This is a genomic window from Solidesulfovibrio magneticus RS-1 (assembly GCF_000010665.1).
GTDB lineage: Bacteria > Desulfobacterota > Desulfovibrionia > Desulfovibrionales > Desulfovibrionaceae > Solidesulfovibrio > Solidesulfovibrio magneticus.
This window is the reverse complement of record NC_012796.1, coordinates 1-115,343: the sequence shown is the minus strand read 5'-3', so window position 1 is coordinate 115,343 and position 115,343 is coordinate 1. Positions and strand designations below refer to the sequence as shown.

102 protein-coding genes, 2 tRNA genes and 1 pseudogene (1 of these 105 running past the window's edge) are annotated in these 115,343 nt (G+C 59.4%); 35 read left to right on the top strand and 70 right to left on the bottom strand.

Going from position 1 to position 115,343, the window contains the following annotated elements; genetic code table 11:
• The 13 genes from DMR_RS00465 to DMR_RS00420 form a co-directional block, all read right to left on the bottom strand.
• A protein-coding gene (locus tag DMR_RS00465; RefSeq protein WP_043599764.1) for a tyrosine-type recombinase/integrase crosses the window boundary here: on the bottom strand, positions 1-337 show its 5' portion. Its footprint begins 857 nt before the window's first position; the window shows 337 of its 1,194 coding nt (coding positions 1-337); the start codon lies at positions 335-337; its stop codon lies beyond the left edge, outside the window.
• A gap of 91 nt (positions 338-428) precedes the next feature.
• On the bottom strand, positions 429-986 hold the full coding sequence (locus DMR_RS00460; RefSeq protein WP_012749699.1) for a tyrosine-type recombinase/integrase: 558 nt from the start codon (positions 984-986) through the stop codon (positions 429-431).
• A gap of 331 nt (positions 987-1,317) precedes the next feature.
• Positions 1,318-1,680, bottom strand: coding sequence for a hypothetical protein (locus DMR_RS00455; protein WP_012749697.1), 363 nt, complete (start codon positions 1,678-1,680; stop codon positions 1,318-1,320).
• A 1,592-nt stretch (positions 1,681-3,272) separates the two neighbouring features.
• Entirely contained in the window at positions 3,273-3,680 is a 408-nt protein-coding gene (locus tag DMR_RS24150; protein ID WP_012749694.1) for a hypothetical protein, read from the bottom strand.
• 329 nt (positions 3,681-4,009) lie between these two features.
• Positions 4,010-5,923 carry a DUF927 domain-containing protein gene (locus tag DMR_RS22835; RefSeq protein WP_158304231.1) on the bottom strand — a complete coding sequence of 638 codons (1,914 nt, stop codon included), beginning with the start codon at positions 5,921-5,923 and terminating at the stop codon, positions 4,010-4,012.
• Between the two features lie 71 nt (positions 5,924-5,994).
• A complete protein-coding gene (locus DMR_RS24145; protein ID WP_070098044.1) occupies positions 5,995-6,933 on the bottom strand; it encodes an SPL family radical SAM protein in 939 nt (312 codons plus the stop codon).
• 534 nt (positions 6,934-7,467) lie between these two features.
• The gene (locus tag DMR_RS00450) at positions 7,468-7,857 is read right to left on the bottom strand and encodes a DUF6573 family protein (protein ID WP_012749691.1); all 390 of its coding nucleotides are present in this window, start codon (positions 7,855-7,857) and stop codon (positions 7,468-7,470) included.
• Positions 7,847-8,071, bottom strand: a complete 225-nt coding sequence (locus tag DMR_RS00445) for a hypothetical protein (RefSeq protein WP_012749690.1) — start codon at positions 8,069-8,071, stop codon at positions 7,847-7,849. Before DMR_RS00445 ends, DMR_RS00450 begins: the two co-directional genes overlap by 11 nt.
• Positions 8,072-8,475: 404 nt before the next feature.
• On the bottom strand, positions 8,476-8,883 hold the full coding sequence (locus DMR_RS00440; protein ID WP_012749688.1) for a MucR family transcriptional regulator: 408 nt from the start codon (positions 8,881-8,883) through the stop codon (positions 8,476-8,478).
• A gap of 403 nt (positions 8,884-9,286) precedes the next feature.
• Positions 9,287-10,225 carry an SPL family radical SAM protein gene (locus DMR_RS00435; protein WP_012749686.1) on the bottom strand — a complete coding sequence of 313 codons (939 nt, stop codon included), beginning with the start codon at positions 10,223-10,225 and terminating at the stop codon, positions 9,287-9,289.
• Positions 10,226-10,282: 57 nt separating this feature from the next.
• Positions 10,283-11,599: a hypothetical protein gene (locus DMR_RS00430; RefSeq protein WP_148208327.1), complete on the bottom strand. Its 1,317-nt coding sequence runs from the start codon at positions 11,597-11,599 to the stop codon at positions 10,283-10,285.
• Positions 11,600-11,657: 58 nt separating this feature from the next.
• Positions 11,658-12,422: a hypothetical protein gene (locus tag DMR_RS00425; RefSeq protein ID WP_012749684.1), complete on the bottom strand. Its 765-nt coding sequence runs from the start codon at positions 12,420-12,422 to the stop codon at positions 11,658-11,660.
• 61 nt (positions 12,423-12,483) lie between these two features.
• Complete coding sequence (locus tag DMR_RS00420; RefSeq protein ID WP_148208326.1) at positions 12,484-14,049, bottom strand: DNA primase family protein; 1,566 nt, start codon at positions 14,047-14,049, stop codon at positions 12,484-12,486.
• 935 nt (positions 14,050-14,984) lie between these two features.
• Between DMR_RS00420 and DMR_RS00415 the strand changes: the two genes are divergently transcribed.
• On the top strand, positions 14,985-15,344 hold the full coding sequence (locus DMR_RS00415) for a DUF488 family protein, N3 subclade (RefSeq protein WP_012749681.1): 360 nt from the start codon (positions 14,985-14,987) through the stop codon (positions 15,342-15,344).
• Positions 15,345-16,447: 1,103 nt separating this feature from the next.
• On the opposite strand, the gene DMR_RS22830 is transcribed toward DMR_RS00415, so the two are convergent.
• From DMR_RS22830 to DMR_RS22205, 8 genes are all read right to left on the bottom strand, one after another.
• Positions 16,448-16,669 carry a (2Fe-2S)-binding protein gene (locus tag DMR_RS22830; protein WP_012749678.1) on the bottom strand — a complete coding sequence of 74 codons (222 nt, stop codon included), beginning with the start codon at positions 16,667-16,669 and terminating at the stop codon, positions 16,448-16,450.
• Between the two features lie 1,479 nt (positions 16,670-18,148).
• Positions 18,149-19,273 (bottom strand): tyrosine-type recombinase/integrase, encoded by a 1,125-nt coding sequence (locus DMR_RS22825; RefSeq protein WP_012749675.1) that lies wholly within the window; start codon positions 19,271-19,273, stop codon positions 18,149-18,151.
• A gap of 114 nt (positions 19,274-19,387) precedes the next feature.
• Positions 19,388-19,945: a tyrosine-type recombinase/integrase gene (locus tag DMR_RS22820; RefSeq protein ID WP_012749674.1), complete on the bottom strand. Its 558-nt coding sequence runs from the start codon at positions 19,943-19,945 to the stop codon at positions 19,388-19,390.
• A gap of 366 nt (positions 19,946-20,311) precedes the next feature.
• The gene (locus DMR_RS00410; protein ID WP_012749673.1) at positions 20,312-20,692 is read right to left on the bottom strand and encodes a hypothetical protein; all 381 of its coding nucleotides are present in this window, start codon (positions 20,690-20,692) and stop codon (positions 20,312-20,314) included.
• Positions 20,693-22,060: 1,368 nt separating this feature from the next.
• On the bottom strand, positions 22,061-23,167 hold the full coding sequence (locus tag DMR_RS00405) for a replication initiation protein (protein WP_012749671.1): 1,107 nt from the start codon (positions 23,165-23,167) through the stop codon (positions 22,061-22,063).
• A gap of 27 nt (positions 23,168-23,194) precedes the next feature.
• A complete protein-coding gene (locus DMR_RS24140; RefSeq protein WP_012749670.1) occupies positions 23,195-24,070 on the bottom strand; it encodes a hypothetical protein in 876 nt (291 codons plus the stop codon).
• 8 nt (positions 24,071-24,078) lie between these two features.
• Positions 24,079-24,894 (bottom strand): hypothetical protein, encoded by an 816-nt coding sequence (locus DMR_RS24135; RefSeq protein ID WP_148208325.1) that lies wholly within the window; start codon positions 24,892-24,894, stop codon positions 24,079-24,081.
• A gap of 907 nt (positions 24,895-25,801) precedes the next feature.
• Complete coding sequence (locus DMR_RS22205) at positions 25,802-26,014, bottom strand: hypothetical protein (RefSeq protein WP_052278925.1); 213 nt, start codon at positions 26,012-26,014, stop codon at positions 25,802-25,804.
• Positions 26,015-26,353: 339 nt separating this feature from the next.
• Here DMR_RS22205 and DMR_RS22815 point away from each other — a divergent pair, with 339 nt between their 5' ends.
• Positions 26,354-26,926, top strand: coding sequence for a MucR family transcriptional regulator (locus DMR_RS22815; RefSeq protein WP_012749666.1), 573 nt, complete (start codon positions 26,354-26,356; stop codon positions 26,924-26,926).
• A 309-nt stretch (positions 26,927-27,235) separates the two neighbouring features.
• Here the strand turns inward: DMR_RS22815 and DMR_RS24130 are convergent, their stop codons facing one another.
• The 4 genes from DMR_RS24130 to DMR_RS00395 all read right to left on the bottom strand — a co-directional run bounded on the left by DMR_RS24130 (position 27,236) and on the right by DMR_RS00395 (position 31,232).
• Complete coding sequence (locus DMR_RS24130) at positions 27,236-28,084, bottom strand: hypothetical protein (protein ID WP_012749665.1); 849 nt, start codon at positions 28,082-28,084, stop codon at positions 27,236-27,238.
• A gap of 55 nt (positions 28,085-28,139) precedes the next feature.
• Positions 28,140-28,874 carry a hypothetical protein gene (locus DMR_RS24125; RefSeq protein WP_012749664.1) on the bottom strand — a complete coding sequence of 245 codons (735 nt, stop codon included), beginning with the start codon at positions 28,872-28,874 and terminating at the stop codon, positions 28,140-28,142.
• Between the two features lie 158 nt (positions 28,875-29,032).
• On the bottom strand, positions 29,033-30,730 hold the full coding sequence (locus tag DMR_RS22810) for an AIPR family protein (RefSeq protein ID WP_012749663.1): 1,698 nt from the start codon (positions 30,728-30,730) through the stop codon (positions 29,033-29,035).
• A 426-nt stretch (positions 30,731-31,156) separates the two neighbouring features.
• Positions 31,157-31,232, bottom strand: a tRNA-Ala gene (locus DMR_RS00395).
• A 157-nt stretch (positions 31,233-31,389) separates the two neighbouring features.
• Here DMR_RS00395 and DMR_RS00390 point away from each other — a divergent pair.
• The 16 genes from DMR_RS00390 (at position 31,390) to DMR_RS00315 (ending at position 47,736) form a co-directional block, all read left to right on the top strand.
• Positions 31,390-32,388: an ABC transporter permease gene (locus DMR_RS00390; RefSeq protein WP_012749662.1), complete on the top strand. Its 999-nt coding sequence runs from the start codon at positions 31,390-31,392 to the stop codon at positions 32,386-32,388.
• Positions 32,381-33,223: an ABC transporter permease gene (locus DMR_RS00385; RefSeq protein ID WP_012749661.1), complete on the top strand. Its 843-nt coding sequence runs from the start codon at positions 32,381-32,383 to the stop codon at positions 33,221-33,223. The genes DMR_RS00390 and DMR_RS00385 overlap by 8 nt, the downstream gene beginning before the upstream one ends.
• Before the next feature lie 11 nt (positions 33,224-33,234).
• Positions 33,235-34,863, top strand: coding sequence for a DNA repair protein RecN (locus DMR_RS00380; RefSeq protein ID WP_012749660.1), 1,629 nt, complete (start codon positions 33,235-33,237; stop codon positions 34,861-34,863).
• The gene (locus tag DMR_RS00375; RefSeq protein ID WP_012749659.1) at positions 34,860-35,555 is read left to right on the top strand and encodes a cell division ATP-binding protein FtsE; all 696 of its coding nucleotides are present in this window, start codon (positions 34,860-34,862) and stop codon (positions 35,553-35,555) included. Before DMR_RS00380 ends, DMR_RS00375 begins: the two co-directional genes overlap by 4 nt.
• Positions 35,552-36,424 (top strand): cell division protein FtsX, encoded by an 873-nt coding sequence (locus tag DMR_RS00370; protein ID WP_012749658.1) that lies wholly within the window; start codon positions 35,552-35,554, stop codon positions 36,422-36,424. Before DMR_RS00375 ends, DMR_RS00370 begins: the two co-directional genes overlap by 4 nt.
• On the top strand, positions 36,421-37,227 hold the full coding sequence (locus DMR_RS00365) for a sirohydrochlorin cobaltochelatase (RefSeq protein ID WP_043599758.1): 807 nt from the start codon (positions 36,421-36,423) through the stop codon (positions 37,225-37,227). Before DMR_RS00370 ends, DMR_RS00365 begins: the two co-directional genes overlap by 4 nt.
• Positions 37,228-37,331: 104 nt before the next feature.
• Positions 37,332-38,273: an aspartate carbamoyltransferase catalytic subunit gene (locus tag DMR_RS00360; RefSeq protein WP_012749656.1), complete on the top strand. Its 942-nt coding sequence runs from the start codon at positions 37,332-37,334 to the stop codon at positions 38,271-38,273.
• Positions 38,270-39,565, top strand: a complete 1,296-nt coding sequence (pyrC, locus tag DMR_RS00355) for a dihydroorotase (protein WP_012749655.1) — start codon at positions 38,270-38,272, stop codon at positions 39,563-39,565. Before DMR_RS00360 ends, pyrC begins: the two co-directional genes overlap by 4 nt.
• A gap of 35 nt (positions 39,566-39,600) precedes the next feature.
• Positions 39,601-40,923, top strand: coding sequence for an HD domain-containing protein (locus DMR_RS00350; RefSeq protein WP_012749654.1), 1,323 nt, complete (start codon positions 39,601-39,603; stop codon positions 40,921-40,923).
• A 240-nt stretch (positions 40,924-41,163) separates the two neighbouring features.
• A complete protein-coding gene (locus DMR_RS00345; protein ID WP_012749653.1) occupies positions 41,164-42,519 on the top strand; it encodes a transposase in 1,356 nt (451 codons plus the stop codon).
• Positions 42,520-42,917: 398 nt separating this feature from the next.
• Positions 42,918-43,973: a 23S rRNA (adenine(2503)-C(2))-methyltransferase RlmN gene (gene rlmN / locus DMR_RS00340; protein ID WP_012749652.1), complete on the top strand. Its 1,056-nt coding sequence runs from the start codon at positions 42,918-42,920 to the stop codon at positions 43,971-43,973.
• Between the two features lie 192 nt (positions 43,974-44,165).
• A complete protein-coding gene (locus tag DMR_RS00335) occupies positions 44,166-44,429 on the top strand; it encodes an AbrB/MazE/SpoVT family DNA-binding domain-containing protein (protein ID WP_012749651.1) in 264 nt (87 codons plus the stop codon).
• Positions 44,426-44,857, top strand: a complete 432-nt coding sequence (locus DMR_RS00330; protein WP_012749650.1) for a type II toxin-antitoxin system VapC family toxin — start codon at positions 44,426-44,428, stop codon at positions 44,855-44,857. Before DMR_RS00335 ends, DMR_RS00330 begins: the two co-directional genes overlap by 4 nt.
• A gap of 81 nt (positions 44,858-44,938) precedes the next feature.
• The gene (gene hisI / locus DMR_RS00325) at positions 44,939-45,313 is read left to right on the top strand and encodes a phosphoribosyl-AMP cyclohydrolase (RefSeq protein ID WP_012749649.1); all 375 of its coding nucleotides are present in this window, start codon (positions 44,939-44,941) and stop codon (positions 45,311-45,313) included.
• Positions 45,313-46,194 (top strand): ATP phosphoribosyltransferase, encoded by an 882-nt coding sequence (gene hisG, locus DMR_RS00320; protein WP_012749648.1) that lies wholly within the window; start codon positions 45,313-45,315, stop codon positions 46,192-46,194. The genes hisI and hisG overlap by 1 nt, the downstream gene beginning before the upstream one ends.
• A gap of 138 nt (positions 46,195-46,332) precedes the next feature.
• Complete coding sequence (locus tag DMR_RS00315; RefSeq protein ID WP_012749647.1) at positions 46,333-47,736, top strand: DUF1566 domain-containing protein; 1,404 nt, start codon at positions 46,333-46,335, stop codon at positions 47,734-47,736.
• Positions 47,737-47,793: 57 nt separating this feature from the next.
• Here the strand turns inward: DMR_RS00315 and DMR_RS00310 are convergent, their stop codons facing one another.
• The 6 genes from DMR_RS00310 to DMR_RS00285 form a co-directional block, all read right to left on the bottom strand.
• On the bottom strand, positions 47,794-48,327 hold the full coding sequence (locus tag DMR_RS00310) for a hypothetical protein (protein WP_043599755.1): 534 nt from the start codon (positions 48,325-48,327) through the stop codon (positions 47,794-47,796).
• A gap of 30 nt (positions 48,328-48,357) precedes the next feature.
• A complete protein-coding gene (locus tag DMR_RS00305; protein WP_193763666.1) occupies positions 48,358-49,275 on the bottom strand; it encodes a hypothetical protein in 918 nt (305 codons plus the stop codon).
• 136 nt (positions 49,276-49,411) lie between these two features.
• Positions 49,412-50,068: a carbonic anhydrase gene (locus tag DMR_RS00300; RefSeq protein WP_012749644.1), complete on the bottom strand. Its 657-nt coding sequence runs from the start codon at positions 50,066-50,068 to the stop codon at positions 49,412-49,414.
• A gap of 53 nt (positions 50,069-50,121) precedes the next feature.
• Positions 50,122-50,211, bottom strand: a tRNA-Ser gene (locus DMR_RS00295).
• Between the two features lie 13 nt (positions 50,212-50,224).
• On the bottom strand, positions 50,225-50,926 hold the full coding sequence (locus tag DMR_RS00290; protein ID WP_043599750.1) for a PilZ domain-containing protein: 702 nt from the start codon (positions 50,924-50,926) through the stop codon (positions 50,225-50,227).
• An 80-nt stretch (positions 50,927-51,006) separates the two neighbouring features.
• Positions 51,007-51,969, bottom strand: coding sequence for a chemotaxis protein (locus DMR_RS00285; RefSeq protein WP_012749642.1), 963 nt, complete (start codon positions 51,967-51,969; stop codon positions 51,007-51,009).
• A gap of 224 nt (positions 51,970-52,193) precedes the next feature.
• Between DMR_RS00285 and DMR_RS00280 the strand changes: the two genes are divergently transcribed.
• From DMR_RS00280 to DMR_RS00265, 4 genes are all read left to right on the top strand, one after another.
• Positions 52,194-53,429: a glycosyltransferase family 4 protein gene (locus tag DMR_RS00280; protein ID WP_012749641.1), complete on the top strand. Its 1,236-nt coding sequence runs from the start codon at positions 52,194-52,196 to the stop codon at positions 53,427-53,429.
• Positions 53,430-55,340 (top strand): asparagine synthase (glutamine-hydrolyzing), encoded by a 1,911-nt coding sequence (gene asnB, locus DMR_RS00275; protein ID WP_012749640.1) that lies wholly within the window; start codon positions 53,430-53,432, stop codon positions 55,338-55,340.
• Entirely contained in the window at positions 55,337-56,533 is a 1,197-nt protein-coding gene (locus tag DMR_RS00270; RefSeq protein ID WP_012749639.1) for an MFS transporter, read from the top strand. The genes asnB and DMR_RS00270 overlap by 4 nt, the downstream gene beginning before the upstream one ends.
• A 315-nt stretch (positions 56,534-56,848) precedes the next feature.
• Positions 56,849-57,886 (top strand): agmatine deiminase family protein, encoded by a 1,038-nt coding sequence (locus DMR_RS00265; protein ID WP_012749638.1) that lies wholly within the window; start codon positions 56,849-56,851, stop codon positions 57,884-57,886.
• 172 nt (positions 57,887-58,058) lie between these two features.
• Here the strand turns inward: DMR_RS00265 and DMR_RS00260 are convergent, their stop codons facing one another.
• Positions 58,059-58,553, bottom strand: coding sequence for a hypothetical protein (locus DMR_RS00260; protein ID WP_012749637.1), 495 nt, complete (start codon positions 58,551-58,553; stop codon positions 58,059-58,061).
• A gap of 157 nt (positions 58,554-58,710) precedes the next feature.
• Positions 58,711-59,496: a 3'(2'),5'-bisphosphate nucleotidase CysQ family protein gene (locus tag DMR_RS00255; RefSeq protein WP_012749636.1), complete on the bottom strand. Its 786-nt coding sequence runs from the start codon at positions 59,494-59,496 to the stop codon at positions 58,711-58,713.
• A 217-nt stretch (positions 59,497-59,713) separates the two neighbouring features.
• Here DMR_RS00255 and DMR_RS00250 point away from each other — a divergent pair, with 217 nt between their 5' ends.
• Together DMR_RS00250 and DMR_RS00245 are read left to right on the top strand one after the other, a co-directional pair.
• A complete protein-coding gene (locus tag DMR_RS00250; RefSeq protein WP_043601371.1) occupies positions 59,714-60,103 on the top strand; it encodes a response regulator in 390 nt (129 codons plus the stop codon).
• A gap of 63 nt (positions 60,104-60,166) precedes the next feature.
• Complete coding sequence (locus DMR_RS00245) at positions 60,167-60,811, top strand: response regulator (protein WP_012749634.1); 645 nt, start codon at positions 60,167-60,169, stop codon at positions 60,809-60,811.
• A gap of 163 nt (positions 60,812-60,974) precedes the next feature.
• Here DMR_RS00245 and DMR_RS00240 read toward each other — a convergent pair whose 3' ends face one another.
• A complete protein-coding gene (locus DMR_RS00240) occupies positions 60,975-61,856 on the bottom strand; it encodes a hypothetical protein (protein WP_012749633.1) in 882 nt (293 codons plus the stop codon).
• Between the two features lie 280 nt (positions 61,857-62,136).
• Between DMR_RS00240 and DMR_RS00235 the strand changes: the two are divergent.
• Positions 62,137-63,081, top strand: a pseudogene (locus DMR_RS00235) (IS110 family transposase).
• A gap of 257 nt (positions 63,082-63,338) precedes the next feature.
• Here the strand turns inward: DMR_RS00235 and DMR_RS00230 are convergent.
• Positions 63,339-63,536, bottom strand: coding sequence for a ferredoxin (locus DMR_RS00230; protein ID WP_043599747.1), 198 nt, complete (start codon positions 63,534-63,536; stop codon positions 63,339-63,341).
• Between the two features lie 89 nt (positions 63,537-63,625).
• Between DMR_RS00230 and DMR_RS00225 the strand changes: the two genes are divergently transcribed.
• Together DMR_RS00225 and DMR_RS00220 are read left to right on the top strand one after the other, a co-directional pair.
• On the top strand, positions 63,626-64,096 hold the full coding sequence (locus DMR_RS00225) for a zinc ribbon domain-containing protein (RefSeq protein WP_012749629.1): 471 nt from the start codon (positions 63,626-63,628) through the stop codon (positions 64,094-64,096).
• A gap of 310 nt (positions 64,097-64,406) precedes the next feature.
• Positions 64,407-65,423, top strand: coding sequence for a sensor domain-containing diguanylate cyclase (locus DMR_RS00220; RefSeq protein WP_012749628.1), 1,017 nt, complete (start codon positions 64,407-64,409; stop codon positions 65,421-65,423).
• Positions 65,424-65,574: 151 nt separating this feature from the next.
• Here the strand turns inward: DMR_RS00220 and DMR_RS00215 are convergent, their stop codons facing one another.
• Positions 65,575-68,028: a glycogen/starch/alpha-glucan phosphorylase gene (locus DMR_RS00215; RefSeq protein WP_012749627.1), complete on the bottom strand. Its 2,454-nt coding sequence runs from the start codon at positions 68,026-68,028 to the stop codon at positions 65,575-65,577.
• A gap of 198 nt (positions 68,029-68,226) precedes the next feature.
• The gene (locus DMR_RS00210) at positions 68,227-68,589 is read right to left on the bottom strand and encodes an iron-sulfur cluster assembly scaffold protein (RefSeq protein WP_012749626.1); all 363 of its coding nucleotides are present in this window, start codon (positions 68,587-68,589) and stop codon (positions 68,227-68,229) included.
• Positions 68,590-68,915: 326 nt separating this feature from the next.
• Between DMR_RS00210 and DMR_RS00205 the strand changes: the two genes are divergently transcribed.
• Together DMR_RS00205 and aspA are read left to right on the top strand one after the other, a co-directional pair.
• Positions 68,916-70,370: a sigma-54 interaction domain-containing protein gene (locus tag DMR_RS00205; protein WP_052278923.1), complete on the top strand. Its 1,455-nt coding sequence runs from the start codon at positions 68,916-68,918 to the stop codon at positions 70,368-70,370.
• Between the two features lie 152 nt (positions 70,371-70,522).
• Entirely contained in the window at positions 70,523-71,926 is a 1,404-nt protein-coding gene (gene aspA, locus DMR_RS00200; RefSeq protein ID WP_012749624.1) for an aspartate ammonia-lyase, read from the top strand.
• A gap of 199 nt (positions 71,927-72,125) precedes the next feature.
• On the opposite strand, the gene DMR_RS00195 is transcribed toward aspA, so the two are convergent.
• Genes DMR_RS00195 through DMR_RS00185 form a run of 3 tightly spaced genes read right to left on the bottom strand, consistent with a single transcriptional unit; the run spans position 72,126 to position 75,352 of the window.
• Positions 72,126-73,112, bottom strand: a complete 987-nt coding sequence (locus tag DMR_RS00195; RefSeq protein ID WP_012749623.1) for an EipA family protein — start codon at positions 73,110-73,112, stop codon at positions 72,126-72,128.
• Positions 73,109-74,194: an SGNH/GDSL hydrolase family protein gene (locus DMR_RS00190; protein ID WP_012749622.1), complete on the bottom strand. Its 1,086-nt coding sequence runs from the start codon at positions 74,192-74,194 to the stop codon at positions 73,109-73,111. Before DMR_RS00190 ends, DMR_RS00195 begins: the two co-directional genes overlap by 4 nt.
• Positions 74,195-74,224: 30 nt before the next feature.
• Positions 74,225-75,352 (bottom strand): AMIN domain-containing protein, encoded by a 1,128-nt coding sequence (locus DMR_RS00185; protein ID WP_043599743.1) that lies wholly within the window; start codon positions 75,350-75,352, stop codon positions 74,225-74,227.
• A gap of 152 nt (positions 75,353-75,504) precedes the next feature.
• On the opposite strand from DMR_RS00185, the gene DMR_RS00180 reads away from it, so the two are divergent.
• The 3 genes from DMR_RS00180 to DMR_RS00170 all read left to right on the top strand — a co-directional run bounded on the left by DMR_RS00180 (position 75,505) and on the right by DMR_RS00170 (position 78,562).
• Complete coding sequence (locus DMR_RS00180; RefSeq protein WP_012749620.1) at positions 75,505-75,747, top strand: hypothetical protein; 243 nt, start codon at positions 75,505-75,507, stop codon at positions 75,745-75,747.
• Positions 75,748-75,841: 94 nt separating this feature from the next.
• Positions 75,842-76,171, top strand: coding sequence for a DMT family transporter (locus DMR_RS00175; protein ID WP_012749619.1), 330 nt, complete (start codon positions 75,842-75,844; stop codon positions 76,169-76,171).
• Positions 76,172-76,498: 327 nt separating this feature from the next.
• Entirely contained in the window at positions 76,499-78,562 is a 2,064-nt protein-coding gene (locus tag DMR_RS00170) for a methyl-accepting chemotaxis protein (RefSeq protein WP_012749618.1), read from the top strand.
• A gap of 123 nt (positions 78,563-78,685) precedes the next feature.
• On the opposite strand, the gene DMR_RS00165 is transcribed toward DMR_RS00170, so the two are convergent.
• The 9 genes from DMR_RS00165 to ilvD all read right to left on the bottom strand — a co-directional run bounded on the left by DMR_RS00165 (position 78,686) and on the right by ilvD (position 89,647).
• Entirely contained in the window at positions 78,686-79,771 is a 1,086-nt protein-coding gene (locus DMR_RS00165; protein WP_012749617.1) for an NADH:flavin oxidoreductase/NADH oxidase, read from the bottom strand.
• A 203-nt stretch (positions 79,772-79,974) separates the two neighbouring features.
• Positions 79,975-81,408 carry a transcription antitermination factor NusB gene (locus DMR_RS00160; RefSeq protein WP_012749616.1) on the bottom strand — a complete coding sequence of 478 codons (1,434 nt, stop codon included), beginning with the start codon at positions 81,406-81,408 and terminating at the stop codon, positions 79,975-79,977.
• Complete coding sequence (locus DMR_RS00155; RefSeq protein ID WP_043599740.1) at positions 81,405-82,238, bottom strand: DUF116 domain-containing protein; 834 nt, start codon at positions 82,236-82,238, stop codon at positions 81,405-81,407. Before DMR_RS00155 ends, DMR_RS00160 begins: the two co-directional genes overlap by 4 nt.
• 117 nt (positions 82,239-82,355) lie before the next feature.
• Positions 82,356-83,318: a methionyl-tRNA formyltransferase gene (gene fmt, locus DMR_RS00150; RefSeq protein WP_043599738.1), complete on the bottom strand. Its 963-nt coding sequence runs from the start codon at positions 83,316-83,318 to the stop codon at positions 82,356-82,358.
• Between the two features lie 8 nt (positions 83,319-83,326).
• Positions 83,327-83,851 (bottom strand): peptide deformylase, encoded by a 525-nt coding sequence (gene def / locus DMR_RS00145; RefSeq protein ID WP_012749613.1) that lies wholly within the window; start codon positions 83,849-83,851, stop codon positions 83,327-83,329.
• A gap of 3 nt (positions 83,852-83,854) precedes the next feature.
• Positions 83,855-85,660 carry an aspartate--tRNA ligase gene (gene aspS / locus DMR_RS00140; RefSeq protein ID WP_043599735.1) on the bottom strand — a complete coding sequence of 602 codons (1,806 nt, stop codon included), beginning with the start codon at positions 85,658-85,660 and terminating at the stop codon, positions 83,855-83,857.
• Positions 85,661-85,832: 172 nt separating this feature from the next.
• Positions 85,833-87,098, bottom strand: coding sequence for a histidine--tRNA ligase (gene hisS, locus DMR_RS00135; RefSeq protein WP_012749611.1), 1,266 nt, complete (start codon positions 87,096-87,098; stop codon positions 85,833-85,835).
• Positions 87,099-87,172: 74 nt separating this feature from the next.
• On the bottom strand, positions 87,173-87,919 hold the full coding sequence (locus DMR_RS00130; RefSeq protein ID WP_012749610.1) for a class I SAM-dependent methyltransferase: 747 nt from the start codon (positions 87,917-87,919) through the stop codon (positions 87,173-87,175).
• Positions 87,920-87,970: 51 nt separating this feature from the next.
• Positions 87,971-89,647, bottom strand: coding sequence for a dihydroxy-acid dehydratase (gene ilvD / locus DMR_RS00125; RefSeq protein ID WP_012749609.1), 1,677 nt, complete (start codon positions 89,645-89,647; stop codon positions 87,971-87,973).
• Between the two features lie 105 nt (positions 89,648-89,752).
• On the opposite strand from ilvD, the gene DMR_RS00120 reads away from it, so the two are divergent.
• Positions 89,753-90,769 (top strand): glycosyltransferase, encoded by a 1,017-nt coding sequence (locus DMR_RS00120; protein ID WP_012749608.1) that lies wholly within the window; start codon positions 89,753-89,755, stop codon positions 90,767-90,769.
• 91 nt (positions 90,770-90,860) lie between these two features.
• Here the strand turns inward: DMR_RS00120 and DMR_RS00115 are convergent, their stop codons facing one another.
• Positions 90,861-92,138, bottom strand: a complete 1,278-nt coding sequence (locus tag DMR_RS00115) for an NAD(P)H-dependent oxidoreductase (protein ID WP_043599731.1) — start codon at positions 92,136-92,138, stop codon at positions 90,861-90,863.
• 87 nt (positions 92,139-92,225) lie between these two features.
• Between DMR_RS00115 and DMR_RS00110 the strand changes: the two genes are divergently transcribed.
• Positions 92,226-92,849: a TetR/AcrR family transcriptional regulator gene (locus DMR_RS00110; RefSeq protein WP_012749606.1), complete on the top strand. Its 624-nt coding sequence runs from the start codon at positions 92,226-92,228 to the stop codon at positions 92,847-92,849.
• Between the two features lie 43 nt (positions 92,850-92,892).
• Here DMR_RS00110 and DMR_RS00105 read toward each other — a convergent pair whose 3' ends face one another.
• The 7 genes from DMR_RS00105 to DMR_RS00075 are packed head-to-tail and all read right to left on the bottom strand — an operon-like array spanning position 92,893 to position 98,417.
• Entirely contained in the window at positions 92,893-93,528 is a 636-nt protein-coding gene (locus DMR_RS00105) for an ABC-type transport auxiliary lipoprotein family protein (protein WP_012749605.1), read from the bottom strand.
• On the bottom strand, positions 93,525-94,436 hold the full coding sequence (locus tag DMR_RS00100; RefSeq protein ID WP_012749604.1) for an MlaD family protein: 912 nt from the start codon (positions 94,434-94,436) through the stop codon (positions 93,525-93,527). Before DMR_RS00100 ends, DMR_RS00105 begins: the two co-directional genes overlap by 4 nt.
• Before the next feature lies 1 nt (position 94,437).
• Complete coding sequence (locus tag DMR_RS00095) at positions 94,438-95,265, bottom strand: ABC transporter ATP-binding protein (protein ID WP_012749603.1); 828 nt, start codon at positions 95,263-95,265, stop codon at positions 94,438-94,440.
• 17 nt (positions 95,266-95,282) lie between these two features.
• The gene (locus DMR_RS00090) at positions 95,283-96,053 is read right to left on the bottom strand and encodes an ABC transporter permease (RefSeq protein WP_012749602.1); all 771 of its coding nucleotides are present in this window, start codon (positions 96,051-96,053) and stop codon (positions 95,283-95,285) included.
• A 21-nt stretch (positions 96,054-96,074) separates the two neighbouring features.
• Positions 96,075-96,404, bottom strand: a complete 330-nt coding sequence (locus DMR_RS00085) for an STAS domain-containing protein (RefSeq protein WP_012749601.1) — start codon at positions 96,402-96,404, stop codon at positions 96,075-96,077.
• 43 nt (positions 96,405-96,447) lie between these two features.
• On the bottom strand, positions 96,448-97,494 hold the full coding sequence (locus tag DMR_RS00080) for a bifunctional heptose 7-phosphate kinase/heptose 1-phosphate adenyltransferase (protein WP_012749600.1): 1,047 nt from the start codon (positions 97,492-97,494) through the stop codon (positions 96,448-96,450).
• Entirely contained in the window at positions 97,491-98,417 is a 927-nt protein-coding gene (locus DMR_RS00075) for a ParB/RepB/Spo0J family partition protein (RefSeq protein ID WP_012749599.1), read from the bottom strand. The genes DMR_RS00080 and DMR_RS00075 overlap by 4 nt, the downstream gene beginning before the upstream one ends.
• Before the next feature lie 130 nt (positions 98,418-98,547).
• Here DMR_RS00075 and DMR_RS00070 point away from each other — a divergent pair, with 130 nt between their 5' ends.
• Positions 98,548-98,979, top strand: coding sequence for a hypothetical protein (locus DMR_RS00070; protein WP_012749598.1), 432 nt, complete (start codon positions 98,548-98,550; stop codon positions 98,977-98,979).
• A 75-nt stretch (positions 98,980-99,054) separates the two neighbouring features.
• Here the strand turns inward: DMR_RS00070 and DMR_RS00065 are convergent, their stop codons facing one another.
• From DMR_RS00065 to DMR_RS00005, 13 genes are all read right to left on the bottom strand, one after another.
• Positions 99,055-99,825 carry a ParA family protein gene (locus DMR_RS00065; protein ID WP_012749597.1) on the bottom strand — a complete coding sequence of 257 codons (771 nt, stop codon included), beginning with the start codon at positions 99,823-99,825 and terminating at the stop codon, positions 99,055-99,057.
• 81 nt (positions 99,826-99,906) lie between these two features.
• A complete protein-coding gene (locus DMR_RS00060; RefSeq protein WP_006919851.1) occupies positions 99,907-100,197 on the bottom strand; it encodes a GAK system XXXCH domain-containing protein in 291 nt (96 codons plus the stop codon).
• Between the two features lie 77 nt (positions 100,198-100,274).
• On the bottom strand, positions 100,275-101,282 hold the full coding sequence (locus DMR_RS00055) for an NAD-dependent epimerase (RefSeq protein WP_012749596.1): 1,008 nt from the start codon (positions 101,280-101,282) through the stop codon (positions 100,275-100,277).
• Positions 101,283-101,345: 63 nt separating this feature from the next.
• Complete coding sequence (locus DMR_RS00050) at positions 101,346-102,206, bottom strand: slipin family protein (RefSeq protein WP_012749595.1); 861 nt, start codon at positions 102,204-102,206, stop codon at positions 101,346-101,348.
• A 123-nt stretch (positions 102,207-102,329) separates the two neighbouring features.
• Positions 102,330-103,658, bottom strand: a complete 1,329-nt coding sequence (locus DMR_RS00045; RefSeq protein WP_012749594.1) for an NfeD family protein — start codon at positions 103,656-103,658, stop codon at positions 102,330-102,332.
• Positions 103,630-104,457 (bottom strand): hypothetical protein, encoded by an 828-nt coding sequence (locus tag DMR_RS00040; protein ID WP_043599729.1) that lies wholly within the window; start codon positions 104,455-104,457, stop codon positions 103,630-103,632. Before DMR_RS00040 ends, DMR_RS00045 begins: the two co-directional genes overlap by 29 nt.
• Complete coding sequence (gene coaBC, locus DMR_RS00035) at positions 104,433-105,653, bottom strand: bifunctional phosphopantothenoylcysteine decarboxylase/phosphopantothenate--cysteine ligase CoaBC (RefSeq protein WP_012749592.1); 1,221 nt, start codon at positions 105,651-105,653, stop codon at positions 104,433-104,435. Before coaBC ends, DMR_RS00040 begins: the two co-directional genes overlap by 25 nt.
• A gap of 27 nt (positions 105,654-105,680) precedes the next feature.
• The gene (locus DMR_RS00030; protein WP_012749591.1) at positions 105,681-106,556 is read right to left on the bottom strand and encodes a PilZ domain-containing protein; all 876 of its coding nucleotides are present in this window, start codon (positions 106,554-106,556) and stop codon (positions 105,681-105,683) included.
• A 102-nt stretch (positions 106,557-106,658) separates the two neighbouring features.
• Positions 106,659-107,465, bottom strand: a complete 807-nt coding sequence (locus DMR_RS00025) for a tetratricopeptide repeat protein (RefSeq protein ID WP_012749590.1) — start codon at positions 107,463-107,465, stop codon at positions 106,659-106,661.
• Positions 107,444-109,885 (bottom strand): DNA gyrase subunit A, encoded by a 2,442-nt coding sequence (gyrA, locus tag DMR_RS00020; protein WP_012749589.1) that lies wholly within the window; start codon positions 109,883-109,885, stop codon positions 107,444-107,446. The genes DMR_RS00025 and gyrA overlap by 22 nt, the downstream gene beginning before the upstream one ends.
• Positions 109,886-109,905: 20 nt before the next feature.
• Positions 109,906-112,320, bottom strand: a complete 2,415-nt coding sequence (gene gyrB / locus DMR_RS00015) for a DNA topoisomerase (ATP-hydrolyzing) subunit B (protein WP_012749588.1) — start codon at positions 112,318-112,320, stop codon at positions 109,906-109,908.
• Positions 112,317-113,510, bottom strand: coding sequence for a DNA polymerase III subunit beta (dnaN, locus tag DMR_RS00010; RefSeq protein WP_012749587.1), 1,194 nt, complete (start codon positions 113,508-113,510; stop codon positions 112,317-112,319). Before dnaN ends, gyrB begins: the two co-directional genes overlap by 4 nt.
• A 367-nt stretch (positions 113,511-113,877) precedes the next feature.
• Entirely contained in the window at positions 113,878-115,218 is a 1,341-nt protein-coding gene (locus tag DMR_RS00005; RefSeq protein ID WP_012749586.1) for a DnaA/Hda family protein, read from the bottom strand.
• Positions 115,219-115,343: the final 125 nt, after the last annotated feature.

The window sequence follows — 115,343 nt, the reverse complement described above, 5'->3', positions numbered from 1 at the left end:
GCTGTCCAAATGTAAGTCCCTTGGATGGAGCGGCGGCCGGAGACACCGAAACAACCGGCGCGGCCAACGGAGCCACTGGCGCAACGTTCGCCTCAACTGCTCCCACTGGAGCCACCGCCGCCGTCTCGGCCTGGCTCTGGACAACTCCCGGGACGCCAACCGTTACGATCTCAACCTCAAGAGCTGGCCTCCCCTTTTCTTTGGCCTGCATGATCGCCAAGTCAAAGGCTTCAGCCCGAAGGCGAGCATCGTCGCCCCGGCCGAAGGATTTATCGTGCCGTTTGCCGTTTTCATTCCAATAAACCATAAACCGTCCATCACGTTGATAAACGCCCATAAGAACTCCTTTTAGAAAATTGAAAACTCGTAACGTCAACATTTTGTCGACATACAAATAAAAGGGGTAGAACACCCCTTTTGGAAGAGAGTTAAATTGTATTAAGCAATATTTCTTCAACTTCCTCCTCTTGCACTCCAAGGTACCTTCGCGTTATCGAAGGGCTACTGTGGTTCAATCGCTTGGCTAAGACTTCCCAGCTTACTCCAAATGTTTTACGCTGGTGATAGCACCAGGTTTTTCGAAGGGTATGCGCCCCATAGTTTCCTGAAAGATTTACCGCATCACACCACCGCTGCACCATTTGCGTAACTGCATATGTCGTTAATGGATAATTTTTCCCTTTCCTGCTTTTGTACAGGAAGTGATTATCGACTAGTTCGATTGACGTAAAATGATCTTGAAGAGCAGCAAATATTTCTTTGTTCATAATGAACACGTTTTCTTTGCCAGTTTTCTTTTCTTTGACAGCAATTCGGTCGCCGATTTTACAGGATTTAACGTCGCTGATCTTCAACGACAGAATGTCCTGTACCCTGAGTCCAGAGTTGATCCCCATGATGAAAAGTAATCGATCACGAGGATTGTTACTCAAAAGTTTCTTGATGCTTTTGATGTTTTTCAAATCAATGATCGGTTCGACTTTCATGGCGAACTTCCTCCAATGTTCGATTTCATTTGCAAGGCTAGTAAAACCATACATTCAAAACAGGGGCATGGCACGACGGCCTAAGGCCAACGGCTTGATCTTGTTGGAATCCAAAGACTTTCTCTGGCCTCCAGCCCCAATGTACGTTTCTACGACAAATCGTACATTGGCTTATGATAGTATATCTGTATTTTCTTGCTCAAAATTGCTTAAGAAGCATCAAAACCTAGCTGAATGATTGACTCCTGAAAGTCGCCATCAACATTCGCATAAAAGATGAAACAAAGAATAATGCCACGCAATTGCTTGCATGGCACTATCCAACAAGGCGTCAATGCTCGATCTTGGTCAGAACGATAGAACCGTTCTCCACCATAACCGTGAACTCGTCACCTTCAACCAGTTGAAGTTCTTCTAGTCCAAGGTTTTTAAGATAGAGTTTGATTTCGTTGTTCTTGTTAACCTTGGGTCTGGTAGAGCTTTTAACGTACATTCCCTTTACTTCGTAAAAGTTGCGATCATCGCTCATCAACTTCAAGACGTACTGCTTAAGCGTTTGCTTGTGGGTAATCCCTAGCTTTTCCATGATTTCGCTGGCAGAGTTATTGTTCTTGATGCACTCTCGAAGCAACGTTGGATTGTATTTCGACTCAAGCTTCATTCCCTTGGCAGGTTGATCTTCCTTCTTCGACATAACAAATCTCCTTGTTGGTTTTGTATAAGTAAATATCTGTCGGTCGCTCTTGAAACGACAATAAGGAAATAAAGTGAATTAACAGAAAAATTTCTTGTTTACTCAAAAGTTCTCATAAAACACACCAAGTAAGCGATTTACCGTGTATTTTAATTCATAAATGTTGGTCCTGATCATGTCGGAAACGTGGATTGGCCGTAGGACGCGAATCCTGGCGTTTTTGGGGTCGACGGGAACCTGAGCATGGGTTCGGCCCCGAAAACCCCAGGAAGGGGCAATTTGGAGGGGGGCTTTTTTGAGGGTGTCCAGAAAAGTGGAGGACAACAGTAGGTAAACAAGCAAACGACACCGCGCCGTTCGATACTCCGTAATCCCAAGATAATTGAACAAAAAGAAGCTTATCCTCGTTAAAGGACAAGCTTCGCTAGCATTTTCGGCCGACCCAAGGCATCAACTTCTCATTGACACCCAGAATCAGCCCCAAGATCGAAAGAATTATCGCTAATTCAAGCTTCTTGATCTTTCTGTACGTTCGGTTTTCCCGAATACAGCTAGATGAGATGATGCAGCGCTAGGCAAATTGTTGTTTTTATATGGTAATTGTAAAATTTTTACACTTTTTATTGAATCTTACGATATGTCTTGACTTTATACTATCTTTTTGAACAGATTTTCAATTGTTTACTGCATCATCTCATGGTTCCTTACGAACCGCAGCCACCCATTGGCACAAAGATTCCTTGTCTTTTATGTACTTATGGGCTTCCCGTGGTCAAATCGGTGTCCGTCTTTTCAACATCCCGAGCATAATCGCTTCAATGTGCTAAAATGAATTATTCATTAGATTTCGAACGGCCATGGTTCTCATCCTGCACATTGGCCACCACTGCTTCATCCCTAAGGATTTCGGGCTACTGAATCGTCTCAACCACTCATTTGTTTTGATTGCTCAATAGCAAACTGGTTCATCTCATGGATTTTGATTCAAAAGGAAGTGATCATCTTCTTTTTCATGAGACTCTTTGTTTTTTGACTTTTTGGTAGCCAGGACATTTAGACCTGACTTCCTGGACGCCGATGCTTCACGGCTCCCATGACCAAATTTAATTTTTCTGATCGAAAGATTGTAATCAATACATATCTTGTAGATACAAAGTGTATAATTTTTAATATCTATCAAGATATAAGGATAAAAACAGCTAAAACTCTTCCTATTTTTCAGATGGCGAACACTCGATTCGTTGCTGAGCAATCGGGAGATGGAGCGGTGTGCAATGAAGATCATTGCTGCTTGGTATAATCTATATTTTCTTGATCTTTTAGCTAAACAAGTATGTTTTCGTTTGGTTCGGCAGATCAGAACAAAACTTTACAGATATAACATGGGATAGAATGCAGCACTGCATTACGATAATTTTGTCATGACGGAGCGGTAGTCATGAATACCAATCTGTCGCCTTCATGGGGTCCATGAAGTATGCCCCTCCGGTGGAGGGGCTTTTTTAAGCATCATTCTGGCCGAGAAAAGAAAAGGGGGAAGCAATAGAAGCCTCCCCCAAGGTGTTTACCGCAAAAATATAAAGACAGATCAATTAGCCAGTATAATCATCAATTTCAGGTTCATTTTGTAGCTCCGTCTTTGGCTCAAAGTTGTCACATTGCGTGTCAGTGGAAGTTAATTTTTTATTAGTAAAACCACATACTAAATCGTCGCTAGGAGTATAATTTCCATTGTTTTCAAGGTAATTGCATTTGAAACAATCAACTGAGTTAATTGACGAAGTCATTTCGATGTCGTGTCCAGGATTAATATTTTCAATAGAATCAACTTCTATTTTTTCACTGACGGTTATATTTTTAGTAGATGATTTTAAATCATTTTGAGGAATAGATGTTAAATGAGATGTTTTTCCAGAAGTATCCAGATCAATTTGTTTTGAAATCAAATTGAAGTTACTCTCTGGCAAATTGTAAAGTCGAAGGATCTTTTCATAGTACATGACTGTGCCTACCTTGCCCCAGGGGAATACTAAAAACCATTTTTAGTATTTTCACCAGGGGTTTTAGTTTTTTATAATAAAATCAATTAGATAGATTTAATACAAATTACTAACTTTTTTGACACCCCTCCCCCTTTTTTTTATATATATGAAGGAGAAGGATATTATATTATATATTAAAATTAAATTTAGTATTTTAGTATTTATTGTGTAAATATATAAAATAAATAAAGAATTTAATACTAAAATGGTTAGTACTGGAGTTAGTATTTTAGTACTCCGACACCACTATGATTAAATTTTAACTAGGATTAATAATCACCACTTCATCATGCAAAGTCAATCTCATTAGGACTGAAAGCCGACTTCTTGATACAGTACAAGTTCTTTTTGAAAGTTCCAGTTGCACCGCCACTAATAACAACTTGTTTCTGGCTTCCTTTCGAACTATTATTAACATCTATCAACTTTTTAGCTAGTAGTGTTCTTAAGACTTCTGACTTATTAAGCTGATTTTCTTTGACAAGTGTCTTGAATAGTTCTGAGCTGATCCCGATGAAATTCCAGTCAGAGCCATCATGGTCTGAATAGATCTCAATATCTCTTGATGCTACCTGTTGGTTTCTTTCTACTTTAAACTTTGTCAATAATTTGCTAGTATCGTCTGCTATGTAGTCAGACAAGATCTGGATAAATCTCGAACCATTATCTTCCAATACCGCTTCTTGATGTGCAAGTTCATTTATGGTGCCAATCAGCGATTTCAAATCGATATCTCTGCGTAGCTCTGGCAAAGCTGCATGAATCAAAGGAATTGCTGTTGCAATAGCTGCAACACTTTCACTGACGCGACATTGTACGGCGTTTACATTTTCTTTGCTTGCTAGTTCAAAGCAAACTTCTTTATAAGCTTCTGCCCAACATGGCCAATCAGATTTATGATTCATAATAAAACTTACAAGTCGTCTAGCAACATGGCCGTAATTGTTTCGAAAAATAGTTTTCAAATTTGAAATATAGCTACGAATTTCTGGAGATTGCTTTTTGAAAGGGTAACCCCAGAGGGAAATGATTCTTCCTCTTGAGCCACCATCGCTTGTCAAGTCTATCGATGGAGACTCACCAGAAGACATCACAATTGTACTATAAGAGGCGTTTGCGTCTGTACCTGACAAAGTTCCCCTGGATTTACCTATGCCAGTAGAAATCATGTAAATCGTCTGTACAACAAGGGGTGTGCACGATTTTCCACACTTGTCATATCCTGGAGCGTTTTTTGTGTCATCTAAAATAATGGGGATGCCATTGACAGACTGTAATATCCTTTCAATGGCTGTGCTTGTACTTTTCCACGTTCTAAAAAAGCCACCTGAACTTTCATGGGGATCTCCCCAGTTTGACGCAGCGATTTCAAGAGCAGCTGTCTTTCCAGTAGAAGTAGGGGCTGATATTTCATACATAAAATTTTTACAGTCAAATATTTTCAAGAACGGAGCCGTTATGGATGCGTAGAATGTAAAAAGAACTATTGGAAACGCAAAAATCGTATTTATACCCTCAACACATTTTTCATATGTTCCTTTCGTGTGAAAGCTGTGGGCAAGTTGTCGTTCTCCAGCGTCTACAGCCCGGAACCTGTACGGCCTTGAGACTTGAGGCTCATAGTGATCAAATATCTCATTGAGATCAATCTCTGAGGTAGGAACGATGCAATCATTCCCGAGCAAAAAACAATGCTCTTCTTTATTCCAACCCATCTGGGAAGTGTTGATTGTCACAGGAATATGTTGAGCATTTATTTTTTCATACCACCGGAGATATGAAGTTATTTCTTTTGCAGAATCAGAAGTTATTGGAAATCCATAGTCTGCTAAATCAACAATCTTTGTGTGCTTGCAAATATAGCTACGGTCAACTTCGATGAATTTCCATTGATCATCGCGCACCCAGGCCAACTCAACTGTCTCTTTTTGGGACACGAGATCGATGCCTCTTTTGGATATGAACAGAGGGCATGGAGAAATGAAGTCAGCTTTGTCTGTTTTGATGTCAATTCTCCTGATTAGAGATTTTCCTGAAGAAAAGACGACTGTGATGGGTAAGGTGCAGTGAATTGATACAGGTGCATCTGGAAGAACGGACCTAATGTTTACTGACGTTATTTTTTTCTTTTGGCTGTCACTCTCTAACTGACCATCGATGTCCGATGAAAACTTAGTAGCTTCATTTGATTGCATGATCATTGTTGTCTCCATAGAAATAGAAAGAGCCACCTGGGGGCAACCAAGTGGCTCTTTCGACTAAATGTTAAATACTATTTTAACCAAATCACAGCCTGGTCGTCGACACGATAGCCGTCGCCGTTCGAATAAACCAATATTTTCAATTTATCGATGCAGTTCATCTCTTTTGCAATGTTAGTAGCCATGTTAATAAGATTTTCAACATAGTCCATATGTAAAGTAGAATTTCTAATTATATCAAAATGAGCAGCAATATTTGAATGATTGTTTTTGTCCAAGATTTCCATGCATCTAGTAATTCCAGGTCCACGAGGATTCAGCGGTTCAGTCCAAATGGCTTCAGGATCACATTCTAAAACAGCAGAAAGCATTTGTTTGTAGCTTTCAGGATCATTCCCAATCCCAGGAAGAACAGGACAAATCATTCCAAAGGTTTTAATCCCCAGGGAGTGGGCTTTTTTCATAGCGTCAATACGTTCAGACATTAAGGATGCATTGGGTTCAATCAACTTTATAATATTCTCTTTAGATATTGGACTTGTGATGCTCAATCCGATACGAATGCGATCTCCAAATTGCTTTATAATGTCGAAATCATTTTGAACGGCGGCATTCTTTGTGAGTACTCTAACTTTGCACTTTGAATTAATGAGGACTTGTTCTAGTATTTTTCTTCCAAGATTATGCTTCTGTGCTTCTGGCGACCAGCAGTCAGTTATCGTACTGATCATTACCATATCATTTTCGGTAAGACTCCCGATCTGTCTACCGACACGAATAGCTGTCCATGGGTCAACTACAGAGCCACCTTCTGCAAAGTATTGAAAAGAAGAAATTCCCATGTCTCGAAATAGTGCATGGGTTCGAAGTAAAGAAGGCGTGGAGCAATATGCACAACCATGTCCACAGATTAACCCTCCATTGATAGCGTGTGTTGCTAGCTGTTTTTTGTTGAATTCTTCTGATTTTGTGACGCCGACACTTCGTTGAAACTCTTGCACTTTACCCATAATCACCCTGCTTTGTTATTTTTGTTTGTTTAAGAACGTTGCCATACGACAGGGAATTAACACGAAATATTTTGATTCACATTTTGTAATATCTATAATGTTGTGTTCCTCTAGTGATGGTCAATACTGAGGACGAATAACGATGTCTGCTCCGCGTCAAATCCGGGAACGACAGACCTATCCCAGGACGATTCGACTTCGACGGATACAAAGAACGCAAACTTTTTGGGCGGGTTTTATTCGATAAGACCAAGTGGCGGTGATACTGGAGTTAAGATCAACATAACGGCGTTTAAATATAACAACCGAAACTTGTCTTCATTGTCTTCAATAAGTTTTTATTAATCTTTATATCTGATCACATGAGACTTTCTCTCAGACGTTTATCAAATCAATGTCTGACAGGATGACATACATTCGAATAACCAATCAAAAGCTATTGTATTTACTCAAATCGAAATGCAGCAATTTCATCTTAAATACGTATGAAATAAGTGCATGACATTTCGAATAGAACAGATCGATTCAAACAAATTAATCGTCACCAGGCATCATGATCGTCAAAACCGGGGCCGGCGTGTCACCAGGGCCAATGTGGGCGATGATGTCGACCGTCTCTGTCTTTCCTGGGGCCATAAGAAAGTCGACCTTGAAATAGACCCGGTCGGTTCCCTTGCTCGCCCTGGCGGCGAACAGCGCCAGCGTTAGGACGTCATGGAGTCTGCCGGCGGCGCTCTGACCAAAGCTCCCGTCCAGGCCGGCAGGCGGGACGACATAGCCGTGGTAGAGGGTGGCGGTGACGACGGTATGCACCTTGAACCCGACTCCCCTGGCCGCATCGGTGACGTCCACAAGGACGCCGTCAGCAATCGCCTGTGCCCTTGAATATTCGAACACGACGTTCCAGTCCTTATCAGGCGTCATTACTAGCCCCCTGTGATATTGAAGATAGTATCTCTTCCAGCTTGCTTCGAAAGTTTTCGCAAAGCACAAGACCGACCTCGCCATACGGACGAGTCACGTCTCCAGAAACTTCTGGTGATGACTTATCCATTATTTTGAAAATCTGCTCTATTGGACGAAATGCGTTGATGATCTCATCCTTAAGAGTAAGGCTGTCGAACTGTTGTTGCTTCATTTGATATCCTCCCATGTATACACCAGTGATTGATTTGGGGAAGGATACCCTGGGGCAAGGGGTCGGTCACGGGGGAAGAAAAGGGGACGGAGGGGGGCGGTGATGCCGATGCGAAAAAAACCGCAATGCTTCAGGTGGATACGGTGACTGTGTGAGATTTTAAGAGCTGTGAGCGAGCGAGATTTGGATCAGGAGACGCGGCCGATCCACCTCAGTGTTTCAGATCACGAGAAAGAGGGTGTCGGTAACCGGCGGGAAGGCAAGAAAAGGGCGCGGTCCAGCGACGACAACTACGGCGAAGGACATCAGCATGCCTCTTACGAAAAAGCCCCAGTACGGGGAGGCGCACCGGGGCTGAGGGGGAGCCGCATCAGGCGGGGCGGCATCGAATGGAAATAATAGGCCTATTCGGTCTTGGCTTTAGTTCTGCGTTCCCACAGCTTCATGTCTTTCATCTTGTTGCGGCGGTCCCGGGCCAGGGATTTGCAAGCAAGGGGCTGGGTTTTCTTGTAGCCATATTTTGCTTTGTACTCTTCAGTGGTGAGACCGTGGGTGGCAAGATGCTTCTTGGTGATGACCTTGAAGGACTTCCCGCACTCAAGGCATGTAATCGAAGCTTCTTTGATGGCCTTCTTCGGGTCCATGGCCGGAGCGGCGCTTTCGGCTTCGCTGGCGACCAGTTGGCCCGAGCTCACGGCGGCGATGCCGTTTGCCACGGACCTGACCATGCTGATGATCTCGTCTTCTGTCATGGGTCGCGCACTGGCCTGGGCTTTCACGATCTCAAGGGCGCTTTGAAGATAGTCGTCCATATTGTCCCTCTTGGCAGGTTGGTGGTAGATTCTGAGATATGCGATCTGTCGCCAAACAAGATCGCAACAAAATGGTTCCTGTCAAGATAAATTTATTGAATGAGCTGGATCGTCGCGTTTGACAACTACATTGACTTGCGACGATCGCCTAAAAAGAAAATGAGACGCGCAGAACCGGAAGCTACTTCCTTTTTCAAAGGATGCACCGCAAATTTTTCTGGGATGCACTTCAAATGTCCAAATGTCCAAACACTCCCAGAAGCGCCTGAATCCATAATAAATAGGCTCACTTCTGAAGCTAGACACACCGGCTTTTAGAAATAATTAGGAAAGAGGGGGAGCCTTGCGGCTACCCCTCCTGCCTTCTGCCCTGGTGGAATGGCGATGCTTGTTGCCGACCCGATCAGCCCTTCAGCCAGATAACGGAGCTTCCATCCCCGCGAAAGCCCTCCCCGTCTTGGTAGACGAGGATTTTCAAAAGGGATTTGAGTCCGACACCAGCCGCCGCCACGTTCAGATTTCCGATCAATCTGGCGGTATAATCAAGGTGCTCCCGCTGCCCCCGGATAAACCGGACTTCATTGGCGATGGCGATGAAGTCGGCGTCGGCAAGGGCCTCCTGACACAGGCGAAGTCCGGGACCGCGTGCATTAACCGGCTCGGCCCAGATCGCTTCCGGGGCGAAGGGCTTTATCATGTCCAGCATCTCGTCCAAGTCGTCAGGCCGATCCGCCACGCCCGGCATGCAAGGACAAAGCATTCCGAAGATGGGCACCTTAGCTTCATGGGCGGCCTGGAGAGCGCCCAACCGTTCCTGGATACTGGATGCCCTTGGCTCCAACACCTCTGCCACCTTCGCCTTGGAAAGCGGTGCCGTGATGCTTAATCCCAGGATGACACGCTCCCGAAACTCAGCCAGCAGGTCCAACTCGTTTACCACGGCGGCGTTTTTCGTCAGGATACGCACCCGGGCCTTCGACTCACGCAAAAGCTTCTCCAGACACCTCCGGCCCAGGTCGAACTCCTGAGCCTCCGGGCTCCAAGCATCGGTCAGCGTGCTCAGCATTACGGTGTCCGTGGGTTTCAAAGCGGCCAGTTCTGGACCAAGCCGATCCGGCGTCGTGGGATCGACGGCAGCCGCGCCGGCAGCGAATGCTTTGAACGCCGAACCGTCGTATTCCGGGAACAGCTTCGACTGCGTCCGCAGAATGGCCGGGGTGGAGCAGTAAAGGCAGCCATGGCCACACAGGACGCCGACATTAAGGGCATGGGTTGCCAACGTCTTTTTCTCGAACTCCTGCGACCGCGTGATCGTGCATTTTCTTGCGACTATTTTGACCATAGGTTCTTCCTAGGGTTAACGTTTATCAGGGTCACCGGGTTGCCCCGGCAGCCTGGACTAAGCCAAGCGACCGGGGAAGCCGATTTTACGGATATTGGACAGGATCAACGACTCCAGTCCGGCACGCGAGCGATCATCGACGTACCAGCGGTGGAACTCGTAAGTGATGGCCACGTTCCGCATAATTGCGCCGCAGGTGTGCTTCGTGAACAGCGCCGGGTAGGACTTCGCGAGCGTCCCAAGGACGCCGGCATAATGCCCGTTGATTTTGGTCAGGCTCCATTCCTGGAAGAAGACCTCGGCGAGGCCGTGTGCGGCGACGACATACTCGAAGAAGTGGTTAACCTGCTGGTGGCTGTAGATGTTGAGCGGCCCGAGCGAGCTAGCCTGCTGAAGGCGTGCCCCAGACTGGCGACGTGCGATTTCTTCCTGGACGTGCCCGATGAGCTCTGGCTCGCCATAGACGTGATCCAGGATGCCGGCCGGCGCATCGGTGAGGTTGTTGTAGACGGTCAGGCCGGAGCCGGTGAATTCGAACAGGGGGATGTCCGTTTTCGCCCGGGTCACCTGAAGAGGGTTGATGGAGTCGTACGTGGTCACGGCCTGGGCCTCCCCTCCCAGGTAGCGGGCGAAGAGTCCGTCCAGAATCGTCATTTCAAACCGGTCATATGGCAGGTACAGACCCAGGAAGTGGAGGGTGAAATCCAGGTCGAACCGGCCGGCGTCCAGGTAGTCCAGCAGGCAGCGATAGGCCATGCCGATGAACGGGCTGAACTTGATCCCGGTGATCCCACGCAGAGCCACCATGCCACCGATGGCGCGGTGCCTGATGATCTGGTTGAGGCCGTGCTTCGCAAACAGGTGGTCCCAGATCGCGTACTGGGCCGGCATCTTAAAATGCCACACGAAACTGAAGCGCTCCAAGGCCTCGGCGTTGGCAAGCAGGATGTCACGTGCCGTGGACAGGGCGTAATCGTTAAGCTCCATGATTTTCTGCTTCGTATTCATCTCCGTGAACACTTTGCTCCACGGGATATCGAGCGAGAAGACTTTGTCGAACGCACCTGCTTTCATATCCAACATAGCATTGTAGCATTGAACGAATCTCGGAACTGCTTTCGGGTGGACCGCCCCCTGGATGATTGAGTACCCGCCAGAGTCGATGAATATTTCACCATCGATTGGCCGAACATAGCGCTCTGTGTATTCTTGTATCGACATCAGTTCGTCGTGAAGAGTATGCGTATTGAAGTCGTACTGCTGCATACCGCCGATAATGGAGTACAGGCAGAGCTTATTCTTGGGCATGATGGCCCTATCATAGTCAAAGCCTTTTCCTTGCGGCTTACTCGCTACGTGTACATATTTCGACATGATCATATCCTTACCAGGGCCACGACATCCGTCGCAGCCCCGGTTTATTTTCGATGCGCTAGCTGGCGGACACGACGTCCAAGACCTCGGTGACAACCAAGTCAACACCCATGTCGATAGGGGTGGTGGCGCGAAGAACGTATTGATCGTTCAACGTCCCGATTTGAAGTGTCTGCTTGTGGCCGATGAACCGGAATGCAACCTGTGATTTGAGCACCAAGCTCGGAATACGGCTGGCGAGGCGCTCGGCCATTCCTGCCGTGAAGGTATAAGGTCCACTCGCCCCATTGACCCAGACTTGCTCAAGTTGGTCACCGTATACGGCGAGATGCACCGCTTCTTTTCCCTTGCCGATCTTACCAATGTACTTGCCAAAGTCCTTCGAATCGTACTCCGACAGTTTGGCGCCGAACCACGAGATGGGTGGCATGGCGAAGTAAGCGCCATCTGGTACTGGTATCGCAGGAAAACTAGCATCGGTATGATCGCCATGGATGTGGCAATGCTCTGCCTTAAAGCTAATGCGAACATTACCCTCGCCACGGATTGCCTTCGCCTCCTTGATGACGGCCTTGTCTGGCACGAACGCCATGGTAACGAGCGGCTTGACCAAAGGATCCTTTTCCGACGAATGATAATCCGCTTGAATGAATGCCATACGGTCTTCGGTGAACGCCATGAGGTTGGAATTTTGCAAGACCAACGACGGAGGATTGAACTTCATAGCGATTTTGAATCCACGCACAAGGGCATGGTACTCGGCCTGCGTGAGACTATATTCTTTTGCCAACCCCAGGCTGGCTTGATTCAGGGGCGTCGTCATAGCAAATCTCCGTAAGGGAATGGCGGGGGCCGTAGCCCCCGCAGATGGTTGCTCGGGAGGATTACTGCGGCATGCCGGCGAACGAGGAAGCACTGGCAACCGCAGACGGCGGCGGGGTGGTCATCCCGAAAGGACTGGGCTTGACGACCGTGGGCGCGGCTTTGAGGGCGACACCTTTCCAACGCCATGTCCCGGACTTGACCTTCTTGAAGCCCTTCTGACCCATCAGGGTTCCGAACAAGTGCAGGTTGGCAGGGTCGACGACCGCGCCCTTGGCCCAGTTCTTGTAAGCCTCATACAAGACGCCAAGCGGCGTCGAGACGTTCGGATCAAGGATGCAGCACTCGTCCAGGAAGGACTGTACCGTGTCCATCTCGGCCCGATACGCCTTGCAGGCTTCGACCACGCAGTCGGGCTTCACGAGATGGCCGCGCGCCTGCCAACGGAGGAAACCCTGAACGGCCCAGGCCAGGATTCCATCGATCTCGGCCTTCAACTTTTCCGGGAGGTCGCGGTCCATCGTGGCCTGAAAATCGCCGTCGAAGGGAATGACGACCAAGCGGCGGTAAATTCCATTGTCCGCCCCCGTAATCTTGGGCAGCGTGTTGACGGACAGGAAGAATTTCGCGACAGGATGGAAATCGAAATATTCCTTCCCGATAAAGCGAGCAGTCATGACATCACCGGCTACGCTACGTTTCAGCAGCGACTCGTCGAAGGACATGCCATCGTTGGCCTCGGCGATTGTCCCCAAGCGAATACCGGGCCACCGAGCGATGTCGTTGCGAATAGCACGGGAATTGGACTTTAAAAACGCGTGCCCGGGCATCCCAATACCGTACTCGCCGAGCAGATAGAGGAAGATTTCCACGAGCGTCGACTTCCCATTCGCACCTGTTCCCACCAGGATAAAGAAGGCGTGCTCCTTGATGAGTCCAGACAGGGCATAGCCGAAAACTTCCTGGAGAAAGTCCACGAGATCCTGGCGGCCCAGGCAAATCTGGCGCATGAAGCCCTGGAAGATCGGTGCTTCGGCATCCGGGCGGTAAGCGGCACTGGCGTAGCGCGTGATGCGCAGTTCAGGGCGGTTCTCGATCAGCGTCCCGGTCCGCAAATCAAGGACGCCGTTGGCTACGCCGAGCAGGTAGGGGTCGCTATCAAGTTCGGCCTTGGCTACCCGCACTTTGGGCAGGTCGCGGACCATTTCCAGCACAGCCTTCTTACGGCTGTTCTGCGATGTAGCCTTGGCCCAAGCGAGGGCCTCTTCCGGCGTCACCTCCTCCCCATTACGAGTGCGCAAAGGGCGGAGGGACTTGGCCTGACGGTACAGTTCGTCAACCAGCTTCATCACGAAGCGCATCATCAGTTGACGGGCTAATCTCCCGGTAAGCCAGCGCTTCTTGTCGTTGTCCCACCCGACCCATTGTGCACTCTCATGATCATACATGAAGAATTTATTGTAAACGCGGTAGAACTTCTGGGCGTTCCCCAAATCCGTAAGTGGATAGGCGAAGATCGGCCGCAGCCCTTGACTGGGCGCAGTGAGTCCAACGTTGAAGTTGCCAAAGACATTCACAACATTTGCCGCATTGGGGAGAGCGACGCCCTCGGGCTGTGAGATGGGCATGACCTCAGTGAACGCGGCCTCCGCCCCGACAGGACATGTGCGGGCCGGGTCCGCCTGGGGATCGAGGCATTGTGCTGGCCACGGCGGCGAGGTTTGTTGCTTAACCTTTCCGGAGCGCTGGTGCCCGCTTACGATGCTCTGGGGGGGGCATGTTTTCGGACACGATCCGAAAGATTGCGCATCATCAACTTTAACCGCAGACGAACAGAGACCCTGGCCATTGCCCAGGAGAGAAGACTTAAACGAAGAAACCATAGCTGGCTCCTAAGCTTATAGATGAAAGCAGAAAAAACCATTTGGCCGCGCGTGCCGAAACTATGGCGAGGAAAGGGGAAAGCCCCTAACACCATAGCGAAAGGCACTCGACAAATTATCTCAACGGTTTTTTTGAATTGGCGGAGCTAGGAGGATATGCCGGCTAAAGCGGCATTATTGACTATTTGGCCAGATTATTATGAAACCCACCGCCTAGTATTTGGGGCGCTTTTTAATGGGTGAGAGTCAAATGCCACGGGCCCAACTAAAAAGTCAAGAGTCAATTTGCTCTACAGAATCAGCTTTCGACGCCGACAGCGAGAAACTGCTAGTGGATTATCGGGGTCTCACGGGACAGTATCTTTCACCTGAAATTTTCCAGTGGCCGACACGGGCCAAGTCCGAGAAGACCACCCGGCCTTGGTAAAACCCCAGTCCCTTGCGCTACAACCGACTAATCCCTGCACCCATCACTGCATCAGCCTCGGTCAAAACCGCCGGCGGCGAGCGTCACGGGGCCAAAAATCTCATGGGATGCACTCGAAAAGTCCAAATGTCCAAAACTCACTCGCCAAGGGTGCAGGGAGCGTCTCCTCAGCGGGCTGAAATCAAGGTGACTTCAGGCGGCTTCTGTGGCAACGAAATAAACGAGAACGCACTTCAAAACCACAGGACTGGCCATGATAACCACATCATATTATGCACAAGAGAAAAAAATCAAAAATCCCGTAGCCATTTCACAACAAAAATACCGATGGGGTACAAAATCAAGAGAATACAAAAAACTTGCCCCGCCCATGTATCTCGTTGATTATTGGAAGAAAGGGTCGATCACAGTCGAACAATATACCGAAGAATATTATCGCGTCGTCTTGTCAAAGCTTAACCCCCAAGAAGTTCTAGATGAAATTATAAGAATCTTCGGTGATGACGCTACTTTATTATGCTTCGAAAAAGCCGGCGAATTCTGCCATCGCCGTCTCGTAGCAGAGTGGATCGAGAAGGGTACTGGGGTTGAAGTGCCGGAGCTTCAATTCTGAGTGGCAGAGCTGGCCCGGGCTAAGCGGCGCGGAGGCTATGTTCGCTGACGAAGATTTTTTCTGGGATGCACTTCAAAAGTCCAAATGTCCAAAATGGCCGTGGCCGCAGCCAGGGGACAGGACCAGGAAGACCAAACGGCCCCGGCAAATCCCCGTCGCCGTAGTTCTAGCTCCGGCTATCACTGCGGCACAATCCTCGCCACCGCTCAGTCTGGAGGTCCAGGGCAAGCGGCCAAAGGAGCATTTGCCTCTCGCCCTTCAATTTTTTCCAGGGATGCACTGCAAATGTCCAAATGTCCAAAATCGTATTTATCATATTGAAATAATGGACATTAACCAAATCCGAGGCGTCCTTGGCGTGCCTATTGGGGCAAATCTCTGCTTCACCAGCCCTCCTACTGCAAAAAAGAAAGGCCCCGACGGTACAGGTCGGGGCCAGTAATGTTACGTTGCTTGGAAAGACTTATGGGTTGACGATTGCTCCTCGACTATGAACGTAGAGCTAGTGTTTGCCACACCTGCAGCTTGCCAGATTTCATTTTTTACTGGCCTTCAAGTGCTCTACCGCGAGGGAAACTCTCCGACAATTGATTCACCCATTGGCATCGCCTCCGTTAAGATTGCTCACAACCTTCACTAGGGACACGACTAAGATATAGGCTCGCGGCCCAACGCTGTCTAGTGCTTTTTTCGAGGTGAATTCAGGCAGGCGGGGAAAAGGTCAGTAAGTTCGCTGGAAAATTTATGCGCATTTCCTGCCGATGTCCCAAGCCCTAGAGAAACCGTACGTTCACCCTAGGAGGGCCACCCTGGAGCGGGACCAGGCCAGGGGGACAAAGGCCCCAGGACAAGGGGAACGGCCCAGGAAGGGGGCCTACCGCGCGAATCCAGGGGGTGTCCGGGCTGGCGGCGAGGTGGGGCGGACGGGGCAGGTCCAGGAAAGCAATGGGGCCGAATAAACTACCGTCGACATGGTGCTCACTTGGGCTGTTCTTGCGTAAAAACCCGCATCTGTGCTCATTCAAGCAGACCTGACGTGAGTAACCAAGTACTGATTTTCATGGACCCACCTAACCTAGGAGGGCTTTAATTTCAGGGGAACATCACCGTCTACGTGGCGAAAGTTCCTTGCAGCTAGCAGAAGTACAAGCCCCTGTAGACTCTTTGATTTCAGCAAGTGTTTTTGCCCCGTCGCTGATGGCATCAAGCACCTGCCCTTTTGTTACGTTGCCGCAGTAACAGACGATAGCATCAATAGGGGCAGTCAGGATATCTTTTGGATCGAAATGATCCTGCTTGCCTAGGATGGTTAATGGCTGAAGCATCGTTTCCCTCTTGGCTTGTTAGCCCTGAGAAATAATGACTGAAGAGCTCCCGCAACAACAGCGTTTAGGTGGAGTTCTGAGGACTTCATGCTAATCACAAAAAGTGATCACAATGGTAGTTTCATTTGCTTCGTCAGACGTATGCATTTCCATCTTATAGCCAAGCGCTTCAGCGATCAATTTTGCCGAATACGTTCCGAGCCCTGTTCCATGCTGCTTGCCAGATTTCATTTTTTACTGGCCTTCAAGTGCTCTACTGCGAGGAAAACTCTCCGACAATTGATTCACCCAATGGCATCGCCTCCGCTAGGGTTGCTCACAACCTTCACTAGGGACACGACTAATATATAGGCTCGCGGCCCAACGCTGTCTAGTGCTTTTTTCGAGGGCATTTTGAAATAACCGGAGAGAAATCAGGCAGGCGGGAAAAAGCTCAGCAAGTTCACTGAGATTTATTTGTGCGCATTGCCTGCCGATGGGCCAAGCCCAAGGTAAATCGGACTTTCACCCTAGGAGGGCCACCCTGGAGCGGGACCAGGCCCGGGGGGACAAAGGCCCCTGTCCCAGTGGAACGGCCCAGGAAGCCCCCCTGCCGCGCGAATCCAGGGGGTGTCCGGGCCGGCGGCCGGGTGGGGCGGATGGGACAGGACCAGGAAAACCAACCGCCCCCGGTAAAATCCCTGCACCCGTGACTCCATAGGCCAGTTCCTGCGGCACTTTCTCGGGCAGGGTCAGCCAAAAGCACCGCCGGCGAAAAATGTGGCCAGAAAATTTTCATGGGCTGCACCCTAAAAGTCCAAAAGTCCAAAATGGGGGGGGGCGACCTCTTGAAAACCGCCCAAGCGACCGTGGTTTCTTTTCTTATGCAACCACGCATAAAGTAAGGGAATTATTTTTGACAGGAGCGAAAGAGGCGGAGGGTGGGGCGACCTCTTGAAAAAAATTCAAGCGACCGTGGAATGGTTTCTTGGTCTAACAGGTGGGCTGGGAAATGGTTCTGGCTTGGTACATACCCGCCAAACCCTAGTGTTGGCGGCGTTGGCGCTTAGGCAAAGAAAAAGGGGTCACCGATTTCTCGGTAACCCCTTGGCATTCTTCTTGGTGGAGCTGGAGGGAATCGAACCCACGACCTCTTGAATGCCATTCCACATATATAGCTGAAATCATTGGACTTTCTAGTTAAATAGTTGGCTGCCAAAGCTTCTTTTTGGCTGTAACCAACTGATATGTGGTCGTTTTTTGGCGGCAGTGCCAACAGTCCAGCCACAGGCGTAAGTAAGTAAATACGTATATAGCTTTTTAATGAAAGTTAAAAATAACTACAATCGTTTATACGGTCATTCAAATCATTTAACAATTATAATGTTTTTAGTTTATGCTAGCCATGCTAACATTTGACAATCAGCAATTACGAATGTTAAGTATTTCTATGTTAAAAAATAAAGTATAAGGAGAGCCTCTCGACTCTCCTCATACCCATTAAACAATGTCTGGCAACATGCTAACAGCGCGTTCTTTTTCTCCTTCAAGATAATGATAGTATGTGTCAGCTGTCATCTTAACGGTAGCGTGCCCCATTAACTTTGACACTGCTGCCAAGTCCGCATTGTTACTTAATAAAGTTGTAGCGAACAAGTGCCTTAAATCATACATTCGAACAGGGTAGTTTATCCCTGCAAGTTCACAAGCAGTTCTGAATGAACCTTTTAAAGATTTAATCTGGTGACCGTTGTATTCAACAATGTATTCCGATGTTGAATACTCACGCATAGCTTTAAGCTTTTCGAGAAATGAGACCTTAATCGGTACTGTTCTAAAGGTTTTGGTTTTTGTAGCATAAATATGGACGGTTGCTTTAGTGAAATCAACATTACTCCACTTAAGCGAAAGAAGTTCAGATTCTCCTGGTCGAGTACCAAGGTTAAAACATACTTCCATTGCCCATTTTAAATGAGGTTCAGCTTTATCCATAATTTTCTTCATGTCCTCAATGTTAAGCTGAACATCACGCGGTCTTTCCTTCGAACGTTTCCGCTTTGACATAGGATTGGTCTTTGACAACTCATTTTCAATGCCAAAGTTAAAGATTGCATCGACATAATCGCAATAGCGATTGACTGTTATTTGTGATCTTGGTTTGCCAGTAATATTACTCACTCCTTGAAAGTGTTTAATAAACGGCAGAATGTCATTAACATACGTCATGTTATCCACACACTTATTTTTGTCGAGAAGATTGAAAAAGCAGGTTTTTAAAAGGTTTGCAATAGTTAAAATGTGCTTCTCGGTCTTACCTGAAGCACTTAAGTGTTCCAAATACTTCTGTGCAAGCTTTCCGAACGTTATTGAACCAGTTTCAACAACAGCCACTGGAATAACAGGCTCATAACTAATTTGACTTACGTTGATTACCGGGGCTTGGTAAGTTTGCACCAAGCTTGGATCAGGTACAGTTTGATTGTTAGCTTTAGCATTTTTCACAGCAGCATCAAACACTTCGGCTTGATATTTACCATTATCTCCACTTCCGAATGATTTGTCACGACGTTTGCCGTTTTCATTCCAATAAACCAACCATCGACCATCACGTTGATAAACGCCCATAATAACCTCCAAATTCGTAAGTAATTCAACAAATATCGAGTTAATTAACCAAATTTAAAATTCAGTCATTAAAACTTTCTAAATAAAGGAGCTTTTGGCTCCTTTGGTTGAAGTTTAAATAGTATTGAGTAGAATGTCCTCTACTTCTTCCTCCTGAATTCCAAGATATCTTCTTGTAATTGACGGAGAACTATGTTGCATCCTAGATGCTAGCAAAGCCCAACTAACCTTAAAATATGTTCGTTGTTGATAACACCATGTTTTACGGAGTGTATGAGCACCAGCATTGATCTTCAAACCAATCTCATCACACCACCGCTGAACCATCTTAGTGACGGCATATGTTGTTAATGGACTGTTCTGCCCCTTCCTACTTTTGAATAGGTAGTCATCGTCATGGACTTCAACTGCTCCAAAATAATCATCAAGAGCTGACTTAATCTCCTTGTTCACAATGAATACATTTTCCTTGCCAGTTTTCTTTTCCTTGAGACAAACTCTGTCACCAGTATTACTGGTCTTAACACTTGACACTTTTAATGCCAAAATGTCTTGCACACGCAGGCCAGTATTGATTGCCATTATGAATAGCAATCTGTCTCTTTTGTTAGTGATCAAGAGCTTTTTTATGCACTTGATATGCTTCATGTCTATTATCGGTTCAACCTTCATAACCGCCTCCAATCCTTGTTTCTGGTTTAAAACATGGTAAAATCAAGCATTGGAAACTGCTTGTCCTGGGGCAAGCTCCAACAGGTCCAGATTATCTCCTTGTTTTTCTTTGATTTATCCACCATTAAAATCCCAATGTCCGTTTCTATGTAGAATCGTACTTTGGATATATTAATTATATTTATATTTTATTGTTCAAAATGAAATGGACAGAGTTATAATTACATATAGCTCTGAATTATAAAAATATGATGCAAAAGCATGCAAATATTGCAGAGTAACTAATTGTATTAGAATAAATTACTTTACTTGCTCACAATAAGAAATGTCATGCAGACGTATCTACATGACATTTCAGTTAGAGTGTTATGGGTGAATTTTGGTCAGGATGATCTGATTGCCATTGACTTCGACTGAATACTCATCACCTTCGTTAACTTCAATGTCACCGAGGTCGTGAGCGTTCAGGTTAATTCGTAAAAATCCAGCTTGATTTACTCTCGGACGTTTCGAGTCCTTGATATACAAGTCCTTAACTTCATACAGCACTCTGTCAGTGCTGATCAATTTAAGGATGTATTGCTTCAAGGTCTGCTTGTGTCTGATAGACATCTTTTGCATAATTTGTGTTGCATCAAGACCTTCCTTGACAAATTGCCTTAAAAGCTTTGGGTCGTATTTTGACTCAAGTTTCTTCTTCGACTGTTGATCTTGGTTTTCACCATTGGTTTCATTCTTGACACCCATAACAACTCCTTTGCATAGAAATGTTGTTGTTAATAGGTATATCTGTCTAAATAGGTTTAAATCGTTGGTTTAACGGCAAAATATGCATGTTTTACGCAAATTAACCTTAAAATTTTGCAAAAACACCCAGCCGGAACAAGCGAGATGCCCATATATGGCCCCAGGAGCCCCGTACGCGGCTTTTTGCCATCGACTGACACCCGGGCATGGGAAAAGCCCCAAAAACCCAGGAGAAGGGATTTTACGGGGAGGTGTCACAGGTACAGTCAATGTACCGGACTGGGGGAAGATCGACAGCAGGTAGAAAAGACGGATCAATTTTGCCGTTAAAGCAAATAAAAGAAAAAGGTCCTCATAGGATGAAGACCTTTATGCAAAATATTCTTTGCAGTTCACAGAAACATGCTCCTATCTAAATTAATCAGATAGGAACATGAATCCTAAGAGTAGAAAGGATCAATTACTTGTCCTAGCCCTCTGTTGCAGCTAATTCGTACAAGCGGTTTTCCCGCATACGGCTACGTCAATTGGTATTCGATGTATCACAACTGTCTAATTTTTTTAAGTAGCTTTTAATTACGCTGTACTACTAATGGACAGCAGGGTTATATTTTTATAGGGTCAACTTTTATTATGCTTAAATTTAAAGACATTCCATGCTACACCGAATACCAATCGATAGTTTCTTACAAACTTCAGACACCCTTATGAAAATCAAACTCTTCATCTCCATAAAAATCTTTTCACAAGGGCTTCCTTTGGTCTATTTTATTCCAATGAATCCATCCCGAGTCTAATCGCATTCATATACTCAAACATTATTGCACTTGAACTATAATATTTTCAGATGATTACTTAAAATCAACGGATTTCAGTTTGCCATGAACCTCATCCAATATATGAGCCACCTTAACTTCTGTAATATACATACGGGCTAGATTTCGTCTCAACTTCTTTACTGTCATAATTACTTAATAACAGCTAAGTCATTCTTAAGTAGATATAGTTCGAGGAGAGAGCGACTATTCTAGTTAATCTTAAGTAATGTTTATTTTTTGACTTGATGCCTTTTCAAGATAAAGCATCTCCTAGCTTAGCTAGGACAGGAATTGTAATATACAAAGCACCCATGGCCTTTGTAAACTGCAAATTGGTTGTATATATCTTTCAAAACTACTTGAAAATATTATATGACTTTTGAACACTGACAAAATTAGAAAAATATAATTAATGAGAATTATAATTGAGACATATAATAGAACATTTTCCCAAATGGGTTATTAGATAATGGCATAAATGTTTTATTGGCTGGAATTTAAAATAGCTATATTATGTTATATTATATTATAAAATATTATTATTATATAATTATATTTTGATATCTAAACTATCTATTAAATCTTTATATCCATATACTCTTGATAAACTTAATCCAGTCATTCTAACAATCTCTTTGTAGTCTACTTGTATGCCATTGCTGGTTAAATAATTTACTGCTTCAGTAATTTTTGAAATAGTTTTAGCTCTTCGTACCCTATGAGTATAATATGCTCCTTTTTGCTCACATTCTCGAATCTCTTGTAAATGCTCTGGAGAACCTTTCTCCTGGAATGTTCTAGTTAACCCCATAACACCGCGATTCTTACTTAGATTAGGAAAACTAGGATCATTTTTATGACGCCAAGTCCATTCAGATATAGACCTTGCAACCGATGCTACTTCTTTTAAAGTGTATGGGTGATCTTTGACAATATCTTTTAAATACATTTCATAAAATTGATTACAAATAATTTCTACGGCTTGGTGAAATATTTTTTCGTCCTTATATTGTTTAACAATTTTATAAGCATGCTTCCTACATGAATCAAATAAAGTTTGGTTTCTGCTGGTTGGATCGATCTCTGGTCGAACCGCAATGTTCTTTATATCAAGTCCATATTCATTAAGCTCATTGAGATCATATGTATAATTAGCCCAATGAACTTTCCACTTACTCGTGAACGGCACATTTGTAATCTCTGCTTGTTTCTTCTCGATATACTGGTAGAAAGGATTTTTAATATTTGATCCATTAAAACCCATGTCGCCGTTCATTCTCAAACACAAGCCAAGCACAACACTGTCATAATATCTTTTTGCCTTCGAACTATACGTAGCTTTGCGACCGCGTATTGGCAAAAGCAACGGCACAGTCAATTCATAATGTAAATGGGCATGGGAATTTTCATTATTGATTACGATCAAAGTAGGTTCTGGCAATCCTTCATCCATCCAGACACTAGCAGCGCATTCATAATCTAAATCAAAACTTAAATACTGCTTTCTATGATTCGGCATTTGTATGTATGCAGCAATATTTATTATCTCTTCCTTTTTCCCAATATTACGTATTACTTTGCTATTTCCCCATCTTGGCCTTGGTGATAAATAGTTATAAAATCTTAACTCTGGCGATGTTTCACAAGGAATAACCATAATTGCACCTTAACTTTCATTATCTTTTTATTCGCAGTCATATATATAACCTTTAGCCATTTGTTCTTTAGTCAGTTTTTGTTCGAGTTCATAAAAGTAATAGCTATTGACAGCAAGCTTCATGTCGCCGTGATGAATAACATCTTCCAAGCTTAAACCTAGTCTCCCATGCAACCATTCCTCATAATCTTCACATAACGGGTGTAATCTGACATAATCTTTATTTGGCTCACCATTTTTGCTGTATTCTCTTGTTGCAAAAGAAACCTCTTTGCCGTTAACTTCATCAAAATAAATTAACCTACCATTTTTTATCCACTGTGCAAATGAAGAACAGTCAGACGACCAAACTGGAGCTTTCGTTAATTTAGCAAAACTACCAATACCAAACCAATGGACTTTTATATTAGCAGAATGTAAAATATTTGTTGCTTTTACTAAATCATCAATATTCTTTTTTCGTGTAGACCCGATGGCAACAAATGGATACTTACTCGCTTGTGAAGTATAGTAGTCTACTTCCAATTGTAAATTTTGTATAACAGGTATTGGCGTGAATCCCTTGGCTTCTAATATTCGTTGATTTTCAATACTCGACTCTGTCCCTTCGTCTCCATGTTCAGGATCAAAACCAAAATAGAAATTATAAAAGCTTGAACAGTCTTCTAAAAAATCAGCATAATTTAAAACATCAATATGATGCTTGTGAGTATTTTCAGTAATACTAAACGTTCCAGAATCGAGTGCTAATGACTTTATATTTCCTGGATTCGTACTTAATATTTCGAAGGTTCCAGGCCCATCAACTAAATATGACCTTAGGACGTGTATTTTAATATCTGGCTTTAGCTTTTTTAAAAGTCTAAGAGATGCTGCCGTTATTGATGATTGGTAAATTCTCATAGCTCTCTCTACTCTTCCGCCGGCAATGACAATTTATACAAAATAGAATTATAATGTGCTAAGTCTTCATACATGAAGCCGGGTATGTGTTTCGGGACTGTATTAGTTTTCAATGCCTTGCCCATTAATGTAATCAGCTTTTCCATTACTTCTTCTATTTCAGATGAAACAGCTAGAGGTGATTTAACTTGGCTTGTCTTTGGATTTACAACATCAAAATGTATCAAGCTTTTCAATACTAGATCGGGCCGTGCTTTTCCAGACAGTTCCTTTAAAAGTTTATCCTCGAAAATCACACCTTTCCTAAGTGATTTCAAAATAAGATCCATTGAAATATTAATATTATTTTTCTTCAATAAACTATGAACAACCTTGGCATCGATAGCCATGGAAAATTCACTATAATCAAAATTTTTAATATCTGCTTGGTTGAATCCTAAATCTTTCAGAAATACCTCAACATCATTTCCTTTAATTAGTTCTGATATTTTTACCAATTTACCCCAACCAAGAAAAAGATATTTATCAATATTATTGAGGGAAGCAACCTTCATTCTTTCAGCACGAGTAGTTTTTTTAATGACTGGTGTACCGTCAGGTTTCTTTGGAATTATTTTAGAAACTTCAATTTCCCATTTTAATCCTTGTTTTTTAATAATACTTTTGGCTTGGTTTAAATACTTTCCACTTTCTAACCTCAAGCGGGCTTGGATAACATCTTCCGTGTCTGTTTGTTTATTGATCTTAGACTCAAGTGCTCCAAGGGCGGCAATTATAGAATCCATATCAGCAGGCATTATTAGCCCGTCATCTTTAATATCCATCATCTTATCCTTTAAGGTAATTATAAGAGTTAAAAAGTATTTTAAAATTATTTAACTTACCGAAATTATTAATAAATTAAAATTTTCCAATAAATTTAGTGGGTTGAGTAAAATATTCGCCAGCGCGAACTTTTTTATTAAGTCTTTAATATAATGGGATTTTTTAAATTCATTCCTAGGCCTAGGTTCAGGCTTCCTCCTCCTCTTTGCCGGCATTATATGCATAATTCGGGACTGAAAAAATCCCGGTGGGCATTTCTACCTGGCCCAATCCCAGATATCCCGCGCACCCAGCTCGGCGAGAAACCAAGAGGACAGGGGGTATCCCGGCTTTTAGCTACCTAACTCAGCGGGCTGTGGTCAATCGGTGCATGGGGTAATTCCAGATAGGCCGACGGTGTCTCATGGGATGAGTTGCTTTTACACCTAGCAATCATTGAGAATCCGACCTTCACCGCCACCGGTACGAGTTAAGCCGGGCAGGTGATCCAGCAAGTAAATGATCCTGGCCTATGCAAACCCGACCCAAGGGGTAAATGTCCCAAGAGGTCCGTTTAGCTAATTAAAAAGCTTCATCATCATGGGTATTTTTGTCAGTCAGGGCGGAAGTTAGTGCAAATCAGAGCTCGGTTTTTACTACATTCTATGCTTATCAAGCAATAATTCTGAGATTATAAATATTTTTTTGGCGTTTACATCCTTTCTTCAAAGATAAACATCACTTACTAGTTAATGACAATATTACCTCGAAACGACAAGCAGCTATTTCATCTGAAATTAGTATAGAAAAAGTGCGATCATTATTGAACTATATTAAACAAACATTTGCATTTTACTCATTACAAGACAATTACGATGAACTAATTACAGCAAATTATGATCTTGATTTGAATTGCTTGTTGTCACTTCAGCGGTCTATAAAATAATTTCCAAAGATATCACCAAGCTTATTACGGAAATTATGACATAGAGCCATACCGACTTCAGAATATAAGCTAGTTAAATTTCCATATACTTCTGGCGAAGACGTGTCCATTATTTTGAATATATTTTCAATGAGTCTAAAAGAATTATAAACATCATCCTTAGCTTCTAACAGATCAATATTCTTGCTATTCATATCACCTCCTATTGTTTCCAACAGAAGATATCCTGGAGCACCGGGGCTGTCACGGGGCGGCATTTCAAACCGGACGAACCCCTAGGGTAAACGGTCGTTGGGGATATACGGGGTTTTCCGGGCTTTTTGGTCGGCGGGGAGCCCAAGGGGACGGTACAGTTGGGAAAGCCCAAGGAAGCCCCCCTAGGGCGCGAATTCAGGGGGTGTTCTATACGGCCAGACCAAGAGCCGTTCCCCCAATAGCCGCCGGAAAAATTTCTTGTCCAATTCTCTGGTGAACGTTGACAGTTTATTTGCGGGAGAGCTATATGCAAACCATCATTCTAAAAGGAGATGGTTATGTTTAACAAAAAATTATGGTCTGAAGCAGTTGATATAGCTAAAGATCAGGCTCGCCATGGGAAAGTTCATTACTCTGATTTGCAAAAAGCAACTGAAACAATTTACAACGACCTGTTATTATTAGAACAAGGTCCCGTCTTTGAAACTAACCCTATTCCTGAACCATCTACTCAAGCAGCTCTCCCAGCACCTTCTGCTGGTATATTTAAGCATGAACGTGTTGGTGATTTTGTGACATGCGCTGAATGCGGCGAGCAAATGAAATCTATCAGCATTGCCCATCTTAAAAAACATGGTATCAATTCTCGTGAAGAGTACATGCAAAAACATGGCGTTTTAAAAAAAGACATGATTGGAAATATCAAAAGAGAAGTTCTAAAAGGTGAAGAAAATCCTTTGACGGTCTTGGGCCATATCATGAGAGAGTACAAAGTAGCAAGGGATGATGTTAATGAATTTATTGCTGAACACGGATTTACAGACCTTAAGGATCTTATGAAGAAGGCAAAAGTTGCAGGTGTTCTGCCGTTTGAATTTTTTCAAGACAAGCAAGCCAGGAATTTGCTTTAGTGAAAAGCAAGATAAGGCTGTTGAAGTGTAGCATTTGACTTAGTTTGGCAAAGGCCCACGTCTTCCTTTAAATAATGGTTGGCGTGGGCTTTGACATTACCGACTAATTGTCAATGCTTTAGATGGTATTTAGAGGCAGTTACTATTTGTATTTTAATAATCTATAGAAATAAATAATTTAGTCATTTCACATATCGCCATCTATGACGACTATCTAGCACCCAAGAAAAACACGCACTAAAATCATAGTATTGTCTTCTGTGTTAATTGCAGTAAATTTCAAATTAATTTATCAAAACAAAACTACGGTTACTTATCGTGATACTTTGTCCAGTAAGAAAGTAAAACGTGCTGAGCCCTAAGATAGTGTTCAAAATAAAAAGCATATAGTGTTCTATTGTAATACTCTTTGTTTGATTTTATTTTAAGTGTACTCCAAAAATCTCCTCCAACATCATATTTTTTTAAAGCTTCATGTACAATTTCAGAGTGTTTAACAATTTCACTTTCAAGTTCTTTGATGTACTCAAGGGTATTCTCTTTAGGGTCAGTTATTATTGAAAATGCAGTGCATTTTACTGCATGCTGAAAATTCTTGTACAAAGGGTCTTGTTCACACTCTTCATGAAGTTGTTGTATTAATTTTTGGTTGCAGGCCATCATGGGCTCAGATGTTAATAGCAGTATAGCATACGATTCGTTGAGCTGGGTTGAAATTTTTTTTAAATAGTTCTTTCTAAAGAACTTTTTGTCAATAAATTTAACTAATCGAGACCGTTCAATTCTGTCCTTGTACTGTATTGCAAGAAATGATAGTATGATTCCTGAAAAAAGACCATAAATAACGTTTTTTATAGAACTGACTGGCATAGTGCCAGCATAAATGAGCGACAACGTACCACGCAGCCAAAAAGCTTCTATTGCAATTATTGAAGCACAAATTATCGCCGCGTGGAACTTATTTTTGTGAACTAGCCATAATCCTGTAAAGACAAAAGAAAATGTTTTTACAAAAAAAGAAATTAATATATAAATATCTTTATTTAAATTTGTAGGTAGCATTGCAATGTCAAATACAAATGAAAAAATACCCATTGAAACAATTGATTTTAGTAGTGCGATGCCTAAGTCAATTTCTGTTTTTTTTGAACTGTTCATTGTTTTGCCTCCAAAATGTTATCGCATTGCCTTACTTTGTCAAAATAGCATTTAATTACAATCGTGTTTCTGTGTATTTTTTTCTGTTTAAAGATCTTTTGAGCAAGTTTAATGTTTCTGAATAGTGTCTCGCTTTATTTGTATCCATGTATTTCTCAATCTCAGAAAGTTTATCTTCAATATCTTTGTGAAATAGATTTTGAAGTGAATTAACATTATCTAATTCCCAAAAGTACAGATACTCATACGCTCCTCCTTCTGGGACTGGAATTATTCTTCGTCTAAAATCATTTTTAGGGATATAATTGTCTCCAGTTAAGTTGTTGACATACCCAGATATAGTCTTCCAATCCCTTGCTTCATCTAAAAGTTCCTCTGCCAATTTATTTTCAATAATTAGCCGAGCGCCTTTGTATTGACCTTCTAGAGATATTGCTCTTACTAATTCTGTGCCAATCGGCAACATTTTTTTAAAGCTACTTCTTTCGATTCTAGGATCAAAATTTAATTTTCCAGACACAATAGCGCCTCTTAACATTATTGTACTTTTTGAAAGCAACCTCAAATATAATTTTTGAATGGTAGGGAGATCATTTACTATATTATTGCCAGTCAACAAAATGCTATCACTAAACATATAGGTCTGCATATCGCAGTTGTTTATTTTTTGGTCAGGTATTATATTAAAACATGTGTTATAAAATTCATTGAGAGTTTGGTACGCTTTCATTGGATCATTGCTGTAAATAGATTTCATGCCTATTAAATCCCCGTAAAATGTAAACTCCATTGCTTCTCCTTATTGTTGGCAAGAAAATCCATAAACAATACGAAATGGATATTTTTTATTTGTACCATCACATACTCAATCAACATTCAACGATCTATGTATCAGCTACCACCGGCATAGCCGGTGGTATGATTATGTGAATTAAAACTAAATTACAGCTAGGTCTTACTTAACATTTCCTGTATAATGAGTTGCCCTTTCAACCTGTCATTAGTAATCGAGCCAAAACTTTCAATAACATCTACGGCCTTCTTAAATATTTCCGTTGCAGTTTCATTGTGAAGAGAAAATATACTAATCATTTTTTGCGACACGTCTTCTACCTTACTAGAGTTCAATCTAATAGGTTCTTTCGAAGATAATAAAATACGAACAATCAGAAGAATATGCCACTTAAATCGCTTCATGCTTTGTGGAATAGTTCTGTTTGAAACCAAGAGATGAAGTCTATACAAAGTTAAGCATGCTGCATAATATAAAATCTCTTTATTATTATCCATAAATATAGTGTCTGAAAGCTCAAGGTACATTTTTTTAGGATATTTGAATGACAAATCTGGTCTTTGACAAAACATCGCGGCTACACATCGGGTAACAGTATGCACAGAAAATATTCTTATTGCTGGGATTTCTGAACCTACATATTGTCTTTCACGCCTTTCTAAGTACAATCTTGATTCTGTTGTTTCGTATGTGTTAAAATATTGTTCAATTTTCTTAACAATAGGTTTTAACGAAACAAATTGGGTCTCCTCAATGGTTGTTTGACTATTAGTTGCGCGTACTAGCTCTGAAAAAATATCTTCATTTGTTGTTTCAACGACCTTTAAATTTACCATAACTTCATTAGTTAGGTAGTCTCTGTTTTCAAAAAGTACGTTAGACGTCTGACAGCCATTGACTATTTGGTAATTCTTAAGGTGTAAAGTTGTCCCTTGCACTTGAACATCAGGGCTTACTATTGTTATTCCATTATTAAGGACGGGGAATCGACTTGCTGATCTTGGATTCTGTAACGTCTCCGCAATTGACCTATTCACAGCATTTTCATTTCCAAGAAAAGAACGCACATTTTCTTCAAATACTTGCAATCGTAAATCACCATTTTCATTTACCAAGAGTTCATTTACAAAGTCAGCCGCTTTGACAACAGCAAGGTAAGCCTCATTAATCCCATCGATAGTCCGCAAAGGAGCATTGCTAAGCATTTCAAGTTTTGCTTTTGCCCCTGAATAAGTACCTACCCACAGTGAGGTTAACTCATCTCTACCAAGTATTTGTATATCTGTTTCTTTAAAAAAACCTACATCATCAAGCTGGCGAACAAAATCAGATTTAGCAGTTTCTAATGAGCTAGGGCATTGATACATCCCAGTCCCGACATAGCGTATATAAGCTGAAGGCTTTCCATTTCGTAACTTAGGTACATTTTCTATAATAACATCAAACATTTTCCTAGCTTCTTGTTGCACATCATCCGTTGCCGCATAAGGCTCTGATGTAAGAAATCTTAATATGGATTCTTTAAACTTCAAAAAATCTCCTAAATCGTAAGACTCACTTCTTTTTGCCTGTATAAACACTATCTCGACATCATGATTCCTTCTTTCTGTTATAAAAAAAGATCTGACATCTTCTTCTGATACGACAACTTCTTCATTAATAATTACCGCAATACCATCGCAACCATCGTCTGACGTGCTAGTCGTTATGTCGTCAATGTCATATTGAGTTCCAATCTTTGTTGTAACGATAGAGTAATTAACAAATTTCTCAAATTGACTGGCTTCATCGTCTGACTCTAAAGAGAATTTCTTTACGAAACTATCAAGGTGAGCTTTTACTATTCGATGCATCAAAATTCTCCTTCAATGACGACAACCAACGAAGACAGTGTGATTAAAATTAAATACAGAAAACAAATTATTTGAATTTCATCATTGCGAATGCAGTCCTTCAATTACAAATTATGGTATAGTATCCACCCAAATGATAAGGAGGGGAAAATCGAACGCTTTAAAATCCACCAAGTGTCATCGGGTAATTCCCAGGTACACCAGCCTTGAAAAAATATCCAAAAAAAATCTGATGCAGTAAACAAACCACGGCAGGGCAACCTCTTGAAATTCTATCAAGAGAGCCCGGAAAAGTTTCTGGAAAAAATAATTGGTGGAGATACTGATGCTGGCTCATACAGACCCGCCAACAAAACTTGTTGGCACCAGTTGAATGAGCCAAAAGATTAAGGGGTTAACCCTTTCGGATTAACCCCTTGAAATCTGTGGTGGAGCTGGAGGGAATCGAACCCACGACCTCTTGAATGCCATTCAAGCGCTCTCCCAACTGAGCTACAGCCCCGCAGCGAGGACGGAATCTACGCTTGGCCCGAAAAAAGTCAACAGGAAATTTCGGCCCGCCCCACTTTTTTTGACCGCCCTTTCCAACAAGCCCCGTTTCTCGTACATACCTCCTGGGCCGGCCACTGCCGACATGCCCCCAAGGAGTGCCCCTAACCGTGCTCGCATTGGCCAAACGTCTCCTGCTCAAAACACTCTGGGTCGCCGTCGTGTTCCTCGGCATCACCTGCGTGAGCTTCGCCGTCATCCACCTCGCCCCAGGCTCGCCCACCGACATGGAGACCACGCTTAACCCGCTGGCCACCGCCGAAACCCGCGCCCGGCTCCAGGCGCTCTACGGCCTCGACCGCCCGCTGCACGTCCAATACCTCGACTGGCTCGGCAAACTCGCCCGCCTCGACTTCGGCAACTCGCTCTCCGGCGACCGGCGTCCGGTCTGGGACCGCATCAAGGAACGCCTGCCGCTGACTATTTCCATGAACGTCGCCTCCCTGATCCTCACACTCGCCGTAGCCATCCCCATCGGCGTGGCCTCGGCCCGGCATCAGGGGGGCCTGTTCGACCGCGCCGCCACGGTCTTCGTCTTCATCGGCTTCGCCATGCCCGGCTTCTGGCTGGCCTTGCTGCTTATGCTCTATTTCGGCATCCACCTCGGCTGGCTGCCCATCTCGGGCCTGACCTCCATGGACTACGCCCGGCTTGGCCCCTGGGACAAAATCGTGGACCTGGCCCGGCATCTGGCCCTGCCCATTTTCATCTACACCTTCGGGTCGCTCGCTGGCATGTCGCGCTTCATGCGCTCGGCCATGCTCGAAGTGCTGCGCCAGGACTATATCCTCACGGCCCGGGCCAAGGGGCTGTCGGAATTCACCGTCATCTACAAGCACGCCCTGCGAAACGCCCTGCTGCCGGTCATCACCATCCTGGGCCTGTCCGTGCCCGGGCTTATCGGCGGCTCGGTCATCATCGAGTCCATCTTTGCCCTGCCGGGCCTGGGGCAGCTTTTTTACCAGTCGGTCATGGCCCGGGATTATCCGCTCATCATGGGCAATCTGGTCCTTGGCGCGGTGCTGACCCTGGCCGGCAACCTGCTCGCCGACGCCGGCTACGCCCTGGCCGATCCGCGCATCCGCCTGGGAGGCAAGGGCGATGCTTAACCCGGTCCGGCTCCTGCGGCGTCTGCTCCCGGCCAACGGCCTGCTGGCCGTGGGCCTGTGCATTGTCGGCGCGGTCTCCGTGGCCGCGCTGCTGGCCCCCTGGCTGGCCCCCTACGATCCCTTGGCCCTGGACGTGGACGCCATCCTGCGGCCCCCTGGCGGCGCGCATCTGCTGGGCACCGACGCGCTTGGGCGCGACGTGTTTTCCCGCCTGCTCTACGGCGGCCGGGTGTCGCTGTGGGTGGGCTTCGTGGCCGTGGGCATCTCCGTGGCCATCGGCCTGTTTCTCGGCCTGTGCTCGGGCTATTTCGGCGGCCTCATCGACGAGGCCATCATGCGCGGCGTGGACGTCATGCTGTGCTTTCCCTCGTTTTTCCTGATCCTGGCCGTCATCGCCTTTCTCTCGCCGTCGCTGACAAACATCATGATCGTCATCGGCCTGACCTCCTGGATGGGCGTCACCCGGCTGGTGCGGGCCGAGACCCTGGCCCTGCGGTCGCGGGATTTCGTCCTGGCCGCCCGGGTGTCGGGCATGGGCGCGCCGGGCATCCTTTTCTACCACATCCTGCCCAACGCCGCCGCGCCGGTGCTGGTTTCGGCCACGCTCGGCGTGGCCGGGGCCATCCTCACCGAATCGTCGTTGAGCTTTTTGGGCCTGGGCGTGCTGCCGCCGACGCCGAGCTGGGGCAACATGCTCATGGAAGGCAAGGAAGTGCTGGAAGTGGCCCCCTGGCTGTCCATTTTCCCGGGGCTGGCCATCCTGGTCACCGTGCTTGGCTACAACCTCATAGGCGAAAGCCTGCGCGACATCCTGGACCCGAGGCTGCGGCAATAGGCCATACCACCATGATCGAAGTCCTTCGCATCAAGAACCTGGCGCTCATCGACGACCTGGAGCTGGAATTCGGCCCGGGCCTCAACGTCCTGTCCGGCGAGACCGGAGCCGGCAAAAGCTTCATCATCTCGGCCGTCAATTTCCTCACCGGCGAGAAAATGCACACCGACCTCGTCCGGGCCGGCCGGGACAAGGCCGTGGTCGAGGCGCTGTTTGTCCTGGGCGACGAGGAACTGATCCTGCGCCGGGAACTCGTGGCCGACACCGGTCGCAGCCGCGTCTACGTGGGCGACGCCCTGGCCTCCCGCGAGACCCTGGCCGCCCTGCGGCCAAAGCTCCTGCTCCACGTCTCCCAGCACGGCCAGGGGCGACTGCTCCAGCCCGCCTTCCAGGCCGCGCTCCTGGACGGCTTTCTGCCCGATCCGGCGCTTTTGACCGAAAAAAACCGGCTGGCCCGGGAGCTGGGCGAAGTGGCCGCCGCCATCCGCGATCTCGACGCCAAGGCGGCCGGGCTGGAAGAAAAACGCCAGTTCCTGGAATTCCAGCACGCCGAGATCGCCAAGGTGAACCCCCTGCCCGGCGAAGAGGACGAACTGGTGGCCCGCAAGGCCGCCCTGGCCGAATCGCGCAAGGCCGCCCAGGCCCTTGGCCGCGCCCTGGAGTGCATCGAACGCCAGCCGCCGGTCCTGGATGCCCTGGCCGACCTGCACCGCGAACTGCTCCACGCCGGGGAAATCCACGAGGAATTTACCGCCGACGCCGAGGCCGTGGCCGCTTTCCGCCACCACCTCAAGGATCTGGCCGTGCGCTTGCGCCGCCGGCCGGCCAAGGCGGCCGACGACGACGGCGAGGGCATCGAAAAACGCCTGTTCGAGCTGGCCACGCTGCGGCGAAAGCTCAAGCGTTCCCTGGCCGAGATCGTGGACCTGGGCCGCGACATCAAGGAAAACCTCGATTTTCTCGACGACTGCGGCCTGAAACGCAAGCAGCTGGCCCGGGACGAGGCCGCCGGCATGGCCGCCCTGGCCCAAGCCCTGGCCGCCCTGGGCGCGGCCCGGCGCGAGGCCGCCGCCCGGCTGTCCGCCGCCCTGGAAGACATCCTGCGCGGTTTGGGCTTCTCCAAGGACGTGCGGGTCATTTTCGATTTCACGCCGGTTGTCGCCTACACGCCCGTGGCCTGCGATGGCGAGCCCCTCACCGAAGACCGGGCGCGCGTGCTGTGGCGGCCCAACCCCGGCCAGCCGCCCCAGCCCCTGGACAAGATCGCCTCGGGCGGCGAACTCTCGCGCTTCCTGCTGGCGCTGATGTCGCTTTCCGCCGAACCGGGCGGGCCAACGCTTATTTTCGACGAGATCGACGCCGGCATCGGTGGGCTGACGCTCACCAGCGTCGGCAGCCACATCAAAAAGCTGGCCGCCACCTCGCAGATTCTGCTCATCAGCCACTGGCCCCAACTGGCCAGCCTGGCCGACCGGCATTTCCAGGTGCAGAAATCCGTTGAGGATGGCCAGACCGTCACCCGTTGCCTGCGCCTGGACGCCGACGGCGTGGCCGCCGAACTGGCCCGCATGGCCGGCGGCGGCGAGGCCGGCGCGGAAATGGCCCGGCGGCTGCTGGAGAACGGGGACACGCCGGCATGATCGAGGTCCAGGGGCTGCGCCACTGCTTCGGTCGGCGCGAGGTGTTGCGCGATCTGACCTTTTCCCTGGAAAAGGGCGGTTTCGCCTTCCTGACCGGTCCGTCCGGCGCGGGCAAGTCCACCTTGCTGCGCATCCTGCACGGCTCGCTGCCCTTGCAGGAAGGCCGGGCCGTGGCCGCCGGCCACGATCTGGCCGGGCTGCGTCCGTCCAAACTGCATCAGCTGCGCCGCGACGTGGCCATGGTGTTTCAGGATTTCAAGATCCTGCCCGAGCGCAGCGTGGCCGACAACGTGGCCCTGCCCCTGGTGGTGCGGGGAACCCCGGCCGCCCGCATTAAGCGCCGGGTGAGCTCGGCCCTGACCGCCCTGCGCCTGACGGAGCTGGCCAACCGGCCCTGCGCCGAGCTGGCCGGCGGCGAACAGCAGCGGGTGGCCATCGCCCGTGCCGTGGTGGCCGGCCCCCGGCTCATGCTGGCCGACGAACCCACCGGCAACCTCGACTGGGACCTGTCGCTTCGCCTGCTGGACATCCTGCGCCAGTTCAGCGCCCACGGCACGGCCATCCTCATGGCCACCCACAACCAGGCCCTGGTGGCCGCCGCCCCCGACGCCCGGATCATACGCCTGGAGCGCGCCGCGCCCGACGCCGGAACAGACGCCGCCCAGGCCGCCGCCCCGGAGGCAGCCTCATGACGGCGCGCCTCATTTTCTCCGGCCTGGCCGATCTGTTTCGCCGGCCCTCCACGTCATTAAGCGTCATCCTGGGCGTGTTCGCCACGGTGTTTTTGTGCGGCCTGCTCGCCCTGGCCCAGGTCGGCCTGGACGGCGCCTTGGCCAAGGGCCAAGGCGTGCTGCGCTTTCAGGTCTACTGGAAACCCGGGGCCGACGCGGCGCTCACCGCCCGGCAGATGGACTGGATGCGCGCCCTGCCCGGGGTCATCGAAGCCAAGGCGTTCACGCCCGAGGCGGCCATGGCCGTCATGCGCGGCAGCCTGGGCGGCGCGGCCGAACCCCTCCTGCCCGGGGCGGCCAATCCCCTGCCCTACACCTTGCTGCTGGGCTTTGCCCCGCCCGAGCACGACGACGGGTTCGCCAAGCAGACCCTGGAACGCCTGACGGCCGTGGATGGCGTGGCCGAGGTGCGCTACAACCCGGCCGCCATCGACGCCGCCCGCTCCCTGGGCCTGCTCGGCGCCCAGGCCGTGTTGCCGCTGGGGGCCATCCTGGCGCTGCTGGTCGGCCTTGTGGTCGGCAACACCGTGCGCCTGACCTTGCTGCGCCGGCGCGAGGAATTCGAGATCATGCGTCTGGTCGGCGCGGCCGAGTCGGTCATCGCCCTGCCCCTGGTGGCCGGCGCGGCGGCCATGGGCTTTGTGGGCGCGGGGCTGGCCGCCACGGCCCTGGCCTTTCTCTGGTCGGCCGTGGCCGGCCAGCTCGCTGCCGCGCCCTTGTGGCTGTCCTTGGCCGCGCCGCCGGGCTGGCTGTGGGTTTCGCTCATTGCCGCGCCTACGGCCGTCTCCGCCCTGGCCGGCCTGGCCGCCGCCATGGAGTCGCGCCCGTGACCGAACCGTGTGGCATCATCCTGGCCGCCCACGGCTCCCGGCATCCCGGGGCCATGGCCGCCTTGGACGCGTTCCGACAGTCCGTGGCCGCCGCCCATCCCGGGGCCGTGGTGGCCGTGGCCCGCACCGTGGGGCGCAAGCACGGCAACGCCGCCGCGTTCGGCGGAGCGAGGCAGGTCCTTGACGTGCTTGGCGAGCTGACCGCCGCCGGCTGCGCCCGGGTGGCGGTGCAGTCCCTGCATGTGGTGCCGGGCGGGGAATACCACGAACTGTTGGCCGGCCTGGGCCGGTGGCTCGCCGACGACGCCGGCCGCACGGCGGTGTCGGTGGGCGCGCCGCTACTGGCCGATCTGGCCGATGTGGACCGGGCGGCCGCCGCCATAGACGAAGGGCTGGCCGCCGGACGGCAGCCCGGCGAGGCGGCCGTGCTCATGGGCCACGGCGCGCCGCCGCCCGGAGCCGGATTTTACGAAGCCCTGCGCGAGCGCCTGACCCAGCGCGATCCGCTGCTCTTCTTCGGGGCCATGCCCCGGGAGAAAGGCGCGGCCAGCCTGGAGCTGGACACCATCGTCGCCGCCCTGGCCGCCAAAGGCGTGACCAAGGCGCTGCTGCTGCCCTTTTTCACCGTGGCCGGGGCCCACGCCTGTTCCGATCTGGCCGGAGAGCAGCCCGACTCCTGGCGCGGCCGGCTGGAAGCGGCCGGCATCACCTGCCGGGCGCGGCTGGCCGGGCTGCTCCAGATCGAGGCCTTCGCCGCCATCTGGCGCGAGCATCTGGCCCGGGCCATGGCCCGTTTGTCCTGATCGCGCGCGTGAAAGCCCCGCATTGACGCCGCCCGGGGCTTGTGAAAATATCGTTCGGCTTACGCGCCTGGGCGCGCGGCCAAAATTCGCCCCGAGGATGCCCCATGAACTGGCCCCACAAGGATCTTCTCGACGTCTCGCAACTCTCCCGGGAAGACGTGGACGTGGTCATGCGCACCGCCGCCTCCTTCCGGGAAATAAACGCCCGACCCGTCAAGAAAGTGCCCACCCTCAAAGGCAAAAGCGTCGTGCTGTTTTTCGCCGAGCCGAGCACCCGCACCAAGACCTCTTTCGACATCGCCGGCAAACGCCTCTCGGCCGACACCTTCGGCCTGGCCAAGTCCGGCAGTTCCTTGCAAAAGGGCGAAACCCTCAAGGACACCGTGCTCACGCTCCAGGCCATGAACCCCGACGCCATCGTCATGCGCCATTCGAGTTCCGGCGCGGCCGATTTCGTGGCCAGGCGGGTGTCCTGCGCCGTGATTAACGCCGGCGACGGCTGGCACGCCCACCCCACCCAGGCCTTGCTTGATCTTTTCACCCTGCGCGAAGTCTGGGGCGACGACCTCGTCGGCAAGACCGTGACCATCCTTGGCGACGTAGCCCATTCCCGGGTCGCCCGGTCCAATATTCGCCTGCTCACCATGCTCGGCGTCACCGTGCGCCTATGCGCCCCGCGCACCTTGCTCCCCAAGGACGCCCGGGCCCTGGGCGCCAAGGTCTTTCACGAGCTGGAACCGGCCCTGGACAGCGCCGACGCCGTCATGTGCCTGCGCCTGCAGCTCGAACGCCAGGAAGCCGGGCTGTTGCCCGATCTGCGTGAATACGCCCGCCGCTTTTGCCTGACCAAGGCGCGCCTGAAAAACGCCGCCCCGGACGTCAAGGTGCTGCACCCCGGCCCCATCAACCGGGGCGTGGAAATCGCCTCGGACCTGGCCGACGCCGGCAATTCGCTTATCCTGGACCAAGTGGCCTCGGGCGTGGCCGTGCGCATGGCGATCCTGTATCTCCACATCACCCGCAAGGAAAAAGGGGAAACCGCATGACGCCGCCGGATCTCGTCGTCGCCGACGCCGCCGTCCCCGGCCGCGACGGCCGCTGGACCCTGGTCTGCGCCGCCGGGCAGGTGCTGGAACTTTCGCCCCACGACCCGGCCGCCCGCTTCCCCGAAGCCCGGGTCATCGAGGCCAAGGGGCAACTGCTCCTGCCGGCCATGACCGACGCCCACACCCATCTGCGCGAACCCGGCCAGGAATGGAAGGAAGACATCGCCTCGGGCCTGGCCGCCGCCGCCGGAGGCGGATTTTCCAACATCCTGTGCATGGCCAACACCGATCCGGTCAACGACAACGAATCGGTGACCCGGCTCATGCTGCGCCGGGCCAGCGAGGCCTGGCCCCATGGCCCGCGCCTGTTCCCGGTCGGCGCGCTCACCATGGGCCTTGCCGGCAAACAGCTCGCACCCATGGAAGAGTTGCTGGCCGCCGGCTGCGTGGCCTTTTCCAATGACGGCGAACCCGTGGCCGACACCGAACTTTTCCGCCACGCCCTGGAATACGCCGCCGACCTCGCCCCGGTCATCGACCACTGCGAGGACCCGTACATGGCCAAGGGGGCCGGGGCCAACGAAGGCGTCATGAGCGCCCGCCTGGGCCTTCGCGGCCAGCCCGACGTGGCCGAGGCCCTGCAGGTCGCCCGGGACATTCTTTTGGCCGAATACTTGAACGCCCCGGTGCATCTGGCCCACGTCAGCTGCCGCCGGGCCGTGGAACTCATCGCCGACGCCAAGCGCCGGGGCGCGCCGGTCACGGCCGAAACCTGCCCGCACTACCTGACCATGACCGACGCGGCGCTTTTCGGCTACGACACCATGGCCAAGGTCAATCCGCCGCTTCGCACCGACGACGACCGTCTGGCGCTCATCCAGGCCCTGCGCGAAGGCGTCATCGACATCCTGGCCACCGACCACGCCCCCCACGCCGCCCATGAGAAGGAAACCCCCTTCGAGGACGCCAAAAACGGCATCACCGGCCTGGATACGGCCCTGGGCAGCCTGTGGGAACTGGTGCGCCTGGGGCAGCTGTCCGCCGAAGACATCGCCCAGCGCTTCGCCTGGCGGCCGGCCGAGATCTTCAGGCTCCCCCACTGCCGCTTCGCCCCGGGCGATCCGGCCGATTTCTGCCTCTTCGACCCGGAACAGTCCTGGGTCGTCACCCCCGAAACCCTGCGCTCCAAGGGCAAGAACACGCCGCTTCTGGGCCAGTCCCTCACCGGCCGCGTGACCCTGACCGCCGTGAACGGCCACGTGGTCTACGAACTCGCCCGCGCCGGAGCCTGAGACACGCATCAATCGCCGCACCCGGAGGTCTTCCCATGGCGCAACCCTTCAAGGACGCCACCGCCATCTGCAAAACCATCATGCGAAACGGCTACGACGCCTATGTCATCAACGCCGTTTTGCAGGAAAAAGCCCTGGATAAAGCCGCGCCGGAACTCGACGTGGCCACCGACGCCCCCCTGGCCGAAATCCAGAAGCTCTTCCCCCAGTCCGAGGCCTACGCCGAGGACGGAGCCTTCGCCCGCCTCCAAAGCGGCGACACTATCCTCTATCTTTACCCGGCCGACACCGCCGACGCCTCCCACCCCGAGGAGTCCGTGGCCCGGCTCACCAGCCGGCTCATCGCCCGGCTGACCGCCAAAGGGCTGCTGCCGCCCCACCAGGCCTGCCCCTACATGCCGCATCAGGTCGAAGACCACGACGGCTTCGCCGACCTCTCCAGCGGCGAAGTGCGCCTAAACGGCATTCCCGACGAAGCCATCCGCCAGAACTACCTGCGGGCCGTGCGGGCGCTGCGGTTTTCCGCCAACTACAACATCCCGGTGGAACCCAACACCTTCATGGCCATCCTGCGGGCCTCGCGCCGCATCATGGACTACGTGTCGGTCAAAGACATCATGGACGAATGGCGCAAGGTTGAGGCCGAAAACATGGCCGACTTCGTGGAGCGCCTCTACGACACCATGATCCTCCACTGGTTTTTGCCCGAAGTGGCGACGCTTGCCCGCATCAAGATCACCTCCGACGACGGCGTCGAATATACGCTCTTCGAACAAACCCTGGCCGTCATGCGCCACTACCCCGAGGAACTGCCCTACGACTGGTACGGCACCCTGGCCTGCCTGTTCCACGATGTGGGCAAGCTCCACACCGCCCAGTACGCCGGCGGCGACCTCCACTTCTACCAGCACCATCAGGTCGGGGCCAAGGTCACCCGCAAAATCCTCTCGCGGCTGGGCTTCCCGCCGGACGAGACCGACCTCGTGTGCAACCTCGTGCGCGGCCACATGCACTTCCACTTCATGCTCACCGACCGGGGCATCCGCCGCTTCCGCGCCCTGGACCAGTACCCGCGCCTGATCGAAATGGCCCGGGCCGACATCAAGTCCGTGGGCGGCACCTACAAGGAATTCAACCACAACATGAAAATGCTCGAGCGTACCGAAACGCCCGAGGAAATGCTCGAACCGCTGCTCAACGGCGCGCAGATCATGCAGCTGCTCTCCCTCAAGCCGGGACCGGCCGTTGGCCTCATCCGCGACGCGCTGCTCAAGGCCCAGATCAGCGGCGACGTCGCCAGCCGCGAAGACGCCGAACGCTTCGTGCGCGCCTACTGGGACAAGCAAGGACTGCATTAGCAGAGAGCGAAGAGAATCGGGGCGCTGCCCCGAGCCCCGCCGGGGGGCTAAGCCCCCCGGACCCCTTTTCTGGGGGGCGTTTTTCCCGGCGGGAAGCCCGCCGGGAAAAACGCCCCCCAATAAATGGTTCCAGAAGCCCGGCATGACTCTTCCGGGATTGCCTTTTTGCCTTTAACAGCGTGTTGAAAAACTCCGCCAAGTGACCGAGAATCCAGCCATCGGGGTTCCGGAGGTGATCTGATGGGGCTTGGCCGTCAGGGTGATCAGCAGGGGACGATGTATCTGGCCTGGGATGAGATCCCTCGGTCTCGTGGGCACGTTTTTTACGATCGTCTCCAGCAGATTCTCCGGAAAGCCGGCTTCGATGGTTTCGCCGAGAAGCTGTGCAAGCCCTTCTATTCCGACAAGGGGCGTCCCTCCATTCCGCCTGGCCGGTATTTTCGGATGCACCTCGTGGGGTATTTCGAGGGCATCGACAGCGAGCGCGGCATTGAGTGGCGCTGCGCTGATTCGCTTTCCCTCCGGAATTTTCTCCAGCTTTCGCCCAAGGAGTCTGTGCCGGATCATTCCTCGCTCAGCCGGACACGGTCCCGTCTGCCACTGGCGACCCACCAAGAGGTTTTCACCTGGGTTCTCAAGCTGCTCAGCAAGGATGGCTTGGTCCTTGGAGGCCGCATTGGCGTGGACGCTTCGACCATGGAGGCCAACGCGGCGCTCAAAACCATCGTGCGCCGGGACACGAGTGAGAGCTACCGCAAGATGCTCCTGCGCATGGCCAAGGAGAGCGGCATCGACTCTCCGATAGATGAGGATCTGGCTCGCATGGACCGCAAGCGCGTCGGCAAGACGCTTTCGAACAAGGACTGGCGGTCACCGGTCGATCCCGAGGCGAAGATCGCCAAGATGAAGGATGGCCGAACGCATCTGGCGTACAAGCCCGAGCACGCGGTGGACCTGGACACCGGCGCGGTGGTGGCGGCCGAGGTGCATGAAGCGGACAAAGGGGACACCTCGACTCTGCAAACGACGCTGAAAGCCGCTCAAGAAAGTCTGCGGCGGGTCACTTCCACACCGCCATGCCCGGACGACCCTGCGGAACTGGTCGCGGATAAAGGCTATTTCTCCCGGGATGTCCTCAAGGTTCTGGACGGTGGACCATGGCGGACGAGAATCGCCGAACCCAAACGCAACGGTCTGAACTCCTGGCGTGGCGACCAAGAGGCGCGACGCGCCGTGTACAACAACCGAATCCGGATATCCTCGATGGTCGGGAAGGCCATGGGAAAACAGCGGACGGAACTGGTCGAAAGAAGCTTCGAGCATACGCTGGACCGGTGCGGCGGCATGCGCCGGGTCTGGCTCAGAGGACGAGAGAACATCCGGAAACGCTATCTGGTCCATGTGGCTGGTTTCAATCTCGGCCTGCTGATGCGGGTCAAGACCGGCCATGGCACCCCCAGGGGCTGGGCCAGTGCCTGGCTTGCGCTCATTTGGCCTGACCAGCATCCCTCAATGGCCTATTTGGCCATCGTCATGGTGGTCAAGGGACGATGCTGCGGGATCATCCCCATCGCCATCATCTGCGGGGGAGAATAGCCGGAAACAGCTTTTTGCAACGGCCTGTTAAGCCGCTGGCATCCCGGATGCTTCCATACATTTCCGGCTCTGTTTTTGGTTTTCAATGCGGCGCTTCGCCGCTGGCGCACCTTGGGGCCGGAATCGCTCCGGGGCGGCGCGGGCCGCGTTAGCGGCCACGCGTTGCCCCGGACGATTCCGGCCCCAACGACGGGCATCCGCCGCCGACTGTCCTCGACCGATGCCGACCGTCCGCGCTCCCGCCCGCCGACCCATGACGGGGGTCCGGGGGCCTGAGGCCCCCGGCGGGGCTTGGGGCGGAGCCCCGATCTTCCCTCTTCACCGCCCGAACCCGACTCCATCGCCAACACCGCACACCAACCAACAACCACAACCCCGCAACCAGCAGACCAACCGCCATGACCAATCTCATCGACCTGACGTTTCACGAACTGGAGTCCCTCATTGTCAGCCTGGGCGAGCCGCCGTACCGGGCCAGGCAGGTCTGGCAGTGGCTGTGGCAGAAGCGGTGTCGCGAGATCGCGGGGATGACGGACGTGTCCAAGGCGTTGCGCGCCCGGCTGGAGGAGGTGGCGGAAATTCGGTGGCCGGTGGTGGAAATGGTGCGGGAGAGCCGTGACGGCACGGTGAAATTTTTGTTGGCGCTTGATGATGGCGAGCGGGTGGAGTGTGTATTGATTCCGGAGAAGGATCATTACACGGCCTGTTTGTCGACCCAGGTGGGTTGCGCCATGGGGTGCGGCTTTTGCGCCACCGGGATGCTGGGGTTTCGGCGCAACATGACGCCTGGGGAGATGCTGGGGCAGGTGTTGGTGGGGCGGCAGTACTTGACGGACAAGGGCGTGGAGCTGGGGCTGCGCAATCTGGTGTTCATGGGCATGGGCGAGCCGCTTTTGAATTATGAGAATCTGCTGAAGACTCTTGAGGCGTTGCATCATCCTCAGGGGTTGGATTTTTCGGGCCGGCGCATCACGGTGTCCACGGCCGGCGTGGCCCGGCATTTGTTGGATTTGGGGCGCACGGGATTGTGTTCGCTGGCGATTTCGCTGCACGCGCCGACCCAGGCCCAGCGGGAGCGGATCATGCCCGGGGCGGCCAGGCTGGAGCTGGACAAGCTCATGGATTTGCTGGCGCAGTATCCCTTGAAGCCCCGGGAGCGGCTGACGTTCGAGTATTTGTTGCTGGCCGGCGTCAATGACGCCGACGCCGACGCCCGGGAGCTGGTGCGGCTGCTCTCGCGGGTGAAGGCCAAGGTAAATCTGATCGTGTTCAACGCCACGCCGGGGTTGCCGTATTCACCGCCGGACGAAGCCAGGGTGTTGGCGTTTCAGGATATTTTGAAGAGCAAGGGGCTGACGGCGACGCTGCGCAAGAGCAAGGGATCGGACATCGCGGCGGCCTGCGGGCAGTTGCGGGCGGAGTGCGACGGCGAAGGTGAGGGCGAGGGAAAATAAGGTAAGAGGGGAAGAGAAGAGGCCTCCGGCGGCCGGGGGCCTGAGGCCCCCGGACCCCCCAAATGGGGTAAGGGGGGCGAGGCGGCGCATAAAATTCGGCCGGCGACGGAGCGCTTGTCACCCGGTTGACGTTTATGTAAGCTAATGCTCTTTTTCGCGTAGAATGCGAACGGCGGGATGCCGGGAGGCCCTATGGAAACGACGCTAGACGAACAAGGGCGCGTGGTCATTCCCCAGGATGTGCTTCATGATTTGGGTCTTGCCCCCGGGGCGCGCCTGATCGTCGAGGAACGGGACTGCACCATTGTCATTCGTAGCGCTGACCATGACAATGGGCTTGTCGAGGAAGATGGGGTGCTGCTTTTTGGCGGCGAAACCCTCGGGGAAGTGGATGATCTGGTTGAGCGTGTGCGAAATGACCGCGCTCGGGACATCGCAGGTCTTTCAAAGCGATGAGGGTGTTTTTCGACACGTCGGTGCTTGTCGCCGCCATGGTGAAAAGCCATCCCATGCATCAGCGGGCGTTTCCCTGGTATTTGAAAAGCCGCCGAGGCGAGATCGAAATGGCAGTTGCAGCCCACGGCTTGGCTGAAACATACGCCTGCCTGACGACGTACCCCTCACGTCCCAGAATTTCTCCCGTTGCGGCCATGGCGTTGCTGCGGGAAAGCATTGTCAGGACGAGTACCGTCGTATCTCTAGACGGACGCGATTACCTGGAAGCCTTGGACATGGTTTCCGACAAGGGCCGAAGCGGCGGCAGCGTCTACGATGCCCTGCACGTAATTGCAGCCGAAAAAAACGGCGCTGACCTCGTGCTTTCCTTCAATCGAAAGCATTTTGAACCGCTTATGCGGCCGGGGCAAAGGTTTACCGAACCCTGACGCCCTTGAATCTCCAGTTTTATTGAGCAGTTCGGTTTTCCGCCGGCCAACCGGCACTCCATAGCGCGAAGGAATATTTCGATGAAACGACCCGATTTCGCGAAGTGCGGCGGCCTTGTCCCCGCCATCGCCCAGGAAGCGTGCAGCGGCGAGGTGCTCATGCTCGCCTACATGAACGAGGAAGCCTACGATAAAACCCTGGCCACCGGCGAAGTCCATTACTTCAGCCGCAGCCGCCAGAAGATCTGGCATAAGGGCGGCACCTCCGGCCATGTGCAAAAGGTCCATAGCGTGCGCCTCGACTGCGACGCCGACACCATCCTGGTGCTCGTCGAGCAGATCGGCGGCGCGGCCTGCCACGAAGGGTACAAGTCCTGCTTCTTCACCGAAATCACCAGCGACGGCGAACGCACCTGTTCTCCGAAAGTCTTCGACCCCAAGGAGGTCTACAAATAATGGCCGGCGACAACATGCTCAAACTCGGCATTCCCAAAGGCTCCCTCCAGGACGCCACCATCGCGCTTTTTGAAAAATCCGGCTGGAAGATCCGGATGCACCACCGCAACTACTTCCCGGAGATCAACGATCCCGAGATCACCTGCTCCATGTGCCGCGCCCAGGAAATGTCGCGTTACGTCGAGTCCGGCACCCTGGACTGCGGCTTGACCGGCAAGGACTGGATTCTGGAAAACGAGTCCGACGTGGTGGTCGTGGCTGACCTCGTCTACTCCAAGGTGAGCAACCGCCCGGCCCGCTGGGTGCTGGCCGTGGCCGCCGACTCGCCCTACAAGCGCCCCGAGGATCTGGCCGGCAAGAAGATCGCCACCGAGCTGTGCAACTTCACCAAGCAGTATTTCTCCGGCGCGGGCATCCCTGTGGAAGTGGAATTCTCCTGGGGAGCGACGGAAGCCAAGGTGGTCGAAGGCCTGGCCGACGCCATCGTGGAAGTGACCGAGACCGGCACCACGATCAAGGCCCATGGGCTGCGCATCATCTCCGATCTGCTGTCCACCAACACCCAGCTCATTGCCAACAAAAAGGCCTGGGAAGACCCGTTCAAACGCCGCAAGATCGAGATCCTCAACATGATGCTGCAAGGCGCGCTGCGGGCCGAAGGCCTGGTCGGCCTCAAGATGAACGTGCCCGAGGAGAAGATGCCGGCCATCATGGCCCTTCTGCCCAGCCTCACCGCCCCCACCGTGGCCAATCTCTACAATAAGGACTGGCTGTCGGTGGAAATCGTGGTCACCGAAGGCATCGTGCGCGACCTGATCCCCAAGCTCCACGACCTGGGGGCCGAGGGCATCATCGAATACGCGCTCAACAAGGTCATCTAGCTTTCGAGCCAGAGCGATAAAAAACGGCCGCGGGCGAAAGCTCGCGGCCGTTTGGCGTTTTCGGCCATGTCGCCTTGCCATGGGCCAGGGCGGGGGCTAAACTGGCCGTAAAAGCAATGCCTGGGATGGAGCCGGCCTATGAATATCGCCCCCGACAACGCGCTTTCCCTGGGCAGGCGCATGGCTTGTGTCTGCATCCTGACTCTGGCGTTTTTCACTGCCTGGGCAAGTCCGCCATTCGCCGCCACGATCATACCCATCGAGCGCTTCAAGAAATCCAATGAACCTGCTGTGGCGTTTGCCAAGAACTCTATTGATTTTTATGGATTGCGGATCAAGGAGACAAAGGAGAATGTCGTCGTCTCGTACAAGGGCAAACAAATAGAAGATATCCCCGCCTTCAAACTTTTCCGCAAGGAACCGTACCTCAACGACGCCTATGTTGTGGACGACTACCCGCGCCAAGGCCTTCGCACGCTGTTTGTCCCGACCTATTCTGGAGGGGCGAATTGCTGCGTCGTGGACCTCATCGTGACGAAGACCGAAAGCGGATTGGTCGTGGCCGTCGTGGACGCCGGCAGCGGCCACGGGATAGCGCCCGACGCCGTGAAAAACGGCAAAGAACTCGCTGTCAGCAGCATTTGCGCCAAGGGGACGGATCTTGATGCGGTCGATGCCGACGCCTTCGGCTGGTGCACGGCGACAGCGCCGCGCCCCGACACCTGCCTCGTCTTTGCCGACGACACTTGGCGTTTCGCCAAGCCGGGCGAAAAACCGGCCCTGTACGAGACGCTTTTGCACAAGGAGCTGGCCGACGCCACAGATCCCGGCAAGAAACCCCGCTACGGGGAACCGCTGGACAAGGAAGTCCTGTACGCCAACGCCGTGAATATCTTGTTTTATGCCATCATGGCCGGCAAGTCGGACACGGAGTCCTCGGATGTCCTGCATCGGGCGCTTCCTGACCTGGATGCGACGCAGCGCAGCAACTTCATCGCCAACGTCAAGGCAACCATTGTCCGCTGCAACGCCTTGACCAGCAAGACCATAGGCCTGGATCCGACAAGTTCGGTCCCGACGTCTTCCGCCCCGGCCACCCCGCACCGCGACAACGCGTCTGCCGGCGGCCGTTTCACCCGGACGCCCTGCGGCGCCGTCGCGGACGCCGTCAACAAGCTCGAGTGGTTCGTCGGTCCGGATGTCGACATGACCTTCGACCAGGCCCGGGACTGGGCAAAAAGCCTGGCTGCCTGCGGCAAGGGCTGGGGCTTGCCGAGCATCGCGCAACTGGCGACGTTGCATGATCCCCGCCTGACGGCCGGAACGGGCTTTTACGCCGGCGGCAAGCATTGGCCCGCCCACATTGATCCGCTCTTTTCGGGAATCGGCGGCGGTTCCTGGGTGTGGTCCAGGGAAGAACCCAACGCCGCGACAGCGAAGGCCTACAATTTCAACCAGGGCACGGAAACCCGGACCGGGAAGCCGGGCCAGGGCCTAACGGTTCGCGCCTTTGCCGTGCGCGCGCTCACGCCGGCCCAATAAGCGGCCCGCGACCGCCAGACCGGGCTGTCCCGTACCGCAAGCCGGGAAGAATGCTCCCTACTTCCGTGGCAGATTAGGCAGAATCTCGTTGGCCGCCGACACGATGCTGCGCCGCAGGCCGGGGTCGCTGTTGAGGAATTCGGCCACGGCCGTGGCCAGGGGTTCGGGGATGCCGGTGAGGTCGCGGATGCCCAGCCGGGCGTCCACAGCGCGGCCGGACGCGTCGATGCGCACCACCGGTGCGAGATGGAAGCGCACCGGCACCGGGTCGCCGCCGGAGACGAGATTGCAGCGCACTTCCTGAGGCGGCAGAGCCACGTCGCCCTTGGCGTGGAGCCGGGCAACGACTTCCGAGCGCTTGGCCGTGATGACGGCGGAGCAGGCCAGATCGGAGACAAAGCCGAAGGAATTGCTCTCCAGACGCGAGCGCGTCACCGGATCGAGGCGGAAACCAGTTTGGCAGGCGATCTGCTCGGCCTTGGGGTTGTCGAACACCTGGCGGCAGGCGTCGCCCTCAAGGACCACTCCGGCGCGCGACAGCGCGGGCAGGGCCAGACAGCACAGGATGATGAAAAGGACAGACAGCTTCATGGGTTCCTCCGGCAAGCGCATGGCGCTCCCCTACCGCCGCCGCCGCTTCAGGGCAAGACCCGCCTGCCCCTTTACCCATTTGGGGGGTCCGGGGGCATCAGGCCCCCGGCCGCCGGAGGCATCGTCACGTTTTTTTGACAAAAACGCCATGTCCTCGGCCGCGCCGGCAAAATGCAGGAAGTGGGCGCGGGCAAGGGCCGCGGCGACGCAGCCGGCCTTGAGCCGGGCCAGGATGTCGGGCCGATCGCGGCAGGCGGCCAGAAAGGCCGGGTCCATCAGAAAGGGATAGTGGTTGGCCAGGCTCGTGGCCCAGAGGGCGTTGAACCGGGGGTCAAGCCAGGCAACCGGGCCGTTTTGCAGCAGATGATAGGACAGGGGGCGCATTTCGTAGAGCATGGACCGGCTGTCGGGCCGGCGGTCCTCGGCGTAAGCGGCGGCCATGGCCGGACCGTGGGATTCGGGCGTGAGGACCATGACCCCGGTCTGGACCACGGCATCCGGGCCGTCCTCGAAGCCGTAGTGGCGGTAGAAGGCCTGGGGCGTGTCGTCGTCGGCCAGACTGGCCCCAATGGCCGCGAGGCGGCGGCGCGTGGCAGCCTGGGCGGTGGCGTAGTCGGCCGGCGTGGGGCTGGAAAACTGCTCCACCGCGCCCAGGGTTCCGGGCGGCACGCCGTCAAAGACGTCGGGCGCGCCCGGGGCGACGGCGATGTCGGCGTCGAGCCACAGCACCTGGTCGCAGGCCCGCAGTTTGGGGACGTCGAAAAGCAGACATTTCTGCCAGGCCGGGCTGCGGGCGCGACCGCGCGGCGAATCGTCGATGGGCTTGTCGAGAACGACCAGGGCCAAGCCGTGGGACTTGGCGTAGGCTCGAACGCTTTCGGCGGCGTGGGCGGCGAAGCGCTTGCGGCAGGCTTCGCCCACGACCAGGGTGGCGATGGCGCGTTTCATGGCCGGCAGCGGGCCTGGGCGGGGCTGTCGCCGGGCCGAGGCGGAGGGTTTGGGCCGCAGTGGCGCCATCGTGCCGGACCAACCATCGCCAGGGCGGCACGGACCGGATCCCCAGGCCTGACAGCCGCCCGGCGGCTCATGGCGCGGGTTTGGTTTCGCAGCGTGCCACCAAGGGTTCGAAGCTGCCGGTTTCGGGCAGGTAGCTCAGGAGTTCGCCGCGCTCCAGATCGAAATACCAGCCGTGCAGATGCATTTCGCCGCGCATGACGCGTTCGAACACCCAGGGGAAGGTCAGCAGGTTTTCCAGCGACACGAGGACGGCGGCCTTTTCGCAGGCGTGCTGGCGCAGATGAAAGTCCTTGTCGGACAGTTTCTCGTTGACCTCGCGCAGGGCCGGTTCGGCGATCCTGACCCAGGGGGCGATGAATTCGCCGAGCTTTTCCTTTTGGGGGTGCATGAGCGCCTGGATGCCGCCGCAGCAGGAATGGCCCAGCACAATGACGTGCTCCACGCCAAGCACCCGCACGGCGTATTCCACGGCGGCGCTGACGCCGTGGTTGCCCGGGGTTTTTTCGTAGGGCGGCACGAGGTTGGCCACGTTTCGCACCACGAACATGTCGCCTGGTTCGCAGCCGGTGAGGATGGCCGGGTCCACGCGGGAGTCGGAGCAGGCGATGACCAGGACCTTTGGCGTCTGGCCGCGCTTGAGATCGGCAAAAAAAGTGCTGCCATCGCAGAAATAGGTGCGCTGGAAGTTCTTGAATCCAGCCAGGAAACGAGGAATGTCCTTCATGGGGCAGGAACTCCGGGGGGGCCTTGGACAGGCGCGCCCGCATGGTGAAAAACTGGCGGAGGGAGAGGGATTTGAACCCCCGGACGGGTTTCCCCGCCAATGGTTTTCAAGACCACCGCCTTAAACCGCTCGGCCATCCCTCCGCAGACAGCCTCTTTAAAGCGCTTTGCCCGGACAGGCAATATCCATCTCGTCGGCTTCGCAGCCGAGCTGCCCCAACTCCGTGAAAAGCACCTCGGGCATCTCCAGAAACGCCAGCCCCACGCCCGGCACCGAGCGCCGTAGCGCCCAGGCCTCGTGCCAGGCCACCCGCGTGCGCACCGGCACGTCGCTCACGTCCGGGAACACCACCCAGGCGTCCTGGCCAATCTCCCAGGACGCCGTGGTGAATAAAAAACAACCGAGATAGGAAACATTGACCGTGCAGGTCTTTTCGCCGCCGTCGCCGGCCGGCGGCGCGCGCCACAGCACGGCCGGCAGGTTGGCCTCCACCCGCTCGCCGCGCCGCAGGCTGCGCGGCAGGAAATCGCGGCAGGCGGCGGTAAAAACCGACAGCCCGTCCCGGGACGGCGGCCCGGCGTCCGCGCCCAGAGCAAAAACTGTGTCCGTGCCGGGATCGTATTTGAGGCGCGCTGAGGGATAGATCTCGGCCAGGCGTTGCAGCACGCGCTTGTCGAACTGTTTTTCCCGCACCAGCGTCGGCACGTCGAACAGCACGCCGTTATACCGGCGGCATCGGGCAGCTCGGAGCAGCTCCCCGGGCGTTTCGGCCACGTCGCAGGCCGCGCCAAGGCGCGTCAGCTCGGCCACGATACGATCCCGGGCCTGGCCCCGGCGGGCCACAAGCAGCATGTGCATGGATGGCGACCGTCCTTGAAACATCCTGTCCGGTCAAAACCAGGCGGGCCTTGCCGCTGCCGTCATCGCTCCCGGCAACGCTACCGGCTGGCTTCGATGAGCTTGCGGGCGCGCTCGGCCAGGGTGCCGACCTCGGGCTTGGTGACCTGGTCGTCGGCTCCCACCGAGAGCCCCTTGTGGTAGAGCTGGTCGTTAATAAGCGACGAAAAAAGCACCACCGGCAGCTGCTTGAGCACCGGGTCGTCCTTGATCTTCTTGCACAGGGTATGGCCGTCCATTGACGGCATTTCGATGTCGGTCACGACAAGATTGACGCTGGACGTCAGGGGCTTGCCGCCCTTGGTCGCGGCCTCGCGCCATTCCGCCAGACGGTCCCAGGCGTTTTGGCCGTTGACGTCCTGGATGACTTCGAAGCCGTCCTTCTCCAGATAGGTGGCGATGAGCCGGCGGATGGAGTTGGAGTCGTCCACCACCAACGTCTTGTAAGCCGAACGCTCGGGTTCGGGGATAGCCGCCTCTGCGCGCTGGCGATCCGTCTTCATGGCCAGGGCGGGGTTTAAGTCCCAGATGATCTGCTCCATGTCGAGGATGAGCACGATGTGGTCCGGGAACTTCACCACGCCGGTGAAATTGTTGGCCGCGAACTGGGCCACGTAGCCCGACGGCGGCTCCACCTCGGACCAGCTCAGGCGATGGATGCGGGTGACGCCCGAAACCATGAAGGCGTTAATGACCTTGTTGAATTCCGAGACGATGACCTTGGTGTTCTCATCACGAGCCATGGGCTTGCCCAGCCACATGGACAGGTCAATGAGCGGAATGACCCGGGAGCGCAGATTAAAGGTGCCAATGACGCACGGGTGCGGCGTTTGCGGCATCCCCGTCACCTTGGGCAGCCGGATGATCTCCAGCACCTTGGCCACGTTGACGCCGTAATAAGCCCGGTACGGCTTGGCCCCGGGTTCGGTGGCCTCGTCGATGTAGAACTCGATGATTTCGAGTTCGTTGGTCCCCGCCTCGAGCAAAATATTGGTCTGCGCCATGGCCGTCCTCGCCTGCCGTCAGCCCCGCAAGGCCTTCGTGTTTTTTGCCGCCGCCCGATCCCCAAGGCCGCCGGTTGCGGCAGGCCCCATGTAGTCCCTTAGCCGTTCGGGACAGCGGGCGCAAGCTTTTGCCGGCGCGGGAGCGCGCCTTTACAGGCACGCCCGCCTGGACTACAAGTCGCCTGCGTCACCCAACGCCAAGCGATCATCCGGCGAGCAAACATTTGAGCCTTCCCAAGACCGCCTATATCCTGCTTTGGTATCCCCTGCCCTCGGAAACCTTCATTTTCCGGGAGGTGGAAAACGCCAAGGCGGCCGGCATGCCCTTTTGCGTCCACGCCCTGTACGGCGAGGCCCGTAAGCACTTGTCGCCCCAGATGGCCGCCGTGGCCCCGACGGTCGCCCGTCTGGGCGCCCGGTCCATCCCGCGTATCCTGGCCGACATGGCTTGGTGGGCCGTTAGGCGACCCATCGAAACCGCCGCCATTCTGGCCACCATCCCCTGGCGGCGCTGGAGCTGCCTGGAGGTGGCCGGCGAGAACGTCTTCGCCATGTGCGCCGGCTTTTCCCTGGCCCGCAAATTCCTGGCCGACGGCATCGAGCACATCCACGCCGGCTGGGCCAACGGCCCGGCCACGGCCGCCTGGGTGGCCTCGCGCCTGTCCGGCATCCCCTTTTCCTTTTCCGCCCGGGCCGGCGACATCTATCCGCCCGACGGGGCCCTGGCCGAGAAAATGCGCGCCGCCGCCGCCATCCACACCAACAACAAGGCCAACATCGCCCACTTGCACGCCACGGCCCCGGACGCCGCCGCCAAGATCCGCCAGATCTACAACAGCCTGACGCTCACCGGCCGCGACGTCTCGCCTGTGCACCTGGAGCCGCCCTACCGGCTCCTGGCCGTGGGCCGCTTTTGCCGCACCAAGGGCTTTGACGTCCTCATCGACGCCTGCGCCCTGCTGGCCCGGCGGGGGTTCCCCTTCCAGCTCACCCTGGTCGGGGCCGGCCTGCCCCTGCCCACGGCGCTTATCCGCCGGCGCATCCGCATCCACGGCCTGCGCGCCCGGGTGTTTCTGCCCGGGTTCGTCAGCCACGACCGCATGAGCGAACTCTACGCCGCAACAGACATTTTCATCATGCCAAGCGTGGTCCACCCGTCCGGCGACCGCGACGGCATCCCCAACGTCATCATGGAAGCCCTGGCCCACCGCATCCCCGTGGTGGCCACCGACGTCTGCGGCATCCCCGAGGTGGTGGAAGACGGCGTCACCGGCCGGCTGGTGGCCCAGCGCGATCCGGAAGCCATCGCCGACGCCGTCATGGCTCTGGCCGCCGATCGGGAGTCCGCCCTCGCCATGGCCGAGGAGGGCAAGAAACGCGTGGCCGCCATGTTCGACCCCGAGACCAACACCCGCGCCATCCTCGACTTTTTCGGGAGCCTCCCCCGGAGGCGCTTTTAGATGTGCGGCATCGCCGGTTTCGTCTGGCCGGCGGGACAGACCCCGCCACCGGCCGAGGAGCGTCGGGCGCTGTTGTCCGCCATGACCGGGGCCATGGCCCATCGCGGCCCGGACGGCGAGGGGCTTCTCATCGACGGCCCGGCCGCCCTGGGGCATCGCCGGCTGTCCATCATCGATCTGGCCGCCGGCTCCCAGCCCATGGAAGACGCCGAGGGCCGGGCCGTGGTCACGTTTAACGGCGAGATCTACAACTACCGCGAGCTCAAGGCCCGCTTCGCCGCGCGCGGCTTTCGCTTCCGCACCAATTCCGACACCGAGGTCATCCTGGCCGCCTGGCTCCTGGACGGCCCGGCCGGCCTGGACGCCCTGGAAGGCATGTTCGCTTTTGCCCTGTGGGACCGCGACAGCCGCACCCTGTTCGCCGCCCGGGACCGCTTCGGCAAAAAACCGCTCGCCTACACCATCCAAAACGGCGTCTTCGCCTTCGCCTCCGAGCTGACCGCCCTGGAGAAACTCCCCTTTTTGCGCCTGGAAACGCCCATCGGCGCACTCATGCGCTTTGCCGCCTACGAATACATCCCCACCCCGGAGACGATCTACAAGGACGTCTTCAAGCTGCGGCCGGGGCATTATCTGCTGTGGCGCGACGGGCAGCTGACCACCGCCCCCTACTGGGACATGCCCCTGCCCGGCCCCGAACCCAAGGAATCCGAAGAGGAGCTGTGCGAAAAGCTGCGCCTGCTTTTGGCCCAGTCCGTCAAGCGCCGGCTGGTGGCCGACGTGCCGCTTGGCGTCTTTCTCTCGGGCGGCGTCGATTCCTCGGCCGTGGCCGCCTTGACCGCCGGCATGGTCAGCCGGGTCAAGACGTTCAGCATCGGCTTCAGCGAAGCCTCCTACGACGAGTCGCGCTACGCCCGCATGGTGGCCGGCCGCTTCGCCACCGACCACCACGAGCGCATCCTCTCGGCCGACGCCTGCGGGTCGCTCTTGCCCGAGATCGTCTCGCGCTTCGACGAACCCATGGCCGACCCGTCCATCGTGCCGACCTATCTGCTGTCCCAGGTCACCCGGGAAAACGTCACCGTGGCCCTGGGCGGCGACGGCCCGGACGAGCTGTTCTACGGCTACGAATACTTCCCGGCCTTCCATCTGGCCGCCGGCTACGACCGCTTGCCGCCCTTTGTGCGCAAGCGCCTGATCGAGCCCCTGGCCAAAATGCTGCCCCACTCGTCGGGCTACATCAATCCGCGCTTTGTGGCCGACACCTTCCTGGCCGGAGCCACCGCGCCCCAGTGGCTGCGGGTGCAGACCTGGCTGTCGGCGTTTTCGGCCGAGTCCCAGGCCCATCTCTGGCGCGAGGCCAGGCCCGGGATGCTTGCTCCCGAGCGGCTTTTCGCCCCCACCAGGGAACTTTTCGAGGGCTTCCCGGCCGACGATCCCCTGGCCCGGGTGGGCTACGTCTTTGCCCGGCAGTACATGCTCGACTATATCCTGGTGAAAGTGGACCGCTGCTCCATGATGCACTCCCTGGAAGCCCGGGCCCCCTTCCTGGACCGCGACCTGGCCGAATTCGTCTGCCGGCTGCCCTCGCGCTACAAGCTGCGCGGAGCCAAGCGCAAATACCTGCTCAAGAAGGCCGTGGCCGATCTGCTCCCCAAGGACATCCTGGGCCGGGGCAAGCGGGGCTTTCTCATCCCCGTGGCCGACTGGCTGCGCGGCCAGCTGCGCCCGCAGGTGGACGAACTGCTCGGCCAACGCCATCTGCGCGACCAGGGCATCTTCAATCCGGCCGAAGTCGGCCGGCTCGTCACCGAGCACGCCACCAAGGCCGCCGACCACCGCAAAAAGCTCTGGACGCTGCTGGTCCTGCAACTCTGGCTTGCCAAGCACAAGCCCACCATCATCCCGTGAAAGCACACCTCGATCCGGCCCGGCCGGAATACGGCCTGACCCGGTCCGCCCTGCGCGAATCGGGCCGCCACGACATCCTGCTGTTCCTACTCGTCTCCACCATCGCCTCCACGGCCGGCATCCAGGCCTGGCAGACGCTCATCAACAACTTCGCCGTGGAGTCCGCCCACCTCGGGGCCGACGCCGTGGGCTTTGTCCAGTCCATCCGCGAGGTGCCGGGCTTTCTCTCCATGCTCGTCATCTACGTGCTGCTGGTTTTAAGCGAACAGCGCGCCGCCTCCCTGTCCATCCTGGTCCTGGGCGTGGGACTGGCCGCCACCGGCTACTTCCCGAGCTTTTGGGGCCTGACCGCCACCACGCTCATCATGTCCACGGGCTTTCACTACTATGAGCCGCTCAACCAATCGCTCACACTGCAGCATTTCAACACCTTCGAGGCCCCGGTGGTGCTCTCGCGCATCCGGGCCGTGGGCGCATTGGCCAACATCGGCGTGGGCATCCTCATCTATTTCATGGCCGACGCCATGGGCTACAAGGGCATGTTCGCCGTGGTCGGCGCGCTGGTGGCCATGGTCGGGGTGTGGGGGCTTTGCAAGAAACCCTGCGAGACCGACGTCGCGCCCCAGAAAAAGAAGATGTATCTGCGGCGCAAGTACTGGCTCTATTATCTGCTCACCTTTCTGGAAGGCTCGCGCCGCCAGATCTTCATCGTCTTCGCCGTCTATCTGCTGGTCAAGAAATTCGACTATTCCATCCAGTCCATCACCATCCTGTTTGTCATCAACAACGCCATCAACTACTTCTTAAATCCCATGATCGGACGGGCCATCAACCGGTTCGGCGAACGCCAGCTGCTGTCCATCGAATACGCCGGCATGATCGTGGTCTTCCTCGTCTACGCCTACACCAATTCCCACATCATCGCCGGCACGATGTTCGTGCTGGACTATCTGCTGTTTAATTTCAACGTGGGCGTGCGCACCTACTACCAGAAGATCGCCGCCCCCGAGGACATGGCCTCGGGCATGGCCATGGGGTTCACCATCAACCACATCGCCGCCGTGGTGGTGCCGGTCCTGGGCGGCATCCTGTGGATGGTGGACTACAAGATTCCCTTTTTCATCGGCGTGGGGCTGGGCGTGGTGTCGCTGGTCTTCACCCAGCTCATCCGCACCCCCGCCAAAACGGCCTAGCGCCGTGTGAGTGAAATGCGTGCCTCCGGCGGCCAGGAGAGGCGCTGCCTCTCCTGGACCTCTCCGCCGGGGGGATGATCCCCCCGGACCCCTGCAACGGGAAAAGGGTAGGGGCCGGGATCGACGTCGGCGGCTGGCGATGTGTATTGCAAGTCTCTCTATCGCAAGTTTAAGGGGCGCGTAGCCCTTCCCCTTTTAATCCCTTTATTCTCCCCCCATTGAAAAGTTTTTGGGGAAGGAGGGGGTCTGGGGAAGGAAACCCCTTTTTTCAAAAAGGGGTTTCCTCCCCCAGCATCTCCGAAGGAGCAACCAACCATGACGACCATGTGGCCGGCCGAGTTCGAGGCGCATCGGGCGGTGTGGCTGGCCTGGCCGGGCAACGCGTCCGACTGGCCGGGCAAGTTTTCGCCCATTGCCTGGGTGTATGGCGAGATGATCCGCAAGCTGACCGGAGCTGGCGAGCGGGTGCGATTGCTCGTGCGCGACGCCAAACAGCGCGTGGCGGCCGGACGGGTGCTTTCGGCCGTGGGCGCGGATTTGGCCTTGATCGAGTGGTTCGAGCGGCCCATGGACCGGGGCTGGACCCGGGATTTCATGCCGTTTTTCGTGCGTCGGGGCGGCGGGATCGCGGCCGTGGACTTCGGTTTCACGGGCTGGGCCAAGTATCCGGACCATCTGTTGGACGATCAGGTCGGGCCGTCGGTGTGCCGGGAGTTGGGGATGACGGTGATCCCGGCCGTGCACGGCGGTCGCCGGGTGGTGCTGGAGGGCGGCGGCATGGACGGCAACGGCCGGGGCGACGTGCTGACCACCGAGGAGTGCCTGCTTGATCCGGCGGTGCAGGTGCGCAATCCGGGCTTTGGCCGGGCCGATTACGAGGCCGTGTTCCGGGAGTATCTGGGCGCGAAAAACGTCATCTGGCTCGGCCAGGGCATTGCCGGGGACGACACCCACGGCCATGTGGATGACCTGTGCCGGTTTGTTTCGCCGGATACGGTGGTCTTGTGCCGCGAGGACGACCCGTCCGACGACAACTACGCGGCGTTGAGTGAGAACCGGGAGCGGCTGCAGGGGCTGCGACTGGCCGACGGCGGGGCGCTGACGGTGGTCGATCTGCCCATGCCCCGGCCGGTGGTTTTTAGGGGCCAGCGGTTGCCGGCCAGCTACGCCAATTTCCTCATTGCCGACCGCGTGGTGCTGGTCCCGACCTTCAACGACGCACGCGACCGGCTGGCGCTAGGCATCCTGGCCGAGCTATTCCCGGGCCGGGAAGTGGTGGGCATATCCGCCGTGGACCTCGTTTGGGGCCTGGGGACCATCCACTGCCTGAGCCACGAGGAGCCGGCGGCCTAAGGTCTGGCCGCCGGGTTTTGCTGGCGGCGTCAGTGCTTAAAAAGCACCATGATTTCAATGGCTGCACGCAAGCGCGTGCCTGCGCTCTTGGGGAGCGTAGGCACGCGTTTTTTGTTGGGCCGCCGGACGGCGAGGCGGCGTCTGGCGCTTCGGCCACGGCGGTTTCGGCGCGTCAATGGACGTCTGGCGTATACTGCTCCGGGGCGGTGTAGAGCAGGTAGCAGTGCCGAAACATCAGTCCGGTGTTCCAGACAATGAACACGGCGCTGACGCCAAAAAGCAGATACTCGATGTGGTCGGTGTCAATGATGGCATTGGGCATCTTGACGCAGGCCACGCACATTTCCATGAAAAGGCCCAACAACAGATAAAAAAGTCCGTAGGCGTGGCAGATGTCGTCGATATAAGCCTGCTTTTCAGTGTAAAATTTCGGATAGAGCTTGAAAATGGGCATGAGGGAATGGCGTTCCTCAATGGCGACGCCGTAAGCGATGAGGATGACGCCAAGGGATTCCGAGACATTTTCGAGGTCGGGGATGTTGTCTAAGGCGTTGAGCAACATGGGAGCCATTATCCAAAGCGAGAAAATGCTCAGCGCCAAAATAAGGATATTGAAAAGCAGAATGCCGTTTCTCCCGGTGAGGAAGAGCAGGGCTTTGTCGCGCATCGGGAGACCCTCAAGACGAAACGTCGTTGTGTGAAAAGCCTGCCCTTGATCCTGGGCAAAGAACGCCGCCCATGGCGTTTACTTCAGGCGCGCCGGCAGCGGCTTCGCCTTGTTGCGGTCCTATCCTTGGGCCTTTTGCCTTGGCAAGGGGAAAACCTCACCCCAGCCTCGGGTCGGCCGGGTCCAGGCTGTGGGCCAGAAACGGGCCGTTGAGGAATTCCGGCTTGTTGTAGGGGAAAGGCGAGCCGTCCAAGGCCGTCATGACGCCGCCAGCCCCCAGCACCAGGGCGTGGCCGGCGGCCACGTCCCACTCCGACGTCGGCCCCAGGCGCGGGTAGACATGGCAGTCCCCTTGGGCCAGGGCGCAAAATTTCAGCGCGCTGCCCCGGTTTATGGTACGCACTTCGCCAAAGCGGGCCAGCCAGTCGGCCAGCCCGGGCGAGGGATGGGACCGGCTGGCCATGGCGATGATCGTTTCCCCGGCCCCGGGCCGGCGCACCCGCAACACCTGCTCCGTGCCGTCGCTCTCCCGGCGCAGGGACGGAATGCCCGGCCCGCCGGCATAGAGGCGGTCGGCCACGGGCGCGGCGATGACGCCGTAGACCGGCCGGCCGTCTTCCACCAGGGCCAGACAGACGCAAAAATCCTCCCGCCCGGCCGCGAACTCCTTGGTGCCGTCCAGGGGGTCCACGATGAAACACCGCGTATAACGCCGCCGCTCCTCGTAGGGCGCATTGGCGGTTTCCTCGCAGATAACGGGCAGTCCCGGAAAGATGTGCGCCAGCCCGGCCACAAGGATCTCCCCGGCCCGTTTGTCGGCCTGGGTCACGGGCGTGCCGTCGGCCTTGGTCGTCACGTCCAGGCCGCCGGCGCGGCATTCCAGGATGGCCTGTCCGGCCAGCCGGGCCAGGCCCATGAGGGCTTCACGATCCAGTCCACGCATAATCGGCGTCCTTATGGCGGCGACGGGCCGCTTCCAACAGTTTGCATTCCGGCATCAGGCAGCCCCGGGCCGGCGACAACGCCAGGGCCAGCCCGGCGCGCCGGCAAAGGCGCTGGTACCGGCCAGGGCAGGTTGTGTCAAAACCGGCGTTGTTGCTTTTCCCATGGCGCGCGGCTATGAAATGGGCGTTGTCGCATGTCCGATGGGAGGGATGCTTGTGAGCGAGGCGGTACGGGTTCTGCTCGTGGATGACGAGGAAAGCTACGTGGAAACCCTGCGCAAGCGTCTGATGCGCCGGGGGCTTGAAGTGAACATGGCCCACAGCGGCGAACAGGCCCTGGAGGCGCTGCAAGGCTTCCCGGCCGATGTGGTGCTGCTGGACGTCAAAATGCCTGGCATGGACGGCATGGAGACCTTGTCGCGCATCAAGGCGGCCCATCCGGCGGTGGAGGTCATCATGCTCACCGGCCACGCCAACGTGGACGTGGCCATACGCGGCATGGAGCAGGGGGCTTTCGACTACCTCATGAAGCCGGCGGAAATGGACGATTTGTATTACAAGATCCAGGACGCCCACAAGAAAAAGCAGCTCGCCGACGCCAAGTAGCGGCGACGCGGCTCTTGAAAAAGACGCCCGTATTTTTCAAGAAAAATTACGAGGAGGGCGGCCATGGAGGAGTCGGCCAAGCCACAGCGCACGGTGCTAATCGTCGAGGATGACCCGCTTTCGGCCCGGGTGGCCGAAAAAATCCTCGGCCGGCTGGGCTACGGCATCCTCGGGATGGCCCGCACCGGCGAGGAAGCCCTGGACGCGGCCCGCCAAGCCGCCCCGGACGTGGTGCTCATGGACATCAACCTGGCCGGAGCCATGGACGGCGTGGAAGCGGCCGGAGCGCTCATCGCCGAATTCGGCGTGCCGGTCATTTTCCTCACCGCCGCCGTGGACCGCGACATCATGGAACGTGTGGCCGGGGCCGGAGCCGCCGGCTACATCCAAAAACCCGCCAAACTCCTCGACCTCAAGGCCAATCTCGAAATGGCCATCACCCGGCGCGGCCGGGAACGCCCCTGCCCCACCGACGCGGCCGTGAGCCTGTACAAATCCCTGCTGGCCGGCGTCCTGGCCGCTTGCTCCCGCCGCCTGGCCGCCGTGGACCGTTCCGGCCGGATACTCCTGGCCCACCCCGACGACCACCTCGCCGGCATGGCCTTCACCGAAGCCTTCCCCGCCGAACCGCCCCTGCCAGGCCCCGCCGATACCCCCCTCACCGACCCCACCGGCCAGACGTTAGGCTGGCTGCGACTTTTGGGGTGAGTTGAGAAGATAAAGATGCCTCCGGCGGCCGGGGGCCTGAGGCCCCCGGACCCCCCATCCGGGGAAAGGGGGTTAGGGGGCTTTGCCGTTGGGTGGAGAGGTCGTCGGTGAAGTTCGCGTGGTCCAGTCCTGGCTTTGCGTCTTGCGTCGCGCCAGCGGTCCGCTACCAGGCTTCGGCCACGGCCAGACCGGTGGCCGGCTTCTGGCGCTGCGGGGCCGGCCGGTCGGCCAGCCGGGCCGTGTGCGCGGCATGGCGCTCGATGTTGGCCGCATAGTAGACCGTCACCTGCACCCCGCGCCCCAGCCGCGTCAGCGTCACCAGGCCCTTGTCCCGGGCCCAGGCCTCGCCCGACGGCCCCATGGGCGACGGCGGACCGTGGCGCTCGGACAAATGCTGGCGCAAGCTGGCCGCATAGCCTTCGCCGTGGTCGGAAAAACGCAGGTTGAGCGTCAAAAGCCCGCCCCCAACCTCGGAAAAGACCGCCGAACCCGAAATGGGGCCGGCCGGCTGGGCCACGTTCTTCTCGGCGTTTCGCGCAAAGGCGTAGGTCGAAAGCTGCCCGGGCAGATTGGCGGCGGCGGCGCAGCATTCCCGGCCCAGATCGCGGATATAAGCGGCCACGGCCTCCTTATCTCCAGCCGCGGCGGCCAAGGGATAGGCGAAATTGCAGGTCTGGCCCTGGCCCCGGCTCACCCGGAAACGCTTGTTGGCCAACTTGTCGGCCAAGGTCTGCGGCGTTTCCCGGTCGGAGATGTCGTAAAAGGAAAAACTGGGGCCAGCATCCGGCCCGGCCGCGAACCGGGCCTGCCGGCTCACCGGCGCGCGGTGGACATACGCCGCCGGCGGCGACGGCGGCAGCTGGCGCTCCAGGGCGGCCTGTCCGGCCTTGGACAGGCGCGGCGGCCGCTTTTGCAGCTGCTCGTAGCAAAAAGCCCCGGCCGTGACGCCAAAGGCCAACAGCGTAATGCTCGCGGCCAGGACATATTTGAGCAGCCCCAACCGGTCCAAAACCTCGATGACGGCCAAACGTTCGCGCCTTGCCATGACGGCCTCCCCGACGGCCCCTTCCCGGCCGCCTTGCCGCTCCTATCGGACGATTGGGGCAAGGCATTAGTGCATGGGAGAGGAAGAGAAAGACGGGAAATGCCTTGTATGTTTCCCCATCGAGGTTAGCTTGATGGGGTCAAGGGGACGATAGGTCGAAATTGCCTTGAGTTTTAAGCTCGAGCCGGAGCCATGATCGTCGTCCCCTTCTTCCATGAAGCCCGAACCGTTGCTTGGGCTAAGAGCCCGTATCACAAGGCTGGGTACTGGAGGAATGTACATGGCTGCTGACTGTTTCATCGGAATTGATGTCTCTAAGGAAACTCTTGATGTCCACACGCTTCCTGACGGAAATGACTTTCAATTTGTTAACGACCCCGATGGTATAAAAGCTATCTGCAGGAAATTTTCAAAATTTCGTCCAAAGCTTATTATCATCGAGGCGACTGGCGGCCTTCAAATTCCTGTTGCCACGGCATTGAGTCTCAAGAAATTCCCCGTTGTAGTCATCAATCCCCGCCAGGCTCGGGATTTTGCGCGAGCTAAAGGACGGCTGGCTAAAACAGACAAGATTGACGCTGAAATTCTTGCTCTTTTTGGCAAGCAGATGGAGCCTGAAGTACGCCCTCTGAAGGACGAGCAAGCGCAAGAAATGAGTTCGCTAATGTCCAGGCGCAACCAACTCATTCGAATGCTTGTCATGGAAAAAAATCGTTTTACTCGTGCTTATGGCTCGGTAAGAGCAGATATAGAGAAGAATATTGACTGGCTTGAGGAACGATTGTCTGAGATCGACACGCATCTTGGCACAGTAGTACGAGCGAGTCCGATTTGGCGTGAGCGAGACAATTTGCTCCGGAGCGTCCCTGGAGTCGGAGATGTCCTATCAAGGTCGCTCCTTTCCAATCTGCCTGAGCTTGGAACGTAGAATCGTCGGGAGATCGCTGCTCTTGTTGGAGTTGCCCCTTTGAATTGTGACAGCGGAAAGCGTCGAGGAAAACGTCGTGTATGGGGAGGTCGAAGTGATGTTCGATCTGTATTATATATGGCTGTCTTGTCAGCTAAAAAATACAATCCCGTCATACGTGATTTTTACAATCGCCTCAAGGAAGCCGGCAAACCACATAAAGTCGCCGCAGTTGCTTCGATGCGAAAGTTGATAACGATTTTGAATGCAATGGTGCGATCCGGGCAACTGTGGGGACAGTACGCACACGCGGCGTAGACCCCTGATTGTCGGTTGACTCAGAACACCGTTGCTCCGGCGGCTGGGGGCCTGAGGCCCCCAGACCCCCCATCTGGAGAAAGGGTTAAAGGGGGGCGGCGGAGGTTGGTACTTTGGGCGGCTGGTAGCCAAAGGGGCTGTCGGAATGCCCGTGGCCGGAAAGGTGGCGACTCCGGCGGCCTGGGCTGGGCCAACGAAAACGCCCTTGGCGGCGGCAAAACCGGCAAGGGCGCGAAGACGGCAGGGCAGGGCGGGCGTCAGTCGGCTTCGATGCAGTCGTGGGGGCAAAAGGCCATGGCCCGCTCCACATCGTCCACCGGAGCCTCGGCCAGGAGCAGCACGGGCTTTTCCGTGGTCTCGTCCATGGCGAAAAGCTCCGGGGCCATGGCGGCGCAAGCGCCGCAGCCGTTGCAGCAGACCGGATTGACGGAATAAGCGGTCAGGATCGTCTCCATCGGCGTTCCTTTGTTTTGGTGGCGGGTCCGACCTTTTCCATCTATGTTTCCCCACGACGTTGTCAACGAAAGGACAGGCCAAAAGCGCCATGCGATGCAACAAATGCGGCGGGGACAATCCCGACGACCGCCGGTTCTGCCAGGTCTGCGGCCATAAGCTGCAATCCGGCCGGGCCGGGGCCGACGACACTGCCGCGCTCGAGCCGGGCGCACAGGACGGGGACAGGGCAACCGGCCGACCGGCTTCGGCCGACGGCGAGGCGCGCGGAGACACCGCTGCCTGGACCCCAGGGCTGGACGCCGGCGAGGGCCGGCCCCGGCCGCAAAAACCGGAGCTGGCCCCGGACAAAGCCAGTCCCGACGCCCGACCCGACTCCCGGCTGCTCGATTTCCAGGGCTGGAAAAATCCGCTTTTCGGCCTTGGCCCCTATTTCGAAGCCTGCCTCTATGCCGGCGTGCTGGCCGTGGCCGTCGTCGTGTGCCTCGCCGTGGGCGTCCTGTGGCCGCTCTATCCCCTCCTGGCCGTCCTGGCCCTCATCGCCTGGCTGCGGCGGCTGTAGCCGCCTCGGCGGCCCGATTTGCGGCTTGCCGCCGGCTCCCGCAGACCCCGCCGAAACCGGCCCAGCCGCGACAACTCCCGGCCCATGGCCGCCAACAGACGTCAGGCCCTGACTCGACCGGGCGGAATTCCCCTCCCCGGCTGCCCGTTGCTCGGCTACTGGAAAAGATTGTCTTTTCCGACAATTGACTGGTGCGACAAAAGCGCCGCGCCGGTCTTGTCATACGCCCGTGAGAAACGTAGGAGGGAGGAAATACGTACCTGTTACGCCGGCCCTGTTCTCTGAATGATCGGCCTGACAATGAGGCGCCATGAGCAGCAATAACGACGCCCAGCATCTTTCGCCGCAAACGCTTTTGCGGATCATCGCGTTGCAGACGGAAATCGTCAAAATCGGCCACGATTTGAGCTGTGTCATGCAGTACGTGGCCGACCAATTGCAGGACTTGGCCCAAGCCAGCGGAGCCATCGTGGAGCTGGCCGAGGGTGGGGACATGGTCTACCGCGCCGCCTCGGGCCTCGCCGCGCCCCAACTCGGACTGCGCCTGGGCCGGCAGGGCAGCCTGTCGGGGCTTTGCGTGGACACCGGGCAGGTGCTTGTCTGCCAGGACTGCGAAAACGATCCTCGGGTGGACAGAGCGGCCTGCCGCAAGGTCGGACTGCGTTCCATGGTGGTGGCGCCGCTTTTCCACCAGGAAGCCGTGGTCGGGGCCCTCAAGGTCGTCTCGGAAGCTCCCGGCCGGTTCTCCGACGAGCACGTGCGCGTCCTGGAACTCATGGCCGAGCTGATCGCCGCCTCAATGTTCTACTGCGCCCAGTACGAGGTCAGCGAACTCTACCGCCGGGCCACCCACGATCCCCTGACCGGTATCGGCAACCGGGCGCTGTTCTACGACCGTCTGCGCCAAAGTCTGGCCCTGGCCGGACGCCAGTCCTTTGCCGTGGCCGTGTTCATCCTGGACATGGACGGGCTTAAGGACATCAACGACACCCGGGGCCACCGAGCCGGCGATGCCGCCATAAAAGAGATGGCCCGGCGGGTCAGCGCCGTGTCGCGCCAGTCCGATCTGGCCGCCCGCCTGGGCGGCGACGAGTTCGGGCTTATCGCCACCGCCCTGGCCGACGCCCGGGAGGCCGAGGCCGTGGCTGAGCGTCTGGACCAGGCCCTGGCCGCGCCCTTTCAGTTTGAAGAAACGCCGCTGCCCCTGGCCGCCAGCATCAGCTGGGCCGCCTACCCCGAGGACGGCGCGGCCCTCGACGCCCTCGTCGAACAGGCCGACCAGCGCATGTACGCCCGCAAACGCGCCCGCAAGGGCAGCGCCCGGTAGAGGGAGAGGGAAGAGATGCCTCCGGCGGCTGGGGGCCTGAGGCCCCCAGACCCCCCGTATGGAGAAAAGGTTGAAGGGGTTTCGACGAAAATGAGCTCTCTGCCGGCGGGAAAACGAAGCCCTCCGGACCAGCCTTCGGGGTGATGGCCGCCTATTCTCCCAACGGCTCGATGTTCCAAATGTTCTTGGCGTATTCCAGCACCGCCCGGTCGCTGGAGAAAAAGCCCATGTTGGCCGTGTTGCGGATTGAGGCCGCGGTCCAGGCCTCGGGATCGAGGTAGAGGGCATTGACCGCGTCCTGGGCCTCCAGGCAGGCCCGGTAGTCGGCCGTGACCAGATAGTAGTCGCCGTGGCGCAGCAGGTTGTCGAGGATGGGCGTGAACAGGTCCGGCTCGGACGGCGTGAAATAGCCCCGGCCGATCATGTCCAGGGCCTCGGCCAGCTCGGCGTCGGCGGCCACGCGCCGGCCCGGGTCGTAGCCGGCGGCCCGGGTGGCCTCCACTTCCTTGGCTGTCAGCCCAAAGATGAAGATGTTCTCCCGCCCCACGGCCTCCATGATCTCAATGTTGGCCCCATCCAGGGTCCCGATGGTCAGGGCGCCGTTTAGCGCGAACTTCATGTTGCCCGTGCCCGAGGCTTCCATGCCGGCCGTGGAAATCTGCTGGGACAGGTCGGCGGCCGGGATGACTTTTTCCGCCTGGGACACGCAGTAGTTGGGCAAAAACACCACCCGCAGCCGGCTTCTGACGGCGTCGTCGGCGTTTACGGTCTCGGCCACGGCGGTGATGAGCCGGATGATGCGCTTGGCCATAAAATAGCCCGGCGCGGCCTTGCCGCCGATGAGCACCGTGCGCGGCGGCACGGCCAGGGCCGGGTCGCGGCGCAGGCGGTTATACAGCGTCACCACGTGCAGGACGTTTAAAAATTGGCGCTTGTATTCGTGCATGCGCTTGACCTGGACGTCAAACAGCGTGTCCGGGTTGATGCCCATGCCGGATTTGCGCAGCACGTAGCGGGCCAGGCGCTTCTTGTTCTCCCGCTTGGCCGCCCGCCAGTCCTTGCGGAAATCGGGGTCGTCGGCCAGGGGCAGCAGCTCGGCCAGCCGGTCGAGGTCGGTGGTCCAGTCCGGGCCGATGCGCGAGGTGATGAGCCGCGACAGGGCCGGATTGGCCTGGAGCAGCCAGCGCCTGGGCGTGATGCCGTTGGTGACGTTGGTGAACTTGCCCGGGTACAGGGCGTCGAACTCCGGAAAGACCTTTTCGCGCAGGATGTCGGAGTGGAGCCTGGCCACGCCGTTGACCTTGTGGCTGCCCACAATGGCCAAATGGGCCATGCGCACCCGCCGGCTGGCCGGGTCGATGATGGCCAGCCGGTTTTGCCGAACCTGGTCGCCGGGATGGGCGACAGCCACCTCCAGCAGGAAGCGCCGGTCGATCTCGGCGATGATTTCCAGATGGCGCGGCAGCACCCGGCCCAGCAGATCGGCCGGCCAGGTCTCCAGGGCCTCGGGCAGCACGGTGTGGTTGGTGTAGGCAAAGGTGCGGCGGCAGATGTCCCAGGCCTCGTCCCAGCCGAGGAACTCCTCGTCCACGAGAATGCGCATGAGTTCGGCAACGGCGATGGTCGGGTGGGTGTCGTTGAGCTGGATGGCCACCTGGTCCGGGAACTCGGCAAAGCCCGGGCCGGATTTCTTGTGGCGGCGGATGATGTCGCGAAGGGTTGCGGCCACTAGAAAATACTGCTGGCGCAGGCGCAGTTCCTTGCCCTGGATGGGTTCATCGTTGGGGTAGAGCACCTTGGAAATGTTTTCCGAATGGATTTTCGACTGCATGGCCCCCAAGAAATCGCCCTGGTTGAAGTCGCGCAGGGAAAAGCCGGTGGACGAGGCGGCGGCCCACAGCCGCATGTTGGTGACGTGTTTGCCGCCGTGGCCGGGGATAAGAATGTCGCAGGGCATGGCCATGACCGTGTCGGCCTCGGCCCAGCGGTAGCGCAGGACGCCTTGGGGGTCGTTGTAGGCTTCGCTGCGGCCGTAGAATTTCACCTCATAGAGATGCTCCACCCGGTCGATGACCCAGGGACTGCCGTGGCGACGCCAGTTGTCGGCCTCCTCCTCCTGCCAACCGTTCACGATGCGCTGATGAAACAGGCCGTAGTCGTAGAGGATGCCATAGCCATAGCCCGGGATGCGCTGGGTGGCCATGGAGTCCATGTAGCAGGAGGCCAGACGTCCCAGGCCCCCGTTGCCAAGGCCAGCGTCGCGCTCCTCCTCGGCCAGGTCGTCCAGGCCGAAGCCCAGGTCGGCGGCGGCCTGGCGGCAACCGTCCTCCATGCCCATGTTGGTGATGTAGTTCATGAGGAACCGGCCGGGCAAAAACTCCATGGACAGGTAGTAGACCCGCTTGGACATGGAGTCGTAATACGAGGCCTGGGTGGCCAGCCACATCTTGATGAGGCGTTCACGGATGGCGTAGGCTAGGCCGCTGTAGTAGCGAAAGGGATCGGGCGGGTAGAGGTCGTTGCCGAGGATGGACAGGACGTACCGCTTGATGTCCTCTCCGAGGGATTCGATCTGGTGAAAATCCGGGGCGGCGGACTTGGCCATGGCGTGCTCCCCTGACGGCGGCGTTTGGGTGGGACTCTGATCTAGTCCTACGGGAGCCGGGGGGGACTGTCAAAGGCCGGCGACGAAAGCCGGGAAAAGGGCGCAAAAAAGGCCGGGAACCGATAGCGGCGGTCGGTTCCCGGCCTGTCCGGACGCCCGCGTGGGACGGGTTGTGTCCGATGCTGGGGAGCGGGGTGCCTAGGCCGCTTCCCGGAGGCGATAGTTGCGCAGGGCGATGCGCAACGCCGCCACACACCAGTTGTCGCAGCCGAGCTTTTCGATGACGCGGGTCATCAGCGGCTGGAAATCTTCGCTGGACACGGTCTGGGCGTCCAGAACGCTCATGCCCTTGACGGTGGCGCACAGAGCGGCCATGCACTCGCGGCTGTAGCCGCAGCTCTCGACCGTACCGCCGGCGTCGACGATGATGTCGTTTTCGATAAGAAGCTGCATCTTCACGGCGCGTCCGCAGGCGGAACATTCGCTGGTGCCTTCGATGGTGTAGTTGTCCAGGGGCTTCACGGTCAGGCGGGTCTTGGCGGTGGTGGCTTCGGCGTTCATGGCGGTCTCCTTTATAAAAACTTCGCAGGGTGTTTGCGGCTGCTCACGCGTTGTTGCTTCTCTATTAGCAACGGGCGTGCCATTTATTTAATATGCTTATTTTGTTAGATATTTTTTTTAGGCGTCTGATGAATCCTCGAAAAAGCCATGCCATGTTGCAAAAAAGCATCGACTGTTCTAGGCTGAAAATCCGCAAACCCTGGAAAAACAGTGGCTTGGCAAAATTGCAACATGTTGCGGAAACGCCACGAGTTGCGCTATTGCACGAGGCGGACTGGCCGTGCTTGGGAAAAATGGGACAAACCCTTCGTTAAAAGAGGCCCGCCTTGGGAAAAAAAGTGCATAAACCCCTCGACCCCGTGGCCGGACACCTCGACGCCATCCTCGACAGCATCGAGGACGGCGTCTTTATCGCCGACCGCGACGGCTATGCCCTCAAGGCCAACGCCGCCTACGAACAACTCACCGGCATGGCCAAGGCCGAACTCATCGGCAAAAACGTCGAAGAGCTCAAGCGCGAAGGGCTTTTCAACATCGCCCCCATCACCCCGGAAATCGTCGCCACCGGCCGCCCCGCCTCCTCCATCCAGGTCACCCGCGACAACCGCTCCATGACCATCGACGGCAAGCCCATCCGCGACCCCGACGGCAAGGTCAGCCTGGTGGTGCTCTACGCCCGCGACATCACGCTCATGGCCCGGATGCGCGAACGCATCTCCCGCCAGCAGGAGCTCATCGAGACCTACCAGCACCAGATGGATTTCTTCATCCGCGAGGGCGGAGGCATCACGAGCTTTATCGCCGAGAACTCGGCCATGAAGCGCCTGATGGACCTGCTGCGTCGGGTGGCCGCCACCGACGCCGTGGCCCTGGTCCTGGGCGAAACGGGCGTGGGCAAGGAACTCTTCGCCCGCATGATCCACGAGGCCAGCCCCCGGCGCGAGAAGCCCTTCGTCAAGGTGGACTGCGCCTCCATCCCGGAAAACCTGATCGAATCGGAACTCTTTGGCTACGCCCCCGGAGCCTTCACCGGGGCCCACCCCAAGGGCCGGGTGGGCTTTTTCGAGATGGCCGAAGGCGGCACCATCTTTCTCGACGAGATCGGCGAAATGCCCTTGCCCCTCCAGTCCAAGCTTCTGCGCGTGCTCCAGGACCGCGAACTGACCCCTGTCGGGTCCAGCAAGTCCCGAAAAACCAACGTGCGCGTCATTGCCGCCACCAACCGCAATCTCGAAGCCGAGGCCAAGGTGGGCACGTTTCGCAGCGACCTCTTTTTCCGCCTGCGCGTGGCCGTGCTGGAAATCCCGCCCCTGCGCGACCGGCCCGACGACATCCTGCCCCTGGCCCGCATGTTCCTCCAGCGCTTCGGCTCGCGCTACCGCAAACGCACCACCCTGTCCCTGGAATCCGAACGCATCCTGGCCCACTACAACTGGCCCGGCAATGTCCGCGAACTCGAAAACTTGATCGAAGGCCTGGTCATCACCTGCGACTCCGGCCGCATCGAAGCCGATGAGCTGCCCACGGCCATGCGGGTGACCGAATGCCCGCTGGCCTCGGACGCCCCCCGGCCGACCGGCCCGGCCACGCTGGCCCCGCCGCCCATGGCCGCCCCGGAGCCGGACTGGGAACGGCCCTATAAAGAGGTCATCGCCGCCTTCGAGCGCGACTACCTCGAAGGCGCCATCGAACACTTCGGCTCCGTGGGCGAAGCCGCCAAACGCCTGGGCCTGGACCGCACCACCATCTTCCGCAAACTCAAAAAAGCGGCCGGGGAGTAGGCGAATAAAGGCGCGACATAAACGGGGCGCTGCCCCGAGCCCCGCCGGGGGCCTCAGGCCCCCGGACCCCCGACTCGTGTCGTGCCGGAACAAAGTGTGTATGATGGGCGAGACGCCACGATGGATCGCCGCTCGGCGGCAAGGAGAACAGGATGCCGGCACGGATCGAGCATGATTTCTTGGGCGAGATGACCATTGCCAACGACGTCTACTACGGCATCCAGACCCTGCGCGCCGTGGACAACTTCCCCATAAGCGGCCAGCCCATATCCAGCTGCCCGGAACTCATCGCCGCCCTGGGCTACGTCAAAAAGGCCGCCGCCCTGGCCAACATGGAGCTCGGGGCCATCCCCGCCCCCATCGGCCAGGCCATCTGCCGGGCCTGCGACGACCTCATCGCCGGAGGCCTCCTCGACCAGTTCCCGGTGGACTGCATCCAGGGCGGGGCCGGCACCTCCACCAACATGAACGCCAACGAGGTCATCGCCAACCGCGCCCTGGAGCTTATGGGCCATCCCAAGGGCGATTACGCCCACTGCCACCCCAACAACCACGTCAACTGCTCCCAGTCCACCAACGACGTCTATCCCACCGCCTTCCGCCTGGCCCTGCACCAGACCCTGGGCGGCCTGGCCCAGTCCCTGGAATACCTGCTCGCCGGTTTCGCGGCCAAGGGCGAGGAGTTCGCCGACGTCATCAAGATGGGCCGCACCCAGCTCCAGGACGCCGTGCCCATGACCCTGGGACAGGAATTTTCCGCCTACGCCACCACCATCGGCGAGGACGTCTGCCGGCTCCAGGAAGCCCGGTCGCTTTTGCTCGAAATCAACCTCGGGGCCACGGCCATCGGCACCGGCATCAACTCCCGCCCGGGCTACAGCCGGCTGTCCACCGAGGCCCTGCGCGAGCTGACCGGCCTTAATCTCGTCACCTCGCCCAACCTCATCGAGGCCACCTGGGATACCGGGGCCTACGTGCAGCTCTCGGGCGTGCTCAAGCGCATCGCGGTCAAGCTCTCCAAAATCTGCAACGACCTGCGCCTGCTCTCGTCCGGGCCGCGCACCGGCCTTGGCGAGATCAATCTGCCGCGCATGCAGCCCGGCTCCTCCATCATGCCCGGCAAGGTCAATCCGGTCATCCCGGAAGTCATGAACCAGGTGGCCTTCGACATCATCGGCAAGGACGTCACCATCACCATGGCCGCCGAGAGCGGCCAGCTCGAACTCAACGTCATGGAACCGGTCATCGCCCACTGCCTGTTCACCGGCATCGCCCGCCTGTCCCGGACCTGCCGGGTGCTGCGCGACCGCTGCGTGGACGGCATCACGGCCAACCGCGACCACTGCCGCAGCCTGGTCGCCCGCAGCATCGGCCTGGTCACGGCGCTCAATCCGGTCATCGGCTACGAAATGAGCGCCGCCCTGGCCAAGGAGGCCATGGAGACCGGCGAATCCGTCTACGAACTGGTGCTGCGCAAGGGCGTGCTCACCCAAGAACAGCTCGACGAACTGCTGCTGCCCGAAAACATGATGCAGCCGCGTTTTGTGCAGGGGTAATGGGAAGAGGGAAGAGAAGATGCCTCCGGCGGCTGGGGGCCTGAGGCCCCCAGACCCCCCAGCCAAGACGGCGGCTGTCCTCCCGGACAGCCGCCGTCTTCCGTTGCGCACCCCTTCACCCCCATGGAAAGTTTTTGGGGAAGCAGCGGGCGCGGGGGAGGAAACCCCTTTTTTCAAAAAGGGGTTTCCTCCCCTGCCTTTAAAAGGGGTTGATCGTCTGTTCCCGCGTGTAGCTTTGGTAGCCGACGTTGGCGCCCAGGCGCAGGCCCACGCCCACCCGGATGGGAGCCAGGGTGATGTCGCCGACGCGCTGGTAGTTCATGCCGAAGCCGCCCAGCACGTAGGCGCTGCCGTCCACGCCCGGGAAGCGCTGGAAGATCTGGTCCGGCCGGTTCATGCCGTAGACCAGGGTGAACACCTTGCCGGCGTTGACGCCCAGGTCAAGGCCGACCGACGGGCTTTGCCAGTAGACCGGCACGGGCGGTTGGCCTTTGAGGTAGAGCGTGCCCACGCCGTAGCGGAAGCCGACCACCAGCGCGCCGCCGCCTTCGTTGCCCTTGATGAAGCCCACGGGCTGGCCGAGGTCTTTAAAGGCCCGGGCCACCAGTTCGGCCAAGCCTCGGGAGCCGCCTTCGAAAAAGCCCATGACTTCGCGGTTGACTTCGTCGCGGTTGTAGGGACCGGGCTTGGCCGGCGGCGGAGGCGGCGGCGGGGCCACCGTGCCGATGGGCTGGCCGTTGACCATGGTGCCGCCGGCCGGTTCGCCCGAGGCGGGCGGCGGCGCGTATTGGCCTTGGGGCGCACCCTGGTAGCCGGGCGCGGCGGCCGGAGCCGGCTGGTAAGGCTGGCCCGACTGATACGGTTGGCCCGACTGATACGGCTGCTGGGGCGCGTACTGCGGCGCGCCCGGCTGGCCCGGCGCGGGTTGGGCGGGTTGCGGCTGGTAGGCCGTCGCGCCTTGCTGGGGCTGGGCCGCCGGGGTTGGGGCGGGCTGGACGCCGACGCTGGTCGGCACGGGCGGCGTCTGGCCGGCGGGCGCGCCTTGCTGGGCCGGGGGCGGCGGCGCGGTCTGTGTTTTGGGCGGGGGATCGGACAGGGAGCGTTCCTTGAGGGCTTGGGCCTGGGCGGCCGGGGCGGCGGCCAGGAGGAGCGCGCCGGCCAGGACGGCGGCGGCGAAACGATTCATTGGTGACCTCCGGGTTCGGGGGCGAGGTTGCAGGGGAGCCGGTCGCGGATGTGGGGCAGCATGGCGGCCACGATGCCTTCGCGTCCGGTATCCGTATTGTGAACGCCGTCGGCGGTGTAGGCCGGGGCGGCGCGTCCGTTGAGGGCGTCGCGCAGATTGACGAAATAGGGCTTGCCGGCCAGGGCCTTTTCCAGAGCGGCGTAGACGGTGTTGAAGTTGCCGCGCACGTGGGGAAACGTCTTGCGGCCAAGGATGAGTTCCTGCTCCTTGGCGGCCACGGTCGTATCGGCCGGCGGCGCGGTTTCAACCCAGTAGAGCGGCTGGAGAAAAAGCAGGAATTTCGCCCCGTAGCAGGCCGAGAGGCGTTCGGCGAAATCGTAGCGGGCCACGACCTGTTCGATGAATTTGGCCAGCTCCGGGGAGTTGGGGTCCAGCGGCGTGGCCGTATACAGGAATTTTTGCACCAGCTCGCGGGTGAACGAGGCGAAGTAGGCGGCGTTAAGGGGCTTTAAAAGGCCCACGCCCGACTTGTAGTAGCTTTCGATGACGCCCTGGGCACGTTCCTTGCCTTCGTGGGCGTAGGGGTCCTTTTGCACGGCGAAGTAGTTGGCGTCGTTGGCCCCGTCGTAGAAGACCACGAGGTTGGGCCGGATGATGTATTCCAGGAACTGCTTTTGCAGATATTTGATCTCCAACAGCGAGTTGAAGGAATTGACGCCAAAGTTCATGCAGTTGAATACGCAGGGCTTGTCACGTTCGTTTAAGGCCTTGGCCACCAGGGACGGAATGGAGCGCTCATAGGGGGCGGAGCTGGCCCGCATGGTGGAGCCGCCGAAAAACCAGATGGTGCGCGACAGTTCCGGGTGGTTGGGGACCACTTCGCAATTGGCCGTGGGCCACACGCCGTTTTCCATGAGAAACAGCGTATACGGGTCGTAGACGGCCTTGGGGCCTTCGCGCAGATTGCCGTAGATGATCCAGTTGCTGGTGGTGATGACGGCAAAGGACAACACCTCGACGGCCAGCACGGCGATGAGGAGCCATTTGACCGTCCGGCCGGTCAGGGAAAGGAAGCGTTTCACGAAATCGGACCTCGGGCCATGAACATCGGCCTATTTGGGGATGCGCAAGGCCACGCCCTCGGGCACGCGTTCGGCCGTGGGCGCGCCGCGAAGGCGCGTGGTGGCGTCCGGGGCCATGTCGAGCACCACGCGGAACTTGTCGGCGTGCTTGCCCACCCGGATCTGCCGGATAAACGCGTCGCCCGTGGAGCTGGACAGCGGACCGTTGTAGTTCCAGGCCCCATCGATATCCAGGACCAGCCGGGGCGGGTCGGTCATGAACATGCGCGAGAAATTCGCCGGCGGCTTGTTGGTTTGGATGACCAGCACGTATTCGCCGGGTTTTTCCTCGGCAATCACCCGGATGACGTTGCCGCCGCCGGCAACCGGCCTGGCGGCGGCCGGGGCCGTCGGGGCAGCCGGGGCGACGGGCTTGGGCGCGGGGGTGGCCTTGGCTTCGGCCTTGGCTTGTTCCGCCTTGGCTTTGGCTTCCGCCTTGGCCTGCTCGGCTTTGGCCTTGGCCTCGGCTTTGGCTTGTTCGGCTTTCGCCTTGGCCTCGGCCTTGGGATCAGTCTTGGCCGGGGCAGGGGCGTGGCCCGGGGCAGGGGCGTGGCCCGGGGCCGGCGCGGCTTGGGGTTCGGGCAGGGCTTCGGCCTTGATGGCCTCGGCCGGGGTGGTGGCCACCGGCGCGGCCGGGACAGCCGGAACAGGCGCGGCGGGTTTGGCCTCGGCCTTGGGCGCGCCGGGTTTGCCGGTTTTGTTGCCGCCGGATTCGCCGGCCAGTTCCTCGAACATCTTTTCCAGGCTCTCGTCGCCGGCGACCTGGGGCGGCGGGGTCTTGGCCGGGGGGGCGGCCGGAGCGGCTGGTACAGGCGTCGGCGTGGCGGGCACGGCGGCTGGGGACGGCGTCGGGGCAGGCATGGGCGCGGCGGCCGGAGCCGGCGCGGCGGCGTCGGCCGCCTGTTTGGCGATGGCCGCCGGCGGCGCGGTGATGGGCGGCGGGCCGGCCGGGACTTCGGGCGCGGCAGCGGCCGGAGCCGGGGGAATGTCGGCCGGGGCGGGCTTTTCGCCGAGTCCGAAGAGATACGGCTTTTTCACAACGGCCAAGCCGAGCACCACGGTGACGGCCAGGGCCGCCGCCCCCGCGATGATCATCTTGTCGCCCCGAGTCAGAGCCATGGCTTCCCCCTTTCGCGCCATGCACGGCATGGACGCGGTATCGGGCCGGACGCTACCCGAGGTTGCCGATTCCCTCAAGGGGCAAGCAGGGCTGCGAGTTGCGTTGACAGGCGGTCCGTTTTCCGATTTCCCTAGGCCAAAGGGAGGGGGCCATGCCAAACAAGGTTCGCTCGGTGCGGGTGCCGTCGGAGATCGAGTCCATCGACCTCACGAGCCTGGTCAAGGAATGCGCCCGGCATCTGCGCGACCTGGAATCCGCCTCGCTGCTCACGACCCAGGGCAACTCCGAAGCGGCCGAGGCCCTGCTGCGCGCCCGCCAGGCCGACCTCGGCCGCCGCGTCGGCCGCCTCGTCTGGGAAGCCGGCAAACGCGCCCAGGGACGTCAGGGCGGATGAAACGCAGTCCAGGCAGGTTCGCGGCGAAAACCAGGCCCAAGACCTCTGGACAATCCCAGAAGGGACGGGTATTGCCGCCGGCCCGGAGGCACGCATGACAACGAGCATGGCCTGGACCTATTTGATCGTTGGCGGACTGTTCGAGGCGGGCTGGCCCATCGGGCTCAAAATGGCCGAAACGCCCGGGCGCGGACTGGCCGGCTGGCTCATCGCCACCCTGTGCATGGCCGCCAGTATGGCGCTTTTGTATCTGGCCCAGCGCGAAATCTCCATCGGCACGGCCTATGCCGTCTGGACCGGCATCGGCGCGGCCGGGGCCTTTGCCTGCGGCCTGCTGCTGTACGGCGACCCGGCCACTTTCGGGCGCTTCGCCGGCGTGGGACTCATCATTTCCGGCGTGGTCGTGCTCAAGCTCGCCCATTAAGCCACCCTATTGCCGGACATTCCGCCGCGAACCGCCAAGATCGCAACGCTAGGGCACGCCACGCCGGAGCCCGGCAAGGCCATTTCGGTCACGTCCACACCGTTACCTCCCAGCGTCGCACTCGGACCTCGGCGACATGCCTGAGGGGAGGCGTTGCGCGTCACGTTGATACCCCGTTTCAATAATGCCGGCGTGTTGCTATGGCGACAACGACGTGTTACATTTGCCTTACTGAATAGTGTCGCCTATACGTAGCGACGTATCACGCTTTCCACGCCCACTCTCGGCGACAGGTCCGGCGAGCAGTTTTCCGCCAAGGAGCCAACCATGCGCATCGGCATTACCCTCAAAATCATCGTCCTCGTCGTTTCCTCGGTCATCATCTCCAGTCTCGCCATTGTCGTGGCCGGCCGCTTTGCCTTTGAAACCGGCTTTTCCAAGGAGTACGACGACAACATCCAGGCCTTCCAGCGCGTGGGCGCGGACCGGCTGGAATCGCTACGCACCCAGTTTTCCCATCTGGCCCGGGGCCAGGCCGTACGGCCAAACGTCATCAATGGCGTGTCCGGCCCGGACAAGGCACTGCTGTCGCGCCTGGGCCAGGATCTCGTGGGCGTGGGGCAGGCCGGCTTCGTGGTCTTTGCCGACACCGCCGGCACGGTGCTGGCGGCGGCCGGCGAGTCGGCCGACGCGGTCACGGCCCTCAAGGAACGCCTGGCCGACAATGCCGCCGGTCGCGAAACCCTCGGGTTCACGACGGTTTCGGGCAACCGCCTGCCCCTTATGGCCACGGCCCCGGTGCGCAAGGACGGCGCGGTCATCGGCTGCGTGGCCGTCGGGGCCGATCTGGCCGCCAAAAACGCCCTGGTGGACAGCCTCAAGACCATGCTGGGCGTGGAAGCCACGCTCTTTTCCGGGCCAATACGCGTGTCCTCCACCATCACCAACGCCTCCGGCCGGGTCATCGGCACCTCCATCACCGACCAGGACGTCGTCTCGGGCGTGCTGGGGCAGGGCAAGGTCGTCATCAAGCGCCTGACCCTTTTCGACAAGCCCTACATTGCGGCCTACTGGCCCCTGGCCGACGCCGCCGGCAAACCCATGGGCATCGCCTTTGTCGGCAAGGATATGGGAATGCTCGCCGCCTCGCTGGCGGCGGTCAACCGCAACGCCGGCCTCAGCGCCCTGGCCGTTGTGGTGGCCCTTGGCCTCCTGGGCTATCTGGCTTCCAAGGCCTTTACTAAGCCGATCCTGGCCCTGGCCGCCTTTTCCGGGGCCGTGGCGGCGGGACGGCTCAATGAAACCCTCAGCGTGTCCAGCCGCGACGAGGCGGGCGATCTGGCCGATTCGCTGCGGCGCATGGTGGGCACGCTTCGCGACAAGATCACCGAGGCCGAGGCGGCCACCGACACCGCCAGGCAGGAGTCCGAACGGGCCAAGGCAGCCATGGAAGCGGCCGAGGAAGCCCGCCGCCAGGGCGAGGCGGCCCGAAGGGAAGGCATCCTCCACGCCGTGGCCCAGATGGGTTCGGTGGTTTCCGGCGTCACCGAGGCGGCCACGCGACTGCGCGCCCAGATCGACCAGTCGCGCCAGGGGTCGGAGATCCAGACCCGCCGGGTGGCCGAGACGGCCACGGCCATGGAAGAAATGAACGCCACGGTGCTGGAAGTGGCCCAGAACGCCTCCAAGGCCGCCGGCACCACCGACGGGGCCCGGTCCCAGGCCGACCGGGGCGCGGAGATCGTCAGTCAGGCCATGGCCCGCATCGAAGCCGTGCGGCAGCAGGCGCTGACGCTCAAGGCCGACATGGGCAGTCTTGGCGAGCAGGCCACGGCCATCGGGCATATCATCGGCGTCATCAACGACATCGCCGACCAAACCAACCTTTTGGCCCTCAATGCGGCCATTGAAGCCGCCCGGGCCGGCGAGGCCGGTCGCGGCTTCGCCGTGGTGGCCGACGAAGTGCGCAAGCTGGCCGAAAAGACCATGACCGCCACCAAGGAAGTCGGCGCGGCCATAAACGGCATCCAGCAAGGGACCAGCCGCAACATCGGCAATGTGGAGCGGGCCGTGGCCGTCATCGGCGAGGCCACCGACAAGGCGCGTGAATCCGGCGAGGCCCTGGGCGAAATCGTCGGCATGGTGGATTCCGCCTCGGATCAGGTGCGGGCCATCGCCACGGCAACCGAGGAACAATCCTCGGCAACTGAGGAGATCAGCCGTTCCATCGAGGAAATCAACGTCATTTCGGCCGAGACCAGCACGTCCATGGCCGAGGCCGGGCAAGCCGTAGCCGATCTCGACGGCGAGGCGGCGGCGCTGCGCCGGCTCATGGAAGACATGGAAACCGAAGCGCGCGGCACGGCCAAGCCCAAGGCCCTGGGCCGCTAGCGCCCCTGCGCCCCAAATAACAAGGGCCGGGCAGCCGTTGGCTGCCCGGCCCTTGTTATTTGGGGGGTCCAGGGGCCTCAGGCCTCCGGCCGCCGGAGGCCTATTACCCTCTTCACACCCCGCCTATCGGCGGTGAAAGGCGTAGCCATACGGCAAGGGCCAGTCGGGCTGGGCACCCAGGGTTTGGGCGGCGTGCAGGGCCCAGTAGGGGTCATGGAGCATGGCTCGGCCGAGTTGCACCAGATCGGCTTGGCCCGAGGCGATGACGGCTTCGGCCTGGGCCGGTTCGGTGATGAGTCCCACGGCGCTGGTCGCCACGCCGACGCGCTCCCGGACAGCGGCGGCAAAGGGGACCTGATAGCCCGGAGCGGCCGGAATGACGGCGTCGGGGACCAGCCCGCCGCTGCTGACGTCGATGAGATCCACGCCCCGGGCAGCCAGCTCCCGGGCCAGGGCCACCGACTGTTCCAGATCCCAGCCGCCTGGCATCCAGTCCGTGGCCGAAATCCGCGTGAATAACGGCATGCCGCCGGGGATGACTTCGCGGATGGTCGAAGCCGTTTCCAGAGCCAGACGCATACGGCCGGGAAGGTCTCCGCCGTAGGCGTCGTCGCGGACATTGCTCAGGGGTGAGAGGAACTGGTGCAGGAGGTAGCCGTGGGCGGCGTGGAGCTCGACCACGGCGAAGCCGGCGGCCACGGCCCGGCGGGCCGCCTGGACGAAAGCTGCCTTGACGGCCTCGATGCCGGCCGCGTCCAGAGCCTGGGGCGCGGGTTCGTCCGGAGCGAAGGGCAGGGGACTTGGGGCCTGGCAGGACCAGCCGCCTTCTTCGGACGGCCTGATCTTGGACCGGCCTTCCCAGGGCGGCCGGCAACTGGCCTTGCGCCCGGCATGGGCCAGCTGGATGCCAGGCACGGCCCCCAGGCGGCGGATGAAGGCGGCCACCGGGGCCAGGCCGGCGGTGTGGGCGTCGCTCCAAAGGCCCAAGTCGGCCGGGGAAATGCGGCCCTCGGGCATGACCGCCGTGGCCTCGACGAACACCAGGCCCGCGCCGCCAGCGGCCCGGCTGCCCAGATGTACAAGATGCCAATCGTTGGCCAGCCCGTCCCGGCAACTGTACTGGCACATGGGCGAAACCACGATGCGGTTGCGAAGCGTCACGTCCCGGATGGCCAAGGGCGTGAAAAGCTGCGGCGCTTGGCTGGTCATGGACCCTCCTGCGGCGGGAAGAAGCTTTCCCTGCCTTTTAGGACTGCCTACCACGAATCGCGGTGACCGCAAACGGGCCGGGAAGAAACGGCCGACGACCTAGTGTCGCGTCCGCAAAAAGCGCATATGGTGTTTTGTAGTCAACGAGCTAAAACCAATTTTTTTCTTAAAAAATACTATCGTATTTTTTAAGGGATGCGACGCTAGCCGGGTTTTCGCAGCACCGCGCCGTAGAAGGTCTCGCCAAGGACGGGGTCCGGAACGGCCGAGGCCTCGACATCGAGAATCAGATCGTGGCGGCGGCTGCCCAGGCGGTCAATGGCCTTTTCGTTCTCGGCCGGATTGACGGTGCAGGTGATGTAGACCAGCCGTCCCCCTGGGGCGAGGTTGGCGTAGGCGGCCTCCAGCATGGCCCCTTGCAGGCGGGTGAGTCCGGCCAAGTCCTCGGGCTGGCGACGCCATTTGGCGTCGGGACGGCGCGAGAGCACGCCCAGGCCGGAGCAGGGCGCGTCGAGCAGGATGGTTCCGACCGGAGCGCCCAAGGCCATCCTGGTGGCCGAGGCGCGAAAGGCCGGGATGGGCGGCAGGCCCAGGCGGGCGGCCTCGCGGGGCAGACCGGCCAGACGCGCGGCGTGCATGTCGGCGGCAAACACGCGCTTGCCGGCTTCGGCGATGAGCAGGGTCTTGCCGCCGCGTCCGGCGCAGGCGTCGAAGATCGGCTCCGGCCACTCGGGCAGGTCCAGACGGTAGAGCACGTCCTGGGCGGCGGCGGACTGGCGCGACAGCGCGCCGGACGCCAGCAGCTCGGGCAAATTGAGGCCGGCGGCGGCGAAGTCCGTACCGGTGGGCACGGCGATGGTCGGGAAAACGGCGTACAGCGCACCGGGCAGGGCGGCCAGGGCGTTGAACAAGGCCTGGGCCTCGGGCCGGGCGCCGTTGACCCGAAGCCCCAGGGGCGCGGGTTCGGCCTGGGCGGCCAGATGCTGACGGGTTTCGTCCGGGCCGCAAGCGCCGAGCCACAGGGACACGATCCATTCCGGGCAGGAGAAGGCCCGGCTCAAATACACGGCTTCCGAGGGCCGGTCGCGGCGGTAGAAGCCCGGCTCCTCGAACGCGCCGGGATCGGCGGCCACCCGGCGCAGCACGGCGTTGGCCATGCCGGAAAGGCCCTTGCCGCCGGCCTTGCGCACGGCGGAAACGGCCCAGTCCACCGAGGCGTAGGCCGGCACCTTGGCGCAGTGGAGAATCTCGTAGGCGGCCAGCCCAAGAATCCGGCGCACGGCCAGGGGCACGGCGGTCGGGTTTTTCAGGAACTGGGCCAAAATGTAGTCCAAACGGCCGCACAGGCGCAGATAGCCGTAGACCAGCTCCGTGGCCAGGCCCCGGTCGCGAGGGTCCAGGGTGGAATCGGCCAGGGCCACGTCCAGGGCGGCCTGGACGTCCTGTCCCGGGGATTTGGGGCTGGGCAGCACCCGGCCAAGGACGGTGAGGGCAATGCGCCGGGCCGGCGGCAAGGCGCCCGGGTGGCTCGGTTGGCCGGGCTGACCATCGTGGAAAGTCTGGCCCGGCCGGGCGGCGGGCGAGGGCCGATGGGGACGCGGCGGACGCGGCCCCCGGGGCGGGCGCGGCGGGGTCATCGGGCACCGCCGGCGGGCACGAAACGCGACAAACCGGGAAAAGCCTCGAAAAGGGGCGGTTTTTCTTCCGCGCCGGCCAGGAAAAAGCGCAAGGCGGCCTCCAGATGGGGCAGGGCGACCTGGGTGTCCAGGCAGGGGCCGTTTGGCCGGTCGTTGAGCACGCCGTAGACCGGGATGGGGTAGGTGTCCTGGATGCCGCTGGTCAGGTCGCGTTCGCAGGCCACGGCCACGATGAGTTTCGGGCGCTTTTGCACCACGATGCGCCGGGCGATGGTGCCGCCGGTGGCGATGGCGATATGGACGCCGTAGGCCTCGGACAGGGCGATAAGGCCGTCCACCGGACACTGGCCGCAGCGTTTGCAGTTGTTGATGTCGTAGGTGAGCCGTCTGGCGCAGCGCGAGGATTGCAGGCAGTGGGGGAGAAGCACCAGCACCTGCCCGGCGTCATAACGGCCGGCCCGGGCGGCCACGATTTCGTTGTTGACCTTGATAAATGACGCCCGGACCCGGCTTTTGGAGATGTGGAACAGCCGGGCGAAAATGGTCATGAGCGGCAAAAACACCCGGGCCATGACGCCGCGCAGGTGGTCGGACCCCAGAAACGGCCGGCCCAGGGCGACGCTGGCGGCCAGCCCCAGGGTGGCCCACAGCACCAGGACGATGGCGGCGGCGCAAACCAGCCCGAGCAGCCAGGGGGCCAGGGGATGGATGTTGGCCAGGCCGATGGACGGCACGGCCCAGACAAAGGCCAGCACGGCGCACACGGCCAGTCCCGTGCCGCACAAAAGGCCAATGAAAAGCCGTTTTCTCGACGGTTCGCTCCGTTCCACAATGCTCCTACCCCCCTTTTCCCCATTTGGGGGGTCCGGGGGCCTCAGGCCCCCGGCCGCCGGAGGCATCTTCATCTTCTCGCTTATTCCAATTCCATCAATAACTTATTCTAAATATTACTCACCAGGCGGGCCGCACACGGCCATGGCGTCTTCGTCGCATTTGCCGAGGTAGCCGCAAGAGAAGGCCTGGGCGTTCATGGGCCGTTTGCCGGCCGGGATGACTGCCGGCACGAGGTAGACGGCGTCGGCGCAGGCGATGCCGATCTGGCAGTCCATGAGTCCCAGGATGTCGCCGGGCTTGGCTCCGGACGGCAGGGGACAGCCGACCTTGCCGGGCTGGGCGATGATGCGCAGGGCCGGCTTGTCGGCGGCCGGCTTCCAGAAGAAAAAGGCCCCGGGATTGGGGGTCATGGACCGGATATGGTTGTGGACCTCGGCGGCGGGCCGGTTCCAGTCGATCAAGGCCTCGGCCTTGTCGATTTTCTTGGCGTAGGTCACGCGCGTGGCGTCCTGCTCGACCAGGGGCACGCCGCCCTGACGCAGGCGCTTTAAGCAGTGCGTCAGCACGCGCCCGCCAAGGTCGGCCAGTTCGGCCCGAATGGTCCCGGCGGTGTCGTTTATGCCCACGGCCAGGGTGCGCTGCATGACCATGGGGCCGGCGTCCAGGGCCAGGGCCATGCGCATGATGGTGACGCCGGTCAATGTCTCGCCGGCGGCGATGGAGCGCTCGATGGGGGCCGCGCCGCGCCAGGCGGGCAGCAGCGAGGCGTGGACGTTGAGCGGCATCAGCGCCGGCACGTCAAGGACGGCCTGGGGCAGGATCATGCCGTAGGCGGCCACCAGCAGCACGTCGGGCTTGTAGGCGGCAAGGGTGGCCACCTCGGCCGGGTCCTTGAAGGACTCGGGCTGGTGGATGGGCAGGCCGCGCTCCAGGGCGAGCTTCTTGACCGGCCCGAGCAAGCACTTCTTGCCCCGGCCGCAGGGCCGGTCGGGCTGGGTGTAGACGGCGGCCACGGTCACGTCCTGGCTGCCCAGCACATGCTCGAGCACCGTGGCCGCGAACTCCGGCGTGCCCATGAAGACCGCTACGAGTTTGTCTTCTCGGCTGGGGGCGTCTGTGCCCATCGTTTCACCCGCTTGTCGTACATGGCGCGTTTGAGACGGCTGATGCGGTCGATAAACAGCACCCCGTCCAGATGGTCGACCTCGTGCTGGAGGCACACGGCCAAAAGCTCGTCGGCCTCGATAGTCAGGGGCTGACCGGCCAGATCCAGGGCCGTGACCGTGACGTTGGCCGCCCGGCGCACCTTGGTGCGGTAGCTGCGCACGGACAGGCAGCCTTCCTCGTCTTCCTGCTCGCCCGAGGCGGCGGTGATGACGGGGTTGACCAGGGTCATGAGCGCTTCGCGCTTGTCCGGGCCGGACAGGTCGATGACGATGAGGCGAATGGACGCGCCGACCTGGGGCGCGGCCAGGCCGATGCCCTGGTTGGCGTACATGGCTTCGGCCATGCCGGCGGCGAGTTCCCGGATTGCGTCCGTGATCTCGGCCACCGGCTCGGCCTTTTTCGCCAGCACAGGATGCGGATATTTCAGTATTTCAAGGGGCATGGGTCAGGATTGTTCCTTATCCTTGTCGCGCGTGCGCAGTTTGATGCCCAGTTCGCGCAACTGGTTGGTGGACACCTCGCCCGGGGCTTCGGTCATGAGGCACAAGGCCTTCTGGGTCTTGGGGAAGGCGATGACGTCGCGAATGGACTTGGCCCCGGCCAGGATCATGATAAGGCGGTCCAGGCCAAAGGCAATGCCGCCGTGGGGCGGCGCGCCGTACTCCAGGGCGCGCAGCAGGAAGCCGAACTTGTCCTCGGCCTCCTGGGCATCAATGCCCAGCACGGCGAACATGGCCCGCTGGGTCTCGCGGTCGTGGATGCGGATAGAGCCGCCGCCGATCTCGCTGCCGTTAAGGACCAGGTCGTAGGCCCGGGCCAGGGCTTCGCCGGGAGCGGACTCCAGGGTTCCGAGCTGGCCGGGCTGGGGCGAGGTGAAGGGATGGTGGCGGGCCGCCCAGCGCTTGGCCTCGGGATCGTATTCCAGCAGCGGGAAATCGGTGATCCACACCGGGGCGAAGCTGCCCTCGGGGATCATCTCGAAGCGTTCGCCAAGCTGGAGGCGCAGATAGCCCAGGGCGTTGTTGACCATGTCCGACGCACCGGCCTGGAAGAAGACGATGTCGCCGACTTCGAGGCCAAAGGCGTCGGTGAGGCCCTTTTTCTCTTCGTCGCTCAAGAATTTGGCAAAGGGCGACTGCCACTCGTCTTCCTTGATCTTGATCCAGGCCAGACCCTTGGCTCCGTAGATTTTGACGAACTCGGTGAAGTCGTCGATCTCCTTGCGCGACAGGGCCGCGCCGCCGGGCACGCGGATGCCCTTGACCAGCTCGGCCTTGGCAAAGACCTGGAAACCGGAGTTTTTCACGATAGAGGTGACGTCCACGAGTTTCAGGCCAAAGCGGATGTCGGGCTTGTCCAGGCCGTAGTCGCGGATGGCCTCGGCAAAGGGCATGCGCGGGAAGACTTCGGGCAGCACGACGCCGGCGGCCTCGCGGAACATGGTCTTAACCATGGTCTCGGCCATGCCCATGACCTGCTCCTCGTCGACGAAGCTCATCTCGATGTCCACCTGGGTGAACTCGGGCTGGCGGTCGGCGCGCAAGTCCTCGTCGCGAAAGCATTTGACGACCTGATAGTAGCGGTCGAAACCGGCCATCATGAGCAGCTGCTTGAACAGCTGGGGCGACTGGGGCAGGGCGTAGAAGGAGCCGTTGTTGACCCGGCTGGGCACGAGAAAATCGCGCGCGCCCTCGGGGGTGGACTTGGTGAGCACTGGGGTTTCGACTTCCAGGAACCCCAGCTCGTCGAGGTAGCGGCGGATGCTCTGGACGGCCTTGTTGCGCAGGATGAAGTTGGCCGCGAGCTTGGGCCGGCGCAGGTCAAGGTAGCGGTACTTGAGCCGCAGCATCTCGGAGGCGTCGATGCGATCCTCGATGGGGAAGGGCGGCGTGGCGGCGGTGTTGAGGAGCTTGAACTCGTGGACTTCCACCTCGATCTCGCCGGTGGGCATATTGGGATTGGCCATGCCCTCGGGGCGGGCGCGCACCCGGCCCTTGACGGCCAGGACGTATTCCGTGCGCAGCACATGGGCGCGCTCCAGCTCGGCCTGGCTGGCCTCGGGGCAAAAGACCACCTGGGTGAGGCCGCCCCGGTCGCGCAGGTCGATGAAAATGAGCCCGCCGTGGTCGCGGCGGAACTGGGCCCAGCCCATGAGGCAGACTTCGCTGCCGACGTCGGAAGCCGTCAACGCGCCGCAATCGTGGCTGCGCCGCCAATCGCCCATGGTGTCCAGGGCCGTGGTCTCGCTCATATCGTGTGATCCTTTTTTAATGTGGGGAAAAACTTTTTGATAAAAGTTTTTCCCCACACCCCTTTTCAAAAACTTTCAATAGGTTGTCGCTTGTCCCAAGACTGCGGTAGCCCCTTTCGGGGGTCCGGGGGGATGATCCCCCCGGCGGGGCTTGGGGCAGAGCCCCAATCTTCTAATCTTCCTGCCCGGCGACCAGCCGCGCCCGCAGGTGGGCGGGGAGGATGTCCTGGCTGACCGTTTCCTGGCCGCCGGCCCGCATGTTCTTGACCACCACCGTGCCGGCGGCCAGTTCATCGGAACCCAGCACCAGGCAAAAGGCCGCGCCGGATTTGTCGGCGGCGCGCATCTGGCTTTTGGCGCTCTTGGCGGCGTAGGGCGCTTCGCCAGAAAAGCCGGCGGCGCGCAACTCCTGGGCCAGGAGCAGGCCGCGTTCCAGGCCAATGGCGTCCAGGACCACCAGGGCGAAATCCGGGGCCGGCTCGGCCTTTTTGTCGATGAGAAGGGCCAGGCGCTCCATGCCGCAGGCAAAGCCCACGCCCGGCACGTCCGGGCCGCCGATGGAGTGAACCAGCCCGTCGTAGCGGCCGCCGCCGGCCACCGACGACTGGGAGCCGATGTCGCCGGAGACGATCTCGAAAGTGGTGCGCACGTAGTAATCCAGGCCGCGCACCAGGCGGGGATTGAGCGTATAGGCCAGTCCCGCGCCGTCGAGCACCCGGCGCACGGCGGCGAAGTGGTCGGCGCAATCCGGGCAGAGGTGGTCGGTGATTTTGGGCGCGTCGGCGGTGAATTCCTTGCACTGGGGCACCTTGCAGTCGAGCACCCGCAGGGGGTTGCTGAGCTTGCGGCGCATGCAGTCCTCGCAGAGCTGCTCCTTGTGCATGCCTTTGAGGAATTCGCGCAGGGTATCGAGAAAGATTGGGCGGCAGGCCTTGCAGCCGAGCGAATTGAGTTCGATGACGAGATTTTTGAGGCCCAGCGCCCGCAGGTACTGGTCCAGCATGAGCAGCACCTCGGCGTCCAGCAGCGCGTCGGGCGAGCCTACGGCCTCCACGTCGATCTGGTGGAACTGGCGCATGCGGCCCTTTTGGGGCCGTTCGTAGCGGAACATCGGGCCGTAGGCGAAATACTTGGCCAGCCCCTCGGAAGCGCGGCCATCCTCGACCAGGGCGCGCATGACGCCGGCCGTGGCTTCGGGGCGCAGCGTCAGCGAGCGGCCCTTGCGATCCGGGAAGGTGTACATTTCCTTTTGGACCACGTCGGTCTCTTCGCCGATGGAGCGGCAGAAAAGTTCGGTGCGTTCCAGCACCGGCACACGCAGTTCCTTGTAGCCGTAGCGGGAAAACACCTGTCGGGCGGTTTCCTCGATAAAGGAAAAGACCGTGGAATCGGGCGGAAAAAGATCGGCAAAGCCCTTAATTTTCTGTATTTTATCCATGAAATCCGCCGGGGTGGAAGGTTCTTCGCGCAGGTCAAAAAGACAGGCTAGCTTAGATGAGCGAGCCGGCGTTGTCAAAAGCCGGGCTGGCAGCCGGCGCAGACCCCGGCCCGAAATGCCGGCAAGGGCGTCACCACCGGCTCCCGGGTAAGGCTCACGGCGCAGGCGCACACGGCCCCAACCGGCAAGGGCAGCATCCAGGAATTGAGCTGCCGCCAGGGCGTGGCCTCGCGCCAGGTGGACTTGGGGCCAACCAGCACAGACCCCATCCGCAGGGGCCTTGGGCCGAGGTTTTGGCGCACCAGCCGCGACAGGCCCCAGGGCGTGAACCAGCAGGCGTGGCGCAACAGCTTGCCCGTGGTCCCGGGCCACAGCTTGCAGGAGAGGCCATAGCACGAGGCGCGGTTCAAAAACCCCACCAGCACGGCCTTGCGGGCCACCCGGGCGGCCTCGCGCAGCACCAGCCCGGGGTCGGGGCAGAATTCCAGCACGGTGAGCAGCACCGCGAAATCGAACTGCTTGTCGTCAAAGGGCAGATGCCCGGCATCGCCCAGGTGCAGATCGGCCTTGGCGCCCAGGCGCACCCGGGCCTCTTCGAGCATGTGGGGCGAGGCGTCCAGTCCCGTGACGTCGAAGCCGGCCTGATGCAGGGCGTCCAGAAAGACGCCCGTGCCGCAGCCGATTTCCAGCAGCCGCTGGCCCCGGCGCGGCCAGGCCGCGGTCATGCGCTCCAACAGGCGCATCTCGCGGCCCAGGGCAAAGGCCCCCGGGCCGGTCTGGAACCAGGCGTCATAGCGCCGGGCGGTTTCCTTGTCCCACATGCTCCCTCGCAGTCGCCCCGGTGGCGATGGGATATAAGGCGGGCAGGGGGCCTATTTCGCCGCCGGGTCCTTGTAGACCGCGCCTTGGGCGGCGGACTTGACCAGGGAGGCATAGCGCCGCAACAGCGGCGATTCGATGACTTTCTCGGGTGCGACCACTGAGGCCCGGCGCGCTTCCAGTTCGGCCGCGTCCACCAGGACGTCGAGCTTGCGGCCCGGAATGTCCACCTCGATCCTGTCGCCGTCGCGGATAAGCGCGATGGGGCCGCCCTCGGCCGCCTCCGGAGAGACGTGGCCGATGGCCGCGCCGCGCGTGCCGCCGCTGAACCGGCCGTCGGTGATAAGGGCCACGGTTTCCCCAAGGCCCATGCCCATGATGTTGGAGGTGGGCGAGAGCATCTCGCGCATCCCCGGGCCGCCTTGAGGGCCTTCGTAGCGGATGACCACCACGTCGCCGGCCTTGATCTCGCCGCCGAGAATGGCTTTGTTGGCCGCTTCCTCGCTGTCGAACACCCGGGCCGGGCCGGTGTGGCGCATCATGGCCGGGGCCACAGCCGACTGCTTGACCACCGCGCCGTCCGGAGCCAGGCTGCCGCGCAGGATGGCGATGCCGCCTTCGTTGGCGTAAGGCTCCTTGGCCCGGATGACGTCGAAGTTTTTGACCCGTGCCTTGAGGTCGGTGAGGTTCTCGCCGAGCGTCTTGCCGGTGGCGGTCATGACGTCGAGATGGAGAAGCCCCCGCTTGGCCAGCTCGGACATGACGGCCGGAATGCCGCCGGCCCGCTCCAGGTCGTCGAGATAGTGCTTGCCGGCCGGAGACAGCTTGCACAAATTGGGGGTCTTGCGCGAGACGGCGTCGAAGATGTCCAGGGTGAGCGGCAGCCCGGCCTCGGCAAAGACCGCCGGCAGGTGCAGCACGGTGTTGGTGGAGCAGCCCAGGGCCATGTCCATGGTCACGGCGTTTTCGATGCTCTTGGCCGTGACGATGTCCCGGGGGCGGATGTTTTTTTCCAGCAGGTCCATGACCCGCATGCCGGCCGTCTTGGCCAGGCGCACCCGTTTGGCCGACACGGCCGGGATGGTGCCGTTGCCGGGAAGCCCCAGGCCCACGGACTCGGACAGGCAGTTCATGGAGTTGGCCGTGAACATGCCCGAACACGAGCCGCAGCCCGGACAGGCGTTTTCCTCCAGCTCTTCCAGCTGATCCTCGTTAATGGCCCCGCGCTTGAACTTGCCCACGGCCTCGAACACGTCGATAAGGTCGAAGCTGCCCTCGGAGGTGGTTCCGGCCAGCATCGGCCCGCCGCTGACGATGACGGCCGGGATGTTGAGCCGCAGCATGGCCATGAGCATCCCGGGCACGACCTTGTCGCAGTTAGGGATGCACACCAGGGCGTCAAAGGGATGAGCGCTGGCCATGATCTCGATGGAGTCGGCGATGATCTCACGGCTGACCAGGGAAAAGTGCATGCCGGCGTGGTTCATGGCCAAGCCGTCGCACACGCCGATGACCGGGAAGGTCATGGGCGTGCCGCCGGCCAGACGGATGCCGGCCTTGACCGCTTCGGCGATGGTGTTCAAATGGATGTGGCCGGGCACGACTTCGTTGGCGGAATTGACGACGCCGATAAGCGGGCGGCGCATTTCTTCCTTGGTCAGGCCCAGGGCGTAGAGCAATGAACGGTGAGGGGCTTTTTCAAGCCCGGATTTGAAAAGCGAGCTGCGCATGACGATGTCCTTGGCGGAGGGTTGTCCGGCTTTCGGCCGCGACCCCAAGTTTCCCACATTCACCGGCCGGCTGGCAAGCGCCCGGCCCTGAGGCCCGTATCGCCCATGCGCATCGTCACCCTGCACCACATGGGCTTTGCCGCCATCTTGCGCAAGCTCGGCCACGACGTGCTGACCATAAGCGGCACGGCAAGCGCCGACGTGCGCCTGACCGAACCGCTCACCGCCTCGAAATTCCTGAAAGTCCTGGCTGCGCGAGGCTTCAAGCCCGATCTCGTGCTGTGGTACGACGCCTGCCAGCCGCCCTGGGTGTTCGGCTTCGAGCGCCTGCCCTCGGTGGTCATCGGCTATTCCGTGGACCAGTACATGCACCCCTGGCACGTGCCCTACAGCGCCGCCTTCGACGCCGTGCTGGTGGCCCAGAAGGATTATCTGCCGCTGTTCACCAACGCGGCGACCGGCCGGCCGGCCCAGTGGCTGCCGCTTTTCTGCGATCCGGCCAAGGACATCGACTCGGGAGGCGAGCGCGACATCCCGGTGTCGTTTGTCGGCACCCTCGGCGGCGCGGCCAACCCTGGGCGCAAGCCGTTTCTCGACGCCTTCAAGGCCGCCGCGCCGCTTTTTTGCAAGCAGGGTGCGTACGCTCCCATCTTCGGGCGCAGCCGGATCGTGCTCAACCAAAGCGCGGCCGGCGAGCTCAATTTCCGCCTGTTCGAGGCCATGGCCTGCGGCGCGGCCGTGCTCACCGAGGAAACCGGCAACGGCCTGACTGAACTCTTCACCCCCGGCACCGACGTCCTGACCTACCCCCGTGGCAACGCCGTCCAGGCCGCCGCCACGGCCAATGCCGCCCTGGCCGACCCGGCCGCCTTGGCCGCCCTGGCCGCTGCCGGCAAACGCCAGGTGCTGGCCAACCACACCCTGGTGCAACGCGCCCGGCACATCCTCGCCCTGGCCGAGGAACTGGCCGCCGCCGGCGCGCCGGCCAGACGGCTGGCCGCCATAAGCGCCGTGGACCGTGAACTGCGCAAAGCCTACGCCATGCTCGCCACCGACGAACATCTGCCGCTGCCGCTGGAGGTGCGGGAGATGTTTCTGAGGATGGCGGGGGGATTGCCGTAGGAGAAGATGCCTCCGGCGGCCGGGGGCCTGAGGCCCCCGGACCCCCCGAATGAGTGAAGGGGAGGGCGGTATTGAGGCGGGGTGCGGTGAATTACGACGAAGCGCCGGGCACGGCATAGGGCCGGGCCAGGGCGTCCCTGACGGCGTCCTTGCCGGCAAGCGCCTTTTGCCAGCCCCGGTCGGCCATCCATTGGTAGACCCGGTCCGGCAGGGGGCAGGGGACCAGAATGTCGCCGGTCTGGGCCAGATCCGGCGGCGGCGGCGACAAGAGCAGCGCCGCCTTGGCCTCCAGGGCACGCCGCGCGGTCGTGCTCAGGAAGCCAAAAGACGAAAGCGGCCGGCCCTCGTACATGCCGCCGCCGCCCACGCCCACGCCGCCAAGCCAGGCAAAACCCGCCTGCCGGGCGAACAACCGACACATGGCCAACGGCGCGTCGCAGTTGACCGGCTCGGGAAACCCGCAATTGGCCACGGCGAAAAATGCTTGCGGCCGATCCGGCGCGATCTCGCGGCGATAGGCGCAAAGGCGTTCCAGTACCTCCACTGCCGCGCCGGGGATGGCGTCGGCATAGACCGGAAACGACAGATACGCGGCGTCGGCCTCGCCCAGCGCCTCGGCCAGGGCCACGAACGCCTCTTCATCCTGCCGGGCGGCCGCCAAGGAAAACGGCCGCACCACCGCCCCATGCCTCGTCAGCCAATCCTGCACATGGTTTGCCAGCGTCGCCGAGACCCCGCCGCGCGGCTTGGGCGAACCAACCAACGCCACGATTAAACGCGGCCGGGCGTCGGGCTGTACAGCATCGCTCAACACCGACCGGACCACGGCAGCGGCCCCGGCCTCGCCGTCAGCACGGCATGCCACACCCGCCCCGTGCCTGGGCGAACGCATGTTGGCCGCGTTGCGGGCCACAAGGCTACAAAAGAGCTGCGCCGATTCCGGGTCGCGTTCGACGGTCAGGCCTATGCCGTACAGGGCCGGCACGGCCGGATAGCGGTTGGGATGGCGCGAGCGCCCGTCGACCTTGGAGAAGTAAGGCAGCAAATTGGGCAGCACCGCCCGTTCCATGGCCAGCCGCAACCCCGGCGCATGGCCACCCAAAACCACAGGCGTCAGCAGGACGAGCGACGTGCTGCCAGCAATGGCCGCCGACAAACCCAGACCGTCGTCGGCCATACAGCACTGGCCCGGCGTTTTGGTCCAACAGGAAAAACAACCCCGGCACGACGGCAAGCCTGACGACGGGATGGACACGAACCGACACGACACGCCCCTGGACGCCGCTTCGCCTTGCACAGCCTTACGCAGCGCCTCGCCGACTTCGCCCGCCGCGCCCAGGGCATCGAGCACCAGCCAGTTTTCGGCCATGACCCCTCCTTCGTCTTCGGGTCCCTGATAATTTTTCATGTAGACAGCGTCAACATTTTTTGTTGCTTTAGCCCCAAGGGGAACCCAATGGCCCAAGACGACTATCATCATGGAAATTTGCGCCAGGCGCTTTTGGATGCCGGGGAAAAACTGCTGGAGACCGAGGGCGTGGCCGGGCTTAGCATGCGCGCCCTGGCCCGGGCCACCGGGGTGAGCCACGCCGCGCCGTACCGGCATTTCGCCGACAAGGCCGATCTCTTGGCCGCCCTGGCGGCGCGTGGCTTCGCCCGGTTGGCCGAGACCCTTGTCGCCGTGGCCGCCGCCCATGGGCACGATCCGCAACGGGAATATCTGGTCGCCTGTCGGCGCTATATGGAACTGGGCATGGATGCGCCGGCCATGTACCGGCTGATGTTTGGCCAGCAGCAACCAGGCGTCGGCGATCAGCCGGAACTGGCCCAGGCCGGACAAGCCGCCTATGAGGCCTTGCTTGGGGCCATGGCCCGGGGCAGGGCGGCGGGAACCCTTGGTGAGGTGGATGACGAAGCCAAGGCCACGGCCGTGTGGTCCATGGTCCACGGGGTCACGGAGCTGGCCATCAGCGGGCGTCTGGAGCCTTGCGCCGGGGATCGGCTGGAGATTTTGGCCCTGGGCGAGCAGATGTGTTCGCTGCTGCTTTCCGGTCTGGCTGCGCGGGAGCGCGCGACCTGAGGCCACGCGCTCCCGCGCCGTTGTCGTGTCGCGTCCTGGAGCGCTATTGCCGCTCCACGGCCTTCTCGAGCTTGGGCAACCCCTGATCCATCCAGACCACCACCTTGGGCACGACCCGGCCCAGGGCGTCGGACGCGGCGGCGGCGATGGTCGATCCCTTGAAGTCGGTCAGCGGCGCGTAGGCGTTGAATTCGCCCGAAGACAACCGCGTGCCCATGTCCTTGCTCCACAGGTCGAGCCGCAGGGACACCACGAACCGGCCACCGTCGGTATAGTCGACGTTGAAGGCGGTGAGTTCGCCGGACAGCACGGCCGAGCGGTCCACACGGGGCTGATAGTCCACGGGGGTCACGGCCGAGGACTGGCACTCCAGTCCCTGGCGCAGGGCGGCGCCGACAACGTCCTGGGGCGCCCCTTCCCAGTAATACTGCAGGCTGGCGGTCAGCACGTTGTTCTGGGCCGTCATGACCGATGTGCGGTCAAGGTTTTCCATGGTCTTCAGCGGCTTGAAGGCGATGGGCAGCCGGTGTTGCTGGCTGGCCGAACCCGGGCAGGGGGTTTCGCCCAGGGCCACGCGCAGATAGCGCTGTTCGGGCGGCGGCTTGCCGAAGCAGCCGGCCAGGGACACGGCCAAAAGCCCGGTCAGGGCCACACGTCCGAGAAGGGAAAGGCATTTCATCGAGCTGGTCCTGATGGCGGCCGCAAGAGTTCCCAGGGCCGCTCCCGCAAACGGGAAGCCAGCTCCCGGACCTCGCGGCTCGTCCGGTTGAGGTTGCGCAAAATTTCTTCGAGCTGTTCCTGATCGTAGTTAAATCCCTGGCGCACGTCGCTGGTCAGCCCGCCGACGTGCTCGGCCTGGGTCCGAAAGGTGGCCAGGGTCTTGGTCAACTCGCCTTCCACGGTGGTTACGACCTTGTCCATGCGCTTAAGCGACGCGTCCAGGGTCTCGGCCGCCTTGCCGCCCTTGGCCGAGAGCGCTTCCCAGTTGCGGCGAAAGTCGTTGGCCGCCAGGCGCAGGTCTTCCACCAACCGGGGCGTGCCTTCCAGGGCTTTTTTCAGGGATTCGGTGTTCTCGGGCGTAAAGAGCAGACTGATGTTCTCAGCGATTTCGTTTATTTTCGGGCGGATGTCGTCGAGCATCTCGCCAGCCTTAGCCGCCAACTCCTGCACGTCCATGGTGGTGATGGCCGGAATGGCCGCGCCTGGGACAATCTTCTCCCCGGGCTGGCCGCGCAGTTCCAGCAGCACGTAGTAGTCGCCCACCAGCCCTTTCTGGGCGATACGGGCCACGGTCCCGCCAAAAAGCGGAAATCCTTGGTGAATCGCCACGGTGACGCCGATATAGCGGGGATCGTTGACATCCAGGGTGATGTCCTCGACCCGGCCCACGTCCAGGCCGGCGTACTTGACCGGCCGGCCCCGGCTCAAATCCTTGATGGCCGTGAAACGGATCAGGTAGTGGTCGTACTTCACCCAGAACCAGTTGCCGCCCAGCACCACCATGAAGCCGCCGAGAATGACCAGCCCCAGGGCCAGCGCCCCGGCCGCCTTGAGATAGTCCGAACGGCTGGCCTTGGCCGTCAGCATATCAGCCCCTCCCCGTGGCGCTTACGCGCCGGCTGTCGACCATGGACGTCCAGGTTCCGCCGAGGATGCGGCTTTCCCGGCTGGGCTGGCGGGCCAGAAACTGGTGGATGAACGGATCGTCGCTGGCGGCCAGCTTGGAGAGCGGCCCCTCGAAGAGCATCCGGCCGGCGCTTAAGACCACCACGTGGTCGGCGATGGCGTAGAGGCTTTCCAGGTCGTGGGTGACCACCACGATGGTCATGTCGAAGGTGGCGCGCAGCTCCAGGATCAGCTGGTCCATGTCGGCAGCGGTGATGGGGTCCAGGCCCGAGGTCGGCTCGTCGCACAAGAGCACGGCCGGGTCCAGGGCCATGGCCCGGGCCAGTCCGGCCCGCTTGCGCATGCCGCCCGAGAGTTCGCTGGGGAAATAGTCCATGAAGTCGGCCAGCCCCACCAGCTTGAGCTTTAAGCGCACGATCTCTTCGATGAGCGAATCCGTCAGTTCCGTGTGTTCCCGTAAGGGCAGGGCAATGTTCTCGCCCAGGCGCAGGGACCCCAGCAGCGCCCCGTCCTGAAACAGCACGCCCATGCGGCGGCGCACGTTTAGCCGCTCGGCTTCAGCGATTTCGGCCATGTCGTGGCCGCCAAGGACGATGCGGCCGCCCTGGATGGGGACAAGGCCGATGATGTTGCGCAGCAGCGTCGATTTGCCGCAGCCCGATCCGCCCAGGATGACGCTGACCTTGCCGCCGGGCAGCACAGTGGTGACGCCGGCAAGCACGGTGCGTTCGCCGTAGCCGACGCTGACGTCGGACAGGGCGATGTCGGGGGATTCCAGGCGGCCGGACACGGGCGACTCCTTAGCGTTTACCGGAAGATATAATTGAGGGCGGTAAAAAACAAATCCAAAAGGATCATGACGAAAATCGACTGGACCACGGCGGCGGTGGTGCGCCGGCCCACGTCGGCCGCGCCTTCCCGGGCCAGAAAGCCCTGCCAGCAGGAAATGACCGTGATGGCCACGCCAAAGCCGGCGCTCTTGACCAGACCCGACAGCAGATCCTTGAAGCCCAGGAAATACGCGATCTGGTTGAAATAGACCTTGCCGGACAGGCCCAGGGCCAGGGAGGAGAAAATGCCGCCGGCAGTAATGCCCACGGCGTCGGCCCAAAGCGTGAGCAGGGGGGCCATGACGGCCATGGCCACGAACTTGGGCCAGACCAGAAAGCGCACCGGATCGATGCCCATCACCGCCAGGGCGTCGATCTCCTCGCTGATGCGCATGGTGGCGATTTCGGCGGTAAAAGCCGCGCCGGCCCGGCCCGAGAGGATGAGGCAGGTCAAAAGCGGCCCCAGTTCGGTGACCAGGGAAAAGCCCACCAGATTGGCCACATAGCTCATGGCCCCGACTTTTTCGAGCTGAATGGCGGCTTGCAGGGACAGGATGATGCCGACGCAGGCGGCAATGACGCTGACGATGGCCAGGGAATCAGCCCCGACCCAGGCCAGGTGGCTGATGGTGCGGGCGCGCAGATAGGGCTTTTCCGGTCGCCAGGGGCGAAGCGCCCGGCCGGCGCAGCGCATGAGGTCCACGGCCAGGCCGACCAGCACGCCGAGATCATCCTGCTTCCTGGCCATGTCTCCTGCCGTGGAGCCCGGCTATTCGGGCAGCCCGAACAGCTCGCCGAGCTGGGTGAGGTGAAAGATCTTGGCCACCTGGGGTGAGATGTCGGCGATGCGGATGGTGCGCCCGGCCTCGGCCAGGCGTTTTTTGGCCTCGATAAAAAGGGCCAGACCCGAGCTGTCGACATAGTCCAGGCCGGCCAGATGCAGCACGATCTCGGGCGGGCCGTCCTCAATGGCCGCAAGCAGCCGGTCCCGAACGGCCGGAGTGGCGGTGAAATCGATCTCGCCGGACAAAACGATGTCGGCGGGCGTGTCGCCTTTTGCCAGCGTCCAGGCAGGGTTGGCGGAAGAAGCGGTAGGCATGGGCAACGGCTCCGGCCGAGGGTTGCGGTGGGGCGAGCGCGGCTTATAGCCAGCGCTCGACCTCCGGGACGGCCGCCTCGGCCAGGGCGGCGGCCAGTTCGTCGCGGGAAACGGCGGCCGCGCCCACCTGGGACACGGCAATGCCGGCGCAATAATTGGAGAGCATGCAAGCGTCCAAAAGGTCAAGCCCGGCGGCCAGGCCGCAGGCCAGGGCGGCCATGACCGAATCGCCCGCGCCGGTGACGTCGTAGACGCGCCGGGCAGCAGTGGGGATGTGGGCCACATCCGAAGGCGTGCGGAAAAGGGCGATGCCGTCCGGGCCAAGGGTCACGCACAGATGGCGGCAGCGCACGGTTTTGAAAAGGGCCAAGCCGGCCCGCAGCACCCGGCGCGGGCCGGTTTCCCGGGACACGGCGGCGGAACCGGCCATTTCCAGGGTTTCCTTGAGATTGGGCGTGAGCAGATCGACTCCGGTGTAGCAGGCCAGGTTGGCCGGCTTGGGATCGACCAGGATCATGGGCCGTCGGTCGCAGGCGGCCACGGCGGCGCGCAGGGCGGCCATGAGGTCCGGGCCGACAACGCCCTTGGCGTAGTCCGAGACGATGACCACGTCGGCCTTGGCCACCAGCGCAGGCAGGGCGGCCATGAGCCCTTGGCGGGCCTTGTCGGCCAGAGGCGCGTCGGATTCGCGGTCCACCCGCACCACCTGCTGGTTCTGGGCGATGATACGGGTTTTTATCGTGGTCGGCCGGCTGCGGTCGCGCACGAGCAGGCTCTCGACGCCGTCGCGTTCCAGGAGCGTGCCGAGCATCCGGCCGGCGTCGTCGTCGCCCGTGGCCGAGACGAGCAGGGGCTTGGCCCCCAGAGCGGCGATGTTGCGGGCCACGTTGCCGGCCCCGCCGGCCAGATGGCGCTCCCGGGCCACCTTGACCACGGGCACCGGCGCTTCCGGAGAAATGCGGCCCACCTCGCCCAGGAGATAATGGTCGAGCATGGCATCGCCCAGAACCAGCACGGCCTTGCCGGCCATGGCGTCCAAGGCGGCGGCCAGCCGGGCAAGATCGGGGAGCAGCCCCGGGGCCGGATTCACGCGTCTTCTCCCAGGGCAGCGGGAGAGAGCGCAAAGCGTTCCAGCAGCCCTTCGAGCTCACGGCGCGAACTGAAATGGAAGGTGAGGCGGCCGTGATCGGCCGAGCCGGTGGTTTTGACCAGCACCCCGGCTCGTTCGGTGAGCACGGCTTCCAGGCCCTTGAGGCGCGCGTCCGGGACCGGCTTGGGGCCGCGTTTGCGCGGGGCATCAGCCATGGCCCCGGCTTCGGGCAGATGGCCGTGGGTCTTGGCGTAGGTCGCCGCGGCCTCGGCCTCGCGCACGCTGATGCCGTTGTCCACCACCCGCCGCCACAAGGCGTCACGCAATTCCCCCTCGGGCAGGGACAGCAGCGCCCGGGCATGGCCGGCGGTGAGCTTGCCGGCGGCCAGATCGGCCCGCACGGCCTCGTCCAGGGTGGTCAGTCGCAGGCTGTTGGCCACGGCCGAACGGCTCTTGCCAACCTTGGCGGCCACGGCCTCCTGGCTGAGGCCATAGCGGCTGACGAGCAGCTGGTAGCCGGCGGCCTCTTCCATGGGATTTAAATCTTCGCGCTGGAGGTTTTCGACCAAGGCCAGGGCAAAGCCGGTCTCGTCGTCCACCTCGCGCACCAGGGCGGGAATTTCGGTCAAGCCGGCCTGCCGGGCGGCCCGCCAGCGGCGTTCGCCGGCCACGATCTCGTGGCTGTGGCGGCCATGGCCGGGCACGGGGCGCACCAGCACGGGCTGGAGCAGACCCTGTTCGCGGATGGACGCGGCCAGTTCGGCCAGGGACTCCTCGCTGAAGGTACGCCGGGGCTGCTCGGGGTTGGCCCGAATGTCGTCCAGGGGGAGCAATCGCACTTCGCTTGGCGAGGCGTCGGCTTCGCCAAACCCGCCAAGCAGGGCTTCGAGTCCGCGTCCCAAACCTTTTTGGGCTTGCGCCATGGGATCGTTCCTTTTAATCGTACTTGCCGGACGCACTGGCGCGTCCGCCTGAGAACCGATTACCGTGTTTTGCTTTTTTTTCAAAGGCCCAGACGCCTGTTGGGCCAAACGCCAAGCCAAGGAGCCGGACGTGCCGCGCATTTCGCCCCATTTTCTGGAACTTTTCGATGCCAACGGCGCGCCGCGCGGCGTGCTTTTAAGCGCCGAACTCTGGGAACGCTGCAAGGACCAGGTTCTGCCGCCCCTGACCAAGGCCCTGTATGTCCTGGACCCGGCCGCCCGGCCGGAACCCGAGGTCCGGCCCGAACCCCTGCAGGAGTGGGAAACGCTCTTGGCCTACTGGGACTTCACCTATCCGCCGGCCTACGACGTTCACTGCGACTGCTGCGGGGCCGCAACCGACGACTGGCGGGCGGACGAGCCGCGCAAATTCCGGCTGCGCAACGCCAATCTAGGCGGGTTGGTAACCTTCCAATGCGCCGGCTGCAAGGCGCTTGTGCTCAAAAAGCATTTCAAGAAACATCTGACCGTGGAGTGCAAGCCTTACGTGGACAAGGGCTAGACGAACCTCCCGCGCTGCGGACGCAAAAAAGCCGGCCACTGGGGCCGGCTTTTTTCGTGGGCGCTAGCCGAAATTCTAGGCAGCGGTCTGTCGCCGGACCACTTCCTGGGCCAGGCTGATGTAGGCTTCGGCCCCGCGCGACTTGACGTCGTGGGTCAGCGCCGGTTTGCCGTAGCTGGGGGCTTCGGACAGGCGGATGTTGCGCGGAATAAGCGTCTGAAAATAGAGCTTGGGAAAGCATTTCCAGACCTCGCGCTTGACGTGGCGATTGAGCTTGTTGCGGCCGTCGTACATGGTAAGCACCACGCCGAGCAGGCGCAGGCGCGGATTGAGGCGTTTGCGGACCTGATCGTAGGTGCGCAGCAACTGGGCGATGCCTTCCAGGGCGTAGTATTCGCACTGCAGCGGCACGAGCATTTCCGTGGCCGCGCACAGGGCGTTGAGGGTCACCAGCCCCAGGGACGGCGGGCAATCCAGCAGGATGTAGTCAAACTCGTCCTGCACGGCTTCGACCAGCCGGCGCATGTAGAATTCGCGGCCGGGCTTGTCCACCAGTTCGATGTCAGCGGCCACCAGATCCGGGGCCGAGGGCAGCACGGTGAGGAAGGGCAGTTCGGTGCCGACAAAGGCCTTGCGGGCGTTTTCCGGATCGAACAGGACGGAGTAGAGATTTTCGCTGATCTGGTCTTGGTAGATGGACAGTCCGCTGCTGGCGTTGGCCTGGGGGTCGCAGTCGATGAGCAGGACTTTTTTTTCCATCACCGCCAGGGAGGCGGCCAGATTGACGGCCGTGGTGGTTTTGCCCACACCGCCTTTCTGGTTGGCGATCACGATGACACGAGCCATGCGGCAGCTCCTTGGGCCTACGCGCCAGGATGATTCGGGGCGCGCTTGCCCCGCTGTTTCACGTGAAACAGCGGCCGGCGGCTAATCGCGGAAGGTGCGATGGCAAAAGGACTGGGCGTCGTCGAGGGATTCGACGAGCATGACGCAGCCTTCGACATCGCCTTTCTTGACCGCGTTGAGCAGCTGCCCGGCGAGGTGGGAAAAATCCTCGGCTTCGTCCATCCAGTCTTCGTCGGCAAGCTGATGCATCTTGCGGGCGAGGCGGGCAAGGCGATTGACCGATTCTTCATCAGGCAACGTCGCGTCTTCGACCTGGCTCTGTATTTTGGCGAATACAGCTTCGAGATCACGTTTCGTGGTCTTGAATTCCATTACCGCAATCCGTCCTTGAGGCGGGTTTAGGTTACACAGAAAGGGCGATTAGTAGAAATTCCCTTATCTTGTCAATATCATTGCCCGTAATAGTCACGATACCAGGCAATGAAATTGGCGATGCCGGTCTTGATGTTGGTGGCCGGCTTGAAGCCCACGTCCTTGATGAGGTCGTCGATGTCGGCGCAGGTGGCCGGGACGTCGCCGGGCTGCAGGGGCAGGAATTCCTTGATCGCTTCCTTGCCCAAGGCCTCTTCAATGGCTTCGATGAACTGCAGCAAGGTGACGCTGTTGTTATTGCCGATGTTGTAGAGCTTGTACGGCGAAACACTGGAACTGGGATCGGGCGAGGCCGGATTCCAGTCCGGATTGGGCTTGGGAATGTTTTGCGTCACCCGCACCACGCCTTCGACAATGTCGTCGATGTAGGTGAAGTCGCGTTCCATCTGGCCGTGGTTGAAAACCTGAATGGGATTGCCTTCGATGATGGCCTTGGTAAAAAGGAACAGGGCCATGTCCGGCCGGCCCCAGGGGCCGTAGACGGTGAAAAAGCGCAGACCCGTGCAGGGAAGGCCGAAAAGATAGCTGTAGCTGTGGGCCATGAGCTCGTTGGACTTCTTGGAAGCCGCGTACAAGCTGATGGGATGGTCCACGTTGTCATGCACGGAAAACGGCATCTTGGTGTTGAGGCCGTAGACCGAGCTCGACGAGGCAAAGACGAAATGGTCGACCTTGTGCTGGCGGCAATTTTCTAAGATATTGAAATAGCCGATGATATTCGCGTTGATGTAGTCTTCCGGGCACTTCAGGCTGTGCCGTACCCCGGCCTGGGCGGCCAGGTTGACCACGTAATTGAAGCCGCCGGCGTCGAACAGGCGATCCATGGACGCCCGGTCGCCCATATCTTCCTTGACGAAACGGAATTTGGCGTCTGCCGAGAGCAGGGCGATGCGCTCTTTTTTCAGGGCAACGGAATAGTACGGATTGAGGTTGTCCAGTCCGGTGACGTGAAAACCCATGGACAGAAAACGGCGACACAGATGGAAGCCGATGAAGCCGGCCGCGCCGGTGACAAGGATATTCATGATTCCTTTGGGTAGCGGTACGTTTTATCCCGAAGGGGACAGCCCTCTCGGGGCGGGACGGCGTCAGGCGTCGTCCCGTTTGGCCTCCAGCGACGCGGGAGAAACCGGGTCGACCCCGTTTCCTTCCCGGGGTCGCGCCGTCAGGTCCGCGGACTGGCCATGGGCGGTTCCTGCGGCGGCGTGGCTCGGACCTTGAAAAAAAGTCCGGATAAAATCAAGTGGAATGGGCAAAATTGTCGAAGCCTGGCTTTCCGCCGCCATCTCCCGGATGGTTTGCAGGTAGCGCAGCTGCATGGCCTCGGGATGCTGGCCGATGATCTGGGCCGCCTCGGCCAGACGCGAAGACGCCTGGAACTCGCCTTCGGCATTGATGATCTTGGCCCGGCGCTCACGCTCGGCCTCGGCCTGCTTGGCCATGGCCCGCTGCATCTCCTGGGGCAGGTCGATGTATTTGAGCTCCACGTTGGCCACCTTGATGCCCCAGGGGCCGGTGTGGGCGTCGAGAATGGTCTGGACCTGCTCGTTGACCTTGTCGCGGTGGGCCAGGATCTCGTCGAGCTCCACCCCGCCGCAGACGCTGCGCAGGGTGGTCTGGCTGATCTGGGAGGTGGCGTACATGTAGTCCTCGACTTCGAGGATGGCCCGGATGGGGTCGGCCACCCGGAAGTAGACCACGGCATTGACCTTGATGCTCACATTGTCCCGGGTGATGACGTCCTGATGGGGCACGTCCAGGGCGAAGGTGCGCATGGACACCTTGGTCATGCGGTCAATGACCGGCAACAGAATAATGAGTCCCGGTCCTTTGGGGCCGATGATGCGGCCAAGACGAAAGACCACGCCGCGTTCGTACTCGTTGAGCACCCGAAGGGAAACGATGAGCAGCAGGATGACGATGCCGACCAAGGGAAGAAATCCAATCATGACGCCCTCCGTAATGAGAATCGTCCGGGAGTCGGTCCTTGCCGAAAAAAACCGGCAGTCACAGGCATACCAGCATTGATTGGTCTTGTCTTGAAAATGCGCGCGAACGCGTCTTTCTTGGCCTCAGATGGCGGCATTATCCGGCCGGGGCGCGACAAGCAGCACGAAATCCTCGTGCCCGACGACCAGCACCGGCTCTCCCGGGGCAAAATCCGTCGTGTTCTCGTGGTCGGCGAGTCTGGCGTCCCAGATTTCGCCGTGGACAAAGACCTTGCCCCCACGGCCGGACCAGCGGCGCACCAGGGCGGTATTGCCGTAAAGGGCAGTGAGGCCCAGGCGGGGCTTTTGGCGCTGGGCCTTGGCCAGCAGCCAGACAGCGCCCAGGAGCAGGGCGCATACGCCGCCTACGGTGGGCAGGATCAGCGACAACGGCAGACCGGAATGGCCGTCGAAACGGAACAGCAGCAAGGACCCCAGAAACAGCGCGGCCACACCGGCCAGGCTGAGCAGGCCAAAGCTCGTGATGTGCAGCTCCAGCAAAAACAGCCCGCCGGCCGCCAGCAACAGCAACAGCCCGGCGGCGTTGGTGGGCAGCACGGACAGGGCGTACAGGGCCAAAATGAGCGCGATGCCGCCGACCACGCCGGGCAGCACCGCCCCGGGGGTGGTCAGCTCGAAAAAGACGCCGGCCACGCCCAGAAGCAGAAGCACGTAGGCGATGGAGGGGTCGAGCAGCCAGGACAGCAGCGTGTGCCATAGGCCCGGCTCGTAGCTGACGATGGTCGCGGCCGCGCCGTCGAACCGGATCGTGCCGGTCGGCGTGGACACGCCGCGCTTGCCTATCTGTTCCAGGAGATCGCGGGGGCTGACGGCCACAAAATCCACCACCCGCTCGGCCACGGCCTCGGGCGCGGTCAGGGTGGCGGCCTCGTCCACAGCCTTTTTGTACCAGTTGACGTTGCGGCCGCGACGGTCGGCCAGCCCGCGCAGCAGGCTGGTCAGATCATTTTTGATCTTGAGATCGGAGGTCTTGGGCAGATCGATGCCGCCAAGGCCGATGGGCGAGGCCGCGCCGATGGTGGTTTGGGGAGCCATGGCCGCGACCGTGGCAGCGGCCATGAGAAACACTCCGGCCGAGGCGGCCCGGGCCCCGGAAGGGGATACATAGACCACCACCGGCATGGGGGCGTTTAAAATGGAGCCGACCATGCGCCGCATGACTTCCACGCTGCCGCCGGGGGTATCCAGGGAAAGCAGCAGCAGGTCGGCCGGTTTGGCCACGGCCACGGCAATGGCGTCATCGAGCATGTCGGCCTGGGCCGGGCTGATGGCGCTGTGGAGCCGGGCTTCGAGCACGGTGTAGGCCGCAAACGACGGCGAGGCGCAACAAATGAGAAAAAGGGCCAGGAGGAAGCTTTTCAGCTCAATGGCGACGTAGCGTGGCGATAACATGCTCCCAGACCTCCGGATCGGGGTTGTAGAGCGCGTGGGGGGGTGGCAGAACGACCACCGCCGAAGTGGCCCGGGCGGCCAGTTCCTGCCGGGCCGGATCGGAAATCTCGCCGAAAACGGCGACCAGCTCGGGATGCAAGCGGGCCACGCCGCAGGCAAAGTGCAGCGGCATTTCCGTGAGCGCGCCGCCCTGGGGCAGGGCCAGGGGCCAGAAGGCCACCAGCCCCTTGCCGGCCAGGCCGGCCTGGGCAATGAGCCGCCGCCACAGGTCGCGCCGCCGGGGTTCGGACTGGCCGGCCATGTCCAGGCCCAATTCGCGGTAGGTGATGACCAGACGCGGCGTGGGCGGCGTTTTGGCGAAAAAGGTCGGCCAGGGCAGGGGCCAGCGGTCGGGGTTGTCGGGCAGGGCGGCCTGGACAGCGGCAGGCGACCCTTGGGGTTCGTTGTAGGGTTGGGGACTGGTAGGCGGCCTGTGCCCCGCGGAGACGGCTGGCGAAGCCGCAGCAGGCGCAGCTATGGGGTTTGGGTTGACCTCACGTGGTTTTGGCGCGGGCGGTGTGGACGGCGCCATGGGATGGCCCGCCGCCGCAGTTTCAACCTGTTCCACGGCCGGCGCGGCCTGGCCGACAAGGTTCATGGACGCAGCACGAGCGACATCATCGACCGGGGTTGACTCGGGCGCAGCCGAATCTCCGACTGCCGAAACGGCTTCCGGATCAAGGTAGAAATGGCGCACCCCGGCCATCTGCCATACACGCAGGCGCTCGGGCACCTCTAGGAGCGAATCGAGAAGTCCCATATCTTCATGGCCATGTCGGTTTTCGGGATGTTGCCCCAGGTTTCCTGGCGGCCGTCGGCGTCCAGGGCCACGGCTTCGTTGGACGGCGCGGCAAAGCCGGCGTCGGACCGGCCGATGGGGTTGGCGATGATGGCGTCGCAGCGTTTACGGGTGAGCTTGCCCCGGGCGTTGTCCACCAGATTGTCGGTCTCGGCGCAAAAGCCGATGAGGTACTGCCCAGGCTTCTTGACGCCGCCCATGGCCGCCAGGATGTCGCGGGTGGGGGTGAATTCCAGGGGCGGGCGCTCGCCGGCCGCTTCCTTCTTGAACTTGCCGCCGCCCTCAAAGGGGATGGGCGAGAAATCGGCCACGGCCGCGGCCATGACACCGTAATCGCTTGATGGCCAGACCTCCAGACAGGCCTCGTGCATCTGGGCGGCGCTGGTGACGCCGATCACCCGCACCTCTTCCGGGAACCACCAGGAAACCGGGCCGGCTACCACCGTGACCTCGGCTCCCCGCAGCCAGGCGGCCATGGCCACGCAGGCCCCCATGCGGCCGGTGGAGGGGTTGGACCAGAATCGGGCAGCGTCGAAATATTCGCGGGTGGGGCCAAGGCTCACCAAGACGTGCTTGCCGGCCAGATCCTTGGGCGAAAGCGCCCGCAGCAAGGTGGTGAAAATGGCGTTCTCGTCGGCGAGCCTGCCCTGGCCGGATTCGCCGCAGGCCATGGACCCACAGTCCGGGGCAACGCCGATGACGCCGCGATTAAGCAGTGTCTTCCAGTTGTCTTGGGTGGCGGCGGCAGCCCACAGCCGTGGATTCATGGCCGGAGCGCACAGGATCGGCCCGTCAAAGGCCAGGGCCTGGCAGGAGAGCAGGTCGTCGGCCAGGCCATGGGCCAGTTTGGCGAGGGTGTTGGCCGTGGCCGGCACGATGGCCAGCAGATCGGCGGTCTGTGCCGGGGCCAAATGGGCGAAATTGGCCGAAGCGGGGTCAAAAAGGCTCGTGGTGACCGGATCGGCCCCCAGGGCTTCGAAGGACAGCGGGGTGACGAACCTGGCGGCGGCCTCGGTCAGGCTGACGCTCACGGACGCGCCCGTGGCCAGAACCCGGCGCAGCAGCGACAAGGCTTTGTAGGCGGCCACGGACCCGGTGACGCCAAGATGGACGCGCCGGCCGCCGTAGCCGGTAAAATCAAGATGGCTCACCTGCATGACGGCCTCCTGGGAAAAAGGAAAAAGTTAGCTCAGGCCCCGGTCGCGGTAGAGGGAGACGTGCCAGAGGTAGATGCGCTGGGCCATGTCGTCGATGACGTTGTCCTCGATCTTGGACCATTCCACCTTGCCCGATTCCTGGCGCACGCCGTTGGCCACGAATTCCAGCCCCAGGGACAGTTCGCCGGACACCGGCTCGGGCTGAATGTTGTTGACCTTGGCCACCAGCCAGTATTCCTCGCGCAGCTTGGGAACCTTCTCGTTGAAGGTAAAAAAGATGATGAACCGTTCGCCCTTTTTGGGGTCGAGTCCCTGTTCCTTGACGTGCTGGCGCTTGAGGCGAAAACGCAGGCCGCCGGCGGAAATGTTCTCAATAAGGGCCAGACCGGTTTTGAAATGGCTGTGGGCCACGGTGGGCTTGGCCATGTCAAACCCGCCCGCGGCCTCGTATTTCCACAGGGCGATGTGGGAAAATTGGTTGAAATCCGGGCGCATCCGCAGGCTTTTGCGGCGCTGGGCGCCGTTTAGCGCAGCGGGAAAGGCCAGGGCCACCTGGGGCGGTCGTTCGGGAAGCTGGCGGATGCGCAGGATGGGGGCGGTGAAATTGTAAAAAATCTCCCGGTGCCGGTCCTCGCGCTCGACGATGCGAAAAAAACAGGTGACGCTTTTGCCGATGAAACGGTCCTTGAGGGCGGCCACGCCGCCAAGCTCCAGGACCACGCCGGCCTCAGCCACGGCCATGACCGTGGCCGTGACGCCGGTTAAGCCGCTGTCGGCCTCGTCGAACTGCACATGGACCTTGGAGCGCTGGGCCAGGGCGAGATCAAGGATGTCGGCGTTTCGCCGACGCGCAGCCTCGTCCTCCTTGGCAGGCTTTTTTTTTCGAAACAGATCCAAGACCATGCGGTTTCGTCCAGGGGTTTTGCCGACAACGCTATCAGGGCTTCGCCAAGGCCGTCAATTTCCATGACAAAAAGGCATCCCGGCAAAGGCCCGGAAACGGCATCAATTATCAAGCAACTCCAGCCTTTTGTCCACAACCAGGGGATTTGGGTGCAAGGGCCTTGTCGCCTTGTAGATCTCCCGGGCCGCAGCCTTGTCGCTGGAAGCTTCCTTGAGCTGCCCCAGGGCGAAGCCGGCCTGGGCGCGCAGGGCCGGAGCAGAATTTGCCGTAGCGAAAATCTCATGCAAAAGCGGTTCCGCTTCCTTGAAACGCTCCAGACGCAGCAGCAACTCGGCCTGGGCCAGGGCGCAACGGGCGCTTTCCGTTCGGGGAAGGTCGGATTGGCGGCAGGCCTCGTAGCGGGCCAGGGCCTGGGCATCATTGCGCTGGGCCAGTTCCAGCCGGCCAAGCAGCAGATGGCAGTCCAGGCGGCGCTGGTCGGACGCGCCGGCCAGATCGACCACGCCACGGCAGTCGGCGGCGGCACGAGCATAGGCCTTGCGGTCAAAGCGCAAGCTGGCGGCCGTGGTCAGCAAGTCGGCCGTGGTTGCCGGGTCGCCGGCGAATTCCAGCACGGCGGCTTCCAGGAGCGTGGCGGCTTTGTCCGGGGATTCCCGGAAATCCAGGGCGATGTCGGCCAGCCTGCGCCAGGCTTCCAACCGGTCCGCTCCGGTGGGATAGGCTTGCAGATAGTGTTCGTAAGCCGTCTCGGCCCGCAAATACTGGCTGTCGAGAAAGGCCCGCCGGGCGGTTTCCAGAAGCCTGGCCGAACCGTCTTCGCGCGGTCCGTCGCAGCCGGCCTGGGCCCCAAGGAGCAGGCCCAGGCAGCAGATTGCGACGAGGCAGGCTATTCGCCGGAGGGCGCGCACCGGTCGAGGTCGCTCGGATCGACCAGGTCAAAGCCCATGACGGTATCGTTTTCGTCCATGCGCACCAGCATGACGCCCTGGGTGGCCCGGCCCACGGACGAGATGCCGGAGACGGACAGGCGGATGATCTTGTTGGCGGAGGTTAACAGCAGCAGTTCGTCGTCGTCGCCGACCATGACCGCGCCGATGACCTGACCGGTCTTGGGCGTCACGCGCATGTTGATGACGCCGGAGCCGCCCCGGTTGCGGATAGGGTAGTGTTCGATGGAGGTGCGCTTGCCGTAGCCGTTGGCTGAGACAGTGAGCACCTCGGAGCGGCTGACGCTGGTGATGACCACGCCGGCGGCCACACGGTCGTTGCCCTTAAGGGCAATGCCCTTGACGCCGGCCGCGCCCCGGCCGGTGGGGCGCACGCCGCTGATGTGGAAGCGGTTGGACAGGCCCTGCTGGGTGGCCAGCAAGACTTCGGTCTCGTCGTCGATCTCCTTGACGGTCAGGAGTTCGTCGTTTTCCTTAAGCCCCACGGCGATGATGCCCGTGGAACGGCAGTTCTTGTAGAGGTCGGTGCAGGTGCGCTTGACCATGCCCTTGCGGGTCACGAACAGGAAATAGCGCTCCTCGGAGAACTCGCGGATGGACAGGGCCGTGGCCACGAACTCTTCCTTGTCCATGGGCAGCAGGTTGGCGATGTGCGCGCCCTTGGCCGTGCGCTGGCCTTCGGGAATCTGGTGCACGGGCAGCATGAACATGCGGCCGAGGTTGGTAAAAAGCAACAACTGCTGGTGGTTGGTGGTGGCGCAAAACGACTGGACAAAGTCGTCGCCGGCCGTGGCCACCCCGGCGATGCCTTTGCCGCCGCGCTTTTGTTGCTGGTAATTATCGATTTTGGTGCGCTTGATGTAGCCCCGGCGCGACAGGGTGATGACCACGTCCTCGTCGGGGATGAGATCGAGGATGTTGATGCCTTCAAGGTCCTCCAGAATCTCAGTCTTGCGCGGGGTGGCGTAACGGTCCTGGATTTCCTTGATTTCGTCGCGGATGACGCCGCGCAGCACCTCGTCGTTTTCCAGGATCGAGCGCAGGTATTCAATGAGCTTGATGAGCTCGTTGTACTCGTCGATGAGCTTTTGGCGCTCCAGGTTGGTCAGGCGTTGAAGGCGCATGTCCAGGATGGCCTGGGCCTGGCGCTCGGACAGGCCGAAGCGCTCCATCAACCGTTCCCGGGCTTCGACGGCGTTTTTGGAGGCCCGGATGATGGAGACCACTTCGTCGATGTTGTCCAGGGCGATGCGCAGGCCTTCGAGGATGTGGGCGCGCTCCTCGCTCTTTCGCAGATCGAACCGGGTGCGGCGCAGGATGACGTCGCGGCGGTGGGTGAGGAAGTGCTCCAGGACCTGCTTGATGTTTAAAAGCGCCGGCCGGTTGTCGGCAACCACAAGCATGTTGATGCCGAACGAGGTTTCCAGCGGCGTGTACTTGTACAGGGCGTTGATGACGATGTCGGGGATGACGCCCTTTTTGAGATCCAGGACAATGCGGATGCCCTTGCGGTCGGACTCGTCGCGCAGGTCGGACACGCCCTCGATGCGGCCGTCGTTAATGAGCGCCGCGATCTTTTCCACCAGGGAAGACTTGTTGAGCGCATACGGGATTTCCCGGATGACCACGGAAACATAATCTTTCTTGCGTTCCTCGACCTCGGCCCGGCCCCGGATTTTGATGGTGCCGCGTCCGGTGGTGTAGGCTTCGGTGAGTCCCTTGCCGCCGTAGATGGCCGCGCCGGTGGGGAAGTCCGGCCCCTTGACCAGGCCGATGATGTCGGTGACCGGGCAGGAGGGCGTGTCGAGCAGGTGCAGCAGGCCGTCGCACAGCTCGCCCAGGTTGTGGGGCGGGATGTTGGTGGCCATGCCGACGGCGATGCCCGAGGAGCCGTTTAAAAGCAGATTGGGCACCTTGGTGGGCAGGACGGCCGGCTCTTCCAGGCTGTTGTCGTAGTTGGGCCGAAAATCGACGGTTTCCTTTTCGATGTCGGCCAAGAACTCGCCGGCCAGGCGGGACATGCGGACTTCGGTGTATCGCATGGCCGCCGCGGCGTCGCCGTCGATGGAGCCGAAGTTGCCCTGGCCATCCACGATGGCGTCGCGCATGGAGAAGTCCTGGGCCATGCGGACCAGGGCGTCGTACACGGATTGGTCGCCGTGGGGATGGTATTTACCGATGACGTCACCGACGACGCGGGCGGATTTCTTGTAGGGCCGGTTGTAGGTGTTGGACAGATCGTGCATGGCGTAGAGAATGCGCCGGTGCACGGGTTTGAGGCCGTCGCGCACATCGGGGATGGCGCGGCCTATGATGACGCTCAAGGAATATTCCAGATAGGACTTCTTGAGCTCTTCCTCGATTTGGATCAGATCGCTCACAGTATGCTCCGATTATCCGGCTAGATATCGAGTTCGCGCACGGACAGGGCGTTGCGCTCAATGAAGTTGCGTCTGTTCTCGACCTTTTCGCCCATCAGCTGGGAAAAGATGGAGTCGGCCTCGTCCATGTCCTCGATGCGCACCTGGAGGAAACTGCGCTTTTCCGGGTTCATGGTCGTTTCCCAGAGCTGTTCCGGGTTCATTTCGCCCAGACCCTTGTAGCGCTGGATGTTGATGCCCTTGAGCGCGTCGTCCATGAGCGCCCGGCAAAGCTCGAAAAAGCCGCCGACTTCCCGGGTTTCCTCTTTGCGGGTGATGGCAAAGGGCTGGGTCGGGCACAGGGTCGTGAGCTCGGCGTAGGTCTCGTGGGCCCGGCGGTAGATGCGGGAGCTGAAAAACTCCACGGCAATGCGGTGTCTTGCCTGGTTGGGCGAAACGAACACGGCGTAGAGCCGGCGTTCCTCGTCCAGCTCCTCGACCTCGGTGGCCACGGTGTAGCCGATGGCCGACAGATGCTCGGCCAGGCCGTCGGGCAGATCCACCCCGGCAAAGTCCGAGGCGGCCAGGCGGGGGTAGGAGAGCAGGCTCACCAGCAGCTCCTCGGGCAATCCGTAGCTGCCGGCCTCGCGGACCCGGGCTTCCAGGAAGCGGATGCGCTCGATGAGGTTCGTCAGGCTCTCGCCGGAAAAGGTCGTCTCGCCCGAGGCCACGGACACGTCCTCGCCGATGCGGCCCATGAGAAACAGGGACAATTCCTCGTCGTCCTTGATGAAACGCTCGAAATCGCCTTTGAACACGCGGTACAGCGGCGGCTGGGCGATGTAGACGTAGCCGTTTAAAATGAGCTTTTCGTAGCGCCGGTAGAAAAAGGTCAAAAGCAGGGTGCGGATGTGCGCCCCGTCCACGTCGGCGTCGGTCATGATGACGATCTTGTGGTAACGCAGGCGAGCCAGGTTTTCGGCTTCCTTCTCCTCGCTCTCCTCGTCGCCCATGGCCGGGGTGGGGCCGATGGCCGTGATGAGATTGCGGATTTCCTTGTTGCCAAGCATCTTATCCGTGCGGGTTCGCTCGACATTGAGGATCTTGCCGCGCAGGGGCAAAATGGCCTGGAAGCGCGGGTCGCGCCCCTGTTTGGCCGAGCCGCCGGCCGAGTCGCCCTCGACGATAAACAGTTCGGATTCCTCGGGCTTTTTCGACTGGCAGTCGGCCAGCTTGCCGGGCAACGAATGGTCGGACAGCGCCCCCTTGCGGCGCACCAGCTCCTTGGCCTTGCGGGCGGCTTCCCGGGCCCGGGCCGCGTCCACGGCCTTTTCAACGATGGACTTGGCGTCCTTGGGATTTTCCTCGAAATGGACGTTGACCGCCTCGAAGACGATCTTGGCCACCAGTCCCGCCACTTCGGAGTTGCCGAGCTTGGTCTTGGTCTGGCCCTCGAACTGGGGCTGGGGGAGCTTGACGGAAATGACGGCGGTAAGCCCCTCGCGCACGTCGTCTCCGGTGAGCTTTTGCTTGAATTTCTTGGGGATGTCGGCTTTTTCGATATAGGTGTTGATGGCCCGGGTCAGCGCCGTCTTGAATCCCTGCAGGTGGGTGCCGCCTTCGCGGGTGCGGATGTTGTTGGCGAAGGTGAGGACTTCTTCCTTGTAATTGGCGTTATACTGCAGGGCGAAGTCCACCATGATGCCCTCGATCTCGCCCTGGCCCTCGATGATCTCGTGGATGACCTGCTCGCCGGCGTTGAGGTCGGTGACGAACCGATTGAGGCCGCCGTCGAAGCGGTAGGTGACCCGCTCGTTGGTCCGCTCGTCGCGGAAATCCAGCTCCAGCTTGCGGTTGAGGTAGGCCAGTTCCTCGAACCGCTTGGCCAGGGTCTCGTGGTTGAACTGGCTGGTCTCGAAGATCTCCTCGTCGGGCAGAAACCGTATGGTGGTGCCGGTGTTCTCGGCCTCGCCGATGACGGTCAAGGCGGTGACGGGCGCGCCGCGCTCGTAGCGCTGGTGATGCTTCTTGCCGCCCCGGCGCACCGTGACTTCCAGATACTCCGACAGGGCGTTGACCACCGAGACGCCCACGCCGTGCAGGCCGCCGGAGACCTTGTAGGCGTCGTTGTCGAACTTGCCGCCGGCATGGAGCACGGTCATGACCACTTCGACAGCCGGCCGGCCTTCCTTGGGGTGGATGTCCACCGGGATGCCGCGGCCGTTGTCCGAGACGGTGACCGAGTTGTCCAGGTGGATGGTGATGCCGATGCGGTCGCAGTAGCCAGCCATGGACTCGTCAATGGAGTTGTCCACGACCTCGTACACGAGATGGTGCAGGCCCCGGATGTCGGTGGAGCCGATATACATGGCCGGGCGCTTGCGCACGGCCGAAAGCCCCTCCAGGACGGTAATGGAACTGGCGTCGTAGGCTTGGGGCGTCTTGTCCTGACTCATGCGATGTCTTCCTCGCTATAATACGTCTCTTCCACAATTTTCATGGGCATGATGATGACCAGGCTGTCGGTGTCGTCCTCGCCCCGGATGCCGCAGGGGCCTTCGGCGCCGGTGAGCGTCAAGGAAACCTTGGCCGACTCGAAATGCCCGAGGATGTCGGTCAGATCTTTCGTCGGGAAGGCCACCTTGTCCAGGTCGCCGGTGAACACGCACTCCAGGGTCTCGGTGGCCTCGCCGGCCTCCTGGCCCTGGCTTTTGAGCGACAGTTCGCCCGGCCCGTCAAAAAGGAACGAGGCGCAGCGATTGTTGTCGGTATTAAAAATCGCCACGCGCTCCAGGGCGTCTATGCACTCCAGGCGGTCGATGGCCAGGGTGGACACGCCGTCGGTGGCCAGCTTGGAGACAAAGGCGTTGTAGTCCGGGTACTGGTAGAAGCTTAAGGGCAGGCTGAAGGTCTCCACGCTGCCTTGGCCCTCGGGCGCGGCCTCATCACGCTTGGTGGTGCGGAAAAACAGGCGCTTTTGGCCCATGGCCAGCTCCACTTCCTCGGCCGTGAGCCAGCGCTTGAGTTCGGCCACGTACTTTTTCTGGATGAGGATGCCGTCCGGCGGCAGCATGGCGTGGATGTCGTCGTTGAGAAACCCGACCAGGGAGAATTGGTGGCCGTTTAAGCCGCAGACCTCGATGCGGGCGGAATCGGCAACGGGGCGCAAATACATGCAGGCCATGGCCTCCATGGTGTCCTCGTCCGAGATGCAATAAGCCACCCGCTCGATGATCTCCTGGAGGAAATCCCCGGACCAGGTCACGGCGCCCTCATTCGGGAAGGCGGCAAAGGGCTGGAACCAGTTGCGGTCGGAAACCGGCAGCTTGTAGCGCCGCGAACCCTGCTTGATGAGCAGATTGCCCGAGGCCTCGTCCAGGGTCAGGCTGATCTCGCCCGGGGGGAGCTTGCGCACCAGCTCGAAAAAGCTCTTGCCCTGGACGCCGCAAAGGCCCTCCTTGGCCACCTTGGCGGCGTAATGCCCGGTGAATTCGAGGCTCGAGTCCGTGGACAGGATGGACAGGCTGGAACCGGCCGCCTCGAGCCAGACGGTGCGCAAAAACGCGGCCCCGGTCTTGGCCGGGATGATGCTCGAGGACTTTTGCAGGCCGTCGATGATGTCGTTTCGAAAGACCGTCAGCTGCATGGAGTCTCCTTGGCGCGCTTGGCGCGGCGCTCGGTTGTCGAATAGTGGTCAGGGTGTGCGGGTTGGGTAGGGGAGAAGCCTCCGGCGGCCAAAGGGACGCGTCCCTTTGGAAACCCGCCCCGGGGGAGGCCGGTCATTGGGCTTCCAGGCTTTCGGCCCACAAGCGGACGGGCGCTCCCGAGCAAACGCGCTCCCCACTGGTTCTTCTGCTTGAGGCTATCTAAAAAAAGAGAAGGTTTTAAGTTGTCGTATGAGTAGGGGCTGTCGCTATGTGCGAGAGTGTGGCAAGCCGCTGTAATTGCAGCTAAAAAAAAGGAAAAACAACCGACCGGCAAGGCGCGGTTGGAACCGGAGGCGCGGCGAAGGCTCATGCCTGGCCCCCTTGGCGGCACTTTTTGGACAACTGGCGCAGCAACATTTTCGTTTCTTGATCAACATCCAGGATTTGTTGGAATTTTCGGATGGAATACAGGACCGTGCTGTGGTCCTTGCCGCCAAAGACCTTGCCCAGGGCCGGGTAGGACAGGCCCAGAAGCGACCGGCACAAGGTCATGGCCGCCTGTCGGGCAAAGACCAGTTCCTTTTTGCGTCCGGCGCCCACGATGTCCCGGGCCGGGATGCCGAAATGTTCGGCGCACACGGCAATGACCCGCTCGGGCGACAGTTCCGGGGCCTTCTTGTCCTCGGACAGTCGGATGTGGCGGGAAAATTCAGCTTCGGACAGCTCGCCCCCGGCATGTTGGCGAAAGGCCTCCAGCCGCAGGAGCACGCCTTCCAGGCGGCGAAAACCCTCGAACCGGCCGGCCAGGGTCAAGACCTGTTCGCGGGACAGCCCCAGCCGCTTGTCCTTGCTCACCTGCTCCACGAACCGGGCCCGGATCGACAGATCCGGGGCCTTCAAATGGACCATCAGCCCCCATTCCAGGCGCGAGCGGAAGGTGGGGTCGAGAAAATCGCAGGAGGCGGCCCGTTCCCGGCTGGAAAACACCATCTGGCGGCCGGCGTCGTGGAAGTCGTTGAACATGCCGATGAGTTCCGGTTCCAGGTCGGGCGCCCGGGCCACGTCGGTGAGTTCGTCAATAAACAGCCAGTCATGGCTGGACAGCTCGGCCCGGATCTCGGGCCGGGGCCGGCGGGCGTCGGCGTACAGGGCCTGGATGTCGGCCACCGAGCCGAAATAGATGCGCGAGGTGGGCTGGCTCTTGGCCACGGCGTTGGCCATGGCCCGCAGCAAATGGGTCTTGCCCGCTCCCGACGGGCCGCAGACCAGAAACGGATTGTAGCGCACCTCGCCGCCCCGCGACACCTCCCGGGCCAGGGCCAGGGGAAAGGCGTTTTTTTCGTTGGCCAGAAACGTCTCGAAGGTGAACCGGTGGCCGTAGGGAAAATCCGTGACCACGGCGGCGTCGGCGGCAAAAGCGGGTGCGGCGGCGCGCATTCCCCGGGTGCGGTAGCGCACGGTATGGCCCGGGCCGAGGTAGGCGGCCAGCTGGCGCTCGAAGAGTTCCTTGACCGAGCCGTCGAACCAGGCGGCGAAATAGGTGTGGGGGAAAACGACGCAGCACGACGGTTCGCCTTCCCCGGGAATGATTTCCAGAGGATCGAACCAGCGTCGCAGATCCTGCTCCGGGCAGGTGCGCGAAAGATGTTGGCGAAAGTCGTTTTTGAGCACACCGTCACCGGATGCCGTGGCTGGGGCCTTGGTCATGGGGCCATCGGAATTGTGTCGATCATATCGTGGTGCGCGGGAATCCGGGGCGTAGCGACGCAATCGCCGGATATCGGCCATCCTAGACTATTTTTGCGACGAAGCCAAGTGGGGGGGTACGGCCG

Bases quoted from the DNA above. Each gene is read 5' to 3' on its own strand.
- DMR_RS24140 (WP_012749670.1), bottom strand. From the start codon at position 24,070: ATGAGAATTTACCAATCATCAATAACGGCAGCATCTCTTAGACTTTTA.
- DMR_RS00305 (WP_193763666.1), bottom strand. From the start codon at position 49,275: ATGAAACGCGCCATCGCCACCCTGGTCGTGGGCGAAGCCTGCCGCAAG.
- DMR_RS00310 (WP_043599755.1), bottom strand. From the start codon at position 48,327: ATGAAGCTGTCTGTCCTTTTCATCATCCTGTGCTGTCTGGCCCTGCCC.
- DMR_RS00165 (WP_012749617.1), bottom strand. From the start codon at position 79,771: ATGACCAGCCAAGCGCCGCAGCTTTTCACGCCCTTGGCCATCCGGGAC.
- hisS (WP_012749611.1), bottom strand. From the start codon at position 87,098: ATGGATAAAATACAGAAAATTAAGGGCTTTGCCGATCTTTTTCCGCCC.
- DMR_RS00315 (WP_012749647.1), top strand. From the start codon at position 46,333: ATGAATATCGCCCCCGACAACGCGCTTTCCCTGGGCAGGCGCATGGCT.
- DMR_RS00345 (WP_012749653.1), top strand. From the start codon at position 41,164: ATGGGGCTTGGCCGTCAGGGTGATCAGCAGGGGACGATGTATCTGGCC.
- DMR_RS22815 (WP_012749666.1), top strand. From the start codon at position 26,354: ATGTTTAACAAAAAATTATGGTCTGAAGCAGTTGATATAGCTAAAGAT.
- DMR_RS00075 (WP_012749599.1), bottom strand. From the start codon at position 98,417: ATGGCGCAAGCCCAAAAAGGTTTGGGACGCGGACTCGAAGCCCTGCTT.
- DMR_RS00120 (WP_012749608.1), top strand. From the start codon at position 89,753: ATGCGCATCGTCACCCTGCACCACATGGGCTTTGCCGCCATCTTGCGC.
- DMR_RS00405 (WP_012749671.1), bottom strand. From the start codon at position 23,167: ATGGTTATTCCTTGTGAAACATCGCCAGAGTTAAGATTTTATAACTAT.
- DMR_RS00360 (WP_012749656.1), top strand. From the start codon at position 37,332: ATGAACTGGCCCCACAAGGATCTTCTCGACGTCTCGCAACTCTCCCGG.
- rlmN (WP_012749652.1), top strand. From the start codon at position 42,918: ATGACCAATCTCATCGACCTGACGTTTCACGAACTGGAGTCCCTCATT.
- DMR_RS00240 (WP_012749633.1), bottom strand. From the start codon at position 61,856: ATGGCAAGGCGCGAACGTTTGGCCGTCATCGAGGTTTTGGACCGGTTG.
- DMR_RS00370 (WP_012749658.1), top strand. From the start codon at position 35,552: ATGACGGCGCGCCTCATTTTCTCCGGCCTGGCCGATCTGTTTCGCCGG.
- DMR_RS00180 (WP_012749620.1), top strand. From the start codon at position 75,505: ATGCCAAACAAGGTTCGCTCGGTGCGGGTGCCGTCGGAGATCGAGTCC.
- DMR_RS00450 (WP_012749691.1), bottom strand. From the start codon at position 7,857: ATGACGCCTGATAAGGACTGGAACGTCGTGTTCGAATATTCAAGGGCA.
- DMR_RS00430 (WP_148208327.1), bottom strand. From the start codon at position 11,599: ATGTCGAAATATGTACACGTAGCGAGTAAGCCGCAAGGAAAAGGCTTT.
- DMR_RS00330 (WP_012749650.1), top strand. From the start codon at position 44,426: ATGAGGGTGTTTTTCGACACGTCGGTGCTTGTCGCCGCCATGGTGAAA.
- DMR_RS00285 (WP_012749642.1), bottom strand. From the start codon at position 51,969: ATGGCGCAGACCAATATTTTGCTCGAGGCGGGGACCAACGAACTCGAA.
- DMR_RS00445 (WP_012749690.1), bottom strand. From the start codon at position 8,071: ATGAAGCAACAACAGTTCGACAGCCTTACTCTTAAGGATGAGATCATC.
- DMR_RS00230 (WP_043599747.1), bottom strand. From the start codon at position 63,536: ATGGAGACGATCCTGACCGCTTATTCCGTCAATCCGGTCTGCTGCAAC.
- DMR_RS00335 (WP_012749651.1), top strand. From the start codon at position 44,166: ATGGAAACGACGCTAGACGAACAAGGGCGCGTGGTCATTCCCCAGGAT.
- DMR_RS00300 (WP_012749644.1), bottom strand. From the start codon at position 50,068: ATGAAGGACATTCCTCGTTTCCTGGCTGGATTCAAGAACTTCCAGCGC.
- DMR_RS22205 (WP_052278925.1), bottom strand. From the start codon at position 26,014: ATGAATAGCAAGAATATTGATCTGTTAGAAGCTAAGGATGATGTTTAT.
- DMR_RS00455 (WP_012749697.1), bottom strand. From the start codon at position 1,680: ATGTCGAAGAAGGAAGATCAACCTGCCAAGGGAATGAAGCTTGAGTCG.
- dnaN (WP_012749587.1), bottom strand. From the start codon at position 113,510: ATGCAGCTGACGGTCTTTCGAAACGACATCATCGACGGCCTGCAAAAG.
- DMR_RS24135 (WP_148208325.1), bottom strand. From the start codon at position 24,894: ATGGATATTAAAGATGACGGGCTAATAATGCCTGCTGATATGGATTCT.
- coaBC (WP_012749592.1), bottom strand. From the start codon at position 105,653: ATGCAGGTGAGCCATCTTGATTTTACCGGCTACGGCGGCCGGCGCGTC.
- DMR_RS00045 (WP_012749594.1), bottom strand. From the start codon at position 103,658: ATGTTATCGCCACGCTACGTCGCCATTGAGCTGAAAAGCTTCCTCCTG.
- gyrB (WP_012749588.1), bottom strand. From the start codon at position 112,320: ATGAGTCAGGACAAGACGCCCCAAGCCTACGACGCCAGTTCCATTACC.
- DMR_RS00065 (WP_012749597.1), bottom strand. From the start codon at position 99,825: ATGGCTCGTGTCATCGTGATCGCCAACCAGAAAGGCGGTGTGGGCAAA.
- DMR_RS24130 (WP_012749665.1), bottom strand. From the start codon at position 28,084: ATGAACAGTTCAAAAAAAACAGAAATTGACTTAGGCATCGCACTACTA.
- DMR_RS24145 (WP_070098044.1), bottom strand. From the start codon at position 6,933: ATGGGTAAAGTGCAAGAGTTTCAACGAAGTGTCGGCGTCACAAAATCA.
- DMR_RS00005 (WP_012749586.1), bottom strand. From the start codon at position 115,218: ATGACCAAGGCCCCAGCCACGGCATCCGGTGACGGTGTGCTCAAAAAC.
- hisI (WP_012749649.1), top strand. From the start codon at position 44,939: ATGAAACGACCCGATTTCGCGAAGTGCGGCGGCCTTGTCCCCGCCATC.
- DMR_RS00060 (WP_006919851.1), bottom strand. From the start codon at position 100,197: ATGGAATTCAAGACCACGAAACGTGATCTCGAAGCTGTATTCGCCAAA.
- DMR_RS00380 (WP_012749660.1), top strand. From the start codon at position 33,235: ATGATCGAAGTCCTTCGCATCAAGAACCTGGCGCTCATCGACGACCTG.
- DMR_RS00420 (WP_148208326.1), bottom strand. From the start codon at position 14,049: ATGCCCATCTCACAGCCCGAGGGCGTCGCTCTCCCCAATGCGGCAAAT.
- DMR_RS00195 (WP_012749623.1), bottom strand. From the start codon at position 73,112: ATGAATCGTTTCGCCGCCGCCGTCCTGGCCGGCGCGCTCCTCCTGGCC.
- DMR_RS22830 (WP_012749678.1), bottom strand. From the start codon at position 16,669: ATGCTTCAGCCATTAACCATCCTAGGCAAGCAGGATCATTTCGATCCA.
- DMR_RS00170 (WP_012749618.1), top strand. From the start codon at position 76,499: ATGCGCATCGGCATTACCCTCAAAATCATCGTCCTCGTCGTTTCCTCG.
- DMR_RS22820 (WP_012749674.1), bottom strand. From the start codon at position 19,945: ATGAAGGTTGAACCGATAATAGACATGAAGCATATCAAGTGCATAAAA.
- DMR_RS00220 (WP_012749628.1), top strand. From the start codon at position 64,407: ATGAGCAGCAATAACGACGCCCAGCATCTTTCGCCGCAAACGCTTTTG.
- DMR_RS24125 (WP_012749664.1), bottom strand. From the start codon at position 28,874: ATGGAGTTTACATTTTACGGGGATTTAATAGGCATGAAATCTATTTAC.
- DMR_RS00210 (WP_012749626.1), bottom strand. From the start codon at position 68,589: ATGAACGCCGAAGCCACCACCGCCAAGACCCGCCTGACCGTGAAGCCC.
- DMR_RS00415 (WP_012749681.1), top strand. From the start codon at position 14,985: ATGATAACCACATCATATTATGCACAAGAGAAAAAAATCAAAAATCCC.
- def (WP_012749613.1), bottom strand. From the start codon at position 83,851: ATGCCCCTTGAAATACTGAAATATCCGCATCCTGTGCTGGCGAAAAAG.
- DMR_RS22835 (WP_158304231.1), bottom strand. From the start codon at position 5,923: ATGATCATGCAATCAAATGAAGCTACTAAGTTTTCATCGGACATCGAT.
- DMR_RS00375 (WP_012749659.1), top strand. From the start codon at position 34,860: ATGATCGAGGTCCAGGGGCTGCGCCACTGCTTCGGTCGGCGCGAGGTG.
- DMR_RS00110 (WP_012749606.1), top strand. From the start codon at position 92,226: ATGGCCCAAGACGACTATCATCATGGAAATTTGCGCCAGGCGCTTTTG.
- DMR_RS00160 (WP_012749616.1), bottom strand. From the start codon at position 81,408: ATGACCCCGCCGCGCCCGCCCCGGGGGCCGCGTCCGCCGCGTCCCCAT.
- DMR_RS00055 (WP_012749596.1), bottom strand. From the start codon at position 101,282: ATGAATATCCTTGTCACCGGCGCGGCCGGCTTCATCGGCTTCCATCTG.
- DMR_RS00410 (WP_012749673.1), bottom strand. From the start codon at position 20,692: ATGGGTGTCAAGAATGAAACCAATGGTGAAAACCAAGATCAACAGTCG.
- DMR_RS00050 (WP_012749595.1), bottom strand. From the start codon at position 102,206: ATGATTGGATTTCTTCCCTTGGTCGGCATCGTCATCCTGCTGCTCATC.
- DMR_RS22810 (WP_012749663.1), bottom strand. From the start codon at position 30,730: ATGCATCGAATAGTAAAAGCTCACCTTGATAGTTTCGTAAAGAAATTC.
- DMR_RS00290 (WP_043599750.1), bottom strand. From the start codon at position 50,926: ATGCACATGCTGCTTGTGGCCCGCCGGGGCCAGGCCCGGGATCGTATC.
- DMR_RS00265 (WP_012749638.1), top strand. From the start codon at position 56,849: ATGACGACCATGTGGCCGGCCGAGTTCGAGGCGCATCGGGCGGTGTGG.
- DMR_RS00215 (WP_012749627.1), bottom strand. From the start codon at position 68,028: ATGGCCAAGTCCGCCGCCCCGGATTTTCACCAGATCGAATCCCTCGGA.
- DMR_RS22825 (WP_012749675.1), bottom strand. From the start codon at position 19,273: ATGGGCGTTTATCAACGTGATGGTCGATGGTTGGTTTATTGGAATGAA.
- DMR_RS24150 (WP_012749694.1), bottom strand. From the start codon at position 3,680: ATGTACTATGAAAAGATCCTTCGACTTTACAATTTGCCAGAGAGTAAC.
- DMR_RS00385 (WP_012749661.1), top strand. From the start codon at position 32,381: ATGCTTAACCCGGTCCGGCTCCTGCGGCGTCTGCTCCCGGCCAACGGC.
- DMR_RS00255 (WP_012749636.1), bottom strand. From the start codon at position 59,496: ATGCGTGGACTGGATCGTGAAGCCCTCATGGGCCTGGCCCGGCTGGCC.
- DMR_RS00040 (WP_043599729.1), bottom strand. From the start codon at position 104,457: ATGGGACTTCTCGATTCGCTCCTAGAGGTGCCCGAGCGCCTGCGTGTA.
- DMR_RS00030 (WP_012749591.1), bottom strand. From the start codon at position 106,556: ATGGTCTTGGATCTGTTTCGAAAAAAAAAGCCTGCCAAGGAGGACGAG.
- DMR_RS00350 (WP_012749654.1), top strand. From the start codon at position 39,601: ATGGCGCAACCCTTCAAGGACGCCACCGCCATCTGCAAAACCATCATG.
- DMR_RS00225 (WP_012749629.1), top strand. From the start codon at position 63,626: ATGCGATGCAACAAATGCGGCGGGGACAATCCCGACGACCGCCGGTTC.
- aspA (WP_012749624.1), top strand. From the start codon at position 70,523: ATGCCGGCACGGATCGAGCATGATTTCTTGGGCGAGATGACCATTGCC.
- DMR_RS00105 (WP_012749605.1), bottom strand. From the start codon at position 93,528: ATGAAATGCCTTTCCCTTCTCGGACGTGTGGCCCTGACCGGGCTTTTG.
- DMR_RS00130 (WP_012749610.1), bottom strand. From the start codon at position 87,919: ATGTGGGACAAGGAAACCGCCCGGCGCTATGACGCCTGGTTCCAGACC.
- DMR_RS00175 (WP_012749619.1), top strand. From the start codon at position 75,842: ATGACAACGAGCATGGCCTGGACCTATTTGATCGTTGGCGGACTGTTC.
- DMR_RS00245 (WP_012749634.1), top strand. From the start codon at position 60,167: ATGGAGGAGTCGGCCAAGCCACAGCGCACGGTGCTAATCGTCGAGGAT.
- DMR_RS00085 (WP_012749601.1), bottom strand. From the start codon at position 96,404: ATGCCTACCGCTTCTTCCGCCAACCCTGCCTGGACGCTGGCAAAAGGC.
- pyrC (WP_012749655.1), top strand. From the start codon at position 38,270: ATGACGCCGCCGGATCTCGTCGTCGCCGACGCCGCCGTCCCCGGCCGC.
- aspS (WP_043599735.1), bottom strand. From the start codon at position 85,660: ATGAGCGAGACCACGGCCCTGGACACCATGGGCGATTGGCGGCGCAGC.
- hisG (WP_012749648.1), top strand. From the start codon at position 45,313: ATGGCCGGCGACAACATGCTCAAACTCGGCATTCCCAAAGGCTCCCTC.
- DMR_RS00425 (WP_012749684.1), bottom strand. From the start codon at position 12,422: ATGACGACGCCCCTGAATCAAGCCAGCCTGGGGTTGGCAAAAGAATAT.
- fmt (WP_043599738.1), bottom strand. From the start codon at position 83,318: ATGGGCACGCCGGAGTTCGCGGCCACGGTGCTCGAGCATGTGCTGGGC.
- DMR_RS00460 (WP_012749699.1), bottom strand. From the start codon at position 986: ATGAAAGTCGAACCGATCATTGATTTGAAAAACATCAAAAGCATCAAG.
- DMR_RS00100 (WP_012749604.1), bottom strand. From the start codon at position 94,436: ATGCTGACGGCCAAGGCCAGCCGTTCGGACTATCTCAAGGCGGCCGGG.
- DMR_RS00185 (WP_043599743.1), bottom strand. From the start codon at position 75,352: ATGGCTCTGACTCGGGGCGACAAGATGATCATCGCGGGGGCGGCGGCC.
- asnB (WP_012749640.1), top strand. From the start codon at position 53,430: ATGTGCGGCATCGCCGGTTTCGTCTGGCCGGCGGGACAGACCCCGCCA.
- DMR_RS00440 (WP_012749688.1), bottom strand. From the start codon at position 8,883: ATGGACGACTATCTTCAAAGCGCCCTTGAGATCGTGAAAGCCCAGGCC.
- DMR_RS00435 (WP_012749686.1), bottom strand. From the start codon at position 10,225: ATGGTCAAAATAGTCGCAAGAAAATGCACGATCACGCGGTCGCAGGAG.
- ilvD (WP_012749609.1), bottom strand. From the start codon at position 89,647: ATGCGCAGCTCGCTTTTCAAATCCGGGCTTGAAAAAGCCCCTCACCGT.
- DMR_RS00090 (WP_012749602.1), bottom strand. From the start codon at position 96,053: ATGGCCAGGAAGCAGGATGATCTCGGCGTGCTGGTCGGCCTGGCCGTG.
- DMR_RS00260 (WP_012749637.1), bottom strand. From the start codon at position 58,553: ATGCGCGACAAAGCCCTGCTCTTCCTCACCGGGAGAAACGGCATTCTG.
- DMR_RS00115 (WP_043599731.1), bottom strand. From the start codon at position 92,138: ATGGCCGAAAACTGGCTGGTGCTCGATGCCCTGGGCGCGGCGGGCGAA.